At 69.1% G+C, this 112897-nt stretch carries 112 protein-coding genes and 1 pseudogene (1 of these 113 cut by a window edge); 54 read left to right on the plus strand and 59 right to left on the minus strand.

The window, feature by feature from the left end; genetic code table 11:
- Positions 1-573: IS3 family transposase (locus AW272_RS37405; RefSeq protein ID WP_157519224.1), on the plus strand; the 573-nt coding region annotated here is incomplete at its 5' end.
- 58 nt (positions 574-631) lie between these two features.
- Complete coding sequence (locus AW272_RS41455) at positions 632-937, plus strand: helix-turn-helix domain-containing protein (RefSeq protein WP_083959105.1); 306 nt, start codon at positions 632-634, stop codon at positions 935-937.
- A gap of 198 nt (positions 938-1135) precedes the next feature.
- Here AW272_RS41455 and AW272_RS37410 read toward each other — a convergent pair whose 3' ends face one another.
- The 3 genes from AW272_RS37410 to AW272_RS37420 form a co-directional block, all read right to left on the minus strand.
- On the minus strand, positions 1136-1411 hold the full coding sequence (locus tag AW272_RS37410) for a hypothetical protein (protein WP_083959106.1): 276 nt from the start codon (positions 1409-1411) through the stop codon (positions 1136-1138).
- 186 nt (positions 1412-1597) lie between these two features.
- Entirely contained in the window at positions 1598-2629 is a 1032-nt protein-coding gene (locus AW272_RS37415) for a pyridoxal-phosphate dependent enzyme (protein ID WP_066375228.1), read from the minus strand.
- Positions 2630-2862: 233 nt separating this feature from the next.
- The gene (locus tag AW272_RS37420) at positions 2863-3276 is read right to left on the minus strand and encodes a type II toxin-antitoxin system VapC family toxin (protein WP_066375231.1); all 414 of its coding nucleotides are present in this window, start codon (positions 3274-3276) and stop codon (positions 2863-2865) included.
- Between the two features lie 29 nt (positions 3277-3305).
- Between AW272_RS37420 and AW272_RS43895 the strand changes: the two genes are divergently transcribed.
- Entirely contained in the window at positions 3306-3473 is a 168-nt protein-coding gene (locus AW272_RS43895; RefSeq protein WP_174551890.1) for a hypothetical protein, read from the plus strand.
- Positions 3474-4106: 633 nt separating this feature from the next.
- Here the strand turns inward: AW272_RS43895 and AW272_RS37425 are convergent.
- From AW272_RS37425 to AW272_RS37435, 3 genes and pseudogenes are all read right to left on the minus strand, one after another.
- Positions 4107-5165 (minus strand): annotated as a pseudogene (locus tag AW272_RS37425) (ABC transporter ATP-binding protein); the annotation flags it as partial.
- 38 nt (positions 5166-5203) lie between these two features.
- On the minus strand, positions 5204-5905 hold the full coding sequence (locus tag AW272_RS37430) for an ABC transporter permease (RefSeq protein ID WP_066375237.1): 702 nt from the start codon (positions 5903-5905) through the stop codon (positions 5204-5206).
- Between the two features lie 21 nt (positions 5906-5926).
- Positions 5927-6796 (minus strand): ABC transporter substrate-binding protein, encoded by an 870-nt coding sequence (locus AW272_RS37435; protein WP_066375242.1) that lies wholly within the window; start codon positions 6794-6796, stop codon positions 5927-5929.
- A 63-nt stretch (positions 6797-6859) separates the two neighbouring features.
- Here AW272_RS37435 and AW272_RS37440 point away from each other — a divergent pair, with 63 nt between their 5' ends.
- On the plus strand, positions 6860-7807 hold the full coding sequence (locus tag AW272_RS37440; protein ID WP_066375243.1) for a GntR family transcriptional regulator: 948 nt from the start codon (positions 6860-6862) through the stop codon (positions 7805-7807).
- 491 nt (positions 7808-8298) lie between these two features.
- Here the strand turns inward: AW272_RS37440 and AW272_RS37445 are convergent, their stop codons facing one another.
- The 7 genes from AW272_RS37445 to AW272_RS37475 all read right to left on the minus strand — a co-directional run bounded on the left by AW272_RS37445 (position 8299) and on the right by AW272_RS37475 (position 14003).
- Positions 8299-8946, minus strand: a complete 648-nt coding sequence (locus AW272_RS37445) for a response regulator (protein WP_066375244.1) — start codon at positions 8944-8946, stop codon at positions 8299-8301.
- Positions 8943-10064 (minus strand): sensor histidine kinase, encoded by a 1122-nt coding sequence (locus tag AW272_RS37450; RefSeq protein ID WP_218011196.1) that lies wholly within the window; start codon positions 10062-10064, stop codon positions 8943-8945. The genes AW272_RS37445 and AW272_RS37450 overlap by 4 nt, the downstream gene beginning before the upstream one ends.
- A 9-nt stretch (positions 10065-10073) precedes the next feature.
- On the minus strand, positions 10074-10847 hold the full coding sequence (locus AW272_RS37455) for a CPBP family intramembrane glutamic endopeptidase (protein ID WP_218011197.1): 774 nt from the start codon (positions 10845-10847) through the stop codon (positions 10074-10076).
- A gap of 131 nt (positions 10848-10978) precedes the next feature.
- Positions 10979-11254, minus strand: coding sequence for a hypothetical protein (locus AW272_RS37460; protein WP_066375246.1), 276 nt, complete (start codon positions 11252-11254; stop codon positions 10979-10981).
- Positions 11255-11319: 65 nt separating this feature from the next.
- Complete coding sequence (locus AW272_RS37465; RefSeq protein WP_066375251.1) at positions 11320-12000, minus strand: GntR family transcriptional regulator; 681 nt, start codon at positions 11998-12000, stop codon at positions 11320-11322.
- 17 nt (positions 12001-12017) lie between these two features.
- Entirely contained in the window at positions 12018-12989 is a 972-nt protein-coding gene (locus tag AW272_RS37470) for an SPFH domain-containing protein (protein WP_066375254.1), read from the minus strand.
- A 57-nt stretch (positions 12990-13046) separates the two neighbouring features.
- Positions 13047-14003 carry a DUF1152 domain-containing protein gene (locus AW272_RS37475; protein WP_066375256.1) on the minus strand — a complete coding sequence of 319 codons (957 nt, stop codon included), beginning with the start codon at positions 14001-14003 and terminating at the stop codon, positions 13047-13049.
- Between the two features lie 104 nt (positions 14004-14107).
- Here AW272_RS37475 and AW272_RS37480 point away from each other — a divergent pair, with 104 nt between their 5' ends.
- Positions 14108-14788, plus strand: a complete 681-nt coding sequence (locus AW272_RS37480; RefSeq protein WP_066375257.1) for an NADPH-dependent F420 reductase — start codon at positions 14108-14110, stop codon at positions 14786-14788.
- A 43-nt stretch (positions 14789-14831) separates the two neighbouring features.
- On the opposite strand, the gene AW272_RS37485 is transcribed toward AW272_RS37480, so the two are convergent.
- The gene (locus AW272_RS37485) at positions 14832-15422 is read right to left on the minus strand and encodes a DUF6891 domain-containing protein (RefSeq protein WP_218011198.1); all 591 of its coding nucleotides are present in this window, start codon (positions 15420-15422) and stop codon (positions 14832-14834) included.
- A 62-nt stretch (positions 15423-15484) separates the two neighbouring features.
- On the opposite strand from AW272_RS37485, the gene AW272_RS37490 reads away from it, so the two are divergent.
- Entirely contained in the window at positions 15485-16243 is a 759-nt protein-coding gene (locus AW272_RS37490) for an alpha/beta hydrolase (RefSeq protein WP_066375258.1), read from the plus strand.
- Here the strand turns inward: AW272_RS37490 and AW272_RS37495 are convergent.
- Together AW272_RS37495 and AW272_RS37500 are read right to left on the minus strand one after the other, a co-directional pair.
- Positions 16240-17061 (minus strand): sugar nucleotide-binding protein, encoded by an 822-nt coding sequence (locus AW272_RS37495; RefSeq protein ID WP_066375260.1) that lies wholly within the window; start codon positions 17059-17061, stop codon positions 16240-16242. The two genes, AW272_RS37490 and AW272_RS37495, sit on opposite strands and share 4 nt — an antisense overlap.
- Positions 17058-17612 (minus strand): TetR/AcrR family transcriptional regulator, encoded by a 555-nt coding sequence (locus AW272_RS37500; protein WP_066375261.1) that lies wholly within the window; start codon positions 17610-17612, stop codon positions 17058-17060. Before AW272_RS37500 ends, AW272_RS37495 begins: the two co-directional genes overlap by 4 nt.
- Before the next feature lie 84 nt (positions 17613-17696).
- Here AW272_RS37500 and AW272_RS37505 point away from each other — a divergent pair, with 84 nt between their 5' ends.
- Together AW272_RS37505 and AW272_RS37510 are read left to right on the plus strand one after the other, a co-directional pair.
- Positions 17697-18188, plus strand: coding sequence for a cysteine hydrolase family protein (locus AW272_RS37505; RefSeq protein ID WP_066375263.1), 492 nt, complete (start codon positions 17697-17699; stop codon positions 18186-18188).
- A gap of 11 nt (positions 18189-18199) precedes the next feature.
- On the plus strand, positions 18200-19027 hold the full coding sequence (locus tag AW272_RS37510) for an isocitrate lyase/PEP mutase family protein (protein ID WP_066375265.1): 828 nt from the start codon (positions 18200-18202) through the stop codon (positions 19025-19027).
- Between the two features lie 285 nt (positions 19028-19312).
- On the opposite strand, the gene AW272_RS37515 is transcribed toward AW272_RS37510, so the two are convergent.
- On the minus strand, positions 19313-19969 hold the full coding sequence (locus AW272_RS37515; protein ID WP_218011199.1) for a hypothetical protein: 657 nt from the start codon (positions 19967-19969) through the stop codon (positions 19313-19315).
- Between the two features lie 122 nt (positions 19970-20091).
- Between AW272_RS37515 and AW272_RS37520 the strand changes: the two genes are divergently transcribed.
- Positions 20092-20970: an aminoglycoside phosphotransferase family protein gene (locus AW272_RS37520; RefSeq protein WP_218011200.1), complete on the plus strand. Its 879-nt coding sequence runs from the start codon at positions 20092-20094 to the stop codon at positions 20968-20970.
- Here the strand turns inward: AW272_RS37520 and AW272_RS37525 are convergent.
- The gene (locus AW272_RS37525; protein WP_066375274.1) at positions 20885-21745 is read right to left on the minus strand and encodes a DUF3626 domain-containing protein; all 861 of its coding nucleotides are present in this window, start codon (positions 21743-21745) and stop codon (positions 20885-20887) included. The genes AW272_RS37520 and AW272_RS37525 overlap by 86 nt on opposite strands.
- On the opposite strand from AW272_RS37525, the gene AW272_RS44615 reads away from it, so the two are divergent.
- Positions 21744-22544, plus strand: a complete 801-nt coding sequence (locus tag AW272_RS44615; protein WP_218011201.1) for a CPCC family cysteine-rich protein — start codon at positions 21744-21746, stop codon at positions 22542-22544. The genes AW272_RS37525 and AW272_RS44615 overlap by 2 nt on opposite strands.
- Before the next feature lie 22 nt (positions 22545-22566).
- The gene (locus AW272_RS37535) at positions 22567-23250 is read left to right on the plus strand and encodes a phosphatase PAP2 family protein (protein WP_066375276.1); all 684 of its coding nucleotides are present in this window, start codon (positions 22567-22569) and stop codon (positions 23248-23250) included.
- Here the strand turns inward: AW272_RS37535 and AW272_RS37540 are convergent.
- On the minus strand, positions 23183-24436 hold the full coding sequence (locus tag AW272_RS37540) for an SGNH/GDSL hydrolase family protein (RefSeq protein ID WP_066375278.1): 1254 nt from the start codon (positions 24434-24436) through the stop codon (positions 23183-23185). The two genes, AW272_RS37535 and AW272_RS37540, sit on opposite strands and share 68 nt — an antisense overlap.
- Before the next feature lie 43 nt (positions 24437-24479).
- Here AW272_RS37540 and AW272_RS41470 point away from each other — a divergent pair, with 43 nt between their 5' ends.
- Together AW272_RS41470 and AW272_RS37550 are read left to right on the plus strand one after the other, a co-directional pair.
- Positions 24480-24815 carry a hypothetical protein gene (locus AW272_RS41470; protein ID WP_245657920.1) on the plus strand — a complete coding sequence of 112 codons (336 nt, stop codon included), beginning with the start codon at positions 24480-24482 and terminating at the stop codon, positions 24813-24815.
- Between the two features lie 215 nt (positions 24816-25030).
- On the plus strand, positions 25031-25372 hold the full coding sequence (locus AW272_RS37550) for a hypothetical protein (protein ID WP_157519227.1): 342 nt from the start codon (positions 25031-25033) through the stop codon (positions 25370-25372).
- A 58-nt stretch (positions 25373-25430) separates the two neighbouring features.
- Here the strand turns inward: AW272_RS37550 and AW272_RS37555 are convergent, their stop codons facing one another.
- Positions 25431-26288: an oxidoreductase gene (locus tag AW272_RS37555; protein ID WP_066375282.1), complete on the minus strand. Its 858-nt coding sequence runs from the start codon at positions 26286-26288 to the stop codon at positions 25431-25433.
- An 89-nt stretch (positions 26289-26377) separates the two neighbouring features.
- Here AW272_RS37555 and AW272_RS37560 point away from each other — a divergent pair, with 89 nt between their 5' ends.
- The 3 genes from AW272_RS37560 (at position 26378) to AW272_RS37570 (ending at position 28647) form a co-directional block, all read left to right on the plus strand.
- On the plus strand, positions 26378-27034 hold the full coding sequence (locus AW272_RS37560; protein WP_066375284.1) for a helix-turn-helix domain-containing protein: 657 nt from the start codon (positions 26378-26380) through the stop codon (positions 27032-27034).
- An 80-nt stretch (positions 27035-27114) separates the two neighbouring features.
- Complete coding sequence (locus AW272_RS37565) at positions 27115-27756, plus strand: hypothetical protein (protein ID WP_066375286.1); 642 nt, start codon at positions 27115-27117, stop codon at positions 27754-27756.
- A gap of 30 nt (positions 27757-27786) precedes the next feature.
- Positions 27787-28647, plus strand: a complete 861-nt coding sequence (locus AW272_RS37570) for a TIGR03619 family F420-dependent LLM class oxidoreductase (protein WP_066375289.1) — start codon at positions 27787-27789, stop codon at positions 28645-28647.
- Positions 28648-28764: 117 nt separating this feature from the next.
- Here the strand turns inward: AW272_RS37570 and AW272_RS41475 are convergent, their stop codons facing one another.
- From AW272_RS41475 to AW272_RS37600, 6 genes are all read right to left on the minus strand, one after another.
- Positions 28765-35349 (minus strand): discoidin domain-containing protein, encoded by a 6585-nt coding sequence (locus AW272_RS41475; RefSeq protein WP_083959109.1) that lies wholly within the window; start codon positions 35347-35349, stop codon positions 28765-28767.
- Complete coding sequence (locus tag AW272_RS37580) at positions 35346-37862, minus strand: glycoside hydrolase family 2 protein (RefSeq protein WP_083959110.1); 2517 nt, start codon at positions 37860-37862, stop codon at positions 35346-35348. Before AW272_RS37580 ends, AW272_RS41475 begins: the two co-directional genes overlap by 4 nt.
- The gene (locus tag AW272_RS37585) at positions 37859-38683 is read right to left on the minus strand and encodes a carbohydrate ABC transporter permease (RefSeq protein WP_066375291.1); all 825 of its coding nucleotides are present in this window, start codon (positions 38681-38683) and stop codon (positions 37859-37861) included. Before AW272_RS37585 ends, AW272_RS37580 begins: the two co-directional genes overlap by 4 nt.
- Complete coding sequence (locus AW272_RS37590; RefSeq protein WP_083959111.1) at positions 38680-39591, minus strand: carbohydrate ABC transporter permease; 912 nt, start codon at positions 39589-39591, stop codon at positions 38680-38682. The genes AW272_RS37585 and AW272_RS37590 overlap by 4 nt, the downstream gene beginning before the upstream one ends.
- A gap of 76 nt (positions 39592-39667) precedes the next feature.
- Positions 39668-40993 carry an ABC transporter substrate-binding protein gene (locus AW272_RS37595; protein ID WP_066375294.1) on the minus strand — a complete coding sequence of 442 codons (1326 nt, stop codon included), beginning with the start codon at positions 40991-40993 and terminating at the stop codon, positions 39668-39670.
- A gap of 140 nt (positions 40994-41133) precedes the next feature.
- Complete coding sequence (locus AW272_RS37600) at positions 41134-41976, minus strand: LacI family DNA-binding transcriptional regulator (protein WP_218011202.1); 843 nt, start codon at positions 41974-41976, stop codon at positions 41134-41136.
- Between the two features lie 75 nt (positions 41977-42051).
- Between AW272_RS37600 and AW272_RS37605 the strand changes: the two genes are divergently transcribed.
- Positions 42052-43257: an ROK family transcriptional regulator gene (locus tag AW272_RS37605; protein WP_066375299.1), complete on the plus strand. Its 1206-nt coding sequence runs from the start codon at positions 42052-42054 to the stop codon at positions 43255-43257.
- Between the two features lie 3 nt (positions 43258-43260).
- On the opposite strand, the gene AW272_RS37610 is transcribed toward AW272_RS37605, so the two are convergent.
- Complete coding sequence (locus AW272_RS37610; protein ID WP_157519229.1) at positions 43261-43812, minus strand: hypothetical protein; 552 nt, start codon at positions 43810-43812, stop codon at positions 43261-43263.
- Positions 43813-43906: 94 nt separating this feature from the next.
- On the opposite strand from AW272_RS37610, the gene AW272_RS37615 reads away from it, so the two are divergent.
- Positions 43907-44617 carry a serine/threonine protein kinase gene (locus AW272_RS37615; RefSeq protein ID WP_169807712.1) on the plus strand — a complete coding sequence of 237 codons (711 nt, stop codon included), beginning with the start codon at positions 43907-43909 and terminating at the stop codon, positions 44615-44617.
- Here the strand turns inward: AW272_RS37615 and AW272_RS37620 are convergent.
- The 8 genes from AW272_RS37620 to AW272_RS46350 form a co-directional block, all read right to left on the minus strand.
- On the minus strand, positions 44603-46066 hold the full coding sequence (locus AW272_RS37620; protein WP_066375483.1) for a serine/threonine-protein kinase: 1464 nt from the start codon (positions 46064-46066) through the stop codon (positions 44603-44605). The genes AW272_RS37615 and AW272_RS37620 overlap by 15 nt on opposite strands.
- 164 nt (positions 46067-46230) lie before the next feature.
- On the minus strand, positions 46231-47586 hold the full coding sequence (locus tag AW272_RS37625; RefSeq protein WP_066375304.1) for a sensor histidine kinase: 1356 nt from the start codon (positions 47584-47586) through the stop codon (positions 46231-46233).
- Entirely contained in the window at positions 47583-48263 is a 681-nt protein-coding gene (locus AW272_RS37630) for a response regulator transcription factor (RefSeq protein ID WP_066375306.1), read from the minus strand. Before AW272_RS37630 ends, AW272_RS37625 begins: the two co-directional genes overlap by 4 nt.
- 42 nt (positions 48264-48305) lie before the next feature.
- A complete protein-coding gene (locus tag AW272_RS37635) occupies positions 48306-48836 on the minus strand; it encodes a hypothetical protein (protein WP_066375309.1) in 531 nt (176 codons plus the stop codon).
- Between the two features lie 180 nt (positions 48837-49016).
- Positions 49017-49787, minus strand: coding sequence for a neutral zinc metallopeptidase (locus tag AW272_RS37640; protein ID WP_066375311.1), 771 nt, complete (start codon positions 49785-49787; stop codon positions 49017-49019).
- A gap of 56 nt (positions 49788-49843) precedes the next feature.
- Positions 49844-50605, minus strand: coding sequence for a neutral zinc metallopeptidase (locus tag AW272_RS37645; protein WP_066375314.1), 762 nt, complete (start codon positions 50603-50605; stop codon positions 49844-49846).
- A 68-nt stretch (positions 50606-50673) separates the two neighbouring features.
- Positions 50674-51447 carry a neutral zinc metallopeptidase gene (locus AW272_RS37650; protein WP_066375316.1) on the minus strand — a complete coding sequence of 258 codons (774 nt, stop codon included), beginning with the start codon at positions 51445-51447 and terminating at the stop codon, positions 50674-50676.
- Positions 51448-51542: 95 nt separating this feature from the next.
- Positions 51543-51653, minus strand: coding sequence for a hypothetical protein (locus tag AW272_RS46350; protein WP_245657921.1), 111 nt, complete (start codon positions 51651-51653; stop codon positions 51543-51545).
- Positions 51654-51832: 179 nt separating this feature from the next.
- Here AW272_RS46350 and AW272_RS37655 point away from each other — a divergent pair, with 179 nt between their 5' ends.
- Together AW272_RS37655 and AW272_RS37660 are read left to right on the plus strand one after the other, a co-directional pair.
- Positions 51833-52393 carry a hypothetical protein gene (locus AW272_RS37655; protein WP_083959114.1) on the plus strand — a complete coding sequence of 187 codons (561 nt, stop codon included), beginning with the start codon at positions 51833-51835 and terminating at the stop codon, positions 52391-52393.
- 75 nt (positions 52394-52468) lie between these two features.
- The gene (locus tag AW272_RS37660; protein WP_157519231.1) at positions 52469-52816 is read left to right on the plus strand and encodes a hypothetical protein; all 348 of its coding nucleotides are present in this window, start codon (positions 52469-52471) and stop codon (positions 52814-52816) included.
- A 5-nt stretch (positions 52817-52821) separates the two neighbouring features.
- On the opposite strand, the gene AW272_RS37665 is transcribed toward AW272_RS37660, so the two are convergent.
- Positions 52822-53574, minus strand: coding sequence for an inositol monophosphatase family protein (locus AW272_RS37665; RefSeq protein WP_066375320.1), 753 nt, complete (start codon positions 53572-53574; stop codon positions 52822-52824).
- A gap of 33 nt (positions 53575-53607) precedes the next feature.
- Between AW272_RS37665 and AW272_RS37670 the strand changes: the two genes are divergently transcribed.
- Entirely contained in the window at positions 53608-55449 is a 1842-nt protein-coding gene (locus AW272_RS37670; protein ID WP_066375322.1) for an acetate--CoA ligase, read from the plus strand.
- Here AW272_RS37670 and AW272_RS37675 read toward each other — a convergent pair.
- On the minus strand, positions 55435-55992 hold the full coding sequence (locus tag AW272_RS37675; protein ID WP_066375325.1) for an NUDIX domain-containing protein: 558 nt from the start codon (positions 55990-55992) through the stop codon (positions 55435-55437). The two genes, AW272_RS37670 and AW272_RS37675, sit on opposite strands and share 15 nt — an antisense overlap.
- Positions 55993-56148: 156 nt before the next feature.
- Between AW272_RS37675 and AW272_RS37680 the strand changes: the two genes are divergently transcribed.
- The 4 genes from AW272_RS37680 to AW272_RS37695 all read left to right on the plus strand — a co-directional run bounded on the left by AW272_RS37680 (position 56149) and on the right by AW272_RS37695 (position 61027).
- Positions 56149-59334, plus strand: a complete 3186-nt coding sequence (locus AW272_RS37680) for an amidase family protein (RefSeq protein ID WP_169807713.1) — start codon at positions 56149-56151, stop codon at positions 59332-59334.
- A 213-nt stretch (positions 59335-59547) separates the two neighbouring features.
- The gene (locus AW272_RS37685; protein ID WP_066375331.1) at positions 59548-59871 is read left to right on the plus strand and encodes an ArsR/SmtB family transcription factor; all 324 of its coding nucleotides are present in this window, start codon (positions 59548-59550) and stop codon (positions 59869-59871) included.
- Positions 59868-60434: an SRPBCC domain-containing protein gene (locus AW272_RS37690; protein WP_066375333.1), complete on the plus strand. Its 567-nt coding sequence runs from the start codon at positions 59868-59870 to the stop codon at positions 60432-60434. Before AW272_RS37685 ends, AW272_RS37690 begins: the two co-directional genes overlap by 4 nt.
- Positions 60435-60451: 17 nt before the next feature.
- A complete protein-coding gene (locus AW272_RS37695; RefSeq protein ID WP_066375335.1) occupies positions 60452-61027 on the plus strand; it encodes a putative glycolipid-binding domain-containing protein in 576 nt (191 codons plus the stop codon).
- On the opposite strand, the gene AW272_RS37700 is transcribed toward AW272_RS37695, so the two are convergent.
- Positions 61028-61741: an SDR family NAD(P)-dependent oxidoreductase gene (locus AW272_RS37700; protein ID WP_066375343.1), complete on the minus strand. Its 714-nt coding sequence runs from the start codon at positions 61739-61741 to the stop codon at positions 61028-61030. It lies immediately after the preceding gene.
- Positions 61742-61751: 10 nt separating this feature from the next.
- Here AW272_RS37700 and AW272_RS37705 point away from each other — a divergent pair, with 10 nt between their 5' ends.
- On the plus strand, positions 61752-62600 hold the full coding sequence (locus tag AW272_RS37705; protein WP_245657923.1) for a 3-methyladenine DNA glycosylase: 849 nt from the start codon (positions 61752-61754) through the stop codon (positions 62598-62600).
- A 137-nt stretch (positions 62601-62737) separates the two neighbouring features.
- Here AW272_RS37705 and AW272_RS37710 read toward each other — a convergent pair whose 3' ends face one another.
- The 3 genes from AW272_RS37710 to AW272_RS42865 all read right to left on the minus strand — a co-directional run bounded on the left by AW272_RS37710 (position 62738) and on the right by AW272_RS42865 (position 64108).
- Positions 62738-63070: a DUF1877 family protein gene (locus AW272_RS37710; protein ID WP_066375354.1), complete on the minus strand. Its 333-nt coding sequence runs from the start codon at positions 63068-63070 to the stop codon at positions 62738-62740.
- Between the two features lie 61 nt (positions 63071-63131).
- The gene (locus tag AW272_RS37715) at positions 63132-63878 is read right to left on the minus strand and encodes an NAD(P)H-binding protein (protein ID WP_066375356.1); all 747 of its coding nucleotides are present in this window, start codon (positions 63876-63878) and stop codon (positions 63132-63134) included.
- Positions 63879-63946: 68 nt separating this feature from the next.
- On the minus strand, positions 63947-64108 hold the full coding sequence (locus AW272_RS42865) for a hypothetical protein (RefSeq protein WP_157519233.1): 162 nt from the start codon (positions 64106-64108) through the stop codon (positions 63947-63949).
- Positions 64109-64262: 154 nt separating this feature from the next.
- On the opposite strand from AW272_RS42865, the gene AW272_RS37720 reads away from it, so the two are divergent.
- Positions 64263-65036: a hypothetical protein gene (locus AW272_RS37720; RefSeq protein ID WP_157519235.1), complete on the plus strand. Its 774-nt coding sequence runs from the start codon at positions 64263-64265 to the stop codon at positions 65034-65036.
- A 157-nt stretch (positions 65037-65193) separates the two neighbouring features.
- Here the strand turns inward: AW272_RS37720 and AW272_RS37725 are convergent, their stop codons facing one another.
- Complete coding sequence (locus tag AW272_RS37725) at positions 65194-67773, minus strand: glycoside hydrolase family 3 protein (RefSeq protein ID WP_066375360.1); 2580 nt, start codon at positions 67771-67773, stop codon at positions 65194-65196.
- A 377-nt stretch (positions 67774-68150) separates the two neighbouring features.
- On the opposite strand from AW272_RS37725, the gene AW272_RS37730 reads away from it, so the two are divergent.
- A complete protein-coding gene (locus AW272_RS37730; protein ID WP_066375362.1) occupies positions 68151-70868 on the plus strand; it encodes a discoidin domain-containing protein in 2718 nt (905 codons plus the stop codon).
- 49 nt (positions 70869-70917) lie between these two features.
- On the opposite strand, the gene AW272_RS37735 is transcribed toward AW272_RS37730, so the two are convergent.
- Positions 70918-71346: a hypothetical protein gene (locus AW272_RS37735; protein WP_066375369.1), complete on the minus strand. Its 429-nt coding sequence runs from the start codon at positions 71344-71346 to the stop codon at positions 70918-70920.
- Positions 71343-71627: a ribbon-helix-helix domain-containing protein gene (locus AW272_RS37740; protein WP_066375372.1), complete on the minus strand. Its 285-nt coding sequence runs from the start codon at positions 71625-71627 to the stop codon at positions 71343-71345. The genes AW272_RS37735 and AW272_RS37740 overlap by 4 nt, the downstream gene beginning before the upstream one ends.
- A 126-nt stretch (positions 71628-71753) precedes the next feature.
- Between AW272_RS37740 and AW272_RS37745 the strand changes: the two genes are divergently transcribed.
- Positions 71754-72320, plus strand: coding sequence for a hypothetical protein (locus AW272_RS37745; RefSeq protein WP_066375374.1), 567 nt, complete (start codon positions 71754-71756; stop codon positions 72318-72320).
- A gap of 4 nt (positions 72321-72324) precedes the next feature.
- On the opposite strand, the gene AW272_RS37750 is transcribed toward AW272_RS37745, so the two are convergent.
- On the minus strand, positions 72325-73485 hold the full coding sequence (locus AW272_RS37750; RefSeq protein ID WP_066375376.1) for an FAD-dependent monooxygenase: 1161 nt from the start codon (positions 73483-73485) through the stop codon (positions 72325-72327).
- A 66-nt stretch (positions 73486-73551) separates the two neighbouring features.
- Between AW272_RS37750 and AW272_RS37755 the strand changes: the two genes are divergently transcribed.
- On the plus strand, positions 73552-74070 hold the full coding sequence (locus tag AW272_RS37755; RefSeq protein WP_066375382.1) for a TetR/AcrR family transcriptional regulator: 519 nt from the start codon (positions 73552-73554) through the stop codon (positions 74068-74070).
- On the opposite strand, the gene AW272_RS37760 is transcribed toward AW272_RS37755, so the two are convergent.
- Together AW272_RS37760 and AW272_RS37765 are read right to left on the minus strand one after the other, a co-directional pair.
- Positions 74067-74792, minus strand: coding sequence for a class I SAM-dependent DNA methyltransferase (locus tag AW272_RS37760; protein ID WP_066375384.1), 726 nt, complete (start codon positions 74790-74792; stop codon positions 74067-74069). The genes AW272_RS37755 and AW272_RS37760 overlap by 4 nt on opposite strands.
- A 2-nt stretch (positions 74793-74794) precedes the next feature.
- The gene (locus AW272_RS37765) at positions 74795-75214 is read right to left on the minus strand and encodes a DUF1877 family protein (RefSeq protein ID WP_066375387.1); all 420 of its coding nucleotides are present in this window, start codon (positions 75212-75214) and stop codon (positions 74795-74797) included.
- 32 nt (positions 75215-75246) lie between these two features.
- Between AW272_RS37765 and AW272_RS37770 the strand changes: the two genes are divergently transcribed.
- The gene (locus AW272_RS37770; RefSeq protein WP_066375388.1) at positions 75247-75861 is read left to right on the plus strand and encodes a tetratricopeptide repeat protein; all 615 of its coding nucleotides are present in this window, start codon (positions 75247-75249) and stop codon (positions 75859-75861) included.
- Here AW272_RS37770 and AW272_RS37775 read toward each other — a convergent pair whose 3' ends face one another.
- Positions 75862-76923 (minus strand): winged helix DNA-binding domain-containing protein, encoded by a 1062-nt coding sequence (locus AW272_RS37775; RefSeq protein WP_066375392.1) that lies wholly within the window; start codon positions 76921-76923, stop codon positions 75862-75864.
- A gap of 71 nt (positions 76924-76994) precedes the next feature.
- Here AW272_RS37775 and AW272_RS37780 point away from each other — a divergent pair, with 71 nt between their 5' ends.
- Both AW272_RS37780 and AW272_RS37785 read left to right on the plus strand, forming a co-directional pair.
- Positions 76995-77567: a TetR/AcrR family transcriptional regulator gene (locus tag AW272_RS37780; RefSeq protein WP_169807714.1), complete on the plus strand. Its 573-nt coding sequence runs from the start codon at positions 76995-76997 to the stop codon at positions 77565-77567.
- On the plus strand, positions 77564-77995 hold the full coding sequence (locus AW272_RS37785; RefSeq protein WP_066375398.1) for an SRPBCC family protein: 432 nt from the start codon (positions 77564-77566) through the stop codon (positions 77993-77995). Before AW272_RS37780 ends, AW272_RS37785 begins: the two co-directional genes overlap by 4 nt.
- A gap of 49 nt (positions 77996-78044) precedes the next feature.
- Here AW272_RS37785 and AW272_RS37790 read toward each other — a convergent pair whose 3' ends face one another.
- Complete coding sequence (locus AW272_RS37790) at positions 78045-84506, minus strand: PxKF domain-containing protein (RefSeq protein ID WP_157519237.1); 6462 nt, start codon at positions 84504-84506, stop codon at positions 78045-78047.
- A 149-nt stretch (positions 84507-84655) separates the two neighbouring features.
- On the opposite strand from AW272_RS37790, the gene AW272_RS37795 reads away from it, so the two are divergent.
- Positions 84656-85351 carry a Clp protease N-terminal domain-containing protein gene (locus AW272_RS37795; protein ID WP_066375403.1) on the plus strand — a complete coding sequence of 232 codons (696 nt, stop codon included), beginning with the start codon at positions 84656-84658 and terminating at the stop codon, positions 85349-85351.
- Between the two features lie 81 nt (positions 85352-85432).
- Here the strand turns inward: AW272_RS37795 and AW272_RS42870 are convergent, their stop codons facing one another.
- Positions 85433-85576: a hypothetical protein gene (locus AW272_RS42870; protein ID WP_157519239.1), complete on the minus strand. Its 144-nt coding sequence runs from the start codon at positions 85574-85576 to the stop codon at positions 85433-85435.
- Between the two features lie 50 nt (positions 85577-85626).
- Here AW272_RS42870 and AW272_RS37800 point away from each other — a divergent pair, with 50 nt between their 5' ends.
- Positions 85627-87132, plus strand: a complete 1506-nt coding sequence (locus AW272_RS37800) for a serine/threonine-protein kinase (RefSeq protein WP_169807715.1) — start codon at positions 85627-85629, stop codon at positions 87130-87132.
- Here AW272_RS37800 and AW272_RS37805 read toward each other — a convergent pair.
- Together AW272_RS37805 and AW272_RS37810 are read right to left on the minus strand one after the other, a co-directional pair.
- Complete coding sequence (locus AW272_RS37805) at positions 87119-87793, minus strand: FadR/GntR family transcriptional regulator (protein ID WP_169807716.1); 675 nt, start codon at positions 87791-87793, stop codon at positions 87119-87121. The genes AW272_RS37800 and AW272_RS37805 overlap by 14 nt on opposite strands.
- Positions 87794-87810: 17 nt before the next feature.
- Positions 87811-88905, minus strand: coding sequence for a C45 family autoproteolytic acyltransferase/hydrolase (locus AW272_RS37810; protein WP_066375407.1), 1095 nt, complete (start codon positions 88903-88905; stop codon positions 87811-87813).
- A gap of 181 nt (positions 88906-89086) precedes the next feature.
- Between AW272_RS37810 and AW272_RS37815 the strand changes: the two genes are divergently transcribed.
- The 15 genes from AW272_RS37815 to AW272_RS37885 all read left to right on the plus strand — a co-directional run bounded on the left by AW272_RS37815 (position 89087) and on the right by AW272_RS37885 (position 103044).
- Positions 89087-89839: an SDR family NAD(P)-dependent oxidoreductase gene (locus tag AW272_RS37815; RefSeq protein ID WP_066375489.1), complete on the plus strand. Its 753-nt coding sequence runs from the start codon at positions 89087-89089 to the stop codon at positions 89837-89839.
- A 10-nt stretch (positions 89840-89849) separates the two neighbouring features.
- Positions 89850-90392 (plus strand): GlcG/HbpS family heme-binding protein, encoded by a 543-nt coding sequence (locus AW272_RS37820; protein WP_083959118.1) that lies wholly within the window; start codon positions 89850-89852, stop codon positions 90390-90392.
- A 34-nt stretch (positions 90393-90426) separates the two neighbouring features.
- Positions 90427-90852, plus strand: coding sequence for a DJ-1/PfpI family protein (locus tag AW272_RS37825; protein ID WP_066375408.1), 426 nt, complete (start codon positions 90427-90429; stop codon positions 90850-90852).
- A 12-nt stretch (positions 90853-90864) separates the two neighbouring features.
- Entirely contained in the window at positions 90865-91905 is a 1041-nt protein-coding gene (locus AW272_RS37830; protein ID WP_066375411.1) for a phosphotriesterase family protein, read from the plus strand.
- Between the two features lie 8 nt (positions 91906-91913).
- Positions 91914-92579, plus strand: a complete 666-nt coding sequence (locus AW272_RS37835; protein WP_083959119.1) for a type 1 glutamine amidotransferase domain-containing protein — start codon at positions 91914-91916, stop codon at positions 92577-92579.
- Positions 92580-92581: 2 nt separating this feature from the next.
- A complete protein-coding gene (locus AW272_RS37840) occupies positions 92582-93517 on the plus strand; it encodes an amidohydrolase family protein (RefSeq protein ID WP_066375414.1) in 936 nt (311 codons plus the stop codon).
- 4 nt (positions 93518-93521) lie between these two features.
- Positions 93522-94475 (plus strand): acetylxylan esterase, encoded by a 954-nt coding sequence (locus AW272_RS37845; RefSeq protein WP_066375417.1) that lies wholly within the window; start codon positions 93522-93524, stop codon positions 94473-94475.
- Between the two features lie 107 nt (positions 94476-94582).
- Complete coding sequence (locus AW272_RS37850) at positions 94583-95611, plus strand: zinc-binding dehydrogenase (RefSeq protein WP_066375420.1); 1029 nt, start codon at positions 94583-94585, stop codon at positions 95609-95611.
- On the plus strand, positions 95608-96381 hold the full coding sequence (locus tag AW272_RS37855; protein ID WP_066375422.1) for a class I fructose-bisphosphate aldolase: 774 nt from the start codon (positions 95608-95610) through the stop codon (positions 96379-96381). Before AW272_RS37850 ends, AW272_RS37855 begins: the two co-directional genes overlap by 4 nt.
- Positions 96382-96397: 16 nt before the next feature.
- Positions 96398-97441 (plus strand): zinc-dependent alcohol dehydrogenase, encoded by a 1044-nt coding sequence (locus AW272_RS37860; RefSeq protein ID WP_066375424.1) that lies wholly within the window; start codon positions 96398-96400, stop codon positions 97439-97441.
- 16 nt (positions 97442-97457) lie between these two features.
- The gene (locus tag AW272_RS37865; protein ID WP_157519241.1) at positions 97458-98777 is read left to right on the plus strand and encodes a xylulokinase; all 1320 of its coding nucleotides are present in this window, start codon (positions 97458-97460) and stop codon (positions 98775-98777) included.
- A gap of 89 nt (positions 98778-98866) precedes the next feature.
- Positions 98867-100174: an extracellular solute-binding protein gene (locus AW272_RS37870; RefSeq protein ID WP_066375428.1), complete on the plus strand. Its 1308-nt coding sequence runs from the start codon at positions 98867-98869 to the stop codon at positions 100172-100174.
- A complete protein-coding gene (locus tag AW272_RS37875) occupies positions 100171-101103 on the plus strand; it encodes a carbohydrate ABC transporter permease (protein WP_066375430.1) in 933 nt (310 codons plus the stop codon). Before AW272_RS37870 ends, AW272_RS37875 begins: the two co-directional genes overlap by 4 nt.
- Positions 101100-101915 (plus strand): carbohydrate ABC transporter permease, encoded by an 816-nt coding sequence (locus AW272_RS37880; protein WP_066375432.1) that lies wholly within the window; start codon positions 101100-101102, stop codon positions 101913-101915. Before AW272_RS37875 ends, AW272_RS37880 begins: the two co-directional genes overlap by 4 nt.
- A 16-nt stretch (positions 101916-101931) precedes the next feature.
- Entirely contained in the window at positions 101932-103044 is a 1113-nt protein-coding gene (locus AW272_RS37885) for a Gfo/Idh/MocA family protein (protein ID WP_066375436.1), read from the plus strand.
- Here the strand turns inward: AW272_RS37885 and AW272_RS37890 are convergent.
- The 4 genes from AW272_RS37890 to AW272_RS37905 are packed head-to-tail and all read right to left on the minus strand — an operon-like array spanning position 103034 to position 106486.
- Entirely contained in the window at positions 103034-104299 is a 1266-nt protein-coding gene (locus tag AW272_RS37890; RefSeq protein WP_066375439.1) for a PP2C family protein-serine/threonine phosphatase, read from the minus strand. The two genes, AW272_RS37885 and AW272_RS37890, sit on opposite strands and share 11 nt — an antisense overlap.
- Positions 104296-105069 carry an anti-sigma factor antagonist gene (locus tag AW272_RS37895; protein ID WP_169807717.1) on the minus strand — a complete coding sequence of 258 codons (774 nt, stop codon included), beginning with the start codon at positions 105067-105069 and terminating at the stop codon, positions 104296-104298. The genes AW272_RS37890 and AW272_RS37895 overlap by 4 nt, the downstream gene beginning before the upstream one ends.
- A gap of 50 nt (positions 105070-105119) precedes the next feature.
- Positions 105120-105713 (minus strand): TetR/AcrR family transcriptional regulator, encoded by a 594-nt coding sequence (locus AW272_RS37900; protein ID WP_066375445.1) that lies wholly within the window; start codon positions 105711-105713, stop codon positions 105120-105122.
- Positions 105713-106486: a class I SAM-dependent methyltransferase gene (locus AW272_RS37905; RefSeq protein WP_066375447.1), complete on the minus strand. Its 774-nt coding sequence runs from the start codon at positions 106484-106486 to the stop codon at positions 105713-105715. Before AW272_RS37905 ends, AW272_RS37900 begins: the two co-directional genes overlap by 1 nt.
- A 76-nt stretch (positions 106487-106562) precedes the next feature.
- On the opposite strand from AW272_RS37905, the gene AW272_RS37910 reads away from it, so the two are divergent.
- Positions 106563-107882: a glycosyltransferase family 39 protein gene (locus tag AW272_RS37910; RefSeq protein ID WP_066375449.1), complete on the plus strand. Its 1320-nt coding sequence runs from the start codon at positions 106563-106565 to the stop codon at positions 107880-107882.
- Positions 107883-107921: 39 nt separating this feature from the next.
- On the opposite strand, the gene AW272_RS37915 is transcribed toward AW272_RS37910, so the two are convergent.
- Entirely contained in the window at positions 107922-108608 is a 687-nt protein-coding gene (locus AW272_RS37915; RefSeq protein ID WP_066375451.1) for a choice-of-anchor protein CoaP, read from the minus strand.
- A gap of 199 nt (positions 108609-108807) precedes the next feature.
- Between AW272_RS37915 and AW272_RS41485 the strand changes: the two genes are divergently transcribed.
- Positions 108808-109467: a LuxR C-terminal-related transcriptional regulator gene (locus AW272_RS41485; RefSeq protein WP_083959120.1), complete on the plus strand. Its 660-nt coding sequence runs from the start codon at positions 108808-108810 to the stop codon at positions 109465-109467.
- Positions 109464-110540 (plus strand): non-hydrolyzing UDP-N-acetylglucosamine 2-epimerase, encoded by a 1077-nt coding sequence (gene wecB / locus AW272_RS37920; RefSeq protein WP_083959121.1) that lies wholly within the window; start codon positions 109464-109466, stop codon positions 110538-110540. Before AW272_RS41485 ends, wecB begins: the two co-directional genes overlap by 4 nt.
- A gap of 187 nt (positions 110541-110727) precedes the next feature.
- Here the strand turns inward: wecB and AW272_RS37925 are convergent, their stop codons facing one another.
- Together AW272_RS37925 and AW272_RS37930 are read right to left on the minus strand one after the other, a co-directional pair.
- Positions 110728-112095, minus strand: a complete 1368-nt coding sequence (locus tag AW272_RS37925) for an XrtP-associated glycosyltransferase (protein ID WP_066375453.1) — start codon at positions 112093-112095, stop codon at positions 110728-110730.
- The gene (locus AW272_RS37930) at positions 112095-112610 is read right to left on the minus strand and encodes a hypothetical protein (protein ID WP_066375455.1); all 516 of its coding nucleotides are present in this window, start codon (positions 112608-112610) and stop codon (positions 112095-112097) included. Before AW272_RS37930 ends, AW272_RS37925 begins: the two co-directional genes overlap by 1 nt.
- A 170-nt stretch (positions 112611-112780) precedes the next feature.
- Here AW272_RS37930 and AW272_RS37935 point away from each other — a divergent pair, with 170 nt between their 5' ends.
- Positions 112781-112897, plus strand: partial view of a septum formation family protein gene (locus AW272_RS37935; RefSeq protein WP_066375461.1) — the start only. 609 nt of this gene lie beyond the right edge of the window; only the first 117 of its 726 coding nucleotides appear in the window; the start codon lies at positions 112781-112783; the stop codon falls past the right edge of the window.

Genomic DNA, 112897 nt, shown 5'->3' on the forward strand with positions numbered 1-112897 from the left:
ACGGTGCCCGAACCGTCCGCGACCCCGGTCCCTGACTTGGTGCGGCGTGACTTCACCGCCGGGCAGCCGAACCAGAGGTACGTCGGCGATATCACGTATCTGCCGATCGGGGACGGCAGGTTCCTGTACTTGGCGACTGTCCTGGATCTGGGGTCGCGGCGGCTGGCGGGCTGGTCGATCGCCGACCACATGCGCACCGAACTCGTCGTGGACGCCCTGGAGGCCGCGGCCCGCACACGTGGCGGCAGCCTGGACGGCGCGGTCTTCCACAGCGACAACGGCGCGCAGTACTGCAGCCGCGAGTTCGAGGAGGCCTGCCGCCGCCTGCACGTCACCCGTTCCCGGGGCGTGGTCGGCACGAGCGCGGACAACGCCGCGGCCGAGTCCTTCAACGCCACGCTCAAGCGCGAGACGCTGCGGGGCGCTCCCCGGTGGGCCTGCGCCCGTGACGCCCGCCTGACCGTGTTCCGATGGATCACCCGCTACAACACCCGCCGCCGACACTCCGCGCTCGGCCAGATGTCACCGGTCAACTACGAGAAAACCGCAGGTAGCATCGCTACCGCAGCCTGAGAACGGTGTCCACATTCAGGGGCGAACCCCCACCTACAAGGCAAAGCGTCTGCGCCAGATGGAAGCAGATGCGCAGCCTCACCCCGAATACGAGCAGGCGGGCCGTGACCTGGAACTCGGCGATCAGTTGCGTGAGATCCGCAGACGCCGAGGCCTGTCTCAGAAAAGCGTGGCGGAGCGGGCAGGGATGTCCCAGCCTGCGCTATCCCGCATCGAGAGCGGTGGCGGCATTCCAGATATAGCGACGCTTGTGCGTCTCGGTGCGGCAATGGGAGTGCGGTTCCGGGTCGAACTCATTGTCGACGACGACACTACTGAAATCGAGCCCCTAACAGTGCATCATCGACAGGTCGCGAACGTATGACTTGCAGGTAGTTGCCATGACCAATCCCAGCCGCAGGTCAGCGCCTCCACAAGGCATGTTCCCTACCCGACCGGCGAGGTCATATCGCGGGGACTCCTGCCGGATCTGCTCGTACCTCGTGGCGACTCGGGTCTTGTAGCGCTATTTGATCTTCGTGTGATTTCCTGTAAATCAGCGGGCGGAAATCGGTACCCGAACTCAGCTATCTTCGCCGAGCAGTCCGCTGTTCTCCGCGAAGGTCTCCAGGAACGTACGAAAATGGGGCTCGGGCTCGGACTCCGCCCTCTCGCGGATGAGTGCGATAAGTCTGGACTGATCCTCAGCCGGTAACGTGCCGAGCTTATGACTTATCCACTCCATCTGCTTCACGGCATCATCTGGATTTACGACCGTGTCATCACACGATTCCAAGAACCACGTCATGTCCACAACCAGCTCGGCCAGTGTCCGGACCAGCTCATCATCCCTCTGCACTCGGTGATCATGCCTTATGGCGCCCTGATTGAACAATGCGTCTCTGGATGACCCGCGCGCTGGAACGACGGCGGCGACGGAGAATCAGCGGGGTGGAGCATGGTGAAAGTCCGCCCATCCCCCGACTGTGGCGGTGATGTAGTCGGGGGCAACGCCAAAGCACCCGTGATAGTTGCGGTTTCGTCCTCACCGTCCATCTGCGTCGTTCACTTCGAGGAGGCGGGCAAGCTTTTCCTCGTGCGGCCGCCAGTCGAAGCCCTTGCTCTCAGCCCAATCGTCGTCGTGACAGGCCCGCAGGTGGCGTGGGTGTGCGTCGCCGATGAGGGTGACGACTTCGCCCCGGACGCCCTGGGCCCGCATTCTCGTGATGAGCTCCAGTGCTCCCCACAGGTTGGTGCCCGTGGCCGGTCCCACCGAGGACCCGGTCACCTGGCGGACCCGACGTGCGGCGGCGACGCTGGCCGCGTCGCGGACGGGGATGACCAGGTCGACGAGATCGGCGGCGAATCCCGGCTCCATTCGGGGGCGGCCGATGCCCTCGATTCGAGAGGGCATGCCGGTGCCGTAGTCGGGGGCGCCGTATACCCAGCCGGGGAAGTAGGCGGAGTTCTCCGGATCGACCACCGCCAGCTGTCCGGATAAACCGTCGGTTCTGAGGCGACGGCCGAGGGCGGCTGCGGTCGCCCCGGTGCCCGCACCAACCACAATCCAGTGGGGGCACTCAACGACCTGCTCGAACAACTCGTCGGCCAGGCTGCCGCCGCGCCAGCCGACGGTCGCTGCGGATCTGTAGTGGTCCAGATAATGTCCGCCCACATCACGGGCCAGCCTCGCGGCGTGCTCGTAGATCGCCAGTGGAGGGTCCACGTGCAGGCACGTCCCACCAAGCTGTTCGACCCCTTCGCCTGGGGACTTCGTCGGCATGACGGCGATGTACGGCAGGCCGAGCAGACGGGCGAAGTAAGCCTGAGCGATGGCCATGGAGCCGCCGGTGGCATCGACGACGGTGGTGCCGGCCACGATGCGACCTGCGGCGATCGCGTCGGCGAACAGGGCACGGGCCAGCCGATGCTTGAGGCTACCGGTCGGCTGGGTCGATTCGTCCTTGAACCAGAGGCGAACTCCCCAGGACGCCGGCAGAGGGAACTCACAGAGCGGGGTGACACCCGCCCGAGCCTTCTCCTCATCCAACCGGGTGATCGCCTCGGCGGCCCACATACTGATCACGTGGCCAATGTACGTCGCAGGTAGCGGCAATCATGTCTGCGATCTCGTGCCAGATGCGTGCCGGAACGAACGAGGAACCACGGTCACTCGCGGGGATTCACTGTCACCGGCCTCCCTCTGCGCTACACCTTCGTTCCCAGGTCGGGACCTCACGATCAACCTTCGTCATGCGCGACGCGGTCCGATGTGGGGCCGATCCAGAACGCCGCTCGTCGCGGCCCCCTTCAGACCTTCATGACGATGACGAGTCCGCCACACATGGCGGCCAGGTCGTCAGGGTCGGAAGTGAGAACCGTCACGGGAGCAGGGGCTGCGAGAGCAGTGGCGCAGAGCATGGCATCGATGGCGTGCTTGTGTCCGTGCAGGCCTGCGTCAGACAGAAGTTTGGCGGAGTGGCGGGCGATCGGTTCGGTGACCGGTTCCACGACGAGGCGCGACAGTATCCACTCCAGGGCCGGCCGGTTGACGCGGGGGTGAACCACCTCGACGAGGGTGGCGGCGGAGGTGATCACGCGAAGGTCGTCGGCACGGGCGAGGGCGAGCCATGCCGTAACGGCACGATCACGCAGGACCGCCTTGGCCAGCCCCTCGCTGTCGAGCACCAGGGTGCCGCCGGGGGTGGCGGGAGAACGGGTCATGCGGCGCCCGCCGCGCCAGGAGGCTGTTCATGCCGAGCCTGGTGGAGTTGGTCACGCAGGGCTTGAACCTCGTCGTCGGTGATGGGGCCATGCTCGGCTTCAGCGACCTGGATGAGTTCACTGAGGTTGTCACGCTCGATCTGGCGGGCGACGGCAGCCGCGACGTAGGCAGACAGTCCAGAGGGGCCACTTCGTGACCTGGCGGCCTCCGCGATGTCGCGTGGCATAGTGATCGAATACTTGCCAGTAGGCTCACTCATGCCCTTTATCCTACCTCTTATCCTCCGGGCTTCGTGAGTATTCGCTCACCGACGAGCGAGATCCGAGAGCTTTGTGTGCGGGCCGCATCGAAGATGGAAATAAAGCGATCTACATTGGGCGGCGATTCTCGACCAGCCACTCTGCGCGGTTCCACCTGATGCCGACCGCCCCACCGGTTTAAGCACGGTGTCGGATCATCAGTCTGGACCAGACAGAACATTCGGTGCCCGAACATCATCGCCGACAGCGCATTCCTGGCGACTATGTCGAGCGTCGCCCGAGCGACCTCGCGATGACGCGTCGCGAACCTGTCGTAGCCGACAAGCACCAGCACCAGCCCGGTCGGCCGCGTAACTGCGCTCGGGCTCCATGACGATCGCCAAAGGCTCTGCTCATCAGTTCGGTCGACAGAAGCTGAGGGCCCGTCCTTCGACCCTCTCCACTTGAGCGGTCGCCGCTACCGCCAGCACAGTGGCGGGAACACTACCGCGGCCCGTGCCAGCCGTATGGCCCTCGAACCGGGACAAGCCGAGGCAAAGCCCTGACCCGCTGTTGCGCATGGATGAAGCTCACCATCGAGTGCCGGCCCGCCGGTTCCCTGTCGATCTCCGAGGCCGGGCGGCGGAGTCGGTTGTGCTTTCCGTCGGCTCGTCTCGGTCGGCCGTGGTCAACGGCCGTGCCTGCCGAATCCTCACATGGACGTCGCTGCCGATCGGGGGAAACTCCGTCGCGAGGACGTCGCCGGGGTGCAGGCAGGTCAGCGGGCCCGTAGAGGTGTCGACGTCGACGCGCGTGACGACGCCGAGTGCGACCGTCCGGCGCAGTGTTCCGATCACCGGCCGTACATCGTCGGTTGGGTCCCCGGGGGTGTCCGCTGAGGTGAGGACGAGTTGGGTGTGCTCGGGTCGCGCCACGAGGGTGTGGGGTCCGCCGGTGAGAGCCGGTGGAAGGAGGTTGGTGTAGCCGAGCAGTCGGGCGGTGTCGGTGTCGCCGGGGCGGTCCAGTATCTCGGCGGTCGGGCCGTGCTGGCGGATTCGGCCGTCGATCAGCAGCGCGGTGTCCTCGGCCAGTGCGAGGGCCTCGTGCCGGTCGTGGGTGACCAGGATCGTGGCGGTGGGCCGGCCGGTCAGCGCGGCGCGCAGGTCGGCCAGCAGGTCGGCGCGCGTGGTGCTGTCCAAGCCGCTGAACGGCTCGTCGAGCAGCAGCACCTGGGGGGCGACCGCCAGCGCGCGGGTGATGCTGACCCGCTGGGCCTCGCCTATGGACAGGCTGCGGGCGTCCCGGTCGACTAGGGACTCCAGGCCTAGCGCTTCGATCCACGGCCATGCGCGGGCGCGAGCCTCGCGGCGGGTCATGCCGCGAAAACGCAGCCCGCTGATCACGTTGGCGGCCACGGTGCCGCGGCGCATGATCGGGCGTTGCAGTACCGCCACGACCGCGTCGCGCATCTGGGGCCGCGTCGCGGGGTGGCCATTGAGCCGGATCTCCCCGCTGACGCGGTGGGTGCTGAGCATGCCCAGTGCGCGCAGCAGGGTGGACTTGCCGGCGCCGTTGGGGCCCAGGACAGCCAGTGTGCGTCCTGACGCGACGTGCAGTTCAGGCACGCTGAGCAGTTCCCGGCGGCCGGCGTGTACGCGCAGGCCTCGGCATCCGATCCCGGCGTCGTTCACCGCAGCACCGGCTGCCGCTGTTGGATCAGGGTCAGCGACAGGTTCACGGCGAACGCGATCAGCAGCAGGATCAGGCCGAACGCGATCGCGAGCGAGAACTGGCCACGGCTGGTGGCCAATACCGCAGCGGTGGTCAGCACGCGGGTCTGTCCGGCCAGGTTCCCTCCGACCATCTGGGCGGCCCCGACTTCACTCACCACCGCACCGAACGCGGCCATCGCCGCGGCCAGCAGCGGCAACCTGGCTTCGCCCAGCAGCGCCGCGAGCGCGCGGATCGGGGTCGCTCCGAGAGCTCGCATCTGGACGCGGAAGTCGGGGTCGACCTGTTGCAGGGCGGCGGCGACCAGCGCTACGACGATCGGGGTGGCGATCGCGGCCTGGGCGATGACCATCGCGGTCGGGGTGTAGAGCAGCCCTAGTCCGCCTACCGGGCCGCTGCGCCACAGCAGCACGGTGACGAAGAGGCCGACCACCACCGGGGGCAGGCCCATCCCTGTGTTCACTGCCGCCAGGGCGATTCGCCGGCCCGGGAAGCGGGCCAGCGCTACGGTCGCGCCCAGCGGCAGGCCGATCAGCAGGGCGATCGCGGTCGCGGTCAACGAGACGCGCAGGGTCAGCGCGGTGATCGACCAGCTGTCCTGGTCGCCGGTGAGCAGCAGCCTGATCGCGTCCACCAGCCCGTTGAACAGCACGTCCATCGATTCACCTCCGCGCCGGGCTCACTGGCCCAGGGTCGCCTCGTCCTTGCCGGCGTCCGGGATGAACAACGGCTGGCCGAACTTCGCCCGCCCGAACTCACCGATGAGCTGCTGCGCCGACGGGCCGACGATCCAGTCGGCGAAGGCCTTCGCGCCGTCGGGCCGCACCAGGTCGCCTGCCTTCTTCGTCATCTCGATGACGTGGTAGACGTTCAGCAGGCCCGGATCGCCCTCGCTGAGCACGTCAAGCGCCAGGGTGCCGCGCTGCGCGAGATAGGTGGCCCGGTCGGACAGGGTGTAACCGGCCTTCTCGCTGGCGACCCGCAGTGTCTCGCCCATGCCCTGCCCGGTGGACTGGTACCAGGATCCGTCCGGGGTCACCCCGGCCTTGGACCAGAGGCCCTTCTCCTTGGCATGCGTGCCCGACTCGTCGCCCCGGGAGATGAACACGGCCTCCGCGGCTGCGATCTTCTTCATCGCTTCCGCGCTGCTCGTGCCCTGTACTTCGGCCGGGTCGGCCTTGGGACCGATGAGGACGAAGTCGTTGTGCATCACCAGCCGCCGCGAGCCGACGCTGCCCTCGGCCACGAACTCCGTCTCAGCCGCGGGGGAATGCACCAGCAGCGCGTCGGCCTCCCCGCGACGTCCCAGCTCAATGGCCTGCCCACTACCGACCGCCAAGGTCTTGACCTGCCAGCCGCTGTCGCGGGTGAAGACCGGCAACAGCTCGTCGAGCAGGCCGCTGTCCTGGGTGCTGGTCGTGGTGGCCAGGATCAGTGACTTCTCCACCGTGGGCTTCGACGCCGTTCCGCCGGAGGTCGCGGCGGTCCCACACCCCGCCAGCAAGACCGCTGCGGCCCACGCGAAAACAACGGTCAGCGTTCTACGCATTACTGTGGCCCCTTCTGCGGTACTTCAGAGTAGTGCAAGAATAAAAGTATGCAGTATGCAAGCGTGACCCGATATAGGGAGATCTGCGCCGACCTCGCCCATCGGATCAGTGCGGGAACCCTGCACCCCGGTGACGAGCTGCCGGGGGTCCGCGATCTCGCCCAGCAGTGGCACACCACCGCCTCTACGGTCAGCCGGGCGCAACGCGTGCTGGCCGACGCTGGAGTGCTCGAGTTGACCGACCGCCGCCGTGCACGCGTGGCCCCCGGCGCCGCGCTCGCGGCCCGGCGGTTCCTGCACGCCGACTCGGTTTTCACTCTCACGGGCAGCGACGATCCCGCCCTCGGCCTCGTCACCGGCGCGCTCGACGGCAAGCTGAGAGTCGTCGTCGGCGAGGGCAGCGTCGCCGGCCTCGGCGCGGTGCGCCAGGGTCGCGCCGACGGCGCCGCGATCCATCTGCTGCACCACACCGGGATCTACAACGCGCCTTTCGCGCTCGGCATGCTGCGTGGCCTCGATCCGCACCTGATCCACCTCTGGCGGCGCGAGCAGGGGCTGATCGTGCTGCCGGGCAACCCCCTGGGCATCACCGGCGTCGCCGATCTCGCAGGGCGACGGGTCTCCACGCGGCGCCCGGGTAGCGGGACCCGAATCCTTCTGGACCGGCTGCTCCTCGCCGCCGGTCACGACCCGGACGCCCTTCGAGGACCAGAGGTCGGCACCCATCTCGAGGTCGCCGTGGCCGTCGCCACCGGCACCGTCGACGCCGGCCTCGGGGTCCGCTCGGCCGCGAGCGACATGGACCTCGAGTTCATCCCCCTGACCTGGGAAGATTTCGACATCGGGCTGGCCGGCAATGCTCTCGGCCAGGCTGCTCAACTCATCGCCGCACTGCACACGCCGACCTTGCGCGACAGGATCTCCGCACTGGGCGGGTACGACACCTCCAAGTCCGGCGACGTCACGAAGCTCTCCGACGCGACGGGTCAAGAACGACGTACCACCCGATAGGCCAGGCTGACTGGATATAGCTGGTTATTCCACCGACGATCGCCCGTTGCGGAGTTGCTCGGGAAGTACCTTCCGCAGTCCCCACAGCAGCGGTTGTCCGGAGGTCGAATCCGTTGCGGTGATCACCAATTGGTCACCAGCGCGCCGCGTCCACCATGTGGCTTTCCGATGCCTTGGACGCCTATCCCCGGACTCTCGGGAGTCACCTTCTGGAATGTGGTCACTGGATCCAGCAGGAACGGCCCGACGAGGTCAACCGCCTGCTCGTGGAATTCCTCGACGGCCTCTGACGGGGTGCGAAACTTGCGATATGTCTACGCTGAGCCCCGGTTCCTCGGGAGAACTGACCGATCCCGACGGTGGCGTCTGGCAGGTGCGGAGGCGGAAGCTTGACCCCAGGACCGTCCGGAGCATGATGCGCCACCGCGATCTCCAGGTGCTGCTGGGTGAGTCCGGCGGCATCGTGCTGACGGTCCCACTGCGGCCGTGCATCAGACCAAGCCGATCCGGTAGGCCAGGACGACCGCCTGGACTCGGTCACGCAGGTCGAGCTTGGTCAGGATTCGGGACACGTAGGTCTTCACCGTCTCCGGGGTGATGAAGAGCTGGGCCGCGATCTCGGCGTTGGACAGCCCGGCTGCGAGCTGCCGGAGGACCTCCAGCTCGCGAGGTGTCAAAACGTCCACCACGTGGTTCCCGGGAGCGGGGCGGAGGCGTTCGGCGTAGTGGCCGATGAGGGTGCGGGTGACGGCGGGGGCCAGCAGGGAGTCGCCTGCCGCGATCGTCCGGACGCCGTTGATCAGTTCGGATGGGTGCGCGTCCTTCAGCAGGAAACCGCTGGCGCCCGCGCGGAGGGCCTCGTAGACGTACTCGTCGACGTTGAACGTGGTGACCACCAGGATCTTCGCGGGGTTCGCGGTGCCGGGGCCGGCCAGACGCCGGGTGGCCTCGATGCCGTCCACCACCGGCATGCGGATGTCCATCACGATCACGTCGGGGTTCAGGTGCGATGCGGCCTCCACCGCCGCGCGTCCGTCGGCCGCCTCGCCGACGACCTCCATGTCCGGCTGGGCGTCGAAGATGGTGACGTATCCGGCGCGTACCAGCGCCTGATCTTCGCAGACGAGCACCCGGATCATGTGTCGCTCCTGGACGGGATCAGCGCGCGGACGCTGAACCCGCCTTCGGGCCGCGGTCCGGCGATCAGCTCACCATTGAGCATGCGCACCCGCTCACGCAAACCGGCCAGGCCTCGGCCGCCCGGCGCGGTGGCGGGAGTGGTGGACGAGCCCTCGGTGGTCACCTCGATCTCGATGTGGGTGTCGCCGTGCCTCACCAGCACCGCGGTCGGGTGTCCCGTCGCGTGCTTGAGCGCGTTGGTGAGTGCCTCCTGGACGACTCGGTAGACGGCCAGCTCCACGTCGACGCTCTGCGCGAGGGGAGCGCCGAGTTCGGTCCACTCGACGGGCTGGCCGGATAACCGGGCCTGTTCCACCAGGTCGCTCACCTTGCCCAGGGCCGGTGTGCGGTCGGCCGCCGCCGGGTCGCCGGTGGCTTCCAGCACGCCGAGCAGGGAGCGCAGCTCCGTCAGCGCACGGCGGCCCGTTCCGCTGATCGCCGTGAGTGAGTCTCCGGCTCGGTCTGGCGCGCTATCCATGAGGTACTGCGCGGCGTCGGCCTGGACCACCATCGCGGTCACGTGGTGGGTGACCACGTCGTGGAGTTCGCGGGCGATCCTGGCCCGTTCGGCGGCCACGGCCACCTGTGCCGAAAGCCGTCGCCGCTCGGCCTCGTCGGCCCGCCATCGGCGCACCAGGGCTCCGGCCGCCCAGCTCGCCATCAGGACCAGGGAGAACGCCAGGAAGTCGGGGATCTGGCGGGGGGAGCCCAGCACGTACAGGACGATCGCCAGGATGATGTAGCCCGTGGCCGCCGCGATCTGGGTGGTCCGGCGCAGGCGCACCTGATGGGCGCCGGCGGCGTACAGCGCCAGGTAGATGCCTACGGTGCCGAACGTCGGCGGGTAGGACAGTGTCTGGTGCAGCGCGAAGGCCATACCGACGATCGCCAGGCACGCGGCGGGCCGGCGGGTGCGCAGTGCCAGCGGGAGGGTCAGGGCCAAGGTCAGTGTCACGGCCAGGGCGTCGGACGGGTGCTTGGGCAGGTCGCCGATTTCGGCTCCGATGCCCGACACGGTCGGCACGAAGGCCAGCAGCGTGAGGACCGCAGCGAGCAGAGTGTCCCTTCTGAGTGACACGCGACGAGCCTAACGACGGACCAGGCGGGCGCGGACCAGCATCGCCGCCGCGATCAGCACGCTCACGACGACCGGGACGACGGAGGCCTCCAGCCCGAACGCTCCGCCGGTCAGCCACTCCGGGCCGGAGACGTGCGTGGTCAGCACTCCTTCGGACGGGTGGCCGGAGACGGGGATGCCCAGCAGCGCCACGGTGACGTTCCAGGTGAAATGGAGCCCGATCACGAACCAGATGCTGCGCCGCCACAGGAAGGCCGCTCCCAGCAGGACGCCCGCCTCGACGGCGATGGCCAGCGAACTCCACAAGGTGGCGCCCGGGTTGGCCAGGTGGAGAGCGCCGAACAGCAGCGCGGTGATCGCCAGCGCGGCCCGGCTGCCGAGCAGGCCCTCCAGCGCCTGCAGCGCGAGGCCGCGGAAGAGGAGTTCCTCGGTGACCGCCGCGCCGATCGAGACCGCGGCCAACGGCAGCACCGCCGACAGGCCCTGGGACCAGGTGAACGAGTAGCCGCCGAAAACGGTGATCACCAGGACCGAGAGGAGGACGAACCCCAGGCCGATCGCGCCGCCGGATAACGCCTCCCGACCGGCTCCCCGTGTGGCCAGTTCGGGCATGGGGCGCCGGGCGACGAAACGCATGACCGTCCAGTAGACGGCCAGTGCGGCCGCCGCCGCCACGACGGCGAGGAACGCTCCGCCCGAGGCCAGTGCCGACACCCCGCCGACGCCGATCAGCCCGGCCGGGAGCCAGATGAGGGGAGAACGGGAGCGCTGTGTCGTGTTCATCGAAGCCTCCGGTGACCTGCGCCGCATCGGTGCGGCGACTCGTCGGCAACGCTACGAACGCGGCCCCGGGTGACGGATCCCCGGCAGGCGAACACTTCGGGTAGCTCTCACGGGGGATGCGCCCGGCCTGTTCAGGAGCCGTCGCGGGCCGCGATGGCCAGGGCGATGAACTCGCGGAACCGGGTGAACTCCTCCTGGTTCATCTTCAGGCCCACCCCGCCGATGACCTGGTTGTCGCCCCGCCTGGCGCCGAGCCGGACCTTGAACGCGTCACCGCGCGGCTGGACGTCCACTCCAAGAAACGCCACGTGATAGCGGCTGCTCTCGGACAGATCCCGGTGGAAGATCTCAAGGGTCCTGCCGTCCTGCACCAGGATGTAATCGCCGAGGTGGAACTCCGCTGCCATGGCTCCCGCTTCGAGACCTGTAGAGAACAATGTCCGCAACTGTCCCATACCAGCGCGCGGGCTCACTACGGGGTGCACGCGGCGAGCAGCAGGCGTTCGGCCTCGTCCAGATAGGTCGCGAGCAGGGCTTCGGCCTCGGCGTTCCGGCCGGACTCCAGCAGGGTCAGCAGTTCGCGGTTGCGCGGCAGGAAGGGCGCGTGCAGCTCGCGGGGGTTCATGGCGTGGAACACCAGACGGAGTTCGGCCAGGGCCTGGGCCATCATCGCGTCCACCCGCCGGCTCCCGTTGAGCGAGGCGATGAGCTGGTGAAAGCGCAGGTCGGCGGTGCCGACGTCGAGCCAGCGGCCTTCGGCGGCGGCCTTCTCGGCATCGGAGACCGCGCCCCTGAGGGCGGTCAGGGAGATGGGGTCCTTGTACGACCTTCGCACCGCCGCGCCCTCGATCATGCGGCGGACCTGGTAGATGTCGGAGACGTCGGCCGGGGACAGCACGCGCACGTAGACGCCCCGGTTGAGCCGGTGTTCCAGCAGCCGCTCCTGGCTGAGCAGGCTGAACGCCTCCCGCAGGGTGTTGCGGGAGACTTCCAGCTCGGCGGTCAGTTCGTCTTCGGCCAGACGGCTGCCGGGCAGCAGGCCACCTTGGGTGACCCGCTGCCGGAGGATCGCCGCCGCCCATTCGGCCGTGCTGCTGCGGACCCGGAACGGGCGGGTCTCCCCATATGCGTCCGAGGAGCCTGGTTCACTCACGGTTGGCAGACAATCATCTACTTGCCGGTGGCGTCCACGGCGTCGGGGTTGCCGGGGGCGTAGACCGTGATGCCGTCCGGCAGCGCCCCGATCTTGTCGATCTCCACGCAGGCCGGGCAGGCCTCGTAGCCCTCCTGGCGGGCGCGGTTGGCGTCCGCCTGGGCCTCGGCGCCGGTCACCAGGGCCCGGCCGTCGATCTTGGCCTGCTCGGCCCTGGCCTCGGCCTGGCGGATGTCCGCCTGCGCGCCCTGGGCGTTGGTGATGCTCTGCTGGACCTCGGTGGGCAGGGTGATCCGGACCAGGTTGAACCGGAATCCGGTGAGGTAGGGGCCGCCCAGCATGGCTTGGATCTCCCGCTCCAGGCTGGCGTTGACCCCCGACTGCACGCGGGCCAGGTTCGCCAGGCCGGCGCTCGGCTCGGGGATCTCGGCGCCGTTGAGGAAGGCGCAGGTGGGCACCAGCTCCGCGCAGCGCATGGCCCCGATCTGCACGCGCATCGTGTTGTAGATGACAGGGCGGACCGCCTGGCTGAAGAAGGCGCTCCAGCCTTCGTCGCCGTCCCAGGCGTAGAGCATCTCGCCGTCGTCGCCGATGTAGGTACGGGTTCCGTACCGGTCGTCGAAGGCTTCGAGGGTCGGGTGATCGAGGTTGAGCGTGAAGTAGAACGTGCCCTCCACACCCACGTTGACCCCGTCACCGCTGGGCACGACGACCTCGTCCACCCCGAGAGTGGTGGCCCGTTTGGGGTCCGAGGTGATCGTGTAGATCCGCTGCTGCGCCGGGTAGGTGTGCGCGGTGGACCAGAACCCCGTCCAGCTGGGTCCGGTGGCCGGGTTGAGGACCTGACGGATACCGCTCTCGTCGAGCGGACCGCCGTCCCGGACGACGGCGATGACTCCCGCGTCCGTCTGCGTGAACCCGGTCGTGTACGTGATCAGCGCGAGCCCGGTCAGGGCGGCTAGTAAGACACCGATCAAGGTTTTGGACATATGTTCAATGTAAGGATTGTTGAACGATTTGATAAGAGGAAACTTGAAAGATATGCGTCAGTGCGGGAACGCCCGGGGCGGGCGTGAGGTGATCTCCGCCTGGAAGCTCCAGATGATCGTGCTGATCTGACGCATGAGGACGGTGTCCTCAAGCCGGTCCAGATAGAGCGAGCGACGGGCGAGCCCCCCGGCGTCGACGGCGAAGTAGACGGCCATGAGGGGGTTGATGAACAGCTCGCTGCCCCTGGTGCGAGTGGTGAACTGGGCGTCGCCGAACTGCCCGTTCAGCGCGGCCGCGATCGAGCCGTTGACGATGCTCGGATGCACTGAGGTCTCGGCCTGGGCGTAGGCGACCGCGTCCAGATAGAGCTCGGCCGCCCTGCTGGAACGGGGAATGGAGAAAGCGCCCAGATAAGCCCCGTCGCGGTCCAGCGCCGCCAGATTCTCCAGCACCTGAACGTGGTTCACCCCGTGGTAGGCGTCGATGCCGAACCCCAGGCAGACGACCAGCTTCTCCGCCACGTCGAGCCCGTGCACGGCCGCCAGGCTGGCCATGTCCTCCTCCGGGGTGCCCAGCCCCGTCTCGTCACCGCGCAGCAGGATGTCGGTCCCGCCGTCGACCAGGACGACGGCATCGATGTCCAGGCGTTCCACCAGCGCCTGATAGGCCGCTCGTAGTGGGCTTACCCCGACCTTGGGGAACGCGTAGACGGTGGAAGGCAGGTCGTGGGCTTCGAGCCAGCGGGCGAGTGACCGTTCGGGGAAATACGCGTCTCGGCTGACCGTCTCCGGACCGATCGCGGCCACGTCCTGATCCAGCCACACCTCGAGATCCAGCCCTTCTAACCGGCTGAAGGACAAATTGGCCAAGTAGACCTGCTTGCCCGCGTCCCACAATTCCACGGCGAGCGGGAGCCCGGCGAACACATCGAATCCCCCGCCCGCTCCGGCCACCAGAATCCGGTGCGCCTGTTTGAGCCGGGTGAACAGCGGAGGCTCGTGCAACGAGAACATCCCGGGAAACTACCAGGAGGAATTCGGGAGAATGCCCGGTCTGAATCCCGGATCCAGCAAAACGGTAGGGAATGCCGGGTGGGGTACGACGGTTGGTCGTTGACATGACAACTGTTGGATTCATCGGAAGCGGGCACATCGGCGGCACCGTCGCCCGGCTCGCCGTCGCGGCCGGTTACGACGTGGTGCTGAGCAACTCGCGCGGCCCGGAGACGCTGAAGGAACTGGTCGACGAGCTCGGGCCGAAGGCGAGCGCGGGGACCTCCGCCGAAGCCGCCGCAGCCGGTGACCTGGTGATCGTCAGCGTTCCGCTCGGGGTCTACCGCGACGTTCCGGTGGAGCCCCTCGCCGGTAAGACCGTCCTGGACACCAACAACTACTACACGCAGCGCGACGGGGCCATCCCCGAGCTCGACGCCGACTCGACCACGTCCAGCGAGCTGCTGCAGCGGCACCTGCCGACGTCCAAGGTCGTCAAGGCCTTCAACAACATCTACTTCGTCCATCTCCAGGCGCTGGCCCGGCCCGCCGGGGCGGCCGACCGCAGCGTTCTGGCGATCTCGGGCGATGACGCCGGCGCGAAGGGAGAGGCGGCCGCGTTCCTCGAGCGGATCGGCTACGACGCCCTCGACGCGGGCACGCTCGCGGACGGGTGGCGCTTCCAGCCGGGGACTCCCGCGTACGGCGGTCTCTACGCCGGGGAGAACGAGAACTTCTGGGAGTCGCCGGGCGTGCCCGTCGGCGCCTCAGCGCTCCAGGCGAAGCTGGACGCCGCCCAGCGTTGAACGCCCGGCATCAAGGCCCGGGTCACCGGCTTGGGCCTTGGTGTCAGCCGACGAGTCGTCTGCGCCAGTCCAGCGGGGTGATCGTGATGGCCTGGCCGGGGTCACCGTTCCAGGCCGCCGGCAGGCCCGCCTCCGCGAGCGCCGCCACGACCTCCCGGCCGATGGACGCCGTCGGCGAACCGTCGAAGCCGCCGTACAGGAGGGTCAGGCCGTGCCCGTCGGCGGCCGCGTCGGTGCACTGGGAGTGGAAGTAGACGAAGCCGCGGGCGTCCGGGGAGCCTGCCGCGCCGATTTCCGCCTGGCCGCATGAACGGCAGCAGGTGAAGTTCTCCTGGGCCGTGATGCCGGCCGCTTCCAGTGCCTGGAAGGCGCGGGTGAGCCGGTCCGGGTCCGTTTCGCCGCTCCAAGCGGCCTGTTCCGCTGCCCGTTCCGTCCACATCTGATCGGCCAGTCGCCGGGCCTGTGCAGGTGAGACCGGCCGGTGGTCACCGGAGACGAGGTAGTCCTCCGCGATCTCCGCCAGTTCCCGCCGCGTGACGTAGCCGCCGATCAGGGACTTGCGGACGCGCGCTTCGAGCAGGTCGCGATCCTCGTCGCCGAGGTCGAGCGGGGGGATCACGGAGATCACATCCATGGAGAGCACAGTGCCACACAGCTTCGTTTGACGGTCGGGGAGATGCAGCGGATATTGACCGCATGCGCGCTTGGGGCCTGATTCTGGTGCTGTTACTCGCCGTGTCCGCATGCGGGCAGGAGGCGACGCCTGCCGCGCAGGAGCCGGCCCCTGTCGTGTCGTCGGCTGCGCCGGAGGCGTCGCCCCCGCCGAAACTGGTCGGCTGCAAGATCGGGCCATCGGTGGCGTTCACGCCGGTGCAGGTGCAGCACCTGGCCGTCGGCATCGCGGGAGACGGGCCGGTGGGCGTCGTCATCGCCAACACGCTGGACGGCTACCACTGCGACTGGCTGGTGTGGGCGGACCATCTGATCAAGAGCGGGGTCCGGGTGGCCGTGTTCGAATACGGGTTCCCGCCCCGGATGGCGGGCATCTCGGCCATGCTCGACCGAGGGCCGGAGGAGATGATGGCCGTCGCCGCGGAGCTCAGGAAACAGGGCGCCCAGAAGATCGTTTACGCCGGAGGGTCGCTCGGCGGATCGGTCGCCCTCGCCACGGCCGCCAAGCCCGAGGCGGAGGCGGCCGGCGTCGTCTCCCTGTCCGGCGGACTGGACGGACAGGCGGAGACGGTCAAGACCCTCACGATCCCGGCGATCTACGCCGTGGCGGAAGAGGACACGAGCGGAGGCGCGCCGGCCCTCGCCAAGGAACTCCACAAAGCCACGGAAGACAGCGAACTGCTCGTCTACCCGGGAGCCCAGCACGCAGGCGGGATGTTCATCGACGACCGTTACGCCGACGAGTTGCTGGCCAAGCTCGACGCCTTCCTGGCCAAGGTCTAGCCGGCGTCCGCCGCGACGAACTCCCGGGCGCCGCGCAACCTGGTCTTGAGGTGCCGCTGAGTCAGCGTGCAGTCCAGCCGCACGTCGCGTGGCCCGGTGAAGCCGACGTCGGCGCACAGGCCCGGCGTCAGCCGGGCCGGATCGAGGCCGTCTCGCTGGGCGATGAGACATCCCAGCTCATGTCGGCTGACCGCATCCGCCCCGGCCACATGATGGATGCCCGCCCGATCGGAGTCGGCGAGTTCCAGCAGGGCGGCCGCGAGGTCGCGTACAGAGACAACACAGCGCACGGCATCGGTGAACAGGATGCCGGGCGCTCCCCCGGCCAGGGAGTGGACCAGGCGTTCGTGCGGTGAGCCGCCGTCGCCGATGATCAGGGAGGTCCGGGCGATCACCGCGCCGGGGTCGATGGCCTGCACGGCCGTCTCCGCCGCCGCCTTCGCCGCGCCGTAGGCGTAGACGGGATCGGGGACCTGGTCTTCCGCGTAGGTGACCGCCGCGCCGGAGAAGATCGCGTCGCTGGACACGTGCACCAGCCGTCTGCCCGTCGACGCGGCCGCCACGTGGGCGGCGCCCGTGGCCGTCGTCTGCCAGTCGGATTGCCGGTAGGCCGCGTTGACGACCACGTCAGGGCCCACGTCGCCGATCAGGTCGGACACGGCCGTGCGGTCGCGGAGGTCGAGCGGTCGCCACTCGGCCAGGGCCGCCGGGCCCGGATTGCTCAGGTACGTCGCGGCCACGACATGCCCCCCGGCCGCGGCCTGCCGCACGAGTTCGCCGCCGAGGAAGCCGCTGCCGCCGACGACCAGGATTCTCATGGCTGCGACCGTAATGGATCTCTCAGTCCGTCGCGCAGGATCGTCAGGGCGCGCTGCGGGTCGCCCGTTCGGCTGCGGATGGCGAGGATCACGCCGCCCAGCAGGGCCATCACCTCGCCGACGCCCACGTCGCGGCGGATGCCGCCCTGTTCCTGGGCCCGGGTGAGCAGCAGGGCGATCCCGTCGCGGAGGTCCGCGCTCCGCGCGGCCACTTTGCTCTGTACGTCGACATTCGCGCCCGTCAGCGCATCGATGATCTCCCCTTTGGCCTCCGCGTCGGCGACGACCAGCCCGAGTGCGGTGAACAGCGCGTCGGCCGGGTCGGGGGCGGTCAGGGCCTCACGGGTCCTGTCCACCAGGTCGTGGAGGTGATCGAGGATGATCGCCTCGTACAGCGACTCCTTGGTGGGGAAATGCCGGTAGAGGGTGCCGGGGCCGAGGTGGGCACGGCGGGCGATCTCGTCGAGGGGGATCGACAGACCGTCGGTGGCGAAGGCCTCTCTCGCGACCTGCAGGATCCGGTCCCGGTTACGGCGGGCGTCGGACCGCATGGGGATCAGCTCCTCGAAAGCGGGGCGGTGTCTCCGCTTACGATAGCCTCATTTTTGTCGGGCACCCCCGGAGAAGGAGCTGAGATGACCCGGACCGCTTTTCTCGCGCTGGACTTCGTCACCTACATCGTCGAGAACTTCAGTCATGATCCCGCTGTCGTACAGCATGCGTCCGCCGCGCTCGAATCGGCCAGGACAGCCGGGCTGCCCGTGTTCCACGTGGTGCCCGAGCCCATGCGGGAGCAGATCCATCCGGCCCTGGCGCCACGCGACGGCGAGGTAGTCCTGGGGAAGACCTCGATGTCGGCGTTCGCCACCACCGACCTGCACGAACGGCTGCAGGAGGCCGGGATCGGCCGCATCGTCATCGCCGGTGTCGCGACCTCGGGGACCGTGCTGTCGACCACGCGATGGGCCCGCGACATCGGCTACGAGGTCGCCGTCTGCGTCGACGCGTGTGCCGACCCCGACGCGGGGGCGCACGCCGCGCTCGTCGACACGTCGGTCTTCCCGGAGAGCTGGATCGGCCTCTGGCGGCTCGCCCGTATGGTCCGATCAGGGGAGACACTGATCTGAGAGGGGCCGGCATGATCGACCAGCACGACAAGGGCCTGGCGTTCGCGAAACTGCACGAGGCGGGCACATTCGTCCTGCCGAACCCCTGGGACGCCGGCACCGCCCGCCTGCTCGCCGGCCTCGGCTTCGCCGCCCTGGGCACGACCAGCGGCGGCCTCGCCTTCACCCTCGGCCGCCGCGACGGCGCCGGCCTGGTGCACCGCGACGAGACCCTCCGCAACATCGCCGCCATCGCCACCGCTACCGACCTGCCGGTCTCGGCCGACCTGGAGAACGGCTTCGGCGACACCCCAGGCGACGTGGCCCGGACGATCCGCCTCGCCGCCGAGGCCGGCGCGGTCGGCGGGTCGATCGAAGACGCCACCGGCCACCCCGACCGGCCCGTCTACGACTTCGACGCGGCGGTGGAACGGGTGGCCGCCGCCGCGCAGGCGGCACGGGCGCTGCCGGTTCCGTTCACGTTCACGGCCCGCGCCGAGAACTTCCTGTACGGACGGCCAGACCTCGACGACACGATCCGCCGCCTGCGCGCCTTCGAAGAGGCCGGGGCCGACGTCCTCTACGCGCCCGGTCTGCCTGATGCCGAGGCGGTCCGGGAAGTGTGCGCGGCCGTGTCCAGACCGGTCAACGTGCTGGCCGCCGGGCCGGTTCTCGGGTTGTCGGTGGCCGAGCTCGGGGAACTGGGGGCGCGGCGGGTGAGCCTGGGGTCGGCCCTGTCGCGGGCGGCGCTGACGGCCACGCTGACGGCCGCCCGGGAGATCGCGGGCGAGGGGACGTTCGGCGCACTGCGAGGTTCGATCAGCTACGCCGAGGCCAACGACCTGCAGGAAGGGGCGTGATGACCAGTCGCCCGGCCATTCGGCCACGACCCGGAGATGGAGTTGTTCGTCGCGGCGAGCGCGTCGTCGATGAAGAGGTGCTGACCGACCCGGCGTGCCGGGCACGTCCAGCCGGTGCCCACGGCATGGCGGGCACACCTGCCGGCGATGTCCTCGGCGTGGCTGCCTGAGGTCTGCTCAGGGGACGTCGTCCAGCCCGTAAGGGGAACGCCGCCAGCGACTGGGCCGCGCTCTCCGCTCGATTTCTGTCCGGTACGGCGGTCCAGCCACCCATGTGATCGGCTCCTAGCCGAACGGATGCGGTGTCAGGGCGAGCAGGCCGGTTCCCCTCACCTTCATCCCGGGCGACAGCGTCAGCGGGGTGACGCCGTAGGCGGCGGCGATCTCGGGAGCCAGGTCGAAGGTGACTGATTCCAGCTCGTCCCGCTGATCTTCGCTCAGCGTCTGAGGGTCTCCGTCCGGCAGGCCAGCCGCTGCACGCACCTCCTGCTCCAACGGCAGTGGACGGCCCAAGGTGAGCAACGCGTCATCGGGCTCTCCGGTCGCGGCATACCGCCGGACGACGGTCCCGTTCTCGGCGATCAGCCAGGCCGAACCGTCCACGTGGCCACCGAAGTAGTAGGCCTGGGCAGATCCGTAGCGAACGCTGAGCGTGGTGCACAGCCCGAGCACGTCGTCGCGGCGCCCGGAATCGGAAGGATCGCACCAGGCCCCGATGACCAGCGTCCAGCCATCGACTTCGGGGGTGACGAAGACCCGCGACAGGCGGTGGGGATTGTCCAGGCCGTGCACGTCGTCGTCGGCCATCTCCGCCGCCTCGGCGAACGTCATCGGCCTCGACGGCAACAGGCCCAGCACCTCCATGACGCCCGCCTGATCACCTGTCGGGACGGCCATCCAGTGGCACCAGCACATGTCGAACGGGCGGGGTACATCTTGCACAGGCCCACCATGCCCGACATGTCCTGACGTGGAAAACACGTTGCACGACGACGCTGAGGCGGAGAAGGCTCGGGGAGATGCATGCCAACAAGCTGACGGTGTCGCCCGAGACGGTACGCGCGTTGGTCGACGAGCAGTTTCCCGAATGGCGAGACCTGACCATCACGAGCGTCGTCTCGCACGGGACGGTCAACGCCATCTACCGGATCGGCGACCGCTTCACCGCGCGGTTTCCCCTGCAGCCACCTGAGGGCCTGGATGCCACACGGCGCTGGCTCGAAGCCGAGGCGGAGGCGGCGCGGGAGCTGAACGGGCTGACACGGTTCCCCTCGCCTGAGCCGGTCGCGATCGGAGAACCCGGGGCGGGATATCCCGTTCCGTGGTCGGTGCAGACGTGGCTACCTGGTGTCGTGGCCACCGACGAGCATCCCGGTGAGTCGGTCGCGTTCGCGCATGACCTGGCCGATCTCGTCACCGATCTGCGCGCGATCGACACGCGTGGCCGGACGTTTTCCGGAAGCGGGCGAGGCGGGGACATTCACGTCCACGACGAGTGGGTCGAAATCTGCCTCCGGCAGAGCGAAACGCTGCTGGACGTGCCGAGGCTGCGCAAACTGTGGGCGGAATTCCGGGCCTTGCCGCGCACCTCGGCCGACGTGATGACCCACGGCGACCTGCTCGCCGGGAACGTGCTCGTGTCCGGCGGGCGGCTGACCGGGATTCTCGATGTGGGCGGGTTCGGGGCGGCCGATCCCGCGCTGGATCTGCTGAGCGCCTGGAATCTTCTCGAAGCCGGGCCGCGCGAGGTGTTCCGTTCGCTGCTCGGGCCGGACGACCTCGAATGGGAGCGCGGGAAGGCGTGGGCTTTCGTGCAGGCGATGGGGTGCGTCTGGTATTACGTCGACACCAATCCGGTCATGAGCAACATGGGCCGGCGCTGCCTGGAACGGATTCTTCCCGCGGCGAGCCGAACCGCGCCAGGTAGTGCCAGACCTTTTTGAGCGCCTGCGGGTCGTGACCGTCCGCCATTCCGAGGATTCGCGGATCCAGTCGTCCGTCGACGGCGATCTCGGCGGCCAGGTCGACGTATTCCCGGCCACGGTAATCGGGATATCGCCGCAGGCGATCAATGGTCAGCCGGAAACCGGCGTGCCATTCGATCGGGCACGGGAGCCGGTGCGCTTCGGCCTCCACGACTGTTCCCCGGTGGCTCGGGTCCAGGACCAGCGCCGCCACGTCGCGGTCAAGCCTGACCGGGCCGTGGACCTGGGCCTCGATGTAGTCGTCGAGGGCGTCCCGATCGTCGGCCTCGGCCATGGCGATGAGCGCCATACGGGAGGCGACGCCGAAGGCCGACGGTTCGAAGTGACTGTCGGGATAGCAGAACGTGGTGCGTGCGAGGACGTCCTCAGTCAGCCGGAAATGGGCGGAGCCGAAACGTGGCGCCGCGCCGACGGATTTCCGGCGGAAGTTCAGCGCGCCGTAGACGGGGCGTTCGTCAGCGGGTGCGTGATCGTAGGCCCCGCCGAAGATACGGCTCTCCCACCGCCACCGATCGCCGCCGGGATGGGCGGTCAGGCCGCCGTTGCTCGTACCGGTGACGAACTGCGAGTGGAAACAGCCGTCTTCTACGAGCTTGCGCAGCACCGGCAGGCTCGGATGGAAGTTCAGCGTCACTCGTGTTCGCGGGTCGATGGGGCCGCCCGCCGACAGGGATGTCACATGGCTCAGAGCCTGTTCTTGTGGCGACCCGAAGATCTTGGAGAATATCGTCATGGCCTCCGACACCCTTGAACTCGAATGGCGGCTCATCGGCACGGGAGTCGCGCAAATCCTGATCGGAGACGGCACGACCTCTCTGTCGGAGACGTTCGGGAACCAGACCGACGCGTTGGCCGACTTCCTCCACGGGATGACGGCACTGTACGGGCCACTCACGACGAACCGTTTCTTCTTCGATGCCGAGCCCGCCGAGATCCGCTGGGTCACCCGCCGCGACGGCGAGCTCATCGAGATCTCGGTCTATCGATTCGGGGATGTGGCGGTCAGTCTCGATCTCCCCGACTCCGCCGGTGACCTCGTCTGGAGATCGGTGCGGTCGCGGGCCCGATTGGCGCACGCGGCGGTCACGGCTGCGCAGGGGCTCCTCGCGGAGAACGACGATGAGGGTTACCTGGCGAAATGGATCAGGCATCCTTTCCCGGTCAACGCTCTTCGGGAACTTCTCCGTCTTCACGCCGCCGACGACGGGTGCGACATGAAGACGGAAGCGGGACTCGGCTGGTTCCACTGGTACACCGGCCTTCGATCAGTCGACCGCCCCGCCGGCGAAGGACCGCACGCGTGCCCCTGCTGCGGCTATCTGACGCTCGGCCAACGGGCGATGTACGAGATCTGCTCCGTCTGCTTCTGGGAGGACGACGGGCAGGACGACCACGACGCCGATGTCATCCGTCATGGCCCCAATGGCGCCCTCAGCCTCACCCAGGCCCGCTCGAACTTCGCCGACTTCGGCGCGAACCGCGAACTCGATCTGCCGAAGGTACGCAATCCGCGCCCTCACGAATATCCCTAGCTCAGGCACTTAGGGTCGCTGCATGAGCGGACATCCCCGCCCGTCACACCTGGTCAGAGAACTCGTCGTGCTGGCGGTCGCGTTCCTGCTCTTCTCTCGGCTGCACGCCGTCGTCGGTGAGGGCGTCGTCTCCGCTGCCACCGCCAACGCGCTCACCCTCCAGTCGTGGGAGCGCAGCCTGCACCTGGACGTCGAACTCGCCGCCAACCAGTGGCTCACCGGACACCCGGCGCTGATCCAGCCCGCGCTCTACTACTACCGGGGCTACTACGCCGTCCTCGCCGGTGTCCTGATCTGGCTGTTCCTCCGCCATCCCGACGAATACGCCAAAGCCCGCCGCACCCTGCTGCTGATGGCCGCTCTCGCCCTGGTCGTCTTCTGGTTCATCCCGATGTCGCCGCCGCGATTCGCCCTTCCCGGCGTCGTCGACATCGTCGGGTCGCGGGGCGCGAACCTCTATTCGGCCTTCCCCAGTCTTCACTTCGGCTGGTCGCTGTGGGCCGCGTACGCCGTCTGGTCCGCACGCCCACGCCTGGCGTCCCTGGCGTGGGCGTTCCCTGCGGGGATGGCGGTCGTGGTGATCGTCACCGGCAACCACTATGTGCTGGACCTGGTCGGGAGTGCCGTGCTGCTCGCGGTTACGAGATGGTCAGGCTCCCGTTGGAGTTCCGGGCGCAGGTCACCACCGTCCGGGTGGCGGCGGTGAGCGCGCTGGACAGGCACTGGCCGAGGACCGTGTGGCCGGCCGCGTTCGGGTGCCACGACTCCTGGCAGGTCTGGAAGTAGGTCACGCAGGTGTTCGCGAAGCGCTGGATGGCGATCTTGTCGCGGCCCGACAGCGACGTGATGGGATTGCCCGAGGGGCCGTCCTGAACTCGTACAGGAGTGGCGAGCGCGCCCGTCGGGCTGCCGGGGTTCTCGCACAGGCGGGCGCCGTCGAACGCCTTCTGCACGTCGAGGACGCGCAGGTCGGCGGTGGGACGCTCGGCGGCCAGGGTGGTGTACGCGTTCTTCACCAGGTTCCCCAGGTTCGCGGAGAACACGTGGCCGGGGGCGAGGCTGGCGCGGTGGATCGGGCAGCCGGCCGCGTAGCGCTCGGCGCCCAGTTCACGGAACTTGTCGCGGGTGTCGGTGCGGTTGTCCTCGTCGCGGTACTGCGTGGCCACGTCCAGGGGAAGGGGGTTCGTGTACGTCTGGAGCACGACCTGGTGCTGCCCGTCGGCGTCCACCTGGGCGAGGGTGTCGAGGATCTGGCGGACGGCGGCGACCGTCTCGGCCGTGCCGGTGGCCACTTCGGCGTCGGAGGCCAGGTCGGAGACCGTGCACGGCTCCTGCGGGACGTCTCCGCCGAGGTAGGCCCAGAACTCCCACCAGCCGGTCCAGGCGTCGGCGATGAAGCGGTTCGCGCACAGGGTGGCGACGTCGCCGAAGGTGAACTGGCTGTTGTTGGAGCCCAGCCCGATGAGCACGACGTCGACGTCGTGGGTCTGCGCGACGGTGCGGAGCTGGTCGAGCTGGGATTTGACGGTGCGGCCGTTGGGGCGGGCGCTGCCGGCGTTGGCGACGTCGGTGGGCTGGCCGCCGGAACAGGCCAGGTTGAAGCGGTCCTGGATGCCGGGGAGCGTCGCCTTGAACAGCGAGGCGTTGGCCGAGCGGTGGCAGAAGTAGGCGTTGTTGTTGGGCGCCGACCAGCCGGGGAAGCCCTGCGCGGTGCCGTTGGCGTCGACGACGGACTGGTAGTCGCCGGCGCCTTCACCGCTGATGAAGCTGTCGCCGAGCGCGACGGCTGCCGTCGGCAGCGCCGCTTGTGCGGCTCCGCCCTGGACGAGTTGGATTCCTGCCGCGACTAAGAGAAGTGCGGTCGTGATTGCTGCCCGGCGGAGTGTACGCATGCGGGATTTCCTATCAAACTGGGCGGTAATGGAGGGTATCCCGATGACAACACGACTCACCGACCGAGTCAAGATCCTGTTAGACCGCTTCACCTACAAGACCGCGTATCCGGCGGATCGTCAAGCGTTGATGTACCGTGCCGGGATGGATGCGATCACCCTGCTCGACTGGCTGCTGGAGTGTGACGTCAAGGCGCTTCTCCGGGTGGACGCGGGGCGGGGCGGAGTGCGTCCGTGGACCTTCCACGCGAGCGGCGGCGCGGCACCTGACCAGTGGTTCGTGCGGGTGGACGCGATCTCGTCGGAGGAATGTCTGGACAAGGCACTCAGGGCGCTCGCGGACCATGGGATCACGCCGTCCGATTCGCTGGCATATTGACCCTCATGCTCCTGGGCTTACGTGACCTGGCCGCACAGACCATCCAGCGCCAAGGTCGTCTCTGATGCCGGATGTCTCCGTGACCCCGATGGTCGGGAATCGAGCCTTGATCACCCGACCCGTCACGGTCGTCGCGGCGCTGGTCGCGGCTTATCCCCACCTGGGACGCCCTGCGGTTCTCCTGGTCGCCCGGCGAGTGGGGGGCATTCTCCTGCTTGGGGCCATTCGACTACGGCGGGCCCTCGCCGATCGATCCCTTGCTCGGCGATCTCGCCACGATCCTGGAGAACGCCACGCTGTGGGCCGTTCCCCCGCTGCTGATTCTTCTGTACGCCATCCCGAGGCTCCACACCCCCCGAGTCGCCCGACGCGTGGCCGGCGCCCTCACTCTGATGGCCGTGGTCGAACCGGCCACCCACTTGCACATGTCCCCAGACGGCTGTGGCGTCCTGCGGGCTCTCGACCCGGGATGGGCGTCCGCGGTGATCGGAGGCTGGGGACCCACACAGCTCTGCTGGCTCGCCTTCCTGTACTTCTGGGCGCAGCACACCCTCTGAGGGCGGAGCCTCGGAGAACGTCTGACCATCGCGGGCGCGGCGAAGGGCCGCTGGTCGGTCAGCCCCCGAGCGTGATCAGGTCCTGCGGGGTCAGGTCGATGCGGCCGGACGCCATGTTCTCCTCCAGGTGGTCGAGGGAACCGGTGCCGGGGATGGCGAGCACGGAGGGTGATCGTGCCAGCAGCCAGGCGAGTGCCACCTGGGCGGCGGTCGCCCCGTGGCGGGACGTCACCTCCGCCATCAGGGTCGCGTCGATCGGGCGATGGCCACCGCCGAGCGGGAAGTAGGGCACGAAGGCGATGCCGGCCTCCTCGCACTCGGTCAGCAGGTCGAGGTCCCCTTGGTCCTGCACGTGAAAACTGTTCTGTACGGCCGCCACCGGCGCGATCGCCCGCGCCTCGGCCAGATGGGCGGCGTCGACGTTGCTGATGCCCAGATGACGGATCAGCCCTTCCTCGCGCAGCGCGGCGAGAACCTCGAACCGGGCGGCGAGCGACTCTCCGGTGGGGACGGTCAGGGCGGCGCCCACCCGCAGGTAGACCAGGTCGAGCCGGTCCACGCCGAGGCTGCGCAGGTTGTCCTCCACCAGGCCGCGGAGCCGGTCAGGCCCGGCCTCCTCGCGGGGGAATCCGTCCGGGCCGAGCAGCGGCCCGACCTTCGTCGCGATCACCAGGTCGGTTCCGTACGGAGCCAGCGCCTCCCTGATGAGCTCGTTGGCCGCCACCCCGTCCCTTCGGTAGAACCAGGCCGTGTCGATGTGGTCGACCCCCAGTTCGACCGCACGCCGGAGCACCGCGATGCCGGTCTTCGGGTCGCGCGCGGGCCCTTGGAAACTGCCGGTCGGAAGCCGCATGGCGCCGAAGCCGAGCCGGTTGACGGGTAGTGTGCCGCCGAGGAGAAACTGTCCGTGGTCCATGTCGGCCAGCCTCTCCCGGGTTTGTACAGTGGCCCAATGCGATGGCAGCAAACTGCCATCACCCGCACCTTGACGGGGATGATCGACACATGGCCGCCGACCAGGTCTTCACCGTCCGAGGTGACGCGGAACTCGTCACCCGGGCCGGTCATCTGTTCACGAGTGTCCGGCAGGAGTTCGTCTGCGCGGCGCGTGACCCCGACACGTGGTCCCTGCCCGCCGCGCGACAAGTGATCAACAACAACATGCAAGCGACCGGCCTCGACGTGAGCAAGCTCCTCAGCCCGGCCGCCCTGGCCGACGAGGCCGCCAGACTGCACCTCCACGAGGTCGCCTCGAAGGGCGTCCACGTCCGGATCAGCTCGACCCCTCTTCCCCACGAGACGATCATCATCGACCGCCGGGTGATGATCCTCGCCGGTCGTGACCGGCCCGGTCCCCGTGAATACACGGTCACCACCTCGCCGACCCTGGTGGGCGGCGTGTACGCCCTCTTCCAAGCCGCCTGGGAAACCGCCACCGACCTGGCCGACTTCCTCCACGGCGACGCGCCCCACCTCGACGCCGACAGCCTGGCCGTCCTGCGCGCGCTCGGCGCGGGACACACCGACGAGACCGCCGCCCGGCAGCTCGGCCTCTCCCTGCGCACCTACCGGAGACGGGTCGCGGAGCTGATGACGAAGCTGGAGGCGGCGTCCCGTTTCCAGGCCGGGCTGCGGGTGGGCGAACTCCGGCTCAACAGCTGATCAAAGACTCCCAGGCAAAACCGTTCGTCAGGCTGGAGTCTCACCTTCTAACCTGCCCCCAGGAGACGAAAGGGGGCAGGGTGCGGCTTTCCGAACAGACATGGCCGGTGCTGGTGAGCAAGGTTCGCCTCGGCAGCGATGAATACCGAGTCGTCCGGCCTGCCCGCGCCGTCGAGAACGCGCTGCTCTACGAAGGCCGGTACGGCGCGCACTTCGAGATCGGCAAACGGGCCGCCGTGGTGCTCGCGATGGCCTGGGGGCTGGCCGCCCGCTCCCCGCACAGCCTGATCCATCTCCCCCTGCGCGGCCCCACGTCGGCCGATGATGTGCGGCCGCTGGATCTGGTCCTGTTGCACCACCGTCTGGCGTTCCCGGTCTCCCGCTGGAAGGAGGTCCGCGCCCGGCTGGGTCGCGGAGCCCCGCACCGCGTGACGCTGCCGCCGCGAGCATTCCGCCGGGCTTCTCACCACCCGCAGCGGCATCGCGAATTCCGCGATCACCTGCGGTGGAGCGTCGCCGCGGACACCCTCCTCCTCATCGGCAGCCGCACGGCGTTCGAGCTGGAGGTCCACCGGGTTCGCGCCTTGGCCGAAGACGGCCCCGCCCACCTCGCCAAGTACCCCGGCATCCACTACTGCACCGAAATCGGGATGGGACGGACCTGGACCGACCGCCGGAATCCATCGGCGGAACTCCACGTCGATCATCTGCCCTTGCCCTGACGCAGGTGGCAGGGTTCTACGCTGCTGCGGGTGAAGTTCGGTATCAGCTACAGCACGCCCTACTACGGTATCGACCCCGACGACCTCGCCGCTCACGCCCGTCATGCCGAGGACTGCGGCTTCGAGTCGTTCTACGTGCCGGAGCACATCGCGCTCTATCCCGGTGCCACGCTCGGACGCTGGGAGATCCCGCCGACGCTGCCCTACCTCGACCCGGTCGACTGCCTGAGTTTCGTCGCCGCGTCCACTCACCGCATCCTGCTCGGTACGGGCGTGCTGCTCCTCCCCTACCACCATCCGGTCGTGCTGGCCAAGCGGCTGGCGACCGTCGACGTGCTCTCCAAGGGGAGGATGCGGCTGCTCACCGTGGGGCTCGGCGCGCTGCCTGGTGAGGCGGCGGCCGTGGGGGTCGACTTCCCCAGCCGGGGGCGGCGCGCGGACGAGGCGATCGACGTCATGCGGCTGCTCTGGGGCGGGAGCGACGACGGGGTCGGCTTCGCGGGTGAGTTCTTCGCCTTCGACGGGCTGGTCCAGTTCCCCAAGCCCCACGGCGGCTCCCTGCCGATCCACGTCGGCGGGTCGAGCAGGGCCGCCGCGCGTCGCGCGGGACTGCGCGGCGACGGCTACTTCCCCGGAGGCGCGCTCGACGCCGCCGAGCGCGCCGCGCAGTGGGAACTCGCCCGGACGTCCGCCGCCGAGGCCGGGCGTGACCCGGAGGCGCTGGAGCACACCCGGTCGGGCTCGATCGACATGACCGTCGACCAGGTCGAGGAGTGGGCCGCGCAGGGCGTCACCCGCGTCGTCGTCGGCGCGGCCGACGCCGATCCGGCCGGGCGGCTCGACGAGCTCACCGCCTTCGCCGAACGCTTCGGTCTACGCCGGTCTCACTGACAAAAGGACATCCCCGCCGCTGGACGAACCAGCGGCGGGGACGCGCCGACCGCCGGGCCTCGGTGACGGGACCCGGCGCATCCGGTGCGGCGGTCGGCCGCCGCACCGGACATCTACTTAGGCTTCGTTGGACGCGATCAGGTTCTCCGCGTCGCGGATGAAGACGTCCTTGACCACCGTGTTGTTGACGGTCTTGGGGTCGTTCACCGCCTCGACGAAGCGCTCCAGCTTCTTGACGATCTTCAGCTTGTCGCGTTCGCGGCCCTTGTCCTCCGAGACCATGACCTTGGAGATCTTGTCCTCCAGCTTCGCGGCGCCGGTCGTCGACAGCGTGCCGGCCGTCTTGAAGGCGACGATCAGGGCGGAGATCTCGTCGGTGGTGGTGGTCGTGGTGAACTTCAGGGACTGCTCGAACGACGCGCCCGAGTGGGTCTCGGCGGTCACCGTCAAGGTGTGTTCGCCCAGGTCCAGCTTGTAGAGCTCGGTGACCGCGCCGGACGTCAGTGGCTGGTCATCCAGAACTCCGGTCACGGTCTTCACGCCGCTGCCGGTCACGTCCCAGCCGATCGTCAGGTCCTGGCTGTCGCCGTACGACCCGCCGTCCTCGACGCCCGAGATGAGGATGGTGTTGCCGGTCTGCGGGATGGCGCCGTACACCTTCATCTCGTAGATCGAGTAGCCCCACTGGCCGGCCTTGGTGACACCCTGCATCCGGATGAACCGGGTGTCGGCCTGAAGGTCGATGATGTCCGAGCCGCCGTTGCTGTTCACCTCGGTGAACGCGTCGGTCCAAGCCTGACCGTCAGGCGAGGTCTGGATCTTGTAGCCCTTGGCGTAGGAGTCCTCCCAGTCGATCGCGACGCGGTAGACGCGGTAGGTCTCCCCCAGGTCGACCTGGAGCCAGTTGTTCGCGGCCTCGCTGGCGCTCCAGCGCGACGAGCCGTCTCCGTCGAAGGCGGCCGCGGCGGTCTGCGAGGCGTTGGACGCCGACGAGGCGAGAGCCGTCTTGCCGAGGGCGATGTTGGGCGCCTCCTGGCCGTAGACCTCGAACTCGTGGATCGAGTAGCCCCACTGCAACGCCTTCTCGACGCCCTGCATCCGGACGAACCGGGCCTGGGTGTTCAGCGGGATCTTCTCGCTGCCACCGGCGCCGGCGTTCTGGGTGAACACGTCGGTCCAGCTCTGGCCGTCCATCGAGACCTGGAGCTTGTACTTCTTGGCGTACGACGCCTCCCAGGCCAGATCGACCTCGGTGAGGGCGTAGATGCCGCCCAGGTCGACCTGCACCCAGTTGGCCGGGTCCTCGCCTGCGGCCCAGCGGGAGACCGGGTCGCCGTCGAAGGCCTTCGCGGGGGCCTGGTCGGCGTTCGACTGCGACGAGGCGGTCGCCGTCTTGTTCAGGGCCAGGTTCACCCGCGAGACGTCGCGCAGGGTCAGGTCCAGCGTGACCGGCTGACCGGCCTTCAGCGGGACGATCCTGGCGATGCTGCCCAGCGGCGAGTTCTGCACCGTGGCGCCGGTGATCTGCTCGATGCCGGCGCGCTGGATCAGGGTGAGGTTCTGGTCCACGTCCGACGTCAGGGTGACGCGGGCCTTGTGGGTGTCCATGTCCCAGCTGAGCTGGTTGATGGTGAAGCGGCTCTTGCCCTTCAGGCCCGAGATGCTGCCCTTCTTCAGGCCCTTGGGGAGGGCCGGAAGCAGTTCCAGGGTTCCGGGGTCGGTAGTGGCCAGCATCTCCATCATGATCGTGGGCACCGAGTTGACCACGTCCGTGGCGAAGACGCCCTTGTTGTTGTAGTGGCTGGTCGCGAGGCTGCTGTAGTAGTAGTCGTCCTTCGCGAAGCGCATCAGTTTCGCGTTGACCGAGTCGGCGTTGTTGAGGTTGGCCGCGATGAGCGCGCCGTGCAGCAGGCCGTGACCGGCGTTCTCGTAGCTGCCGCCGTCCTTCCTCTGCAGGAAGACCTTCGCGGCGTCGTACAACCCCTTGTTCTTCTCGGGGGTCACCTCGCCGTAGGGCCAGACGGGCATCAGGCCGCTGGAGTGGCGGTGCTGGTAGGCGTTCTTGTCAGCCAGGTCGGGCCAGGCCCACTCGGCCAGGGCGCCGTCGTTGTTGATCAGGTAGGGCGGGAGGTTGTCGAGCTTCTCCTGCCAGAGCGCGATCTTGTCGGCGTCCTTGCCCAGGGTCTTGCTGGTCGCGATCAGGGTCTCCAGCGCGAACCGGGCGCCGGCGATGTCGTACACGGAGTTCACCGAGAGAGGCACACCGCCCGCCGGACGGTTCTCCGGAGAGATCGACCCGGCGAAGATGTACTTGCCGTTGGCGTCCTTCTCCTTGAGGAAGTCCTCGTAGAAGTCGCCCATGTCGCGGATCAGCGGGTAGTACTGCTGCTCCAGGAACGTCCGGTCACCGCTGATCTGGTAGTACTCCCAGAACGGGTAGAGCAGCCACGACTCGCCGCCCGTGACGTACTGGTACGGGTAGTCGAAGTTGATGTTGGAGATCAGGCCCTCGCCGTTCGGCGTGTTACCGCCGGTCAGCATGCCTCGGGTGCCCAGCAGCTTCTGGGCGTTGGTCCGGAAGTCCTTCTGCCAGGCCTTGTTGATGGCCCAGTAGCCCTGCATGACCTCGGGCAGGTTGCCGATGTTGCCACCGGAGATCTGCAGGTTGAGGTTGGCGTCGAGGTGGTAGTAGCCGTCCCAGCCGACGTTGCTGTCGCCGGTCCAGTTGCCGAGCAGGTCGGGCGGCGCGGTCGCGCTGCTCGATCCGATCAGGTGGTAGCGGCCCGAGTTGAACATCCGCTCGAACAGGGCCAGGTTGGGCGACGTCGCGGTCTTCTGCTCGGCGAGCAGGTCCTCGTTCGACTTCGAGCGGTCGGCGGCCGAGGCGCCGAAGTCGACGGCGACGCGGTTGAACATCTCGCTGTGCTTGGCGACATGGCGGTCTTTGAGAACCTGGTAGTCGCCCGGCAGCGCGGCCAGCTTGGTCTGGAGGAGGTTCTTGTTCCAGTCCTGCTCGGCCGGGACGCCGCCTTCGTAGGTGCCGTCGTAGCGCTGGGTCAGGGTCAGCAGCGTCACGTAGGTGGCGCCGGTGACCTGGACCTCGCCACCGACCAGCGTCTTCACGCCGTCGGTGATGACGCGGGTGACGCCCTCGTAGCCGGCGTTGTAGCTGCCGTTCGGGTACTTCACCCGCAGGTTCAGGTAGTCGACGGAGGAATTGTTCGTCGCCACCAGGCCCTTGTTGAGCAGGTTCATGCCCGGGTCGATCGACAGGCCGAGCCGCACGTCGAGCTTCTGGCCCGACGGCGCGGGCAGGTACTGCACGGCGACATGATCCGTCTGGGACACGAACGCGTCGCGCCGCCAGTCGCCCTTGTCGTCGGTCCAGTTCACCGAGACGACACCGGCCGAGTAGTCGGTCGAGCGGACGTAGTTGACGACCTCGCTGCTGCCGCCCACCTGCATGGTCATCTTGAAACCGGGGTGCTTCGAACCCTCGCCGCCGCCCTGGTAACCCTGGACGTCGGCCGCGAGCTGGTTGGCCTGCTGGTACTGGCCGCCGATCAGCAGGTCGCGGATCCGCTGCAGGTTGCCCGTGCTGACGGTGTTGAAGGTGCGGTGCGGACGGTTCTCCGACCGGGCCATGAAGAAGTCGCGGTCGGTGAAGACGGTCGTCTCGTCCCGCGGGTTGCCGAAGACGATCAGGCCCTGCTTGCCGTCACCGGCGAGCAGACCCTCCTCCCAATCCGCGTAAGTGCGAGGGTAGGTCGTGGAGATCGCCCGGGTAGCGGAGTTGCCCGGGGTCGTGAAGGTCCGGGTGAGACCGGGGCCCTCGACGGTGCCGACCGGCGTGACCTTGACGGTGTAGGTCTGACCTGCGGACAGACCGGTGAGAGCGAACGAACGCGCGTCGGCGCCCAGCGTCGCCTTCAGCGCGGTGCCGAGGTAGACCTTGTAGCCGGTCACGTTGCCGGACGCGGCGGGCCAGGTGGCATTGCCCGCGGTGCCCGTCAGGTTGGAGATGGAGAGCTGAGCCGAGACCGGCCAGGTCGGGCCCGTGTCGGCGGGCTTCGCCTTGCCGTACACCTCGAACTCGAACAGCGACAGGCCCCACTGGGTGGCCGCCTTGACGCCCTGGACGCGGAAGTGACGTCCCTCGACCGGCTGGGCGAAGGTGATCTCGTCGGTACCGCCGTCAGACGAGGCTGCGGTGTGCACGTCGGTCCACTGTGACCCGTCGGCCGAGGTCTGGATCTTGTACTGGGACGCGTAAGCCGCCTCCCACTTCAAAAGGACGCGATCGACGAGCTGCGACTTGCCCGTGTCGACCTGGATCCACTGGGTGTCACCGCCGTTGGAGCCCCACCGGGTCGCGTCGTTGCCGTCGAAGGCGCGGAACGCCGACCGGTCGTTCTGCGGCTGGCTGTTGTCCGGCCCGCTGCCGTCGTTCGACTGCGAGGAGGCCGTGTACGAGGAGGGCGCCAGGTTCAGCGCGATGTTGACCGGGACCTCCGGCTGCACAGGGGTGCCGTAGATCTCGAACTCGTAGATCGAATATCCGTAGGCGGTCTGCGGCAGCACACCCTGCATCCGGACATATCGCGCCTGCTTGCGGACCGTGATCGACTCGGTGCTGCCGGTCCCGGCGGTGGTCGAGAAGGCGTCGGTCCACTGCTCGCCGTCGTCGGAGAGCTGGAGCTTGTACGACTTCCCGTACGCCGCCTCCCACTGGAGGACCACGCGCGAGATGTCGTAGGTGTCACCGAGGTCGACCTGCATCCAGGCGTTCGGGTCGTTGCTGTGGTCGCTCGACCAGCGCGAGGCGCCGGAGGCGACGCCGTCGATGGCGTTCTTGGCGAGGTAGGTGCCGTCCTCGTAGGAGGCGGTCGCCTTGGCGGCGGCGTTCCGGGAGAGGTTGACCGGGGTGTCGGTCGGCGGAGCGGGGGGCTCCGGCACGGTCTGGCCCGCCGGGGGCCACAGCGTGAAGGAGTTGGCGCCCTGCGCGGCCTCGGCGAACGGCCCGGCCACACCGCTGAACGGCTTGCCGAAGAAGTCGGTGGTGACGTCGGCGGCGATCGACTCGTTCGCGAGCGGGATGACGCCGACGCGGGCGCGCGTGGCAGGCGTGTTTCCGGTGCCGCCGGTCAGGGTGAAGTCGAGCTTGACGTCCTTGTTGGTCGCGGCGACCTGGACGTTGCTCAAAGGACTGGAGTTGCCCTCTTTCACATGGGTCTTGCCGGTCGCGTCGACCGGCAGGGTCATGCCCTGGACCAGGTTGTTGTACCAGAAGAACTTCTGGACCGAGTTGACCGCGCTGGTCTCGTTCATCGTGCCGGGCTGGAAGTAGTAGTTGTCCCGGCCACCGCCGTCGACGGCGAAACGGCCGCTGTCGAGGAAGAGGTTGTTGGCGTAGACGATGCCGGTCGCGTCGAGCATCCGGATGTCCTGGGCGCCGATGAACACGTTGTTGTCGACCAGGATCGGCCCGTGGACGGCCTCGGCGTAGTAGCCCCACGGCGCGTTCATCACGATGTTGCCGGTCACGCGGACGTTCTGGTTGCCCCAGTCGGTCCAGATGCCGGCCGAGTTGCCGCCCTTGGAGTTCCTGACGTAGTTCCCCTTGATCAGGCCCTCGTTCATGTAGTGGACCTTGATCGGGGCTGTCTCGGCGCCGCTGAACTCACCGCGGTAGTTGGTGTCCTCGATCATGTTGTAGAGGAGCTCGGAGTTCCACGAGAACACACCCGCGATGCCCGACTGCCCGGCCTTGCCGATGTAGTTGTTCCGCACGATGTGCGAGCCGTACTTCGCGGTGTCGCGGAAGTTGGTCTTCGTGGTGCCCGGCCGGTTGCCGGCCCATTCGTCACAGCCGAGGCCGATGTCGATGGCGATCGTGCGGGCGTTGATGACCTTGTTCTGCTCGATGATCCAGCGCAGGCCGCCGTTGACGCTGATCGCGCCCGCCTGGCGGCGGTCGGGGCTGCTCGGGAAGTCGGAGTAGGTGCCGGCCGCGTGCTTGATCGTGAAGCCGTTGACGGTGATGTAGCCCAGACCCCACGCCTCCGGCGCGAAGATCTGGCGGCGCACGTTGATCTCGGCGAGCTTGGCGTTGGGGTCGGCGCCGTCGAAGTTGGCGTAGATCGTGGTGTTGCCGCCCCCGACCTCGGCGAACCAGGTGCCGGCCGCCGACGTGACCGCGCTCAGCGACGGCTTCTGGTAGTACGCCTGCTCGTTCAGGTAGACGTCACCGGCGCTGTAGCCGGCGAACGAGCCGCCCTCGCCGCCCTGCCACTGCTTGGCGGTGTAGGGGTTGAAGGAGCCGAAGTAGGTGTCGGGCAGGGTGACCTTCCAGACGTCACCGCTCTGCCGGCTCCAGGTGTCGATCTCCTCGGAGCCCTTGATCGTCACCTCGCCGTCACCGGCGTTGGTGTACGTGATGCGGGCGTCCTCGCCGGTGCCCCCGCGAGCCGGGCGGACCCACTCGCGGTAGAGGCCGGCGTGCACGACGACGGTGTCTCCGGGCTGCGCTTCCTGCGCGGCCTTGTTGATCGTGAGGTACGGCGCGGCGGAGGAGCCCGCGTTGGTGTCGTTACCGGTTTTCGCCACGTGGAGCTGGCGCCCGGCGGCCGCGTGCGATGGCGTCACCATCGTCGCGACCATGACGGCGCTGATCAGGCCGCCGAGTATGGCCTTGAGTCTCATGAATGTCCTTTGCGAGTCGGACCGGTGACCTCTCCGAAGGACCGGACCGATGCGTCGAGCAGGGGGGTGGGGAGAACGGCATGGCCGATCACATGACCGTCTCGGCGGGTGATTGCGAAGGTGTGGCTCTCGCCGGGGAGGAGCGTGACGAGAGCGTCGTCGACAATGAGCGCGTGCGGTTCGAGGCCGAGCGTCCCGGCGAGCCGGTCGGCGGCCACGCACACATCGCGCAGCGTGGTCACGGCGGTGACCGTGACGTTGAGTGCGCCGTCGGCGAAGGTGACGCCGACGGTCCGTTCGGGCCGTGGAGCGGTCAGCTCACGGTCGGGTCGATAAGTCCAGGTGGTACGTGTCCCGTCGGCCTCCACCACCAGCATTTCGGCGGCGGGGTCGTCGGGTGTCAGGTCGATGGCGTGCTTGACGATCCCGTCCGGCGGACAGGCGAGGTTCCTGGAAAGCCGGTCGAGTTCCCGGCCGTCCAGGCTCAGGAGACGGATGACCACTTCGGTCTCCCAGCTCTCCGACGTGTCGTTGACCAGCACGACCTCCAGGCCGGCGTCGCCGCTGGGGTCGTGCGTCGGGCCGGGATTCACCGGCTGCACGGTCACCAGCCGGGGGGCGAAGGCGTGGCGGAGGGCGTACCAGAGCGGCTTCTCGATGCCCGTGCTGTCGACGGCCGACCAGCTGATCACCGGCCAGCAGTCGTTGAGCTGCCAGACCACCGCGCCCGCGCAGCGTTCGCGCGACCGCAGCCACTCGACGCCCGCCGCGACCGCGCGGGCCTGCACCACCTGGGTGGCGAAGTGCCAGTCGGCGTCGGTGCGCGGCGCCGGCACGTGCGGCTGCAGGCCCCGGGTCAGCTTGTGCATGCCGTCGATGGCGCGCAGGTGGTGCTTGGTCAGCGGTGATTCGGGGCCGGGGTTCTCGCCGGGGACGACACGCTGCAGCGTGGTCCAGGCGGGCGGGCCGCACCAGCCCATCTCCGACACGAGCGACGGGTCGTGGTAGCGGTAGTGGACGTAGTCGCGCTCGTTCCAGGCGTCCCAGAGGTGGCTGATGCCGTGGGTGTCGACGGCGGGGTCGCGGTCGATCGTGCCCGACCAGGGCGAGTTGGGCACGTAGGGCCGGGTCGGGTCGAGCCGTTCGAGCACCTTGGGCAGCAGGTCCATATAGAAGCGGGCGCCCCAGCCGCGGACGCCCATCTGGTCGGCCCACCCCCAGTGGTGCCAGCCGAGCACGGTCTCGTTGCCGCCGCACCAGATCACGAGGCTCGGGTGGGCCGCCATCCGCGCGACGGCCTGCTCGGCCTCGGCGGTGACCAGCTCGACCATCTCGTCGTCCTCGCAGTACGCGGCACACGCGAAGAGGAAATCGTGCCATACCAGGACGCCGCGCTCATCACATGCGTCAAGGAACTCTTCGGTAACAAAGTGCCCACCGCCCCAGACCCGGAGCAGGTTCGCGTTCCCGGCGACGGCCTGGTCGATCCTGGCCGTCACGCGCTCGGGCGTGGCCCGGCTCGCGAAGGTGTCGTCGGGGATCCAGTTGTAGCCCCGGATCCTGACGCGCTGACCGTTCACCTTGAGGGCCCAGCGGGCGCCGAGGGAGTCAGGGGTCTCCTCGACCTCGACACTGCGCAGGCCGAATCGGGTCGTTCGGGCGTCGAGGGCGCCGAGGGTGACGTCGAGGCGGTAGAGCGGCTGGCCGCCAAGTCCGACGGGCCACCAGAGCTCGGGGTCGTCGACCTTCAGGACCAGGACCACCTCGTCGCCCTCGACGAAGCCGGTCGCCGCGCCCAGGGGTCGGCCCGAGGGGTCGGTCAGTTCGGCGCGGACCTCGGTGGCCTCGGGGGCGTCCACCCTCACATGGACCGCGACCTCGGCTTTTCCGTCGGCGAGCGTGACCAGCGGCCTGACATGGTCGATCCGGCCCGTGTACGTCTCCAGCCGGATGGCCCGCCAGATCCCGGCGGTGACGAAGTGAGGTCCCCAGTCCCAGCCGAAGTTCGCCGCGGCCTTGCGGACGTGCGCGTAGGGCTCGTCGTAGGGGCTGGGCAGCGGGCCGTGCTCGTGTTCGTGCGCGAGCGCGGCCTCCCAGGCGGAGGCGAACCTGACCTCCACGGTGTTCTCGCCGTCGACGAGCACGCCGTCGACCTGCCAGCGGTAGGCGAGGTGCTGGCTGCGGCCCCGGCCGATCAGGCGGCCGTTCACGTAGACGTCGGCGATGGTGTCGAGCCCGTCGGCGACCAGGTCGGTGCGGCCGCCGGGCGTCCAGTCGAAGGTGCGCCGGTAGACCCACTGCGAGTGGCCCACCCAGACCTGCGCGAACTCGTTCACCCCGACGTCGGGGTCGTCGAGCAGCCCGGCCGCCATCAGCGCGGTGTGCACCTCGCCCGGCACCGTGGCCGGGATCGTGATCGAGCGTTCCGGCCCCGGACCGCCGGCCCAGGTCAGTTCCCAGACGCCGCCGAGGTCGCGGCGAGTGGTGGTGGTCGTTTCTGTGGTCTGAGTCATCCCTTGACCGCCCCCGCGGTGAGTGCTTCCTGCATACGACGGTTCAAAAGCGAGTAGGCGACATACACCGGCAGCACCGTGAGCACGGTGCCGGCGGCGAGCACACCGAGGTTGGTGGCGTCGGAGACGAGCGTCGGAAGAGCGACCTGGACGGTCCGGACGTCCGGCGCGGTGCCGGTGATCGTCAGCGCGAACAGGTACTCGTTCCAGAAGGTGAGAAGTTGGAGGATGGCCACGCTGACCACACCGGGCATCGCGATGGGCACGTAGACGCGGGTCAGCAGCAGCCAGTGCCCCGCGCCCTCCATCGAGGCCGACTCCACCAGCGACGACGGCACGGTCAGCATGAACTGCACCAGCAGCAGCACCGACAGCGGCAGCGCGCTGGCCGGCAGGAACAGCATCTGGAACTCGCGGGTGCCGAACAGGCCGGTCTGGATCGCCAGCACGACCGTGGGGATCAGCGCCGCGAACGGCGGGATCAGGAACCCGGCCGAGAACGTGCCGGTGATCAGCTTGGACAGCCGGTTGTCGGTCCGGGCCAGCGCGTAGGCCGCCGGGATCGCCAGCAGCAGCGTCAGCACGATCGCCACGCCCGACACCAGCACCGAGTTGAGCAGCGCCCGGCCGAGCCGCGCGGTCTCCCACGCGGTGCCGAAGTTCTCCCACAGCCACTTGGCCGGCAGCGAGAACGGCCGGGTGAAGATCTCGATGTTGGTCTTCAGCGCGCTGACCACGAGGTAGTAGAGGGGCGCCGCCAGGATCAGCACGTACACCCAGGAAAGGACCGTCGCGAGCGGGCCACCCTTGCGCCATTTCATCGGGTGTCCTCCTTCGGCGTGCGGGACTTCCGCGTGCGGAACAGGGCCCGGATGAGGAACATCCCGGCGATCCCGACCAGGAGCAGCACCACGCCGACCACCTGGCTGTATCCGAGGTCGCGCTGGGAGAAGGCCTTCGCGTAGACCAGGTAGGACAGCGTCGTGGACGAGGTGCCGGGACCGCCCTTGGTGAGCAGCAGGACCAGCGCGGCCGAGGTGAACAGCGTCCAGAGGAACTGGAGCATCGTCAGCGTGCGGACATAGTCCTTGACCATCGGGAAGGCGATCCGCCACATCGTGCGGAACCGGCCGGCGCCGTCCATCTGGGCCGCCTCGATGACCTCGCCGTCGAGGCTGGCCAGCCGGGCCGCGAACAGCACCGCGGTCCAGCCCACGCCCCGCCACAGGTCGATCGCGATCAGGGCGGGCAGCGCGGTGGCGGGGTCGGCGAGCCACGCGGTGGCCGCGGAGTCGAGGCCGACGGCGCTCAGCAGGCCGTTGACGCCGCCGTTCGGGGACAGCACGCCGTAGAAGATCATCCCGGTCATGGAGATCGAGATGAGGCCCGGCGAGAAGTAGAAGACCGACAGGATCCGGTAGCCGCGCGGCTTGGTGTTCAGGTGGTAGCCGAGCATGAACGCCAGCGGGATCATCACCGGGATCGCGATGGCGACCTGGATCAGGCTGTTGCGCACCGCCGCGTGGAACGTCGGGTCGCCGAACACCTTGGTCACGTTGCCCAGGCCGATGTACGTGGGTTCGTACAGCAGCCCCTTCCACTTCAGCGTGGCGATCACGAACATCGCGACGAGGGGGCCGACCGAGAAGACGGCGAACCAGACCAGAGACGGAACGGTCAGCCAGAGAATCCGGGACGACGTGCCGGCACGGATGCTGGACGAGGACATACGAGCACGTTTCCTTCGAGCAGGAGGGGTGGGGCCGCCGCGGCGCACGGCGGCCCCAACTCTGGGAGGTGGTCCCTCAGGCCTGGGTGGCCTTGTCGAGGCCCTCGCAGATCTCCTGCGGAGTCGCCTTGCCGTAGGCCCCGGCCAGCACCGCGGTGATCGGGTCGGAGGCGGCGCCGATCCAGACGTCGGGCAGGACGGTGTACTCAACATTGGCGTCGAGACCGAGGCTCGACTTCAGCAGCGGGTCGGTGGCGAAGGAGGCGAAGTCACCGGTGACCGGGGGCAGGATGCTGGCGTCCTTGACGAAGTCGCCGACGGTCGGCTGGTCGTAGAACTTGGTGACCAGCTGCTTGACCAGGTCGATCTTCTCGGGCGAGGCGCCCTGCTTGGTGATCATGAAGCCGACGCCGGTGAAGCCCTGGTAGGCGGTCGGCTTGGTGTAGGCGGCCCCGCTCGGCACCGGGAAGCCGCCGAGCTCGGTCCGGGTCTCGATGCCGGTGCCCGACGCCTTCGACTCGGTGTACGCCCACGCGCCCGCCGACATGATCGCGGCCTTGCCGGAGTAGTAGGAGGCGTACATGTCGTCGGCGCTCAGACCCGCGACGTTGTCGACGAAGACCTCGGCGTCGCGCAGGTCGGTGAACAGCTTGATGCCCTGCTGCACCGAGGGCGTGGCGCAGTAGCCGCCCTCCTGCATGACCTTCTGCATCGTTCCCGCGTCGGTGTAGGACTGGGCGATCTGGTAGAAGAGCTTCTGGCCGGTCCAGTCGTTGCCGCCGACGGTGACCGGGCCGATGCCGACCGCGCGCAGCTTCTTGGCGGCGTCGATGAGCTCGTCGGTGGTCTTCGGCGTCGCGGCGACCCCGGCCTTCTTGAGCAGTTCGGTGTTGTACCAGAGCGGCCAGCTGAACCCGGAGAACGGCAGGCCCTGCAGCTCGCCGCCGGCCACCCCGCCCACGCGCCACTCGTCGAGCGCCTCGGGCTTCATCGAGGCTTCCAGGCCCCAGTCCTTGACGTACTGGTCGACCGGGACGGTCACACCCGCGTCGAGCCAGCCGATGGTCTTGTCGAAGAGGTTCACGATCACCAGGTCGGGCGACTTGCCGGCGGCGACCGAGGTCTCCACCTGGTCGTCGATGGTCTCCAGGCCCTCGGTGAGGTTGATCTTGATGCCGGTCTCGGCGGTGAAGGCGTCGAAGACGCGCTTCTGGGCCGCGGCGGCCGAGTTGCCGGCCGTCCACCGGGTGACGACATCGATGGAACCGCCACCGGCCGCCGGTGCGGAGGCCGGACCCGCCGCGGGCTCCTCGGAGGAGCCACAGGAGGCGAGGGCGAAAACGAGGGCTCCGGCGGCGAACGCGGCCACCCCGCGTGTCGCCCGAGGCGTGGTGCGGTGCATGGGGCTTCCTTTGCTTATGTTCCGGGGGGTGTCTTGTGTCCCTGGAGTTACTGCTGGGTTGCAGAGACATTGCTGAGCCTGCTGAACCACAGCAAACAGGACCGGACGCCCGCCCGTCAATAAGAAAGATTAGTAATCTATTAAATGCTCGAACCTCGGACCACGAAGGCCGCGGGCACCGCCCGGATCACCTTCGCCACGGTGCCGGAGAGGATCTCCTGCAGCTCCGCCCCGACGAGTTCGCCGAGGGCCTGCACGTCGTGGCTGACCGCGCTGAGCGGCGGCTCGGCCAGCTGGCACAGGGCGGAGTCGTCCCAGGCGACGAGCGACAGGTCATCGGGGACGGTTATGCCGATCTTCCCGGCTTCCTGCAGCGCGCCCAGCGCCATGACGTCGTTGTCGAAGACCAGGGCCGTCGGCCGGTCGTCCATCTCCGCGAGGGCCGCGACGGCCCTGACGCCGGCCGCCTCGGAGTAGTCGCCGTCGAACGTGGTCGTCCGGATGCCCTGTTCGGCCGCGACCTCGTCGAACGTCTGCCGCCGGATGATCGTGTGGGCCATCTCGGCGGGCCCCGCGACGTGGCCCAGATGCCGATGGCCGTTGGCGATGAGCTTGGCGACGACGTCGCGCATGGCGACCTCGTCCTGCGTCCAGACCGCCGACAGTCCTCCGGCGGTGACCGGGTCGCCGATCACTATCGCCGGCATGGCCAGCTCGCCGACCAGCTCGACCCGCTCGTCACCCGGCAGCAGGTCGATCAGGATGACGCCCTGCACCTGCCCTTGCTCCGCCCACGCCCGCATGCGCTCGGAGGCCTGCGCGACCGTGGCCACGACCTGCAACAACACCGGCACCCCGAGCGGCACGAGGATGCGTTCCATGCCCGCGATGAACTCGTGGAAGAACGGCTCGGCCCCGAGGACCTCGGCGTCCCGCACCAGCGCGAGCCCCACCGGCGTGCCCGCACGCGGACCAGTGAGCATCGATGTCCTCCTCGTGAACTAACCTCGTGCCCAGATGCCGCCGAGTGGCGGCAAGAATAGAGAGGCGGTCGAGCGTTGGCCAGGCGAGAGTCCGCGGCTGCGGGACCCGGGAGCCGTGCGCTCGTCGTCGACCTCATCCGGTCCGCGGGCCCGATCAGCAGGGTCGAACTCGTCGAGGCGACCGGGCTGACCCAGCCGACCATCTCCAACATCGTGCGCCGCCTGCTCGACGACGGCGTGGTGCGCGAGACCGGGGACACAGTAGCGACCGGCGGCAAACCCCGCACCATGCTGGTGATCAACTCGCGCTCAGCATACGGCGTGGGCATCCGCGTCGGCACCGACGCGTTGACGTGCGTGGTCACCGACACCCGGGGCGGCACCATCGGCCGCGAACTCGTCGCGGTCTCCGACGACCTGGTCACCCAGCTCGGGGCGCTCTATCTGCACGTGACCGGCGGCCTCGGCCTGGCGCCCCAGAGCGTGGCCGGTCTGGCCGTCGTCGCGCCCGGCCCCGTCGACGTGGCCCGTGGGCGCTTCCTCTCGCTGCCCGGCCTGGCCGAACTCGACCTGCGGCGCGAGCTGTCGGCCCGGCTCGGCGTGCCGGTGCTCCTCGACAGCGACGCGGCCGCCGCCGCCGTCGGCGAGTTCTGGGGCCGGCAGGTCTCGCGCGAGCGGACCTTCGGGTGCCTCTACATGAACTCGGGCATCGGTTCGGGCGTCGTCCTGGACGGAGCGCTCCAACGCGGGGCCAGCTCCAACGCGGGCGAGATCGGCCACGTGTCGGTGGTGCGCGACGGCGACCTGTGCCGGTGCGGGAACCGAGGGTGCCTGGAGCTCTACGCCGCCCCGGCCGCCTTGGTCGCCCGGGCCCGCGCGATCCCCGGGCTGGCCGAACGGCTCCTCATCAGCGCGGGCGACCCCGACGCGCGGGCGTTCGACGTCCTCGCCCGCGCCGCCATCTACGGCGACGACCAGGCGCGGGCGCTGATCGACGAGTCGGCCCTGCTGCTGGCCGACGGCGCGCTGACCCTGGCGAACCTGTGGGACCTCGACACCCTCGTGCTCGCGGGGCCGGGCTTCGCCGTCGCGGGGTCGCTGTATGTGAGCGAGATCCGGCGGCGGCTGGCCTCCCGTGCCTTCTCCCACCGGATCCACGCCGTCCAGGTCGACCTGTCGAGCAACCCCCGCGACGCGGCGGCCATCGGCGGCGCGGCCCTGGTGCTGCAGGGCTCGGTGGCCCCCGGCCACGGCCCGCAGGTGGCGGTGCCGCAGACCTGAGGATCAGGCGCCGGCTTCCTCGACCATCGTCCTTCGCTGGTTCTCCTCGTAGGCCTTGGGGTCTTTGAAGTATTCGTAGGCCCGGCTGGTGGCCTTGAGCACCGCCGGTCCGGCCGGTTCGGCGGGCCAGATCTGCAGGTAGTGGTCGTCGACGTCGCAGCGCTCCTCGTCGATGCCGCGCACGTGGTAGCGCAGCCGGTAGTTGCCGGGGCCGGCGGGCAGCGGCGGGAGGTGGCGCGCGTCCTCGTCGCTCCAGTCGAGAGCCCAGCCCGCCATCACCAACCGGCCCGACGCGGAGGTGTAGTCGATCTCCACGACGTCGTCATAGCCGTTCAGATCGGCACCCGGATCACGGTCGGAGACGGTCACCGTGAACGGGATGAGCCCCCACTGAGCGGAGATCCAGAAGTCGGCGATCCCGCTGTTCACCTCGACGTAGGCGACCTGCTGAGGTGTGTTGGGGGTGTCGCCCAAATCGTGTTCGAGCAGGTGGACCTGGCCGCAGTCTTCGACGTCAAGCTCCAAGCGGAGGGTCTGCATTCCGTCTTCAGTCATGGGCACGGAGCGTAGAAGACGCCACCGACAAACGCGTCGGTTACAGCTTCCCGGCGCGCGGGCCGTCCGGCGAAGCAACCTTTAAAATCATAAGGTGGCCATCGACCGGACAGTTCTCCTGCAGGGCGAGAAATCCACCACGGGAACGCTCGGGCTTAACCCCGGCCAAGAAGTCACATTCGGCCGTGGCACCGAAAGTCATCCTGTCGACTTTCCGCTGGTCCACCCCGAGGTGTCGCGCCTGGCCGGGTCCATCACGGCCGTTCAGGACTTCTGGCTGCTGACCAATTTCAGCCACGACTCCACGCTGGTCGTGGAGAATCCGGAAGGCGGCGGCGAATTCCTCAAAGTCGCCCCGGGAAGGGCCGCCGCACCCATTCCCTTCGAATTCGCGCGGGTCGTTCTCCCCGTCGCCGTGGGCGAGTGTTCGTTTCTCGTGTTCGCCTCGCAGCACAGTTTCGTCGACCGTGACCGCCCCCATCAGGGCGAGCCGACCTTGTCGATGTTCTCGCTCGACGAGACGGCGAAGTATTTTCTCGTCCTCGTCGCCCTCTGCGAACCGAGGCTGCGCGACTGCTCCTCGACGGTGATCCCGACCGTCCCGCAGATCCTCGACCGGATCGGCGGCACCGACCTGACCCGGGGCGGGGTCAACTTCCACATCGACTATCTGGCCCGCACGAAGCTCCGCGTCAAACCGGCCGAGGAGACCCGCAAGGCCGACTGGCAGCGGGCCTCACTGGTGTCGATCGCCCTGCGGTTCGACCTCGTCCGCGATGAGCACCTGAAGCTACTCGACGGCTGAACCGGGCAGATAGCGGTCCCGCGCCACGCGGACCTTCTCGACGTGCGCGCGGAACCGTTCGGGCACTCCGTTCTCCCTCCGGATGACATCGTCGGAACTGCGGAACGCCGCCGCCCCGAGCAGCCCCGGGTCGCCGGGCACCGACGACATCAGCGGCAACCGCATGCACAGATACCGCCCGATCGCCGGAATCGAGTCCTCCACCGTGAGGGGTAGCGAGGGGACGGTCCCGCGCCGGTCCATCGGCAGGTAGTACTGCAGGACGGCGGGGGTCCAGCGGGCGATGCCGTATTCGTTGCCTTCGGGGTCGGACAGGCCAGGATTGAAATCGCTCTCGGCCTTCAGCATCCCGGCGATCAGCGCCGGGCTGACTCCGGGTTCCTCGCACATCGTGCCGGCCTCGACGATCAGCTCCTTGTACTGGTCGGGGATCCCCGCCGCCGGATTCAGCCACTGAGCGTAGGGGTCGTCCGAGACGGCATTGGCGGTCGAGGCCGCCGTACACCCGAGCACGAGCAGGGCCGCCACCATCGACCTGGCCACCCTGAGCCGCGTGGGCGTCGTCGGGTCGGGCGCGCCGTTGAGCACCCGCGCCCGGTGCAGCAGTTCGAAGGCGGTCGGGCGCGACCTCACGTCGCGGTCGAGGCACGAGGCGATCCACTCCCGCCAGCCGTCGGGGATCGACGCGGGCAGATCGAGCCCCCGATGCCCCGCGGCGTACTCGGCCGCCGCGACGTAGCGCCCCCGCGCGGTCGGCGCGGCGAACGGGTATCGCCCGGTGAAGAGCTGGCAGGCCGTGACCCCGAGCGCCCAGATGTCGGCCGACGTGCGGACCGCGTTCCCCCGCACGGTGAGGGGCTCGCTCCATCGTTCCGGCGGCAGGTGGTCCATCGACCCGATCGGCGGCAGATAGCCGTGGGTGCCCTGGAGTTCGGCGCTCAGCCCGAAGTCGGCCAGCCGCACCGACCCGTCGGCCATCAGCAGGATGTTGCTGGGCTTCAGGTCGCCGTGCACCCACTTCTCGCTGTGCATGTGCGCGAGACCTTCGCAGATCTCGGCCAGGATGCGCGGCGTGTGGCGTACCGGCACGGGTTCCCGGACCAGCTCCGCCAGCGACCGCTCCGCCCGCTCGGTGACGAGCACACAGGCCCCGTCGAGCTCGGGCCGCGCTGCGTCGTCGACGGTGAGGATCTCGTGCAACCCGATGAGGCGGTCGTGCCGCAGCTGGTCGTGCAGCCGGATCTCGCGCTCGGTCATGTCCTGGAGATGACGCACCTGCCGTCGCGTGACCGTCCCGGTCGGCAGGAACTTCAGCGCCGACACCCGCCCGTCGCGCCGGCCTTCATAGACGCTGGCCCAGCTCCCCGACGCGATGGGCCGCGTGACCTCCCACTCCCCCACCCGATAGCCGTTCGGCACCGCCACAGCCCAAGCCTCATCGACCGTCACCTTGACACCGTCCCCGCTGGGCGCCGACAGATCACGGTCAGTCTGCCGCGCGAGCCCGGGCCGGTCCACGAGACACATCGCACACAAGTTCCCATCACAGCGCCCTGACCTGCCCTGTTGGGGTGTACGCCGACCGCAGACCTGGCGCGTACAGGCAACGTTCCCTAGAGCTTCTGGTGCAGCGAGAGCCATGACAGGCCGTCGCTCGGGCCGTCGGGGCGCCAGGCGATCGGCATCTGGACCAGGACCGACAGTCCCCGCCCCGGCGACGGCTCGATCTCGACCGTGCCGCCGTGCAGGACCACCTGCTGGTGGATCAACGTCAGGCCGAGGCCCGTGCCGGGGCTGCCGGCTCGGCGGCTGAAGCGGTTGAAGGCCTCCTGGTGCAGCTCGCGGGGCATGCCAGGGCCGTCGTCCGCTACGCGCAGCAGGGCCACGGTGCCTTCCACACGGACCGTCAGGTCGACGCGGACGGTGCCCTGTGGGCTGACGCCGTGGACGGCCGCGTTCTCCAGGAGGTTGTCGACGATCATGCGCAGGCCATCGGGCCAGCCTCTGACCATGGCCGAGTCGGGCAGGTGGGCGGCGAACCTGGCGTGGCGGTGCCTTCGGGTCGCCTCCTGTACGGCCACCTCGCTCACCCCCGCCAGGTCGACGTCCTTCAGCGAGTCGGGTTCCATCAGTTCGCCCCGGGCCAGCTGGCGGAGCATCGTGATGAGACGTTCTACCCGGGCCTGTTCCACGGCCAGGTCGCGGATGACGCCGACGCGTTCCTCGGGCGGCAGGTTCGGGTAGCCGAGCAAGGTGATGTTGCCGCCCATGCTCGTCAGCGGGGTGCGCAGTTCGTGGGCCGCGGTGGCGGCGAAGGCGCGGGCGGTCTCCAGTGCCTCGGCGGTGCGGTGGACGGCCTCGTCGCGGCGGTCGAGCAGGCCGTTGACCAGACCGGCGAGTTCGTCGATCTCGCGGGCGCGGGTCTTGCGGGTCAGCCGCCCGTTGCCGGCTCTTATGGCCCTGGTCAGGCGGGCGAGCGGGCGGAGCGCGAACCGGCCGAGGGCCAGACCCGCGACCGCCCCCACGGCCAGTGCGATCAGGGTGGCGATCAGGAGCTGGTCGTACAGATCACTGATTTGGGCGTCGAGTGGCCGCTGCTGTTCGAAGACCCACAGACGGCCCCGGCGGCCGAGGTCGGTGCTGACGTAACGCCAGGTCCCGGAGGTCGCGGGGACGGTCGAGGGGGTCGGCAGTTCCGGTGGGACGGCGCCGATGGTCAGCGGCTGGCCGCGGACGGGATCGACGTAGACGCCCTCGGCCGTCTCGCCCTCCGCCGGGCGGATGCGGACCGGGCGCTGCGCGTAGTTCACGGCGAGCGGGGTGAGCGACTGGAGCCGCTGGGTCAGGCGCTGGTCGCGGGCGGTGTACAGGTCTTCCACAGACAGGTGGACGATCAGCAGGCCCGCCCCGCCGACCAGCAGCGGGACCAGCAGAGCCACGCACAGCGCGAACCTGGTCGACAGTTTCATGACCTGACCCGGAGGACGTATCCCACGCCCCGGACCGTCTCCAGGATTCTCGGCTCGCCCTCGGCCTCGAGTTTGCGGCGCAGGTAGCCGATGAAGGTCTCGACGGCGTTGGCGGTGACCGCGAAGTCGTAACCCCAGACTCTTTCGAGCAGGACCTCACGGGACAGCACGATGCCGTTGTTCCTGGCCAGCACCTCCAGCAGGTCGAACTCCCGCCGGGTGAGGGACAACTGCCGGCCCCGGTAGACGGCGTCGCGTCCGTCGGTGTCGAGGACCAGGTCGCCGACCCTGACGCCCGAACCCACGGTCGTCGCGCCCGACCGGCGCAGCAGCGCGCGCAGCCGCAGCGCCAGTTCGGTGAGGTCGAACGGCTTGACCATGTAGTCGTCGGCGCCGGCGGTGAGACCGGCGACCCGGTCGGCGACCTCGTCGAGCGCCGACAGCATCAGGATCGGGACTTCCGAACCCCGCCGGCGCAGTTCGGCGCACACCTCGATGCCCGTCACGCCCGGCATCGAGACGTCCAGGACGATCGCGTCGACTCGATCGGCGATCTCCAGCGCGGCGTGGCCGCCGTCGGCCGCCTCCACGGAGAAACCTTCCAGCGTGAGCCCCCGCCGGAGCACCCGAAGGATGGCCGGGTCGTCGTCGACGGCCAGGATCCGGTGTGCGCCCATCTGCTTACCTCCTCCGACCGATATGTGGCCGGACCTGGCAGTTTAGGCCTTGCGGTTGACCGTGAAGGGGATCGAGGCCGGGTGCGCCTTCGTCTTGCCCAGGTAGACCTTGCCCAGCGGGAGGGTCTTGGTGTTGATGGTCAGGGCGGAGACGGTCAGGCTGTCGGCGCAGGAGGTGCGGAACGAGAAGCCGTCGATCAGGCCGTGGTTGACGACCTTGAACGAGATGCTGAGCTTGTCGGCGGACAGCACGACAGAGTCCTGCTTCTCCTCGAGCTTGACCCACTTGAAGTCGCGGATCGGGGTGTTCGAGGTGATCGTGCCGGTGTACGTCGTGGCCTTGCGCGGCTTCTTCTGGGTGATGCGCAGGTGGAAGCCGTTCTTGTCGTGCCAGAAGTAGTTGCCGGCCCGCGCCCCGGGGGTGAGACCCTTGGGCTTGCCCTGCACCTGGCCGATCCACGGCGCCTTCTCGCACGGGTTGGCGTCGGTCGCGGACGCCGGAGCGACGCCGACCAGGGTGGCGCCGGCCAGAGCCGCGCCGAGCAGAGCGGGAACGAGGGTGCTACGCCGCATGGGAGGGATTCCCTTTCGTGTGACCGGATGTTGCGCTCGGGACGATAGGGATCCTTCTTGGCAAGAACCTGAGATTTCAGTGGAAGAGGGAGTTCTTCGCGGTCGGCTCCGCGTCGCACCAGCCCAGCCCGCCGTAGATCGCACGAGACCTGCGGCGGGCCTTTCACTTGGGTACGAAGGTCAGGCGACCTGCGAGTTCGCGACCGTCCAGGTGTTGCAGTTCTTGGGGTCGCGCGAGTTGAAACCGCGGTTCATCCAGTACGCGATGCTCTTCGCCGTCCCCAGGGAACTGCTCGCCTCCCGTCCCTTCGCCCAGATGACGAACTTCCAGTCGGTCATGCTGCGGGGCATCGTCTTGTAGACGCTGCCGGTGAAGGCGCCGCTGAGACAGAGCCGCTGCAGCGCGCCGCGGCGGGTCAGGTCCTTGGCGCTTGCCTCGTCCAGGCCGGGAGCGGCCGCGCCGACCGCCTTGGTGATCCCGGTGAGGACCTGGACGTGGTAGCCGTAGAGGCCGGCCATGCTGGTGAAGATGTACAGGTCGTCCGGCTTCTGGCTGAGGATCCGCCGGTCGAGGGCGAACACGATCGTCCCGTTCTTCTCGCAGTAATTGTAGATCCAGTTCCATTGCCACTTCCGGCCGCAGTACTGAGCGGGGTTCCGGGTGAGCAGCGAGAGCTTGGGCTTCTTGTAGGTGACGCCCGCCTTGGCGAGCTGCTTGGACCAGACGCGGTCGAGGCACCCCGCCACGAAGGTGAGGTAGGCCTTGGCGGTCGGCACGTGGTCGGGCCGGGATATGGGTTTCTCCGCACAGGAGGAGCGGGGGATCGTTCCACTCGTGTAGAGGACGTTGCCGGTGAGCTGGGGGTCGTCGACAGGGTCGGCGTACGCGGGCGTGCTGAGCCCACCGAGGGCGACTGTCACGACCAGCGCGGAGATCAGAATTCGTCGCACAAGTCCAAGATCGTGACGGCCCGCCGAAGATCACACAAGACCTTTTCTTACGAAGATCAGGCGACCACTGAATTCGAAGCCGACCAGGTGTCGCAGTATTTGGGATTGCGCGTGTTGAAGCCGCGGTTCATCCAGTGCGCGATGTTCTCGGCGGTGCCCGCCGTCTCGCCTTCGAGCGCCGTCCACTCGCCCACGAGGTATTTCCACTCGGACGACCTGCGCGGCATCGACCGGAAGACACTCCCCGTGAAGGCCCCGGTGAGACAGAACGTCTGGAGGAAAAGGCGGCGGAGGACCTCGTCCTGCGCGGGGTCACCGTCTTCCGGCCACGCCCTGTAAAGAGCCTTCTGGATGCCGGTGAGGTACTGCACGTGCTCGCCATATCTGCTGGAGACCGCGGTCCAGAGCCACAGGTCGTCGGGATCGACGTTGAGCAGGGTCCGGCCGAGGACGAAAAGGATCTCCCTGTCGTCCTCGCAGTAGTCGTCGTAGGCGCCCTTCTCCCACGTCAGCCCGCAGTAGCGCGCCGGGTTCTTCGTGAGCAGCCTGAGCTTGGGCTTGGTGAACCTGACGCCCGCCTTGGCGAGCTGCTTGGACCAGACGCGGTCGAGACACCCCACCAGGAAGGTGACGTAGGCCTTGGCGGCCTTCACGTCGTTGCGCCGTTCGATCGGCTTCTCGGCGCAGGTCGAACGGGGAATCACGCCACTCTTGTAGAGGGCGTTCCTGGTGAGCTTGGGGTCAGCGGAGGGATCGGCATGGGCGGGAGTGGCCGCCACCAGGGATAAGACCAGGGCGGGGATCAGAATGCGTCGCACAAGATCTACATCGTGCCGGAAAGGGCCCATGGCGGAAACGCGCCACGGGCCCTTTCGCGGGTACGAGGTCACGCCACCAGCGAGTTCGAGGCAGTCCAGGTGTTGCAGTATTTGGGATTGCGCGTGTTGAAGCCGCGGTTCATCCAATACGCGATGCTCTTGGCGCTGCCGAGGATGTCACCGCCGCCGTATTTGGCGTGCTCCTTGACGATGAACGTCCACTCGGACGCCTTGCGCGGCATCGACTTGTAGACGCTGCCGGTGAACGCACCGGTGAGACAGTTCGCCTGCAGGAAGATGCGGCGGAGGGTCTCCTCGAAGCCGGGGTCGCTCTCCTCCGGCATGACGCTGTAGGAGGCCGCCTCGATTCCGGCGAGATACTGCACGTGCTCGGAGTATCGGTCGGCGACCGAGGTCCAGATCCACAGGTCACTGGGGCCGAGGTTGAGAACGGTCCGGTCGAGGACGACGAGGATCTCCCTGGTGTCCTCGCAGTAGTCGGCGAACTCGTCCTTCGACCACTTGAACCCGCAGTACCTGGCCGGGTCCTTGGTGACCAGCTTGAGCTTCGGCTTCTTGAACCTGATGCCCGCCTTGGCGAGCTGCTTGGACCAGACCTTGTCGAGACACCCCGCCAGGAAGGTGACGTAGGTCTTCGCGGTCGGGGCGTGGTTGCGCCGTTTGATCGGCTTCTCGGCGCAGGTCGAGCGGGGGATCGTTCCACTCGAATAAAGGACGTTCTTGGCGAGCTTGGGTTCTTTGACGGGGTCGGCGTGGGCGGGGGTCGCGAGACCCGCGAGGGCGACCGTTAAGACCAGGCCGGGGATGAGGGTTCGTCTCACAAGTTCACATAGTGCCAGATATGGGCGTAAACCCCATCAGTCACGAAGGACCCGTGGCACAAATGGGCCACGGATCCTTTTCTCCTCGGTACGGATCAGGGACTGGTGCAGGTCAGAGCAGGTGCGGCGGCCGCACCGTTGACGGTGAAACCGAACGTGGTGCTCGCGTCGGCGGCGAGGTTGCCGTTGTAGTTCTCGTTCTTCACGATGACGTTCTGACCGCTGCCGGAACGCACACCGTCCCACAGCAGGAGATGTTGTCGCCCGCGCCGAGCGCCTTGTAGACCTCCGCCCCGGCCAGGGCCGCGACACTGGCAGAACGTAGGTGAAATCATCAGCCCCGACGAGCTTCAGGCAGAAAATTCTCGACGTTTAAGATCGTTGGATGTACTGGGACCCCCTGCCTGAAGCGCTCGAACGGATCGCGGTCGACGATTACATGCCCCATCTCCTCGGCGGTAGGGACCACTTCCTCGGCAAGTGGGAGGAACGTAACCGGCTCAATGTGCCCGGCCCGTTCTACGGAGCCGAGACCGACACCTGTTTGTGCGGACCAGTCGTGGCACCACGCCACGTGTTGTGTGACGACGAGGGGCAGGAGTTCGTCTACCGGCAACCGGGCAGCGCCGACCAGGTCCAAGCGGTTCTCGACGCGGCCTGGTCGGACCCGATCGCCGGCTACGCCCGCGACGGGGATGAGCACTGGACACCCGAGTCGGTGCGGGAGTGGTGGGCCCGGCGTTCTCAGGTTCAGGAGCTCGCCGGACGGCTCGCGGAGACGTACGGGAACAGCGACTGGGATTGGGAACGGGAGCAGGTGCCCGCCTGGCGGGACTTCGCGGCGTCGATCTCCGGTGGAGAGCTGGAAGGCTACCTCCGGGACTATCTGTTCTGGCTGGCCGAACGGCGACAGCCCCGGGAAGGCGAGCCTCTGCCTGAGCTGTGACGGTCAGGCGACGTTCTGGAGCTGGAGCCGCCGGGCCATTCCCCCGTCGGACGGTCATGTCGTGCTGAGGTGATCATGGAAGAAGCTCACGGAAACTACTCCATGCTGCGAGCCAGCGTTCAGCAGCTGGCCTGGATAGCGGACGAGCAGATCACCTGGCTGAACCGGCAGCTGCCGGTCGACGAACTCGCTCTCGACTACGAGAACTTCTACGGCGCGGCCTGGTGGTCACGTGACGAGGGCTGGATCTCCGCCGAACTCGACGCCGTCCTCGCCGCCATCGACCGCCTGCTGGACAACCTCACCGACGAGGGCGAAGACGCCTGGACCGAAGAGGCCCTGAAAACGAATCCCGGCTGGGCCAGAACCCGGGAGCTCGCCCGGCAGGCGCTCGCCCTCATGCCCATACGCGATCGGCCGTGACGCCGTCACGCTGCGCGGATCATCTTGAGCAGCGTCTCGTGTGTGTCCCGGTCGGCTGAGACCAGCAGTCCCTCCCCCGTCTCGAACGGCTCGCCGTTGAGGCTTGTCACCACGCACCCGGCGGCGCGGCACACCGCCAGACCGGCCGCGAAATGCACGCTGTCCCGCTTGTCCCCGTCGCTCAGATACGCCGCTCGCCGCCCGGCCGCCACCCACGCCAACGCCAACGTGGTCGACAGGACCCGGGGGCCGAAGCGCTCGCCGAAGCCTGGCGCCGTGAACACGCCCAGCAGGCCGGCGAAGGGCGGATCCATGTTCAGGTCGACCAGCTTGGAGTCCGGTGACGGCGTGAGCGGGTCGCCCCCCAGGTAAGCCCGCGCACCATCAGTCCAGAAGACCTCGCCGCTGATCGGGTCGGCCGCTGCGGCGGCCACGTCCTGGCCGTGAGAGCGCAGGGCCACGTTGACGGCGATCAGCGGGGTCTGGGCGGCGAAGTTCAGGGTTCCGCACAGGGGGTCGACCAGCCAGACCCGGTCCGACGAGCCGATCAGGCCGCCTTCCTCACCCAGGAAGGCGTCGTCGGGGCGGTGGTCGCGGATGACGTCCAGGATGGCCTGTTCCGCTTCCAGGTCGGCCACTGTCGCGAAGTCGACGGAGGATTTGTCGTATCTGGGCACTGGCTTGCCGTAGTAGGAGCGGACCACGGCGGCGCCGGCCTCTGCGGCGGTGACGGCGACTTCTGCATCGGAGAGGGTCATGAGTCCATGATGATCGGCGCGTAATGTGACGTCATGGGCGACTATCGAGACGTGTACCGGCGGAGCCTGGCCGACCCGGAGGCGTTCTGGCTGGAGGCCGCCAGGGCCGTCGACTGGGTGACGCCGCCCTCGCGGGCGCTCGACGACTCCGCCGCTCCGCTCTATCGGTGGTATCCCGATGCGGAGCTGAACACCGCGTACAACTGCCTCGACCGGCACGTCGCCACGGGACGGGGTGAGCAGACCGCGCTCATCTGGGACAGCGCGATGACGGGTGGGGTGCGGCGGTACACGTACGGCAAGCTGCTCGACGAGGTCGCGCGGTTCGCGGGTGGGCTCAGGTCGCTCGGCGTCGGAAAGGGCGATCGGGTCGTCGTCTACATGCCGATGATCCCCGAGGCCGTGATCGCGATGCTGGCGTGCGCGCGGATCGGCGCGGTGCACTCGGTCGTGTTCGGCGGGTTCGCGCCGCGTGAGCTGGCCGCCCGCATCGACGACGCCGCGCCCAAGGCCATCGTGGCCGCTTCGTGTGGGCTTGAGCCGAACCGTACCGTCGAATATCGGCCCATCATCGACGAGGCCCTGCGACTGGCGCGGCACCGGCCCGAGGTCATCGTGATGCTCCAGCGCGACCAGGGGGTCGCCCGCATGGACGAACGCGACGTCGACTGGACGCAGCTGATGTCCACCGCGAGCCCGGCCGAGCCGGTGACGATGAAGGCGACCGATCCGCTCTACATCCTGTACACCTCGGGCACCACCGGGCGGCCGAAGGGCGTCGTGCGCGACACCGGCGGGCACGCGGTCGCGCTGGCCTGGTCGATGCTGAACGTCTACGGCGTCGCGCCGGGCGAGGTCTGGTGGACGGCTTCAGATGTCGGGTGGGTGGTCGGGCACAGTTACATCGTGTACGCGCCGCTTCTCATCGGCGCCACCACCATCCTGTACGAGGGCAAGCCCGTCGCGACCCCCGACGCCGGTGCCTTCTGGCGGGTCATCGCCGAGCACGGCGTGGTCACGTTGTTCACCGCGCCCACCGCGCTACGGGCGATCAAACGCGTCGACCCCGACGGCACGATGATCGGCGACCTGAAGACCTTCCGCGCCCTCTATCTGGCCGGGGAACGGCTCGACCCCGACACCTACCACTGGGCCCACGACCACCTGGGCGTCCCGGTCGTCGACCACTGGTGGCAGACCGAGACCGGCTGGCCCATCGCCGCCAACCCGCGCGGCCTCGACCCCATGCCGACCAAGCCGGGCTCGGCGACGGTCCCGCTGCCGGGCTGGGACGTCCAGATCCAGGACGACGGCGCGATCACCCTCAAACTCCCCCTGCCACCGGGATCGCTGCCGACGCTGTGGCACGACGACGAGCGCTACATTCGCGAATACCTGACCCGCTACCCCGGCCACTACCTGACCGGCGACGGCGGCTTCTTCGACGACGACGGCTACCTCTACGTCATGGGCCGCACCGACGACGTGATCAACGTGGCGGGCCACCGTCTCTCGACCGGCACCATGGAGACGGTCCTGGCCGCCCACCCCGCCGTGGCCGAATGCGCGGTGATCGGGGTGGCCGATCCGGTGAAGGGCCAGGTCCCGCTTGGGCTGGTCGTGCTGAAGGCGGGCGCCGACATCTCGCCGGGACGGCTCCACGACGACCTGGTCCACGCGGTCCGGCGGGAGATCGGCCCGGTGGCGGCGTTCCGCGACGTGGCGATCGTGCCGGCCCTGCCGAAGACCCGGTCGGGGAAGATCCTGCGCCGCTCGATGCGGGCCATCGCCGACGGCCGCGACGAACCGGTGCCCTCGACGATCGAAGACCCGGCGACCCTGGAGAACCTGCGCGCGGTGCTACGACCCGAGTAGCCGATATAGACCGTAAGCCGCCACCGATGAGGAGTCCGTAATCTCGCCGCGCCGGATCATCTGCTCGAAATCCGCACGTGACACCCACTGCTGACGCATGTCCTGTTCGGTGACCTCGCGGGCGGTGTCGCCCCGGGTCAGACCGGTCGCCACGAAGGCGTGCATCGACTGGTCGCTCAGGCCGTGGGAGTTGTCGAGCCGGGCCAGGAAACGCATGCTCTCGGCCCGCAGCCCGGTCTCCTCCGCGAGTTCGGTGCGGGCCTCGTCCTCGCGATCGGGCACCTTCGCCGAGCCCTGCGGGAAGCTCCACGACCGGCGCCCGATCGGATAGCGATACTCCTCGACCAGGTGGAAGCCGTCGTTCTCCTCGGGGATGACGAGCACGAAATCGGCCCGCTGGACGTAGCCGTAGAGACCAGGTGTGCCGTCGGGGTGGACGATCTCGTCCTCCCGGACGGTCATCCAGGGGTTGGTGTAGACCTCCCGGCTGGAGACCGTGGTGATCACACCGCTCGACAGCCGTTCCTGCTGGTGGGCATCCATGATCCTCACGGTAACCCGATGGAAGGTTCCATCTCTTCCGATGCCTAATAAACCAGTCAGTACGGGAGGTTTCTCCCAGGGAACATATATGACATATCACCGTAACGGATGATCTATAGCGTCACGCGCATTACCTGGTTCCTCAAGGAGCACTTGGTGCGCAAAGTCCTGATCTCCCTCGTTTCACTCTCCCTCACTCTCGTCACCCTCCAACCGCAGCAGGCCAGCGCGAAGGTCGAACTCGACCTTGAGACGCTGACCGGTGCCGAGGCCATCTCCCTCATGGCCGCCGGCAAGCTGACGTCGGTCGAGCTGACCAAGGCGTACATCGCCCGGATCGAAGCTCTGAACAAGCGCGGTCCCGGTCTGAACGCGGTCACCGACCTCAACCCGAACGCGTTAAAGGAAGCCGAGGCGTACGACCGCCTGCGCAAGAAGGGCAAGTCGCTCGGCCCGGCCATGGGTCTGCCGATCCTGCTCAAGGACCTGATCGACGTCGAAGGCATGCACACGACGGCGAACAACTGGTCGCTGCGCGAGTCCTATCCGGCCACCGACGCCGGCATCACCAAGAAGCTGAAGGCGAGCGGCGTCGTCATCCTCGGCAAGCTGGGGCTGTCGGAGTTCGCCAACAGTTTCGGCAGCCAGCCCTCTGGCTTCGGGAACTACGGCGGTCAGGTCCTCAACGGCATCGACGCCGACCAGAACCCCTCGGGTTCTTCGTCGGGCACCGGCTCGGCCATGGCCGCTGCGCTGTCGACGCTGGGCATCGGCACCGAGACCTCCGGCTCGATCATCTCGCCCTCGGGCGCGAACAGCCTCGTGGGTCTGCGGCCGACCGTCGGGCTCGTCCCCGGCTACGGCATCGCGCCCATCTCGGCCTCGCAGGACATCGCGGGCCCGATGGTGCGCACCGTCTCCGACGCCGCGCTGACGCTGGCCTCGATCGCCGGGCCCGACCCGGTGGCCGACGCCGGTTACAAGGCCATGTTCGGCGACGACTACATCGCGAAGGGCATCATCCCCGCGATCCCGACGACGCTGCCCGACTACACCAAGGCCATCGACCTCGGTTTCGTCGCGGGCAAGAAGATCGGGTACAACGGCAACCTCACCGAGGGCAGCCCGCTCAAGATCGCGTACGACGCCCTCGTGGCCGCCGGCGCCATCCTGGTGCCCCGCCCGCAGTCGACGCTCCCCTCGCTGCCCGCGCTGCCCAGCGGCTATGAGCAGCACAAGAGCATCGACTCCTACTACGAGCGGCTCGGCCCGCAGGCGCCGATCAACTCGCTGCTCGAAGAGGTGCAGGTCAACCAGGCCGAGGCGCACCAGGCGCTCAAGTTCGGCAACAGCAACCACCTGAACTCGTCGCTGTCGGACGTGACCCCGGGTGGGGCGAACGAGCAGGCGTACCGGACGAACCTTGCGATCCGTAAGGCCGCCTGGCACAAGGGCATCGACGACATGATGACCTACACCGACTCGAACCCGGCGTCGCCGGCCGACCCGGTGATCGCCATCCTGGGCAGCGCGCCGAGCGCCCCGCAGGCCGGTTACCCGTCGATCACGATCCCGATGGGCTACACCGCGACCCAGCGGCGCGCCCAGAGCGTCCAGATCCACGGTGGCGCCTACGACGAGTTCGACCTGCTCGGCGTCGCGTACGTCATCGAGCAGTCGACCAAGCTCCGTCAGCCGGCGTCGCTGGTCAACCCGAGCATGTACCGCTGCGCGAAGACGACCCCGGCTCCGCCGTTCGCCGGGCGTGGCGGCTGCAACCCCGACTACGACGCCGTCCTCAAGGTGACCGGCTACGACTCCCGCGCCCTCGGCTTCTCCCTGGAGACCGAGACCGCGCAGAGCCTGATCCAGAAGCTGAACAAGGACGAGGTCTCCGCCGAGGAGCTCACCCGCGCCTACCTCGACCGCATCGCGCTGACCAACGCCGAGGGCCCGGCCACCCAGGCCGTCCGCGAGATCAACGCCGACGCGATCAAGGAAGCCCGCAAGCTCGACCAGGAGCGGTGGAAGTACCGCACCGGCGAGCCCACCAGCCCGAACGACACGCGCCCGCTGCGTCCCGCCCTCTGGGGCCTGCCGGTGCTGGTCAACGACACCATCGACGCCAAGTCGCTGTCGACCACCGGTGGCTCGATCGCCCTCCAGGGCACCAAGCCCGCCGCCGACTCGGCCATCGTGGCCAAGCTGAAGGCCGCCGGCGCGATCGTGCTCGGCAAGACCAACGTCACCGAGCTGAACGGCGTCTTCGACGCCAACCTGCCGAAGGGCTACTCCTCGCTCGGCGGCCAGGTCCTGCTCCCGAACGACACCGACAAGACCCCCGCGGGTTCGTCGGCCGGCGCCGCGGCGGCCACCGCCTCCGGCCTGGCCGCGATCACGATCGGCTCGGAGACCTCGCTCGACTCGGCGCAGCTCCTCGCCCCGGCCGACGCGGCCGGCGTGGTGGGCCTCAAGCCGACCGTCGGACTGGTCAGCACCACCGGTGTGCTCCCTGTGGCCAAGTCGCAGGACGCCCCCGGCCCGATCACCCGCAGCGTCGGCGACGCCGCGACGATCCTCAACGTGATCGCCGACCCGGCCACCCCGGTCGACTACACCAAGGATCTGAAGGCCGACGCCCTCGCCGGCAAGAAGATCGCCGTGGTCTCCAGCACGAGCGCGCCCTACCAGGACGCGATCGCCAAGCTGCAGGGCCTCGGCGCGACCGTCACCCAGGTCTCGGTCGCCACCCCGGCCGCGACCGACAGCATCGTCGCCACCGAGTTCAAGCGTGACCTGAACGCCTACCTGGCCACGACCAAGCCCGGCACGACGCTGCAGAGCATCATCGACTACAACATCGCCAACCCGGTCGAGGGCCTGAAGTACCAGCAGGGTCAACTGCTGGCCGCCCAGGCGATCGACCTGGCCGACCCCGCCGTCTCGGCGAAGTACCAGGCCGACCTGGCGAACGGCAAGGCCGCCAACAAGGCCGTCCTGGACACCGTCCTGAGCGGCTACGACCTGATCCTGGTCCCGAGCGGCAGCAACGTGATCGGCTACGCCGACCGCGCCGGCTACCCCGCGCTCACCATCCCCGCCGGGTATGGCGCGCAGGCCAGCTCCTCGGGCCGCAACCCCATCGGTGTGACCCTCATCGGCGGCGCCTTCTCCGAGGCGAAGCTGCTGGCGGGCGGCTACGCGCTGGAGCAGGCGATCGACGACCGCCTGGCCCCCAGCTACACCAACCCCAGCATGTGGCGCTGCGTGCCGGAGAGCACCTTCTTCACCGGCGAGTACTGCGTGACGGGCGACCGCTTCGCTCCTCGCTTCAAGGGATAACCACCAGTAACCGAAAAGGGCCCGCGGCTCCCACGCGGGCCCTTTTTCGTGCGCGTGTACGACCTGCTCGACTTGGGCCGGGGTCGCCCCGGTCTCAGGGTGGGCGGAGCCGTAAAGAACTCGTATGTGAGAGCGGGACCGCCCGCACCATCACGCGGTCGCTCCCTATGTCGGCCTTGACTTATATAAGTTCATCCTGACATAGTCGGGCACGTGAACGCCTTCGACGTGTTGGGCGATCCCGTGCGCCGCCGTATCCTCGAGCTGCTCAGCGAGGGTGAGCAGGGCTCGGGCGCGATCACCTCGGCCGTGCGCGCCGAGTTCGGGATCTCGCATTCGGCCGTGGCCCAGCACCTGCGGGTGCTGCGCGAGACCGGCTTCGCGACCGTGCGCGCCGAGGGCACCCGACGCCTCTACGTCGTGGACTCCACCCCGCTCAATGAGGTCGACGTGTGGCTCGACCGATTCCGCCGGTTCTGGTCGCAGCGCCTCGACGCGCTGGAGACCGAGCTGGCCCGTACGAGGAGGAAGAAATGATCGACATAGCCTGGACCTCCCGCGAGGTCACCCGCGACGACGAGACCGTGGCCGTCGTCCTGCGCCGCGACTTCGGCTCCCCCGTCGACGACGTCTGGGACGCCCTGACCGACCCCGAACGCCTCAAGCGCTGGTTCCTCCCGGTCAGCGGCGACCTCCGGGCGGGCGGCACGTTCACCACCGAGGGCGGCGCGGGCGGCGCGATCCTGGCCTGCGAGAAGCCGTTCCTGCAGTTCACCTACGGCGGCGAGACCAGCGTCGTGACGGTCAGACTGTCCGCCCGCGAGGAGTCGACGACGCTGGAGCTGACCCACACGGTCCCGGTCGCGATGGCCCAGAGCGGCGCGGGCGCGCTGTGGGTCGGGCCGGGCTGGGACGAGGCCTACCTCGCACTGGAGCTCTTCCTCGACGGCAAGGAGGCGCAGGGCCAGGTCACCCCCGAATACGGCCGGGCCACGGTGGCGGCGTGGGTCGCGGCCGTCGAGACGTCGGGAACGGCGACGGCGGAGGAGATCGAGACGGCCCGGCAGATGGCCGTTCAGCAGTACGTCGCGCAGGAGTAAGCGGCCAGAGTGGAACCATGAGCATTTTCGAGAACCCCCCAGCGGCGGCGGCCTGGCGGCACGTCGACGCGCGGAACGGATTCGAGGTCGTCTTCTTCACCGTCTCGCGCGAGGGCGTCCGCGCTCACGGCTCCACCTCGGCCGTCGAGGACGGCGAGCCCTGGCACGTCGAGTACGACATCACCCTCGACCCGTCGTGGCGCACCCGCGTCGCCCGCATCCGCAACCGGACACCGGCCGGAGAGAACGTTCTTCTGATCGAGAGCGACGGCGCCGGCCACTGGACGGTGAACGGGGAACCGCAGCCCTTCCTCGACGGCGTCCACGACGTCGATCTCGAGTCGTCGGCGATGACCAACGCCTTCCCCGTGCACCGGGAGGACCTGCCGGCCTTCGACGCACCGGCCGTGTACGTCCGGGCCGTCGACCTGCGGGTCGAACGGCTGGAGCAGCACTACACCCGGACCGGGGATCTGTCCTTCGACTACGCCTCACCCGCGTTCGGCACGTTCTGCCGCCTCGACTACGACCCGTCCGGCCTGGTTGTGAACTATCCGGGCATCGCGATCAGAGACGCGTCGATCCTCGGGTGATCATCGTGCCTCGGGGTCGTGGCCGAGGGCCGCGCGGCCGCCGTCCACGGGGATGACGGCGCCACTGACGAACGAGGCGGCGTCGGAGAGCAGGTAGGCGACCGTGTCGGCCACCTCCTCCGGGCGCCCGACGCGGCCGATCGGGTGGAGGCGGCGCATCTCCTCCTCCACCAGGTCGTTCGTGTACGCGGCGTAGCGCTCGGTCCAGACCGAACCCAGCGCGACGGCGTTGACCCTGACGCCGTGTGGCCCGTAGTCGACGGCGAGCGCCTTGGTGAGTCCTTCGGTGGCGGCCTTGGCGGTCGCGTAGGCCATGGCTCCCCTGACCGGCCGCTGCGCCTGGTGCGAGGAGACGTTGACGATCGATCCCTCGCTCCTGGCCAGGAATCTTCTGACCGCCGTGGCACAACCGGTGATCACGGGGTTGAGGTTGAGCCCGATGGCGTCGATGACCTCGTGCGGCGGGGCGTCGTGAAGGGACACGTCGCGAAATATCGCCGCATTGTTGACCCAGCCGACGAGATCGCCGTTCTCCTCGGCCAGATCAGCGGCGTGTTCGGCGACCGCCGGGTCGGAGACGTCGCCCTTGACCGGAATGCCCACCGGCCCCGGATCGAGATCGACCACCACCACCTGACCGTCGCGAGACAGCCGCTCGGCGATGGCCCGACCGATCCCACGGCCTCCTCCGGTGACCACATAGGTACGTCGCATGTCTAGCATGATGCCCGTGAGAAGTCTGGACGAACGAGAGTGGCGGGCCCGCCGGGAAGCTCACCACGCGCGGGTGGACGTATGGATCGAGCCCCATCTCGAACGCCGCCGGCGATCCCAGACGCATCCGGTCGAAGACTTCCTGTTCAGCTACTACGGCTACCGGCCGAGCCGGTTGCGGCGCTGGCATCCGGGCGCGTTCACCGTGCTGGAAGGGGCCTCGGATTTCGGCACCGGCTACGTCCCCGCCTCCGGCGGCCAGATCCTCGATCTTCAGGAGCTGATCGGCCGGAGGTCGGAGTCGATCGCCTGGATCGCCGACCTGCTCCGGCGCACGGCCTCCCGGGCCGGGCAGTTCGGCTGCTTCGGCATGCACGAGTGGGCCATGGTCTACCGGACCGACGACATCCGGCACGCCTCCCAGCCGCTGCGCCTCTCCTCCGAGCAGGTCGCGGCGGCGGTCGAGGAACGGCCGCTGAAGTGCACCCATTTCGACGCGTTCCGCTTCTTCACCGAACCGGCCCGCCCCCTGAACACGGCGGTGCTGACCCGAGAACTCCAGCCCGTGACGGAGCAGCCCGGCTGCCTGCACGCGAACATGGACCTCTACAAGTGGGCGGTCAAACTCTCACCGCTGGTCCCCAGCGAACTGGTGGCCGACTGCTTCGCGCTGGCCCGCGACGTCCGGGCGGTCGACATGCGCGCCAGCCCCTATGACCTCCGGCACCTCGGCTACGACCCGATCCCGATCGAGACCGCCGAGGGCCGGACCGTCTACGCCGCCGCGCAGCGCGAGTTCGCCGCTCGGGCGGCCCCGTTGCGGGCCGAACTCCTCGCCTGGTGCGACCGCCTCATCTGATCCGCTGGGCCGAGACGGTCCAGGTGTTGCCGGCAGGTCGCGGCGGGGACCCTGCCCGCCGTGTAGACGGGGTTCCTGACGAGCGTGGCGGCCAGGCCGATGATGAGGGGGGTGCTCATGGGGCACGACGATATGACTCAGCTCTGGACGATCACCACGGCATGCCCCGACTCGGCCGCGTGCGCGAAGAACGCCCTGAGACGTTCGTAGTGGTCGCGGACGTAGTCGGCCTCGTCGTCCGGCAGGTCGTGGGCAAGGGACTCCCACGGGGTGGCGGCCAGGTAGTCGGCCGAGGCCCTGACCTCGGCGGCGGTGAGCCGGTCACCGTCGATGATGTCGAAGGGCGCGTCGGCCAGCAGGTCGGCGAGCTCGTCACCGGCCTTGTCGATGTCGAACCCGGGCTCCGGTTCCGGCGTCTCGGCGTCGAGCCAGTCGGCCGGGACGCTGACATAGGCGTTGATGACTCCCACGACACCGCACCCTAGAAGAACGCGCGCCTGTCGGCGGAGTGGCCCGAACCACTTCCGGAGCTCAGCCCTTCAGTCGCGCGATCACCCTTTCGGCCGGGCGGCCGAGCAGGATTTCCAGGTCTGGGGTCTGGCGTTCCAGAGCGCCCGCGCGGACCAGGCCGTTGAGCCAGGCCATCGGTCCGGGGGCCGCGTCGGGCACCTCTTCGTAGGCCACGCCCAGGGCGTCGGCGACCTCGGGGCAGCTCCACAGCGGGCCCGTCAGGTCGTAGGCACGGCCCAGGTGGTCGTCGCCGGTCAGGGCGTTGGCTGCCGCTTGGGCCAGGTCGTCGCGGAAGGCGGTGTTCAGGCCACGGCCGCCGGTACTGCTGCGGATGACGCCGTCGGTGACCTGGGGCAGGAAGGCCTCGCCGTAGAAGGGGTTGCGCAGGATCGTGTGGGCCAGGCCGCTTTCGAAGATCGCCTGTTCGGTGGCGTGGTGGCCCTCGGTCATCCCGGTCGCGACGGTGTCGGCGTTCAGGAAGCTCGTGTAGACGATCGCGGTCACGCCCGCCGCCACGGCGGCGTCGACGGCGTTGCGGTGCTGGGTGATCCGGCGGGCGGTGTCGAGTTCCGAGGAGGAGATCAGCAACAGGCGCTCGACCCCGGCGAAGGCGGCCCGGAGGCTGATCGGGTCGTCGTAGTCGCCGTGCCGCGCCTCGACGCCCGATGGGACGCGGGACGGATCACGCACGACGGCGACCACGTCACCCTTGAGCCGGTCGAGGACCAGGCGGCCGAGATTGCCGGTGGCGGCGGTGACTGCGTACATGAAACTCCTCGTGGTGCGGAAACCCGTCGCACAGTGAATCGGCCTCCCGCACTGGACGCCACCGGTTTTCAGCTGGTGGGAGGCAGGCGCAGCCAGAAGTCGGGCGGCCCTTCGACGGGCCGGGTGTCGGTCGGGCGGAGGCCGGCGTAGCCGCAGCAGAAGGCTTCGGCGTGGCCGCTCTGGTAGTCGTCCCACGCATCCCACGCCATGTCGGACCAGTCCAGGCTCACCGCGTCTCCTCAACCTCGCCGCAATTCGAACTCCCGAACGCTAGCGACCACCACCGACAGAACTCTTGTGCCACATGACAATTCAGGAGTCACCGTCAACCACGGGGCGAACCGAGCCGTCTCTTATACGCCTTGGCGGAAATGAGGAGTGACGGTGCGCAAGCGACGAGCGTTACAAGCATTGATCGGCCTGATGGGCCTGATGTCGCTCAGCCCGACCGCTCACGCGGCCACCGACATCGTCGAATACACGTGCACTCCGAAGGACGGCACCCCGCAGACGGTCCAGATCAAGGTCGAGCTCACCATGCCGGCCACCGCGCACCCCGACGAACAGTTCTCCATCACCCACCGCGCCACCTACGCCGACTCCACGGCGATCCAGGCCACCGCGGCCCTCCCCGCCACCGCGAAGATGTACGCCTACGTCTCGATCAGCGGTTTCCCGTCGAACCTGACCTCGGGCACCGGAGTGGGCGACGTCGTCGGTCCCGTGACGGCGGGGAACACCGTCACCCTCCCGGCCAACACCACCGCGGTCCGCTCGACCCCCCGCACGGCCGGCACCGGAACCGTGCGCCCCGGCGACATCACCTTCGGCACCACCCCAAATGACCGGCTGATCGACTGCGAGCCGCAGAACAGCGACGCTCTCACGACATATGAGCTCATCGTCACCGAATCCGGCACCGACGAGACCCCCACGCCGACTCCGGAGCCGACCACCACCACAACGGAGACGGTCACCGCGGAGCCTGAAGAGGACGAGACGATCGTCGACGACGAGACGGACATGGAGACCCCGGACGGCGGCGTCGCCACGGGTGGCGGTGGTTCGGCGGGGCCCGACGGGCGGGCCGTGGTGCTCATCGGCGTCACGGTGCTCGCCGCCGCCCTCACGGGACTGTCGCTTCGTCGTCGCGTCTGATGTTGCGGTGATCTCCGCTGGTCGTGGCGTTGCGGGGGGTGCGGGAGCCGTAAAGAAAAGAACATGAGCGGGACATCAATGGACACGCGGCCCCTGGATCAAAAGAGAAACCGGGCCGGTCGAAAATGACCGGCCCGGCGACTACTCCGATTAACGCCTATGTCAGGTCAGAACACGCCAGTGCGTCCGGGTCGTCGGCCGCCTGGGGTACCCAACGCACGTTCGCGAACGACGCCGAGAACGCCCCTTCCGTGTAGACGAGGAACGGGGTGTTCACGTTCTCGAAGTCGAGACCGTTGTTGAAGCACGACACCGGGATCTTCACCGTCGACTTCCCGTCACCGGCCAGCCCGGTGAACAGGTTCGTCGCGACGACCTCGGCGAAGCACGGGTACACGCAGTGCGCGCTGATCACGGTCCGCGCGGCGGGCGCCGAATGGACGATGGTGTCGAACACCAGCGCGGCGTTCGCGTTCAGGTATCCCCGCTGGTCAGAACCGCCCGCAGGGTTCTGGTAATACACCTGGCCGGGGCCGGTGCCCGTCCAGGTCACCTTCAGCGCGTCGCCCTGCAGGTTCACGTCGGCCGGGACGGTGTTGATCTCGGCGTGGGACGCCGCCCCGTCGGGGCCGATCTGGGTGCCGCCCCAGTTCTCGGGCGAGCCGATGAAGCTGCGGTACGGGTCGACGTCGGTCCGGACGAAGATCTCCAGGTCCTCGGTGGCGGTGCCGCCGCCGCCCGTGGAGGTGCACGACGGGAACTCGTGCGAGGTCTCGTCGAGCTGGCCGACGTTCGAGGGCTGGCCGTTCTTGAGGCCGTATCCGACCGCGAACAGCGGGTCGTAGCCGGGGTCGCCCGGGTTCAGCGGCGACTGGCAGGCGCTCTTGGGCCACGAGTAGGACAGTTTGCCGGTGAAGTCGTAGCGCCCGAACAGCACGTCGGCCACGCCGCCGCCCTCGGTGCCGGGCAGCCACGACGCCACGAAGGCGTCGGAGCGGTTGAGCTCCTTGTTGACGTACAGGGGACGGCCGGTGACGTAGAGGGTCACCACGGGAGCGCCCTTGCCGGCCACCTTGTCGAGAACGGCCAGGTCACCGGGGTAGAGCTTGGCCGCTTCCAGGGTCCGGCGGGTCAGGTCGCCGACGCCCTCGGCGTAGGGGGTCTCGCCGATGACGGCGATGACGGCGTCGAACTGCGACGGGTCGACCCCGTCGGCGGTCTCGCTGAAGGTCACATTGGCGGTGCCGAGGGCCTCGCGGAGGCCGGTCAGGATCGAGGTGCCATCGGGGAAGTCGGCGTTGGTGTTGCCGGTTCCCTGCCAGGTCAGCGACCATCCGCCGGTCTGGTTCTGCAGGCTGTCGGCGGTCTTGCCGACGACCAGCACCTTGGAGTCGCGGGCCAGCGGCAGCACGTTGCCGTTGTTCTTGAGCAGGACCTGCGACTTCCGGACCGCCTCGCGGGCCAGCTTCTCCGCGTCGAGGCGCGACTCGTCGCCCGCCAGCACGCGGTCGGAGGGGCGGCGGCCGTCGAAGATGCCCGCGCGGTACTTCACGCGCAGGATGCGGGTCACCGCGTCGTCGATGCGGGACATCGCGATCTCGCCCGACTCGACCTGGGCGATGGTGTTGGTGATGAACGCCTTCCACTCGTTCGGCACCATCACGATGTCCATGCCGGCGTTGATGGCCTGCGCGCAGCTCGCGTTGTTGCAGCCGGCCACCTGGCCGATGCCGTTCCAGTCGGACACGACCAGGCCGTCGAAGCCCATCTTGCCCTTGAGGATGTCGGTGATGGCCTTCTTGCTGCCGTGCAGTTTGCCCTCGTTGATACCGAGTTCTTCATTCGTCCAGCTGTTGAACGACACCATCACCGACTGGGCCCCGGCCGCCAGCGCGCCGTAGTAGCCCTGGCCGTGGAGGTTGATCATCTCGGCTTCCGACGACGGGTTCACGCCCTGGTCGGCGCCGTTGCGGGTGCCGCCGTCGCCGATGAAGTGCTTCGCCGTGGCGATGACGCCCCGGTTGCCGAGGCGGCGCCAGTTGGAGTCCTGGAGTCCCTGGACGGCTTCGTATCCGTACGCCCGGGTGATGTTGGGGTCTTCGGCGTAGCCCTCGTACGTCCGGCCCCAGCGGTCGTCGCGGACGACGGCGAGTGTGGGCGCGAAGGCCCAGTCCTGGCCGGTCACGCGGAGCTGTTCGGCGGTCGCCTCGCTGATCTTGCGGATCAGGCACGGGTCGGCGGCGGCGCCCAGGCCGATGTTGTGCGGGAAGATCGTCGCGTCGGACACGTTGTTGTTGCCGTGGACGGCGTCGATGCCCCAGATCACCGGGACCTTCGTCCGGGTCGTCACGGAGGCGTCGTAGTAGGCGTCGGCGAGGCCGAGCCAGCTGGCCACCGTGGCGTGCTTGTTCCCGCCGGGCCAGGAGCCGCCGCCGTTCAGGACCGAGCCGATGAAGTACTCCTTCACCTCGGACGGCGTGATCGCGTTGATCTCGGGCTGGGTCATCTGGCCGACCTTCTCGGCGAGGGTCATGTCGGCGACGAGCCGGGCGACCTTCCGCTCGATGGCCGGGTCCTTCTCGATCTTGCTCTCGACCTTGGGCCAGTCGCTGTAGGCCGGGAGGGTGTCCTCGATCTTCGCGCACCCGTTCTCAAGGGCGGGCTGCCCGGCGACGGGAGGCTCGGCGGCCGTCGCGGGCGCCGGAGAGGCGACGACGGCACTTAACAGCAGGGACAAACCACTGAGGACGGCGATGCGTCGCTTTCGTATTGAGGGCTGCACACGCCGAATCCTGACCGTGTTACTGGATCGAGTCAATACACTCACAAGAGCGCTCTCTCAAGCGATATTCGCAGCACATCGCCTTGATCAAGGCAACCACATGACATGAATTAAGTCGTTGGGAGAGCGTTCTCCAGCAGGTCGGGCTGACATCGGCGAAAGTATCGGGAGTCGATGGGCCGCCGGGACACGTGATGAACCTGTTATGGACGTCCATCTTCAGAAACCCGCCGGAAACGTTCTATCGTTCCGAGATAACGTTATCTCGACGGTCCGACCCAGGCCGTCCGAGGTATTTTGCCTGCTCAGGCAGGGGCAGAAAGGCACCCCCCATGAGAACAACCCGAGGCATCCTGGCGGCAGCGGTCGCCGCTTCCCTTCTGACGGCACTCCCCGCGAACGCGGCGGTCCCGACCGCCGACCAGCAGTGGGCTGAGATCCAGCAGCTCGTCGGCGCGGTCAAGGGCCGCTGGACGACCCAGACCTACTCCGGCGCGGTCAGCCGCACCATGCCCGACACCGCCCTCCTCGGGAACGGCGACATCGGCGTGACCAGCGGCGGCGGCCAGGGAAGCAAGACCTTCTACATCTCCAAGGGCGACTTCTGGACGTCCGCAGGCAGCCCCTCCCTGGTGGCCCTCGGCAACGTCTCCATCTCGGCCGACACCACGATCACGGCCACCAACCTGGCGCTGGGGTCGACCGCGACGGCGTCCGGCAGCCACCCGTCGTTCCCGCCTTCGCGGGCCGTGTCGGGTGCCTGGGGTTCCGGATATGAGGGCTGGGTCTCCGAGGTGGGCAAGCCCCAGTGGCTGCGCCTCGACCTGGGCTCGGCGAAGACCTTCCGCCGCTACATCCTCAAGCACGACCAGGCCGCCCGCCCCGGCGAGGCCGCCAACAACGCCAAGAACTGGACCGTCGAAGCCGGCACCGACGGCCAGACCTGGACGACGATCGACACCGTCACCGGCAACACCGCCGCCACGAGCGACCGCACCATCGCCCCGGTGACCGCCCGCTACCTGCGCCTCAACCTGACCGAGCCGACCCAGGGCACCACCGCCGACTCGCTCAACAACCCGCGCGCCCGCGTCGGCGCCTTCGAGCTGTACGACACCGAGGGCCCCACCCAGCCCACCGGCGCCTTCCTGGAGGTACAGAACGTCCTCAAGGGCGACGTGGACACGTCCATGCAGATCAACGGCGTGCCCGTCACGATGAAGACCTTCACCGGCGCCGACAGCAACGTGGTCGTCACCTCCATCACCTCGCAGGGCGACACGCCGGTCAGGCTGCGCGCCCAGACCGTCGCCGGCACCCCCGACGCGCGCGGCGGCATGGTGCAGACCTCGGGAGTCCAGGGCGACACCCTGTGGGCCACCCGCCAGACCCCTTCGAGCCCCCGTGGCGTCTCACGGGCGGCACTGGCCACCCGCGTCATCGGCGGCGGCTCCACCGTCTCGAACGGCCGCATCAACTTCGAGATCGCCCCCGGCGAGACCGTCGACGTCGTCACCGCGGTGACCGGCGGCGGCGTCAACCCGGCCGACCCGGGTCCGGCCGCTGTGGGTCTGGCCGCAGCGCAGACGGCGGCGTCGGTCGACCAGCTCTACTCCGAGCACCTCGACTGGTGGAAGAACTACTGGCTGCGCTCCTACGTCGACCTCGACGACGACGTGCTGGAGCGCTTCTACTACAGCTCCCTGTACTTCCTCGGCAGCTCGCTCCGCGAGGGCAAGACCGCTTCCGGCCTGTATGGGATCTGGGCCACCACCGACTTCCCGCAGTGGGGCGGCGACTTCCACCTCAACTACAACTGGCAGGCCAACTACTACGGCGTCTACAGCTCCAACAGGCCGGAGCTGGCGCTCCCCTACTTCGACGCGGTCGACGCCTTCGTGCCCGAGGCCCGCCGCCGCGCCGCCGAGGACCTGCGCCGGGTGAAGCCCGACTACGTCGACGCGCGCTTCCCGAGCGGCGGCGTCAAGAGCGGCCTGCTGTTCCCGGTCGGCATCAGCCCGTTCGGCACGGTCAGCGACGACAACTACCACAACCAGGTCGCCAACGCCCTGTTCACGGTGACCCAGCACATCGAATACTGGAACCACACCCGCGACGAGCAGTGGCTCCGCGAGACCGGCTACCCCTTCATGAAGGAAGTCGCCGCGTTCTTCGAGAACTGGGTCGAAGAAGACGGTTCCTTCTGGGGCGGCCCCCACGAGATCACCTGGGCCAAGAACCCCAGCGCCGACCTCGGCATGCTGAAGCTCCTGCTCACCACGCTGGAGGACACCAGCACCCAGCTGGGCGTCGACGCCGACCACCGCTGGGTCTGGGGCAAGATCCTCCGCAACCTGCCCGCGGCCCCGACGACCGTTTATCAGGGCAAGACGGTGTACGCCCTCGGCGAGCCCGGCACGGTCAGCGACAACCGCCCGATCCGCCCCGGTGACAACACCGTCAACCTGGAGTTCATCGCGCCTGGCAGGCAGATCGGCATCGGCTCCCCTCTGAGTGAGCGGCAGACCGCGATCGACACCATCAACGCGATGAACGCCTGGGGCCAGGAGAACAGCTTCCCGAAGGTCTTCACCCAGGCCGCCCGGGTCGGCTACCCGGCCCAGACGATCATCGACCGCCTCAAGCAGCAGATCAACCAGCGATCGGTGGCCAACCTCCGCATCGCCGACGGCAATCACGGCCTGGAGAAGGCCGGCGCCGTCGAGGCGCTGAACAACATGCTCCTGCAGAGCTGGGACGGCCTGGTCCAGGTCTTCCCGGTGTGGCCCACCGGCAAGAGCGGGGCCTTCCACAACCTGCGCGACGAGGGCGGCCTCCTCGTCAGCGCCTCCCGGACCGGCGACGCGGTGGAGTACATCACCGTGAAGAGCGAGCAGGGCGGCGTCTTCGAGATCAAGAACCCGTGGACGGGCACGAAGGTCAACGTCGCCGCCGACAACGGCACGACGAGCAACGTCGGCGCAGGCAAGGCGACCCTGCGCATCAACGCCGCGAAGGGCGCGACCTACACGTTCACGCCCGCCCAGTGACCAGCTGAACCGGAGAAGCCCGGCGCGGCCGGCGCCGGGCTTTTCCGTGTCATTCGTCCGGGTCGGCGATCTCGATGACGTGCAGAGGGTTGTCCAGCGCGGCCGAGGGGCCTTCCCATTTGGCGGCGGAGATCGTGAGGATCGGGCAGACGCTCGCATCCGCGATGGCCGCCACATGCGCGTCCCACGGTGCGAGCCCGGTCTGGTTCATCACGTTGGCGAGCATGACCGCCTGGTCGACGCCGTTGAGGGGCGCGACCGTGACATGGCTCAGCCGGGCGAGACCGCCGAGCAGCGCCTGCGCACTGACGTCACCTGGTAAGGCGTTCGCGACACCTGCCATCGCGAGAACCGGCACGACGAGAGGCTGGCCGATCGCGTCGTATCCCTGGAGCAGTTTGATCAGCCCGACATCCCCTCGGACCAGCTCCTCGATCGTGCTGGTGTCGAGAATCAGCGGTGTCGGGACGTGGCTCACGCGGCACCGCCGGGGGCGGCGAGGCCCTTGTCTCTGAGCTGGCGGGCGATGTGGGCCTTCATCCGCTCGACCCTCGCCGCGATGGCGGGGTTCTCGTCCGCCTCATCAAGCTTGGCCTGCCAGGCAGCGCGAGCGGCGACGTCGCGGGCGTGCAGCGACTCCATCGCAGCGGTGACGACCGCCGACACCGAGGCGGCGTAACCGCTCTCGACGAGCCGGTCGGCGAAGGTGGCCAGATCGTGGTCCAGAGTCACGCTGATCTTCTTCTTACCTTCGATCATACTTTTATCCTACCTGCCGCCGTCGGATGAGAAGCCGCTCATCGACGGCTCATCCGGCCCTCACGCCCGGCCTTGAAGCTCTTCTCAGGCGGGCGAGTCACCCGCTTTCGCTGGGGAGGGGTTCCTATGAACAAGAAGGTCCTGCTGGGTGGGGTCGTCCTGGGTGCGCTGCTCGGGGGTGTCGGGCTCGTCTCGCCGGCGGTCGCCGATGAGCGGTCGTGCCGGAAGTCCTTGCGGGCCGTCACCGTCGACAACCTGCGGGTGCCGGCGGGGGCCACGTGCAGGCTGACCGGTACCAAGGTCAAGGGCACGCTCAAGGTGGAGAGGGGCGCGACGCTCATCGCGCGGGGCGTCAGGGTCGAGGGCAACGTCCAGGCCGAGAACGCCAAGGCCGTCAGTGTTCTCGCCGGGTCTCACGTCAAGGGCAGTGTCCAGGTCAAGCAGGGTGGCGCCGCCACCGTCACGTCGTCGCGGGTCGACTCCGACATCCAGCTCGACGCCAACCGCCGCTACCTGAAGGTCGACTCCAACCGCGTCGGCGGTTCGATCCAGGTCGTCGGGAACAAGGGCGGCGCGCAGATCAACCGCAACACGATGAAGGGCAACCTTCAGTGCAAGGAGAACTCGCCTCGCCCGACCGGCAAGGGGAACAAGGCAGGCGGCAACAAGGAAGACCAGTGCCGCCGCTTCTAGTCGATCAGTAGTCCTTGAGCCGATACGACGTGTGCACGCGTGAGCCCACGCTCGACGCCGTCAGCAGCCGGACCAATGGCCCGGGGAGGCGGTTGAGCAGCCGCGTTCCGTACACCGTCGTCCGGAGGGCCCGTTCGCTTCCGGGGACCAGTCTTCTGGCCGCGCCGATCGCGAAGGTTCGACTTCTCCGGACGTATTCCGCCAGCTCCCCCTCATAGGAGGCGAAGGCGTGGGCAGGGTCGGCGAAGCGCGAGAGTTCGCCGGCCAGCACATACGCCCCGACCATGGCCAGGCTGGTGCTGCCTCCCACAGCCGGGCCGGGGCAGTAACCCGCGTCGCCGACCAGGGTCACCCGGCCTTTCGACCAGGTGTCCATGCGTAACTGGGTCACCGCGTCGAAGTAGAAGGCGGGGGTGGTGCCGAGGCGGTCGAGAAGCCACGGCACCTCGTGGCCGAGGTCGGCGAAATGGTCGCGTACCAGCGACTTCTGCCGTTCCACATCCCGGTGGTGGTAGTCGACCGGAGCGGGGGTCCGGAACAGGAACAGGCCCCGCGCGTTCGCGGGGTCGTGGTAGATCGCGGCCATCCGGTTCACGTCGACGACGCCGTCGACGCGGCCGGGCGGGCCCGGGTGGTCGGTGAGGGTCATCACCGCGATGTAGGCGCCGATCCAATGGTCGGGCACCGGGCCGAAGACCAGTCTCCGCACGTTGGAATGCAGCCCGTCGGCCCCGATGACCAGGTCGAACTCCTCGGGTGGACGCTTCTCGAAGGTCACAGAACGGCCGTCGACGGCGGCGATCGAATCGCCGAAGACGTAGTCGACGTGGTCGCGGCCCGCTTCGTAGAGGATCTCGCTGAGGTCGTCGCGCATGATCTCGACGTGGTCGCCGATCAGTCTGTCGGTGCGAAGCTCGGCCGGGCGGGGGTCGCCGGGGCGGCGGAACGACAGCAGGTCGACGTGGGTGCGGCGGTCCTTGATCTGGTCGAGGACACCTGTCCGGCGGGCGATCTCGACCGCGGGGCTGAAGAGGTCGACCGCGTGGCCGCCTGCTTTGCGCAGCTCGGGGGCCTTCTCCACGACGGTGACCGCATGGCCGTACCGAGAGAGCCAGTAAGCGGTGAGCGGGCCCGCCACGCTGGCGCCGGAGATCAGGATGCGCATGGAAAGCTCCTTACTGAACGGAAGGTAAGTTGCTTACCTAACGGATGGTAAGTCAGGCTGAGTTCCATGGCGAGGCCGACCGACACCCGAGACCGCATCCTCGCCGCGGCCAGGGAGCTCTTCCTCGAACGAGGGGTGCGCGACACCAGCCTGCAGCACATCGCCGACCGGCTCGGGATCACGAAACCGGCGCTCTACTACCACTTCGCCTCGCGCGGCGACCTGCTGCGCACGATCGTGCTGCCGCTGTTCGACGAACTGGAGGCGTTCCTCGCCGAGCAGGTGGGGGCCGCGCCGGAGGAGTTGCTGGCGGCCTACTTCGACATGGCCTGGCGGCGGCGCGACGTGCTGGTGACGATCCTGTCCGACCTGGCCGTACTGCACGAACTCGACCTGATCGCCCGGATGCTGGCCGTCCGCGACGGGCTCACCACGCTCCTGATGGGACCGGAACCGCCGCTCGACGCGCAGGTGCGCGCCACGGTCGCGGTCGGCGGGCTGTCCGACACGGTGGTGCGGTTCGCCCAGGAGCCCTATGAGCAGGTCAAAGAGGCCGCCGTGGGCGCGGCGGTGCGGGCACTCTAGACGGGCCTGCGCCAGACCGAGACGTGCCGCTCGCTCTCGCCCGTGAACGGCTCCTTCGACCAGTCGGCCCAGCGGTCCGTCAGGGTCATTCCGGCCAGGCGGGCCATCAGGTCGAGTTCCGACGGCCAGGCGTAGCGGAACGGGATGCTCCGGAACACGTGGGCGTCGCCGGCCGGTTCGACGTAGTTGCTGCTCATCGCCTGGGTGGCCAGGTCGTAGACGTCGTAGGCGATGCGGTCGGGGGCGACGCTGAAGGGGACGGCCGTCTGGCCGGGCGGGAGCAGGCGCAGCTGCGGCACCATCACCTCGACGACGAACGCCCCGCCGGGCGCGAGGTGGGCGGCGGCGTTGCCGAAGCAGTCGACCTGCGCGTCCTGCGTGGTCAGGTTCATGATCGTGTTGAAGACGAGGTAGACGAGCGCGAACTCCCCCTCGACCCGGGTGGTGGCGAAGTCGCCGAAGGCCACGGGCAGGTCGCCGCCGGGTTTCTCCCGCATCTTGGCCACCATGGCCCGCGAAAGATCGATTCCCTGTACGTCGACACCTCGCGCCGCCAGCGGGAGCGCGATGCGGCCGGTGCCGATCGCGAACTCCAGCGCCCGGCCGCCGGCGGCCAGTTCGGCCAGCACGCCGGCCGTCCGGTCGACCGTCTCGGCCTGGAACATCTGGCTGGCGGGATCGTCGTACCGCGCGGCGACGTCCTCGCCGAAGTAGCCGTCCATGGTCACAACAGTGCCACGACGACGGCGTCGCCGTTCTTCGCGCAGCGGGAGAAGAAGTCCCACAGGTCGGCGTAGTGGAGGCGGTAGAAGGTCTCGTCGTCGTTGCCCGGATAGACGCCGGTCATGGCGGGGCCGTCGTAGGTCAGCACTCCGGGGAGTGATTCCGCGACGATCGCGACCTGTTCCGGGGACAGGTAGCGCGGCTGGCCGTAGGCGAAACCGTGGCCGGATTCCAGGGGCGTACCGCCGAAGATGACGTTGATCGGCAGGTCGCCGAGCAGGTGCGCGAGCCCGTCCCAGGCCTCGCCGATGTTGAGGCCGCGTTCGACGTCCTCCATGATCTCGTCGATCCGCTGAGGCCACCGCAGGAGCGTGTCGATCTCCTCCGGCCGCACGTTGAGGTACTGGCAGGTGATTCCCATGCGGTGGATGCTCCCGGGCGTAGGGTCGGCGAATGGGACGAATCGAGAACGCCAAGACACTGTACGAGCAGGCCGTCTTCCACGGGACCGAAGACGCCCTCGACCAGGCCGACCTGGCGTTGGACAGCCTCGAAGCCGACCTCATGCTCGCCCGCGGCCGCGTCACCCACGCCCGCTTCCTGGCCGGTGAGGGGCCCGGCGACGTCACCGCGTTCGAGCGCGCCGTGGACCTCTACAACGCGTTAGGGGATGTCCGGGGTGAGGCCGAGTCGCTGTTCTGGATCGGCATCTTCCACCAGGTCGTCGGCCAGGAGGACGACGTGGCGCGGCCCTTCTTCGAACGCGCCCGCGACCTGGCGACCGAGGTCGGCGACCGGGAGACGCTGGCCTACACCCTGCGGCACCTGGCCTTCGCCTCGAAGGGCACTCCGGCGGCCAGGGAGCTGCTGGAGGAGTCGACCCGGTTGCGGCGTGAGCTGGGGTTCCTTCCCGGGGTGGCGGCGAACCTGCTCGGGCTGGCCTACGTGGCGCGGGACGAGGGCCGCCCCGGCGACGCGGCCGAGCTGGTCGCGGAGGCCCGCGAGGCGGCCGAACAGTCGGGCGCCGACCGGGTGCTGAAGTGGGTGGACGACTTCGAATCGTCGTGACTACCCGATGAGGAAGGCCGTGAGGGCCTGGCCCTCCTCGGCCACGGCGTCGCGCTCGGCCAGGGAGAAGTCGCGCAGCGGGGTGACGTCCAGAGCGCCGTCCTTGACGGTCCAGGTCGCGGACACCCGGCCGTCGACCAGGACGACGCGGATGCCCGCGACCGACAGGTTCCGGTGGGCGTCGTCGACGATCCGGGTGCGGTCGTCGTAACCGAGGAGCGCGTTGTCGAACGCCGGCAGGAACCGCACCGGGGCGGGTGTGCCGGGATCGGGGCGCGGCGCGTCGGGAAGGTCGAGGAGTTCCCGGCCCCGCTCGTCGCGGAAGGAGACCAGCTCGTCGCGTACCGAGGCGACTGCGGCCGGTAGGCCCGCCAGTCCGCACCAGGCGCGCAGGTCGGCCGTGGCGGCCGGGCCGTACGCGGCCAGATAGCGCAGCACCAACGTCCGGCCGACCGGGTCCGCGCCGTTCGGGGCGGGCGGGTCGAGCTCGCGGCCCAGCCAGAGGGAGAGCGGGACGTTGCGCACCCCCGCCTTGGCCCGCCACACGCCGCGCGGCGGCAACTGCCCCATCGGGATGAGCGCCGAGATCAGCATCTCGCCCAGCGCCCTCGGTTCGGTCGTCGGCCATCGCCCGGCCATCGCCCGCGTCAGCTCGGCCATCGCCCGTGGCTCGCCGTCGGCCATCAGCGCCCGGCCCGCCGCCGCGAGCTCGTCGAGATCGACCCCGGCCAGCTCCTTGCGGTAGACCCCGAGCACCTTCTGGCGCAGCATGCCGTCGTGCCGGGCCCGCCAGGCCACCACATCGTCGGCCGTGAGCAGGTGAACGGTGCGGCGCATGAGGTGGGTCCGCACGACGCTCCGCCCCACCAGCAGGTCAGAGAGCACGGCCGGGTCGAACGCGCGCAGCCGTGACCAGAGCCCGACGAACGGCTCCTGCGGCTCCTGCGCCTGCAGACCGCACAGATGCGCGACGGCGTCGAGGACCGGCAGGTCGGCGCGGTCGAGCAGCAGCTGCCGGGCGAGCGTCGCGCGGTTGAGCGCCCGGGTGTCGAGAACGGTCACCTTCTGACGGTGCCAGGCATTGCGGTCAGAATCTGTCCTCTCATTACATTACACTTGTAATGGAGGTGGAGATGCGAGAACGGTGGATGCCCGATGCGCGCCGCACCGCGGTCGCCGACGCGGTGGGACGGCTCCTGATGCGCGGCCACGGCACGTTTCCCGGCATGCGGGAGATCGCCGCCGAGGCCGGGGTGACGACCGGAGCGCTGCAACACCACTTCAGCACCAAGGACGACATGCTCCTGTTCGCGCTGGAGCACCACTGCCGACGCTGCGCCGACCGGCTCAGGGCCAGGTCGGGAACAGGCGCGCGCTCCCCGCGTCAGGTGCTGTCGGCGATCGTGATAGAGCTGCTTCCCCTCGACGAGGAACGCGCCGCCGAGACGAGTGTGGCCAAGGCGTTCGTCTCACGCGCCACGACCGATCCGGGCTTCGCCGCGCACTACCGCGCGCAGCGCGAGATCCTGCTCGATCTGCTCGGCCGGCAGTTCGAGCGTGCGGGCGTCCCCGACCCCTCGGCCGCCGCCACGATCCTGTCGCAGGTCATCGACGGTATGCGCACCGACTGCCTCCTCCTCGGCCCGGACGCCGTCCAGGTCGACGCCGTCCTCGATCGGTTACTCAACCACCGGGATACCGCATGAAAAGTGTCGAGTTCAGCACCACGACCACCCTGCCCGCCGCGCCCGGGGACGTCTACGAGCACCTGGCCGACCCTGACAACCACGTCGGCCTGTCCCCGCTGGTCGTGGAGGTCCGCGACATCCGCCGCGAGGCGGCCGCGGTGCGCTTCACTGCGGTCGAGCGATTCGCCTTCGGGCCGCTGCGCCGCGACAACGTCATCGAGGTGACCCTGCGGCTGGGCGAGGGCGCCATCACCGGCGACGTGGTCAGCCCCGGCGGCGTCCGGGTCGATTGGGGTTACCACATCGACGCCGTGCCCGGCGGGACCCGGGTGGTCGACCACTATCGGCTGTCGGCGCCCTTCGGGCTGCTGCGGTTCGCGATGGGCCAGGCGAAGAAGGTGCAGGTCGCGCGGGGCCGGGAACTGACCCGCCGGTTCGAGGCCTGAAACGGCGGTGCCGCGCCCGCAGGAGAGGCGGGCGCGGCACCGGTTCCGATTACAGGGATTCGTTGCGGGTGAAGCGGAACAGGGCGGTGTGCGACGCGGCGGCTCCCTCCCCCGCGTCGACGTGGAGCGTCAGGCACTTGTCGAGGTAGGACGCCGGGGTGCGCCAGATCACCTGGTAGCTGCCGTTCCCGAGGACCTGGAGCTGTGACGCGCCCTCGGCGGGCACCCGCTCCTGGCTCATGGGCCGGCCCGTCTGGCAGTCGAGGGGGCTGACGGTCAGCGCGGCCGTGGTGAGGCCGTTGACCGGGGCGCCGGCCGCGTCGGTCAGCCGCCACTTGATCTGGATGCCCTGGCCGGCCTTCGCCGTGTTGACGACCCCGTCGTTCTTGACCGGCGCGGCGAAGCCGGTGAAGACGTACACCACCTTGTAGTTCGCCGACACCGGCGCAGTGACGTTGCCCTCGTTGTCCTTCGCCCCGGCGCAGGTGGCCGTGTAGACCCCCACCCCGGCGGGCGTTCCGCCGGTGAGCGTCAGCGTGGCCTGGGTGGCCACGCCGGAGCCCCGGTCGACGGTGACGCACGTGGCCGCGGGCACCGAGTGCAGGCGGTAGGTCGCGCCGTCGGCGACGCCGGTGACGCCGACCTGCGGTCCGGCCGCGTCGGGGCCGGACCATCGGACGTCGAGCGTCTTGGTCACGCCGTCGGCGACGGCCCGGCCGCCGTGGTCCTGGAGCAACGGATCCACCACGACCTTCACCTCGCCGGAGCGCTTCTCACCCGTGAACCGGAACTTCATGGCCAGCTTCTCGGCCGGGTAGGGGTGACCGGCCGGAGGAAGTTGCGGGGACACGGCGGTCCACTGGCCGCCCACGGACGCGCCGTCGGCGGTGGTGACCGTGAGCGCGCCGGAGAGCGCCTGGGTGACCCGGGTCGGCTGGGTCATGGTGACCGTGAGACCCTCGCCGTCGGCCTCGATCTCGTCGACCTCGGCCAGATCGGCGCGGAGCAGGCTGACGTCGACGTCGGTGTGCGGGGGCAGCACCTTGAGCGCCCTGGACTCGGCCGGCAGGTAGCCGTTCTTGGTGTAGACGACCTTCCACCAGCCCTCGGGCACGTCCCAGCCGTAGCGGCCCTCGTCGTCGGTGATCTGCGGGTTGAGGTCGCCGTAGACCGACGCGTCGTACACCTGCCAGGGGCCTTCCGGCGCGGACGCGCGGAGCAGGGTCGCGGTGACCCCGGCGACGCGGCGCTCGTCGAGACCCTCGTAGAGGTAGCCGGAGGGGTCGAAGCGGTAGTCGATGTCGGCGTCCGGCCGGGGGCCGTGCGGGTCGCGGTAGGAGGTGTCCCGTTCGGGCCACCGGCAGTCCTGGTCGCTGTTCATCTGGCGGCGGAGTGCCTCGATGTCGTTGTTGAGCGGGACCTCCATGGCCTTGCCGATGCCCCAGGTCACCGCCCAGACCGCGACGGTGCCAAGGCCGAAGGTGGCGGGGGCGAGCGCCAGGCCCACGACGGCCGACACGCCGTTGTAGACGTCGAGCTGGATGGCCCGCTGCATCAGCCGCTTCAGGGCGTTGCGGTAGATGTCGCCCTGCGCCCCGTCGTTGCACTTGTTGGCCATGTTCATCATCGTGTTGAGGTCGGCGTACTTGCCGTCGCCGGTCCACGCCGAGTTGAGGGAGTCGGCGTTGGTGACGTTCCAGAAGGACTTCCTGAAGACGACCCGGGCCGCTCCGTTGACGAACCCGGCGGCGTTCAGCGACTTGACCAGCGGCGCGTTCGGCGACTGGCTCCGCAGCACGCCGATGTCGACGATCGCCGCCACCTCGCCGGTGTAACGCCCGGTCGTGGAGATCGCCAGGGGATCGGTCCCCGACAGGACGGGCCCGTAGACGGGCACCCCGGAGGCGGAGGCCGCCTTGATCGCGTCGGCGTCCGGCTCGTAGTCCGGCAGCGGCTCCACGATCAAGGTGAAGCGTCCCTGCGCGGCCGGGCCCAGCTTCGGCACGGGGACGGTGAACTCCTGGCTGACGGCGTCGCCGTCGGTCACCGGGGCTTCGATCACCGCGGTCTGCGGGTCGAAGAGCCCGTCGGCCGGGCCGGGCGCCGCGGGGAGCGGCAGCAGCGGCCGGTCCTGCTCCGCCGCGTAGGCGATCGTCAGGTCGCCGACCTCGGCGGCCTGCGTCTTGGTCGTCACGCTGAAGACGTTCTCCTGGCCGGCCACCGGCGTGAGGGGAAGATCCAGCGTCCCGAGCCGCGCCCGGGGGCCGCCGACCGGGCCGCTGAACTCCGCCCGGACGGTGACGGCCTGGGACGGGTTCCACACCCAGGGGAACCGCGCCACGCCGTCGGCCGGGTGGAAGGTCCTGGTCACTCCCGTCTGGGACATCGTCACCGTCTCCAGCGTGCTGGCGTACGGATCGACGACCACGGTCACCGGGTCGGACGCCAGCTCCACCGTGCCGACGGTGGCGGCGGCCCGAAGGACGTGCCGCACCGCCTCGTCTCCGGCGCCGAGGTCCACGATGGCGTTCCACCGCCCGCCGTCGCCGGCGTCGGCCTCCGCGATCACGGTGTCACCGTCGCGTACGACGACACGCGCACCGGCGGACGCCAGCCCCGAGGCGATGAACCGCCCGGTCTGGCTGGACGCCGGCGCCAGCAGCGTGACCATCCCCACCCGGACCCCGGCCGATCCCAGGTGTTCGGTGAGATCGTCGGAGGTCGCCGCCAGGGAGAAGGGCAGCTCTCCCCCGGCCGTCCCCGGGGCGCGGACGTACACGTCGACCGTGCGCGTCCGCGCCGCCGGGAGCGGGATCACGACGGTGTTCCCCTCGCGGGTGACCGCCACCGGCTTCCCGTCCCGCAGCACCGCGTCGTCGGGGACCGTGACGCCCGGAGGGATCGTCAGCCGGGCGCTGCCGCTCCGCGTGGGGTTCTGGAATTCGATGTCGGCGCGCAGGTGGGCCAGCCCGCCCGGGAGCACGGCGTCGGTGACGGCGCCGAACCCGCTGTGTTCCCCGCGGATGAGTGTGGACTGCGCGCCGAGCCGCAGGTCGCCGAGGTCGAGTTGCTCGCCCGCCGCGACCGTCACGAGCCGCTGGACGGAACCGCTGAGCCTGTCCTTGCAGGCGACCACGGTGAGCACGTACGTGCCCGCGGCGGGCGCGGAGATCCGCAGCCCGGGACCGGCGAAGTTCGAGACAGCCGAGGTGTCCTCGCCGTCGATCTGCGAGCAGGTGCGGCCGGCCCGGGGAGTGCCGTCCGGTTCGAGGATGCGCGCGGTGATCCTGGACGTCTCGCGGATCTCCACGGTCACCGGAACGTCGGGCGAGTCGCCCGTGACGACCTCAGCGCACGCCTTGCTCAGGCCCCGCCAGGCGCCGTCGGCGCAGAAGGTCACCGTCGAGCCGGGAGGCACGTCGACCGGGACCTCGCCGGTCCAGGCGACGATACGTCTGCCACCGGCCAGGATCACGGGCTGGAAGGGGCCGGCCGTCTCGGTGTCGAAGAACTGCTCGGTCTGGTCGCCGTCCATCGAGACCGTCACCAGCTTCGGCCGTACGACATAGCCGGACACGTCGGGGAAGACCAGCTCCACCGGAGTGGCGGGGTCGACCTCGGCCTCGGCCGTCGTCTGCCGGGCGCGGGTGGCCGACGCCACGGTCCGCGTTCCGCCGCCGAACACCTGGGCCGACCACGTGCCGTCGGCGGCCGTCTCGACGCGCGTGGGCACCCCGACCCCGCCAATCGTCTGCCGCACCGTGACCGCCGCCCGGAGCGGGCGGCCGTCGTCGTCCTTGACCGTGCCGCGCACGGTCACCTCGGGCAGCGCGCCGACGGTCACCGCGAGCGCGTTGTCGCCGGGCACCAGGGTCACGGTCCTGTCCGCGGCGGCGGCCAGGCCGTAGGTCGCGAGCGTCTGCACGGGCACGGTGATCTTGGCGGTCACGCCGGTGCCCGCGTCGAGGGTGCCGAACGTCACCCGCCCGTTCCCGTCGGTACGACCCGACCTCGGCCCGATCCGGGTGGTGAGCACGACCGGAACCTCGGCCAGCGCCTCGTTACCCGGACGGCGCAGCGTCAGGGTGAGGGACGCCGGCGCGTGCGGCGCGACGGTCACGTCCACCGCCTGCCCGGAGGCGACCGTCACCGTGCGAGGCGCGGTGCCGTCGAGGCCGTCGGAGCGTCGCGTGGTGATCACGTAATCGGGGGCCGGGACGACCGGCACGATGAGAGTGCCGTTGGCCTTCAACTGGGTCACGTACCCCGTGCCGGTGGTGCCGCTCCACACCTGGAGGCGCACACCGTCGGGCTCCCCGCCGGGGACGGTGACGCCGACCCGGGCGAGGCCGCCGACCGTGGCGGGCAGGCCGGTGACCGGGTTGGAGAGCGAGTGGCCCGCGCCGTCGGCGAGCCGCATCGTGCCGGAGACGATCTCGGTCACGCCTTCCGGCAGCGGCCACGAGCCGCGATACCGCCCGGCCCGCTCCTCCGCGAGCGGCACCGTCACCGGCTTGGCCGGGTCGTCGGCGGTGCGCACGACGAGGTCGGCGGTGGCGGTGAAGCCCGCCGCGCCGACCAGCGCGAAGGTGGCCTCGCGGCCGAGGGCGAGCACGGTCGATCCGGCGACCTTGGGCAGGTTGGCGGCCGTCTCGGTGACGGCCAGCCTGTCGACGCGCACCTGGGCGTCCTTGGTCAGCCGGAGCTGCTCGGCGCCGCGCAGCACCGCGACCGCGTAGGTGTATGTGGTGTCGGCGGCGACCGTCGTGTCGTCATAGGAGGTCGCGTCAGCGGCCAGGTCGGCCAGCGTGACGCCGTCGCGCAGCACCCGGTAGCCGGTCAGCCCGGTCGTGTCCGACGCCTCCCACTGGAGACGCACCCGCGCGCCGGGCCCGGCCACCGCCGAGAGCGGGGCCTCCCCGGGCGGGACGTCTCCCAGCAGGGTGACGCTCGTGGTCAGCGGGGCCGAGGCCCGGCCGTCCGCGTCCCTGGCGACGACCGCGATCTCCACGGTTGAGCCGGGGGTGAGCCCGGACGGCGTCGCCTGCGTGGCGGGCGCGGTCACGGTGGCGACCTTGGCTCCGTTCACGCTCACGTCGTAGGTCTTCACCGTGGCGCTCGCGGCCGGCCAGGAGAGGGCGACGCTGGTCGTGCCGGGTTCGGCGGTCAGCGCGGCGTCCTGCGGCCAGGAGGGCGCGGGGGCGTCGGCGGGGACGGCGCGGTAGAGGTGCGAGGGCTGCGGTTCGTCCGTGCGAGGTGCGGTGAACGCGGTGCTCATGGACATGAAGGCCAGGGTGGCGGCGTCGCCGCTGATGGCCCACGAGTTCACGAAGTCCGGGAACGTGGTCGACTCGCCGAGGACGGGGTCGGCGATCCGGCCGTCCAGACCGGGGCTGGCCAGCGCGGGAGCCCGGCCGGCCTGGGCCGGCTGTGCCCACAGCGCGCCCGAGCGCCGGAACGCGACGGTGGCGCCGTCCGCGCTGAGCCGCGCGGTGGCGGGCAGGTCGTCGAAGGCGAAGCCGGCGTCGCCGGAGACGTACGGCGCCTTGGCCGAGGCCTCCAGCGTCACATCGGCCGACGGGCCGGTGACGAGGTCGGCCACGACCACCCCCGCGCCGACGCCGCCGAAGGCGGTCCGGCGTCCCGACTGGTCTAGGTTGGGGAACCAGGCCAGGTGCTGGGTCTGGGTCAGCTCGCGCTCGCCGGGCAACCGGTCGCCGGAGGCGGCGTCGAAGCGGAGCAGCACCCGCTGGGCCCCACTTTCCACGTTGACCGCGAGGACCTTCCCGTCACCGGACAGGGCGAAGTTCCGCACGTCGGGCCGCTGCCCCACGAGGTCTTCCGGCCGGACGACATGCGGCACCGGCGCGGCGTCGGCCGCCAGTGTCACCAGCAGCACGCCCTCCGGCGAGCCGATGTGGTCGTATTCGGGCAGCGGCAGCGAGAGGCCCACGGCCAGACGCCTGCCGTCCGCGCTCAGGGCCAGGTTTTCCAGCCTGTGGTGCGAGGCCGGAACGCCGAGGTCGGGAACCCGCACCCAAGCGGTGGCGCCGGTGAGCCGGTCCCGGACGAAGAGTGCCTGCTTGAGGAAGGGATCGGCGTCGGCCGGCAGCCGCAGATCGGCGGCGTCGGACCCACTGGCCACGAAGGCGACCGTCCGGCCGTCGCCACTGATCGCGGCGTCGAGCACCTGCGGCACGGTCAGACCTTCGAGGTCGAGCCCGACGACCTCCTCACCGCCGTCGCGCAGGTCGGTGGCCACCAGAACGGGTGGGTCGTCCCCTCGTGGAGACAGGTGTAACGCCGTGTCGCCGTCGGCCGACAGCGCGAGCTGTCCGAGCTGGACCTGGAGGTCGGGAACCTCGGCCACGCTGTCGATCCGGTAGGCCCTGGGCAGCGGGTCGGCGGGCCTGGCCGCCAGGGCCGCCTGCGGCACGGTTCCGAGCTGGACGACGCTGCTGAGCACCAGCGTCATGGCGAGAAGTGGCAGGGCACGAAGGGGCTTTCGCACGGGGAGTCTCCTTGTGATCGGCGATCACCGGGACGATGTCAAGCGACCCTTGGCGTGCGTTTGGACCCGACTTGGCGTCCGCTCCAGGAGCACTTTGAGCGTCAACAAGGGGTTGACGATTTCCCGAGCGTCAACCTACTGTTGACGGCATGAGTGATTCCTCTCCAGTGGTCCGGCTGGACGATCTCATCGCCGGGATCAAGTCAGCCAACCCCAACGTCCTCGAACAGCTCTCGGGCGCCGTGCTCATGGCCGAGCACATGAGCGACGTCGCCGACAGCCTCATCGGCCACTTCGTCGACCAGGCCCGCAAGTCGGGCGCGTCCTGGACGGACATCGGCCGCAGCATGGGCGTCACCAAGCAGGCGGCGCAGAAGCGGTTCGTGCCCAAACTCGACGACCCGCAGCAGCAGTTCTCCCGGTTCACCATGCGCGCGAAGCAGGCGATCTTCGAAGCGCAGCGCATCGCCAAGGAGTCGGGCCACCCCGAGGCCGGCCAGGACCACCTGCTGGCCGCCATCCTCGCCGACGCCGACGGCCTCGCGGTCCGAGCCATCGTGGCCGTCGGAATCGACCTCGACACGGCCCGCGAGGCGGCGAACACCGCACTGGCTCCGGCCGCCGAGCCCCTGACGGGCAACAGCGAACTCGCGGAGGACAACAAACGCCTCTTGGAACTCACCTTCAACGAGGCACTGCGGCTCGGTCACAACTACATCGGCACCGAACACATGGTCCTCGCCCTGCTGGGAGCCGACAACGCGGTGCTCACCGGCCTCGGGGTGACCAAGGACAAGTTCGAGGAGGCGGTGAACGCCTTCCTCAAGAGCATCACGGGAAAGTGACGCCACCGAGGCCGGGTTCTCACGCGAAGACTTGGAACCTGGTCCGCATGTCCTGATCCTCGATCAGGGCGAGAAAGCCGGTCATGTCCCGTTCGAGCTGTGCCACGAGTTGTGTTCGACCACCACGTCGATGACCTCGGCGACCTCGGCGGGGGTCAGGGTTCCGGACAGTTCACGGAACTCCAGCCCGGAGTCGTCGATCTCCACGACCAAGGCCAATCTCACCGTCGGACCCAACCATGGGGGGTGCGATGGAGTCCAATGGGTTTGTGACTATGCCATTGCGGACCGGGGATCCCCGGTCGATCGGGCCCTATTTGGTGATTTCCCGGCTCGGAGAAGGTGGCCAGGGGGTCGTCTACCTGGCCGAGTGGGGTGGGGAGCCGGTTGCGATCAAGGTGTTGCGGCGGAGTGGGGACGACGCCGTGATCCGGGAGGTGAACTCCACCCGGCAGGTCGCGGGGTTCTGCACCGCGCGCATCATCGATGTCAGGCTCGATCTCGATCCCCCGTACATCGTCAGTGAATACGTCGCGGGGACTCCGCTCGACCGGGTGCCGCCCCGCAAAGGGGCCGAGTTACAGAGGATCGCGATCGGCACCGCCACGGCGCTGGTCGCGATCCATCGGGCGGGGGTGATCCACCGGGACTTCAAGCCGGGCAACGTCCTGCTGGCTCCCGACGGGCCGCGTGTGATCGATTTCGGGATCTCACGGCTCGTCCACAGCGAGACGACCGGGCGGGCCATCGGCAGTCCGCCCTACATGGCGCCGGAGCAGTACTCCGGGGAGCGGGTCACCGCCGCCGCCGACGTGTTCGCGTGGGGGGCGACCATCGTGTTCGCCGCCACCGGGCGGGTGCCCTTCGGCGGGGACAGCATCGCGGCGGTCGCCTACCGGGTGCTGCACTCCGAGCCCGATCTCACCGGGGTGCCGGCATCGTTGCTTCCTCTTGTACGCCGCTGCCTCGCCAAGTCGCCCGCCGAGCGTCCCACCTCCAAGGAATTGTTGCTCGCGCTGCTCGGGCACGACGACGAAGACGATCTCAAGGTCCTGGAGTCCGGCCGGACCGAGGCCACCCAGCCGGTCGCGCGCCGTCGCGTTCCCTGGGCAGCGGTGGTGGGAGGAGCGCTGGTCGTCGTGGCGCTGGTCGCGGGCTTCGTCTTCTGGCCGCGTGGCGACCGGCCCCCGGAGACACAGGCCGAGCTGGCAGCGGTGCTGTCGGAGGTCTACCGGAAGACGCCCACCGCCACCTTCACCAGCGAGGGCGGGATGGGGGAGGGCGACAACTACACGAAGTCCACCGGCACCGTGACCGTCGCCGGGCCCTCCGGCCTGCCTCATGACGACTTCGTCGCCGACATCACGTACGGGAGCGAGAAGAAGAAGCGGTACACGATCACTGACTACGTGGTGGTGGAGTCAGGTGACTCGCTCGGGGAGTTCGGCGACGGAACCAATGAGCCGCCGATCCTGGTCATGGCGACGGCGGGGCTGACCGTGATCCGGTCGCTCGTCGTGCAGGGCAATGTGACGTTCGAGCGTGAGGGGCGGGTCTATCGGGGAATTGTCCCGGCCAACCTGACGGGTGACGCGCTGAAGCTCCTGCTCGTCGAATACACCGGGGACGCCGTCGACCGGTCGCTGGTCACCTACACGCTGACGATCGACGAGCTGAACCGGCCGGTCTCCTTCGTGCTCGACCTCGGCCGGCCGCTCGGCGGCGCGGGGCTGTTCACGACGACGTTCCGGGCGACTTACACGAACTTCAGGAGTCGGTGAGCGCGGCCGAGGTCGCGACGACGGCCTGGAGGTGGCGGCGCATGGCCAGCGCGGCCATCTCGGCGTCGCTCTCCTTGATGGCCTCGAAGATCGCCCGGTGTTCCGCGCGCGCCTGGGCGGCCCGGCCAGGGGAGGCCGACACGGCCAGCGCCTGGTCCTGGAGGACAGCGCGCAGGTCTTCGACCAGGCGGGAGAACAGGGGGTTGCCGGTGGCCTGGGCGATGGCGATGTGGAACAGGGCGTCGATCTTGTTGCGTTCGGCCGGGTCGTCGTTCACCTCGAAGGCGGCGACCAGTTCGGCCAGGCCGTCGAGGTCCTCCTGGGTGCGGCGCTCGGCCGCCAGGCGGGCGGCCGGGACCTCCAGGTAACGCCTGACCTCGTTGAGCTGCGACGGCAGATACTGGCCGCTGAGCAGGTGCGACTGCACGCGGGTGGCGGCGACGAAGGTGCCCTTCCCCGCGTAGGACTTGGTGAGGCCCAGGGCGTTGAGACTGTGCAGGGCCTCCCTGATGACCGAGCGGCTGACCCCGAACGACGACGCGAGCTCGGCCTCGGAGGGGAGGCGGTCGTCAATCGCGAAGTGGCGCGACTCGATCAGTTCGATGAGCTGCGTGCGGACATGCTCCGCCGCGCTCTTCTGCTCGACGGGGACAACCTTCATTACAGGCAGGTCCTTCTTCATCTGGGCGCCAGTGTTCTCGTCTCCCACCGTGCCACGCAGGGCCGCCCCGCGGCGAGATGCATCGTACGGCCGGACACGTCCATGATCACACCGGCGATTGTCGCGGTTCTCTCACGTTCGTGCATGTCTTCGTTCGGGTGCTGGCAGACGCTCGACGGGCTGTCCTGATGGTCGGCGAGCACCTTCTTGACGTCGTCGACCGACAGGCTGGGCCGTTCGCTCAGGCTCTCGGTGACGTTGCGCAGCCGCGTGAGCGTGTGGGGCTTGCGGCGCGCGTACAGATCCTCGCCTGTCAGGTCCGTCGACCGGAAGTGGTTGGCGTGGGTGATCTGGCCTTCCACGGGTGTGAGTACTCTCACCCCGTCGGCGCGGGGGGCCGTTTCGAGGTCGGCGGCGAAGCCCGTGTCGTCGGCGATCAGGTAGTTGGCCGACAGGGCGCGCTCGGCTCCGGTGATCGTCTCGGCGGCCTCGCGGCCGGAGGTGCTGTCCAGGGCCGCGCGCAGCAGCACGTGGTAGGGCACCCCGATCCGGCCCTCGTCGCCATCGCTGACCAGCGTGTTCGTGCACAGGCCTACGCCCGCGTCGTTCATGCCGACCTTGGCGAGCAGCCCGGCCTCGACCAGCGTGACGAACGACGGGCCGTCGTCGCGGGTGACCTCGAGGAGCATCGCGGTGTCCATCGAGTGGAGCAGCCAGTCCCAGTTCTGCGCGAGGAGCGTGGTGCCGGTGGCCGAGCGCTCGGGCAGCAGCGTCAGTGACGTGCACTCGTGCGGGATGTCCTTGTTGCCCGCGTGGAACATGATCTCGCTGCGCGTGTTGAGCGCGAGGATCTCCTCCACGTCGACCCCCGCGCCCTCGGCGATGCCCCGCATCTCGATCAGCGACGCCGGCGCGAAATCGCCGATGACGTCGCGGTAACCGGCCGCGTGCGCGCGCACGGTGGTCCAGTCCCATCCGGCGTAGTGCTCGAAGACCCGCTGGTAGGCGGAGATCGAACGGTGGATCCGGGTGCGGGCCAGCAGGCCGTACTGCTTGCCGCGGTCGGCGGGCGGTCCGGCTACGCGGACAACGGGGAAGCTCGTGCGGTGCATGAGCAGGCCGCTCCCCTCACGTGAGGCTGGACAACCGTCCAGGGTGCCTGGCTGTCAGACATGTTGATTGTGGGAGCGCAGGCCCAAAAGTGTCAACTAGCGGCTTTTTCGGGCATAACGCCTTGCCAGAACTCAAAAAACAGGTTCATGATGTCAGGCAGCCCTACAGGTTGGAGTTGTGGTGACATCTGTGCTGATAGCCGGTGGCGCGAGCGGCATCGGAGCCGCCACCGCGGCCCGGCTGCGCGCGGCGGGCGCCGACGTGCACGTGGCCGACATCGACGCGGCGGGCGCCGCCGAGGTCGTGAAGGCCCTGGACACCCACCCCGGTTCGGGGACGGCGAGCCATGTCGACCTGGCCACGGCCGACGGACCCGCCCTGGCGGTCGCGGACGCGATGGACGCGCACGGCCGCCTCGATGCCATCGTCTTCTGCGCGGGGCTTCTCGTCGAGACCGAATTGGCAAATTTCTCCGTGTCCGAATGGGACCGGACGATGGCGCTCAACCTCCGCGCGCCGTTCCTGATGACCCAGGCGGCGGCTCCGTATCTCGCCGCGGCAGAGCACGGCCGCGTGGTGCTCACCGGTTCCACCGCCGCCTTCCGCGGCGGCGGCGGGAGTTTCGCGTACGCCGCCTCGAAGGGCGGACTCGTCGCGCTGACCAGGTCGCTCGCGGTCGCGATGGGCGCCGACGGCATCTGCGTCACCTGCGTCTGCCCCGGCTGGATCGACACCCCGTTCAACGACCCCTACTGGACCAGGGTGGGCGGCAAGGACGACAGGAATCTGACGAATCTCGAGTCGCGCATCCCCCTCGGCGGCCAGGGGGTTCCGGACGACGTCGCCGCCGTCATCGAGTTCCTCCTCTCCCCCGGCTCCCGCTATCTGACCGGCCAGGCCGTCGTCGTCGACGGCGGCCTGCTCGCCTCGTGAGGACGCGGAAATGACCCGCGCCGGTTCCGCCGAACAACGGCTCGCGCACACAGTCCACGCCCAATCCGTCGCCACCGACCGCCCGCTCGCCCGTGAGGCCGTACACATGATCCGCACCGAATCCGTCGTGACCCTCGAACTGGCCCAGAAGCTCACCCAGGCGGCCCGATCCGCGGCCACCAAGCCGATGGCCATCGCCATCACCGACCGCCACGGCGAGCTCGTTCTGGCCACCCGCATGGACGGCGCCGCCCGCGTCGCGCTCACCCTCGCCGTCGACAAGGCGTTCACCGCCGCCGCGTTCAACGCGCCGACCGACGCGTGGGGCGAGGTCACCAAACCGGGCGCGGCCGACTGGGGGCTGACCTCGGCGCTCGCGGGACGCATCGTCGTCATCGCCGGCGGGTTCCCGCTGCGGGCCGACGGCGAACTGGTCGGGGCCATCGGGGTCAGCGGCGCGGCCCCGCACGTCGACAACGCCTGCGCCCTGGCCGCCCTCCGGGCCTGCGCCGACGTCCTCGACTCCTTTGCCGCATCTCATCCCGCCGAATAACGTCCATACGGACAAAACAGACATTGGAGTATAAATGTCGCTGGCCCAGCAGAAGGTCGTGGTCCTCGCGTACCCCGGCTATCAGGAGCTCGACTTCTGGTATCCGGTGCTGCGCAGCCGCGAGGAGGGCGCGACCGTCCACATCGTGGCCGCCGCCGCGGGGGCGGAGAGCATCCTCGGCTACCCCGTCATCCCCGACACCGACGCCGCCGACCTCGACCCCGCCTCCGTCAGCGTGATCATCGCCCCGGGTGTCGCTCCTTGGGACCTGCCCCAGCCGACCGGCGCGCAGATCGCGCTGGTCACGGCCGTCCACGCGGCGGGTGGGCACGTCGCCTTCGTCGGCAACGGCGCCTCCGTGGTCGCCCAAGCCATCGGAGACACGACCGAACGGGTCATCGCCGCCGAGAGCACCGACGACCTCACCACCTTCTTCGCCGCCGTCCGGCAGACCGTTTAGGAGCGCAGTCACATGGAAGTCTTCAGGACCGTTCTGGGCGACGTCTCACCCGAGACGTCCGGCAGGTTCCTCACCCACGAGCACCTCCTCTACGGCTACCCGGGCGCGGAGCTCGACCACCGGACCGTGCTCGACTACGAGAACAACGTCGCGTTCATCGCCAAGCAGGTCGCCGACGGGATCAAGGACTGGGGCTTCGGCACGCTGGTCGACATGACCCCGCCGGAGGTCGGCCGCCACCCCGAGCTGATGGCCGAGGTGGCCCGCCGGACCGGCATGAACGTCATCGCGATCACCGGGTTCTTCCCCGAGCGCATGGGCGTGCCCTACTACTGGCGGCGGCAGACGGTCGAGGAACTGACCGACTTCTTCGTGAAGGACCTGACCGAGGGCATGGTCTTCGCCTGGCAGCAGACGCCGTACAAGGCGGGCGCCATCAAGATCGCCACCGGGCAGGAGAGCGTCACGCCGCTGCCGAGCCCGATCGGGCCGAACGGCCGCCGCATCCACGAGGTCGAGGACAAGGTCATCCGGGCCGCCGGACGGGCCTCCCGCATCGTCGGCTGCGCGATCAACACGCACACCGACCCGATGGACTACCGCGTCACCAACCCCGGCATCGAGCAGCTCGACATCCTGGAGGAAGAGGGCGCCGACCCGGCGAAGGTCATCATCGGGCACGCCTTCGTGGAGCCGAACGAGGGTCAGCTGCACGAGATCCTGAACCGCGGCGCGAACCTCCAGCTCGACCACATCGGCATCCCGTGGCGGGTCGACTCCGTCGAGGAGCTCGACGAGCGCATGGCCAACGCCTTCGTCGGCCTGATCAAGGAGGGCTTCACCAGCCAGCTCGTGCTCTCCTACGACCGCTGGTTCTACAACCCGCGCTCCGACGTCACGGAGTCCGACCCCCAGCTCGCCAACGAGCGCGTCGACCTCGGCTACATGTGGACCGAGTTCATCCCCCGCCTGAAGAGCAAGGGCGTGACCGACGAGCAGATCGACGCGATCACCCGGGACAACGCCAGCCGCATCTTCTCCATCAAGGTCTGAGGAACATCGTGGAACTCTCCGACGCACGGATCGTCGTGCTGGTCGAAAACCTCTACCAGGAGCTGGAGCTCTGGTATCCGGTGCTGCGCTTCCGCGAGGACGGCGCACAGGTGCGGGTCGTGGGCCCGTCGACCGACGAGGTGTACGCCAGCAAGATCGGCTACCCCGCCCGCGCCGACCTGACGCCGGCCGACATCGACCTCGACTCGGTCGACGCCGTGATCATCCCGGGCGGCTTCTCGCCCGAGTACCTGCGGCGCAACCCCGACATGGTGAAGCTCGTCAAGGACGCCGACGCCAAGGGCCTGATCGTGGCGGCCATCTGTCACGCGGGCTGGATGCTGGCCACCGCCGGCATCGTGGCCGGGCGTAACGCCACCTGCGTGGCGACCATCAAGGACGACGTCATCAACGCCGGCGCGCAGTACAAGGACGAACCGGTCGTGGTGGACGGCAACCTGATCACCTCCCGGCTGCCCAACGACCTGCCGGAGTTCTGCGCGGCGATCAAGGACGCCCTGGAAGCGAGGGAACCGGCCAAGGGCGGCCCGCTGCCCGACCTGGCCTCCCCGCCCCACTCCTCGCCCGCCTACACGGCGACCGCGATCATGAAGAACCGCGCCGCGGGCCCCGGCTCGTCCAACTACCGGGCCTACGCGGTCCTCGACTCCTAGACATGCGCGTCGACGTCCACCACCACGCGATCTTCCCGTCCTACGCGGAGGTCCTCAACGGCCTGGGGATCGGCGCCCAGCCGGGCATCGGCCTGCCCGACTGGTCGGTCGGCGCGTCGCTGGCGATGATGAACGACCTGGACATCGACCTGGCCGTCCTGTCGGCCGGGTCACCCGGGTTCTTCTTCGACGGCGACCAGGTGCTCGCCCGTGAGCTGTGCGAGAGCACCAACGCCGACCTGGCGAAGACGGTCGCCGGGCATCCGGACCGGTTCCGGGCGTTCGTGGCCGTCCCGCTGCCCTCGGTCGGCGACGCGCTGCACGCGATCGAGCGGTGGGCGGGCCATGACGCGTTCGTCGGGGTCGGCCTGCTGACCAACTACGGGGGACGGTATCTCGGCGACCCTGCCTTCGAGCCGGTGCTGGCCGAGCTGGACCGGCGGGAGGCGGTGGTGCACGTCCACCCCCAGCTGCCGGTCCACTACCCGGCCGCCGAGATCAACCTGCGGCCCTCGCTGATCGAGTACGTCTTCGACAGCACCCGCGCCATCGTCAACCTGGCGCTCAACGGCGCCCACGACCGCTATCCCGGCATCACGTGGATCTTCTCCCACTGCGGCGGGACCGCCCCCTACCTGGCCGGACGCCTCGCCATCGCCGAACCGCTGCCGGAAATGGAGCAGGTCGGCGAGGGCGGCATCTACCGGGCCCTGAAGGCCTTCCACTACGACTTCGCCCTCGCGACCACGCCCTACGCGCTCGGTTCCGCGCTGCAACTGGCCGGTCCTGAACGCTTCCTGATCGGCTCGGACTTCCCGTTCGTCGACGCGAGAACCGTCGCGGCGTGCCTGCGAGAAGCCGCCGAGGTGCTCGGCCCCGCCATGGAGACCGTCACCACCGCCAACCCCGCCCGGCTCTTCCCGACTCTGAAGGGGTGAGAACGTGCCGCAATTCGACCTCCCACTCCCCCAGCTGCGCGAATACCGCTACCTGGAACCGGAACCGGCCGACTTCGACGCCTTCTGGGCCAGGACCCTCGAAGAACAACCATCGCTGGACGTCACCTTCGAGCCCTACGACGCCGGTCTGACCACCGTCGACACCTGGGACGTCACGTTCACCGGCTACGGCGGCGACCCGATCAAGGCGTGGCTGCTGCTCCCGGCGAACAGATCCGGCCCCGTTCCGACGGCGGTCGAATATCTCGGGTACGGCAGCGGGCGCGGCATCCCGATCGAGTCCCTGGCCTATGTGTCGTCAGGTTTCGGTCACTTCATCATGGACACCCGGGGCCAGGGCAGCTCATGGCGGGCCGGCGACACGGGCGACCCGTCGGCGACCGGCCCCGCCGTCCCCGGCTACATGACGCGGGGCATCCTCGACCCCCACGACTACTACTACCGCCGCCTCTACACCGACGCCGTGAGAGCCGTGGACGCGGTCGGAAGACATCCCGAAGTGGCCGGCATCGCGGTCACCGGAAGATCCCAGGGCGGCGCGTTGTCGCTGGTCGTGGCCGGTCTCCGAGATGACGTCCACGGCGCGATCCCGCACGTGCCGTTCCTGTCGGCGTTCCGCAGGGGCACCGCGATGACCGAGCGGGAGCCCTACGCCGAGATCGTCCGATGGTGCTCGATCCACCGCACGAAGTGGGAGCAGGCGTTCGCCACGCTCGCCTACTTCGACGCCACCGCGTTCGCCGCCCGCGCCACCTGCCGGGGTTCGTTCTCGGTCGCGTTGATGGACGGCGTCTGCCCGCCCTCGACCGTGTACGCCGCCTTCAACGCCTACCACGGCCCGAAGGACATCTCCGTCTGGCCGTACAACAACCACGAGGGCGGCGGCCCTGAGGACCAGCTCAGGACCCTCCGCGTACTTCGCGAACTATTCCAATAACACCAAATCGTGACAAACGGAGCCTTGTTCGGCTCTGTAACACCAGGCAACATTTCAACCTGCCAGACAAGCAGACAGCCTGACGGGCTGCTGGGAAAGGGGTCGGCGTGAAATCAGCTCTGCTGTACGGCCACAACGACCTGCGAGTCGAAGAGGTCGCCGACCCGGTCGCGGGAGAGGGCCAGGCCGTCATCAGGATTCACGCCTCGGGGGTCTGCCCCAGTGACATCCGCAGCTACACCGCCGCCACCGCCGCCAAGCGCGACCCGTGGACGCCCGGCCACGAGATCGCCGGCGTCGTGACCGAACTCGGGAGCGGCGACACCGGCGACCTCCAGGTCGGCGACCGCGTCGCGGTCGACTGGCGCGGGGTGTGCGGGCGCTGCCACCAGTGCGCACGGGGCGCGGCCAACTTCTGCGAGAACCTCATCAAATATCCGATCGCCGGCTTCGCCGACGCGACCGTGATGCCGGTGCGGCAGCTCACCAAGCTGGCCGGCAACGTCAGCTTCGAGGCCGCGAGCTTCGCCGAACCGCTGGCCTGCGTGCTCAACGCGCACCGCGCGCTGCCGCTGCCGCTCACCGAGAACGTGCTGGTCGTCGGCGCGGGCCCGATCGGCCTGCTGCACACCCAGGTCGCGAAGGCACGCGGCGGCCGGGTCATCGTCACCGACATGAAGGCCGACCGGCTCAAAACAGCCGCCGCATTGGGCGCCCACGACCTGGTCGACGCATCCCAAGACCAAAAGCAGGCGGTCCTCGACCTCACGAACGGACGCGGCGCCGACGTCGTCATCGTCACCGTCGGCATCCCCGCCGTCATCGAGGCCGCGTTCGGCCTGGTGGCCAAGAACGGCGCGGTCAACCTCTTCGCCGGCACCCACCCGAAGGGCAATCTCGCCCTCAACCCGGACGTGCCGCACTACGACCAGGTCGCCATCAACGGCAGCCACGACTTCATCCCCAACGACTTCGCGACCGCCCTGCGCCTGCTCCAGTTCGGCCAGGTCGACGTCGCCCCGCTGATCAGCCACCGGTTCCCGCTCGACGCGGTGGCCGAGGCGTTCGAGACCACCAAGCAGCAACTCGGCCTGAAGTCCCTGGTCGTGGCAGAAGTCCAAGAAGGAGAGAAATGAGCACCCACTGGCCCCGTCGTCGCATGCACCACGTCTTCGCCCCCGACGGGCGAGCCGTGATCGCCGCCATGGACGCCGGGATCACCAAGGGCGTCGCCCCCGGTCTCGAGCGGGGCCGCGATGCGGTCAAGCGGATCGTCGACGGCGGTGTCGACGCGATCCTGGCCACCATCGGCCTGGCCCGCGCCGCCGACGACGAACTGGGCGGCACCGGCCTCATCCTGGCCCTCGACAGCGAGATCCCCTCGGCGCAGTACGGCGTCGAGCAGGCCGTCCGCTGGGGGGCCGACGCCCTGGAGCTGAAGGTGTTCCCGGGCAACCCCGAGGTCACCAAGATGGGCGAGCTGCGCGAACTCTGCGCCGAGGCCGACAAGTGGGGCATGCCGGTGATGGCCGAGCCGATCCCGATCGGATTCAAGGCGCTGGAGGCCCACACGCTGGCCAACATCGCCCACGGCGCGCGGGTGTCGGCCGAGGCCGGCGCCGACTTCGTGAAGGCCCAGTACACCGGCACGCCGGAGGACTACCGCCAGGTCGTCGAGGGCTGCCTCACCCCGGTGCTCGCGCTCGGCGGCCCGATGAAGCCGACCCCGCTGCACGCGCTGCAGATGGCCTACGACGCGATCCAGGCCGGGGCCAGCGGAATCGTCTACGGCCGCAACATCGTCGAGGCCGAGCGGCCCGACCGGATGGTCGCGGCCCTGGTCGAGATCGTCCACGGCGGCGCGAGCGTCGACGTGGCCGCCAAGCACCTCAACATCCCTCTGTAGCGAGAAGGAGCCGAAGATGATGCGTGCCGCCGTCTTCCACGGCGGCCGGGACATCCGGATCGAGACCCTGGCGATCCCGCTGCCCGGCCCCGGTGAGGTGCTGGTCCGGGTCGGCGCGGCCGGAGTGTGCGGCAGCGACGTGCTGGCCTTCCGAGGTCAGGGCCCGTGGCAGCACAGCGCCGACAAGCCCGGCCGGGACGGCCACGAGCTGGCCGGCGAGATCGCCGCGCTCGGCTCCGAGGTCACCGGCCTTCAGGTCGGCCAGCGGGTCGCCGTCGAACCGAAGCACCTCATCGCCTGCGGCCAGTGCCCGCCCTGTCGCAACGACAGGTCGCACCTGTGCCGCCGGAGGGGTTATGTCGGCGACGTCCACGTGACGAGCGAGGGCTTCGCCGAATACGACCTGGCCCCCGCCGAGCGGGTCCATGTGCTGCCGGACTCGGTCTCCCTCGCGGCGGGGGCCATCCTCGACTGCTACGCGTGCGGCGTGCACACCTACAACCTGGTCAAGACGCCCGCCGGAAGCAGGGCGGTCGTCCTGGGCAGCGGCACGATGGGCCTGACCATGGGCCAAGTGCTGCGCGCCCACGGCGTCAAGGTGCTGCTCACCGGCACCGCGAAGGAGTTCCTCGACCTGGCCCTGGAAGCAGGTGCCGCCGACGAGGTGGCCTTCGCCGAAGACGCTCGAGAAAAGATCCAGACCTTCACATCAGGCAAGGGCGCGGATCTGGTGGTCGACGCCGTCGCCATCCCGAACGTGACGCTTCAGCAGGCGATCGAGTCGGTGGCCGAAGGGTCCCCGGTCTGTGTGCTGGGTGTCTATCCGACCCCGCCCCGCCTGGAACCGCACGTCGCCTACGTGCGAGAGGTGTCCATCCACTGGGCCAACAGCTACGGCCCCGGCGCCTACGAAAAAGCACTCGAACTCGTCGCAACGAACAAGGTCGCGGCCGATCCGCTGATCACCCACCGGTTCCCGCTCGACCGGATCGTCGAGGCGTTCACCGCCGCCGACGAGAAGGAGCACTCACTGGCCATGAAAGTCCTGATCGAGCCGTAGAAGGGAGGTGACCGGCATGCACGTCCTGGCGATCGACCAGGGTTCGAGCGGCACGAAGGCCGCCGTCGTCGACGGCGAGGGACACATCGTCGCCCTGACCTCGCGGCGCACGCCGGTCGACCACCCCGAGACGACCGCGGTGCAGGCCGACCCGGAGATGTGGTGGCGCGCGCTCGTCGAATGCGTGCGCGGCCTTCCGGTCGAGCATGTCCAAGCGGTCGCGATCTCCGGCTTCATGCACACGGTCGTGCCGGTCACCGACGAGGGCAAGGTCCTCGGGCCCGCGCTGCTGTGGCCCGACCAGCGTCCGGCCGGGCCGAGCGCCGCCGACAGGGTGGCGTGGTGGGCCGGGCACGACCCGCTGGCCGCGCTGACCCGGTGGTATCTGCCGGTCAAGGACTTCCTGCGGATGCGGCTGACCGGCGCGGTCGCCACCGACCGCTACGAGGCCGGTGGCACCGGGTTCCTCCGCGACGGCGCCTGGTCGCCCGCGATCGCCACCCAAGCGGGCATTTCGACCAAAAGGCTGCCGCCGATCGGCGAGCCGCTCGACGTCGCCGGGACGGTCACGGCGGAGGCCGCGGCCGCGACCGGGCTCCGCGAAGGGACCCCGGTCGTGATGGGCACCGGCGACTGGATGGCCACCCTGCTCGGCTCCGCGGCCGTGCTCCCGCAGCGGGCCTGTCTCTATCTCGGTACGGCCGGCGCCGTCGGCGGCTTCGCCTCCCCTGAGGCCGCCAGGACGCTGACCGAACCCCTCTGCTTCGCCGCCGCGACCTCGACGGGGTCGGCGCTCGACTGGATCGGCGGGCTGACCGGCAAAGGAGCCCCCGAAGCGGTCGCGGCGGCGGACTCGATCCCGCCCGGAGCACGTGGCGTGGTCTTCCTGCCCCACCTGATGGGTGAGCGCGGCATGGGCCACGATCCCGCTGCCAGGGGGTCTGTGCACGGTCTGACCCTCGCCCATGGCGCTCCGGATCTGGCGAGAGCCGTAATGGAAGGAACCGCTTTCTGGCTCCGGGCCATCGCCGGAGCCGCACTTGACGCACGCGATCCGGCGGAACTGGTCGCGGTCGGCGGCGGTGCGCGCAGTGAACTGTGGCTGCGGATTCTCGCGGCCGTGCTGAAGCGGGACCTGACGGTCCCCGAGACGACCGAGGCCGGTCTGCTCGGCACGGCCATGATCGCGAACGCGGCGCTTGGTCCTCGAAAAGTCGAGGACCTCCTTGAGCGGTGGACACGGGTCGCCAGGACCGTGCCCGCCGATCCAACCCTGGCGACGAGGTATGACCCGCTCTTCGAGGAGTTCCTCCGTCTGGAGGAACGCCACCGGTAGCCCTCGGGCTGCTCGACCCACGCAAATCTCAGCGCACTTCGGGGGGCGCTCATACTCCGCTTTCGCGACCGCCATTGCCAGGAGAAGAAATGCAACGACCGTGGAAAAGCGCACTGAAGATCATCACCGCCACGTCGGCGGCGGCCGCACTCATGCTCGCCTCGGCATGCGGCGGGGACGACGCCACCGAGGGCAACGCGACCGGTGAGGTCACCGGCGCGATCGACGTCTGGATGGGCGACCCGATCGGCGCCACCCAGCAGCCGACGATCATCCAGCTCGCCAAGGACTACGAGGCCGCCCACGCCGGCACCAAGGTCAACCTCAGGTTCCTCGGCGCCGACGCGCACAAGACCTACCTGACCAGCATCGCCGGCGGCACCGTGCCGTGTGTCGCCCTCATCGGCAACACGTGGAGCCCGGAGTTCGCCGGTCTCCAGGCCCTGGAGCCGATCGCGCAGGACCCGGCGACGATGAAGGGCGTCTACACCCAGAGCATGATCGACTCGACCGTGCTCGGCGGCGTCTCGTACGCGGTGCCCTACGACACCGGCGTCCGGGCGCTCATCTACCGCAAGGACCTGTTCGACAAGGCGGGTCTGGCGGCTCCCAAGACCTGGGACGAGGTGCTCAGCTCCGCGACGACCGTGCAGAAGGACAACCCGGGCGTCAACGGCTTCGGCATCATCGGCGGCAACCAGTGGTACTGGCTGCCGATGATCTGGAACTGGGGCGGCGAGATCGCCGTCCAGGAGGGAAGCGCCTGGAAGGCCAAGGTCGACTCGCCCGAGGCGGTCGCGGCCTTCACCTTCTACGCCGACCTGCTGACCAAACACAAGCTGGCCCCGGCGGGGGCGGCCACCTGGCAGGGCGCCGACGCCTCCAAGGCGTTCGCGCTCGGGCAGATCGGCATGATGGTCGGCGGTTCGTGGGACCTGAAGACGATCCTCGCGCAGAACCCCGGAATGGAGCAGCAGCTCGCCACCGCGCCGCTGCCCGCCGGTCCCGGCGGCAACAACGACACCTTCGCGGGCGGCAGCAACCTGGCCATCTTCAAGGGGTGTGACAACAAGGCGACCGCCAAGAGCTTTGTGGACTTCCTGATGAAGACCGAGAACCTCGTGCCGGTCACCACCAAGATCGGTCTCCTCCCGGCGACCGTCGACGCCCTGGAGAAGGAGCGCACCAGCGGTTCGTTCTCCACCCCGCTGCTGCAGGCCTACGCCGAGCAGGCGCCGAGCACCCGCTCGATTCCGCCGGTGGCCACGTGGGGCAAGGTCGAGGGCACCGGGGCCATCGTCAACGCCATGCAGGCGATCATGAACGGGCAGCAGACGCCCGAAGCGGCCATGAAGGAACTGGCCTCGCAGATTGACGCCGCGATCGGACAGCAATGACCTCTACCACCACCGGGCGGGCGCGGCACGAGGTCGTGCCCGCCCGGGCAGGTCTGAGATGGGACCGCTTCGGACTCCCCAGCCTGCTGCTCGCCCCACTCCTGGCCGTGATCCTGGGAGTGGTCGGCTACCCCATCGTGCGGACCGTCTGGCTCTCCTTCCACGAGGGCGAATACCTGATGACCGGCGCCTTCAACGGCGTCGACAACTACACGGAGATCTTCGGCGACCCCTACTTCCTCGCCGCGCTCCTCCGGACGACGATCTTCGCGGTCGTCTGCGTGCTCTGCACGCTGCTGATCAGCCTGGCCATCGCCCTGGTCCTGGACGCGGGCTCGTGGGTGGCCAGGATCGTGACGGTGGTGGTGCTGCTGCCGTGGGCGATGCCCCGGGTGGCCAGCGGCATCATCTTCAAGTGGATGTTCAACGACCAGTACGGCATCGCCAACTGGTTGCTGGTCTCCCTCGGGTTCGAGCAGTTCAAGGGCTACGCCTGGTTCAACGACGGGTTCGCCTCGCTGGTCGCCATCACGATCGCCGTGGTCTGGCACTCGGTGCCGTTCATCGCGATCTCGATGCTGGCCGGGCTCCGCGCGACGCGCGGTGAGGTGCTGGAAGCGGCCCGCGTCGACGGCGCGAGCTTCTACCAGCAGCTGATCAGGGTCCGGCTGCCGATGATGAAGCCGCTGCTCGTCATCCTCGGCGTGATGTCGACGATCTTCGCCTACCAGTCGTTCGACCACTTCCTGGTGATGACCACGCCGCCCGGCGGGCCGAGCCACAGCACCGAGGTGCTGTCGCTGCTGACCTGGCTGCAGGCGTTCACCGTGCTCGACCAGGGGGTCGCGGCGGCGATGGCGGTCGTCACGTTCGTGCTGCTGGCCGCGATCACCGCGATCTACGTGAAGCTGTCGAAGGAGGGCGCGTGACCCGGAAACTGATCGTCTATCCGGCGATGGTGGTCATCTGCCTGGTGGCGCTCTTCCCGTTCTTCTGGATGATCATCACCTCGCTCAAGCCGGACACCGAGATCTTCACGGTGACGCCGCAGTTCATCCCGCACGAGCCGATCCTGTCGCGGTACACGGCGCTGTTCTCTGGGGCCATCCCGCGCCAGTTCCTCAACTCGCTGCTGGTCGCCGGGGCCACCACGATCATCACCGGGCTGATCGCGCTACTGGCGGGCTACGCGCTGGCCCGGTTCAACGTCCCGATGAAGCGCTATCTGCTGATCGTGATCCTGTCGATCCAGATGCTGCCGCAGACGGTTCTGGTCATCCCGCTGTTCACGGTGCTGCGCACCACCGATCTGCTCGGTACGTATCAGGGCCTCGTCCTGTCGCACCTGGCGCTGACGGTGGGGCTGGCGACGTACATGCTGCGGAGTTTCTTCATGGACATCCCGGTCTCCCTGGAGGAGTCGGCGATGGTCGACGGGGCCTCGCGGATGAAGGCCGTCAGGCTCGTCGTGTTCCCGCTGGTCTGGCCGGGGCTGGCGGCCAGTTCGATCTACGGGTTCATCACGTCGTGGAACGAGTTGATGTTCTCGGCGACGTACATGCAGCAGTCGTCCAGGGAGACGCTCCCGGTCGCGCTGCAGCAGTTCTTCTCCAGTTACTACTCCGACTGGGGCGGCGTCATGGCGGCCAGCGTGATCTTCACGATCCCGGTCGTCGTGTTCTTCCTGCTGGTCCAGAAGCGCCTCATGCAGGGCATGGTCGCCGGCGCGGTCAAGGGTTGAGAAAGGGTTCTGTCTGATGTTGAAGCTCGGGGTTCTCGGGGTCGGGGCGATCGCCACGGTCGGCTACGGAGTGCTGCCCAACCTGCACCACATCGCCGACAAAGTGGAGCTGGTCGCGCTCTGCGACCCGGTGGAGGAACGCACCGCCGCGGCGGCGAAGGAGTTCGGGGCTCGCGAGACCTACGCGACGCTCGACGAGATGCTCGACGAGTCGGACATCGACCTCGTGCTCAACCTGACGCCCATCCCCGCCCACGGGGCCACCTCACTCAAGATCCTGGAAGCGGGCAAGCACCTGGCGACCGAGAAGCCGCTGGCCACCACGATGGAGGACGCCGACGCGCTCATCGAACTGGCCTCCGCGACCGGCCGCAAGATCGTCTGCTCGCCGCCCAACATGCTCTACCCGAGCCGGATCGAGGCCGCCCGGCTGATCCGCGAGGGGATCATCGGCAAGGTCGCCTTCGCCAAGGTCCGGGCCAGCCACGGCGGCCCCGCCTCGATGATGAACTGGCCGACCGACCCGTCGTGGTTCTACCAGGAGGGTTCCGGGCCGCTGTTCGACGTCGGCGTCTACGGCATCCACGAGATGCTCGGCCTGCTCGGCCCGGCCAAGCGGGTGACCGCGTTCTCCGGCATCACCGAGCCGACTCGCACGGTGCGCTCCGGCCCGTACGCCGGCAAGGAGATCACCGTCACCACCGACGACAACACCCTGATCATGCTCGACTTCGGCGGCGGCACCTTCGCGGTCGTCGACGGCACCTTCAACGTCAACGCCGCCAAGGGCCCCCGCCTGGAGGTCTTCGGCCGCAAGGGCACCCTGAACCTGCCCAACAACCTGCCGGTGAACGGCGGCCGGGGCATCGACCTGTTCCTGCTGGAGGCCGCCGCCGGGCTGAGCGGCTGGGTCGACCTCGACCTCGCCCACCTGGAGCCCGCCCAGCAGCGCGTCGACAAGCTGCGCCGGGCGCTGCTCGTCGACCATTTGGCCGACGTGGTGAACGGCACCGCAGAGGAGGTCATGGGCGGCGACGTCGCCCGGCACGCCCTGGAGATCATGCTGAAGGCGCACGAATCGGCCAGGACCGGCCAGGCCCTGGAGCTGACGACCACGTTCAGCTGGTAGCGACGACCAGCAGGGCGATGTCGTCTTCGTGGGCGCGGACGTCGACCAGCGCGTCGACCAGCCGGTCGGCGACCGCGTCGAGGTCGCCTTGGTCGCGGGTGGCCCGCCAGACCGTTTTCAGCCTGGCCATCCCGGCGTCGATCGGCCGGTCGCGGCGCTCCACCAGGCCGTCGGTGTAGAGGAGCAGGCGGGTTCCGGCCGGGAAGGCGACCTTGTGCTCGACGTAGTTGTAGTCGACCACGCCCAGCGGCGGTCCGGCGCCCTCGTCGAGGAAGGTGCAGGGACCGCCGGGCGCGTCGAGCAGCATCGGGAGCTGACCGGCGTTGGCCCAGGTCAGGGTGGCGGCGTCGGTGTCGTACACGGCGAGCAGGCAGGTCACCAGGCGGGCGCGGTCGGCGGCCCGGAGCACCACGGCCGCCTGGCGCAGGATCTCGCCCGGCGACATGTGGCTGACTGCCAGCGCCCGGACGGCGGTCCGCATCTGGCCCATCACGGCGGCGGCCTGGATGCCTTTGCCCATGACGTCGCCGACCACGAGCGCGACCCGGCTCTCGTCGATCGGGATGAGGTCGACCCAGTCGCCGCCGACGTCGATGCCCCGTGCCGGGTAGTAACGCCAGGCCTGTCGCAGACCGCTGAACCGCGGCAACGGGGAGAGCAGGCTGCGCTGGAGCTCCACGGCGGCGTCGCGGTGGCGCTGGTAGAGGCGGGCGTTGTCCATGGCGACGGCGGCCTGCGCGGCCACACCGGAGGCGAGCTGCTCGTGGCGGCCGGTGAACATGCCCACCTCGGGGTGGCCGAAGAAGAACCCGCCGAGCACCTCGCCCGACGGCGAGATCACCGGCACGGCCAGGTAGCTGCGCACGTCGAGATGGCCCTCGGGCATGCCGTGGTAGGGCGGGTTCTGGCCGTAGCGGGCATCCGCCCGCACGTCGTGCATCCGGATGACGCCCTCGCCCTGGAACGTGGGGTCGAAGACCTTCGTGTTCCGCGGCATGGGGAACCGTTCGAAGGCCTCGCGGGGGACGCCGGAGAGCACGTACAGGAAGTAGCTCTGGCCGTTCATGTCGTAGGTGTTGTAGAAGAACGAGCCGAAGGCCGCGCCGGTGAGAGAGGTCGCGGCGTCGCAGGCGGTCTGCACGATCCTCGGCAGGTCGAGGTCGGCGGCCAGCGCGCGGCCGACCTCATGGAGCGTCTCGACCAGCCGGGTCTCCTCCTGGAGCCGGGCGATCAGGTCGTCGAGCTCGTCGGTCATGAGCCGGCCCGATGTTCGGACAGGAGGTTCAACGCCTCCTCAGCGTTGTCGCGGACGGCCAGCACGGTGAGGCTCCCGGTCAGCCGGAGCAGCCGGTCGATCGGCCCCGTCACCCCGGCCAGCACCAGCAGCCCGCCGAGTTCCCTGGCCGCGACCGTGGACATGAGCAGCACCCGCAGCCCGCTGGAGTCACAGAACCCGACCCCGGAGAGATCGGCCGCGATGAACGGACGGCCGGAGCTCAGCAGATCGCTGACCACCGCCTGGAGCTGCGGCGAGGTGATCGCGTCGAGGTCGCCGGAGACGGTCAGCAACGGCCCCGCCGGTCGCTGGGTCACGGCCACGCCGAGACGCTGCTGCGCGCCGCCCCGGGGCTTGATCCCCGTGCCCTCGTGGACGCTCATGCGCATCTCCACCCGGGAGCCGCCGTCGCCCTGCTCGATCGTGAGCCCGTCGCAGACCTCGCTCATCAGCCACAGCCCGAAGCCGCGCCGACCGTCGAGCGAGGGCCGGGAGGGGCTGAGATGGGCGGGGGTGAGCCGCCCGGCCGGGTCGTTCACCTCGACGATGACCTGGCCCTCTTCCACCCAGATTCGGACGGTGCCGTGCCCGTCTCCGTGTTCGAGGACGTTGACGACCGCCTCGTTCGCGGCGAAGACGAGATCGTGAAGCCGGGGCCCGGCAAGCCCGGCGCCAGAGGCGAACGCGTCGATGCGGTCGCGCATCGAACCGACGTCGTCGGTGATCGGCCAGGCCCCGGGCAGACTCATGGGCACCTCAACGAACATCGCACCATTCTTCGAGGGTATCGCGCACTTCGTCACCGCACCCGAATCCCTGTCAGGACAATGGCCGCCAAGTCCTCGGCGAACCCCTCGGGAACGGCCCCCGGCCCCCTCAGGGTGACCTCGTGACAGGCCCCGATGATCATCGTTGCGGCGGCCTCGACGGGTGCGCCCGGAGCTATCTCCCCCGCTGCCAGCCGCCTTTTCAGATAGGCGGCCAGCTGGTCGCGCAGGCCCTGTCCGCCCGCGGCCGGGTTGCCGAGCCCGACGAACCGTTCGAGCACCGCCGGCGCCAGGTTCACGAAGGCCGGCACGATCTCCCGGTGCAGATCAAGAGCCCTTTTCGTGTACGCCACCAGCGCCACGTCCACCGCCTCGTCATCGGCGGGCAGCGGTGGCAGACCCCGTTCGACGGCCTTGACGTGACCGTGCAGCCCGAGGGCGAGAAGCTCCTCCTTGTCGGTGAAGTGGTTGTAGAGCACCCCCGTCGCCACCCGCGCCTCGCGGGCGATCTCGCGGACGGTCAGCCCGGCCGTGCCACGCCGGGCGATCAGCCGGGTGGCGGTCTCGACCAGGTGGTCACGCAGATCCCGGCCGTCGCCCACCGCCTCCGCCCGGCGCGGTGACATCACGGCCGCACCGCGCTGACCAGCAGCGCCTCCCCGTTGAGCAGCACACCGCCTGCGGTCTCGAACGTCCGCAGCGCCGGGAGCATCCGCTCGGCCGCGCCGTCGCCGGCGTTGTGGCGCACGGGTCCCCACGCGGCCAGGAAGGAGGCCGCGTCGGCGGCGTCGGCGCCCCAGTTCTGCGGCGCGTCGACCGGACGGGTGACGACACCGGTGAATCCGGCCGCCGTGAGGACGCGCTCGACGGTCTCGGCCTCACCCAGCGCGAGCGGGCCGGTGCCCGGTGGCGCTTCGGGGAAGCCCAGGGCCGCGACCACCCGGGCGAGGTCGCCGTAGCCGCGCAGCGACAGGAAGGTGAGCCGCCCACCCGGGGTCAGCGCCCGGCCGATGTTGGCGAAGGCGGCGACGGGATCGCCGAAGAACATGATCCCGAACCTGCTGACGGCCAGATCGAACGACGAGCCGGGGAACGGGTGGACCTGGGCGTCGCCGTGGGTGAAGGCGACGTTGACCAGGTCCTTGGCGAGTTCACGCGCCGCGGCGAGCATCGGCTCCGACAGGTCGACGCCTTCGGCCGACAGGGCTCTCGCCGCGGCCAGCCGGGTGGTCCGGCCGGTGCCGCAGCCGATGTCGAGGACGCGGTCACCGGGTCTGACCGCGTCCAGGAGGAAGGGGTTGAAGGCGTCGTTCACGGCGTTGTAGCGGTCGTGGTGGGTGGCCCAGTGGACGCCCTCGTAGCCGTTCCACGCTTCGGCCTGGTGGGTGTTGACGATCACGTCTCCTCCTTATGAACGTGTGTTCATGAACGTACGTTCATGGCGTGGGCCCGGTCAAGTGATATGAACTGTCGCCATGACGATCGCTTTGACCGAGACGCCGGTTGAGTCGCCCACCTGGCGGTGGGCCGAGCCGGTGGTCGCCGTCGTCGCGTTGATCGTCGGGTTGTGGAACGTGTGGGTGCCGTCGTTCTGGCGGGACGAGTCGGTCTCCGCGCTGGCCGCCTCGCGGCCCATCGGCGAGCTGTGGGACCTGCTCGGCCAGATGGACCGGGTGCACGCCCTCTACTACCTGCTGCTCCGGTCGGTGGCATGGATCTCCACGTCGGAGTTCGCGCTCCGGCTGCCCTCGGTGCTGGCCATGGCCGCCGCGGCCTACGGGATCGCCGCGATCGGGAGGCGGTTGGCCACCGCGCGGGCCGGGCTGCTGGCGGGGCTGGTGTTCACGGCTCTGCCGATGGTGACCCGGTACGCGCAGGAGGTCAGGTCGTATGCCCTGGTGACGGCGCTGGCGGTGCTGGCGACCTGGTTGCTGGTGACCCGGCGGTCCCACATCCTGTACGCGGTCGTGATCGTGCTGCTGGGGTGGTGTCACGTCTACGGGCTGCTGCTGGTGGCGGCGCACGTGTTCATCGCGCCGGATCGCCGGCGGTTCCTCCAGGCCATGGGGATCGTGGCCGCCGGGCTGATTCCGCTGGCGGTGCTGGCGGCCGGGCAGCGGGGCGTCCAGCTCGGGTGGTTGCGTCCGCCCACGTGGGCGGCGCCGCCGACGCTCGCCCAGGAGGTCATGGGGAGCAAGTGGGGGATCATCCCGCTGCTGGCGCTGGCGGCCTTCGGGGCGCGGGGTGCGCTGGGCCGGGTGGCCGGGCCGTGGGCGCTGGTGATCCCGCTGTCGATGGTGATCTCGCTGGTCTATCCGATCTACAGCCCTCGTTACGTGCTGTTCGCGCTGCCCGGACTCGCCCTGCTGGCGGGGGCGGGGCTCGACCGGTTGCGGCCGAAGCCACTGGCGTGGATCGCGTTGGCGCTGCTGACCGCGTTGACGGTGCCCAAGCAGCTCTGGCTCCGGGCGCCCGATCATCGGCCCGACGATCTGCGGTCGATGGCCGCCGCGCTGCTCGAACGGCAGCGGCCCGGTGACGCGGTTCTGTACGTCGACCAGAACAACAAGTGGTTCGCAGCGGTCTATGAGGACGCGTACACGAATCTGATCGACATCACCCACACGCCCCTGGGGGACTACGACCGGGTCTGGGTGGTGTCCGGCGGGCGCAAGCACCAGAACAGCGCGTTCGTGGAGACCGATCAGAGCTATCTGGCCCTGCAGAAGCGGTACAAGGCCCGGTACTACAAGGACTTCGGTTACTCCTGGTTCGCCCTCTACGTACAGGAATAGAAAAGGGCGCCTCGTTCGGAGGCGCCCATTCTCAGAGAACTAGACGAGCTGACGGCGGCGGCGCATCAGCAGGGTGCCGCCACCGGCGGCGACCAGGCCGAGGGCCAGGTAGAGGCCGGCGCCCGAGGCGAGCGGCACCGGGTCCACCGGGTCCAGGGTGGCCGGGCCGCAGGTGGACGAGCTCAGGATGATGTCGCCGACGCCCGACAGGGCGATCACGTGCATGCCGTGCACGGTCAGGCTGCCGTTGGGGTTGTTGATCTGCTCGTTGAGGCGGACCTCGATGAGCGGCAGCAGCGGCGGGATCTGGATCACGGTGTTCGGCGCCGGGTTGGCGGCCAGGCTGATGCCGAGAACCTGGGCGTTGGCCAGCGACGTCGAGCCGGTCGTGGGCAGGCCGGTGGTGGCGGTGCACTCCGACTGGATGGCGCCCGCGCTGATGCCGATGCCGAGCAGGGTCGCGCTCAGGCCGTCGACCGACGCGCGCGCGGCCTCTGTGCCGACGGTGGTGTTCTGCTCGACCTCCACGCCGATGACGCCGGTCGACACGGTGCCGACGCTGAGCGACGCGAGCGACGCGGTCGGGTTGCCGAGGTTGGCCACCGGCGCGGGGCCGAAGGTGATGCCCAGCGGCAGGCTGATCTGCGCGCCGAAGGCGTTGACGGTGGTGCTTCGCGCGTGGGCGGTGCTCGTCATCCCCATCAGCAGCGTGGATACCGCCGCCATGGAAACAGCGAAAGTACGTCCGAAAAACATATGCACACCCTCCGCGGGCTTCCTATATCAGTCGATGACGCTCCAAGTTATGCGTGGGCCGAGCGGGAATCGGTAAGAGCCTGGCCAGTTCACTCCAGAGAGTGAGTGTCGCGGCGCCGGACGTGATTGATTCGCTCTTACATTGGGCCTTCGAAGAACAGGAGCCTAAATGGGGACACGCGGAGCTGTCCGTCGGAAAACGTGCCAGATAGTCGTCGTCGACGAAGGGCCACTCGCACATCTCGCCCTGCACGCCTTTTTCCGGCAGGCCCCCGCATTCACGGTCGCCGCTTCCGCGACAACGGGAACGGAAGGGCGCAGAATCATTTCCCGGCTTATGCCGGAAATCGTGATATGCGAGACACGGATCGGCGACGACTGCGGCCTGGAACTGTGCCGGTGGATCGGCCTGGAGCATCCCGGCGTGATGCCGGTGGTGCTCACCTCGGCCGACGACGTCAACCTGGCCCGCGCGGCGCTCGACGCGGGCGCGCACGCGTATCTGCTGAAGTCCTCGCCGCTTGAGGACCTGCTGTTCCACCTGGAGCGGGTGGCCGAGGGCCAGATCATCGTCGACGACCGGCTCGGCCGGTCGGCCGCCGCGCGCGGTGGCCACCGCACCCGGTTCGACCTCAGCCCGCGCGAACACGAAGTGCTGGAGGAGATCATCCTGGGCCTGGACAACCGGGCCATCGCCGGGCGGCTGTGCATCGCCCACGAGACGGTGAAAACCCACGTCAAGGCGATCCTGCGCAAGATCGGGGCCCGCGACCGGGCCCACGCCATCGCGGTCGTGCTCGGCGACGCGCGCACCGGGAGCGGCTGGTGAAGCGGGTCTGCGTGGTGGCCGGCACCCGTCCCGAGGCGATCAAGCTCGGTCCCGTCGTGCCGGCGTTGCGGGAGTTCTTCGACGTCGACGTGGTCTCCACCGGGCAGCACGGCGAGGTGGTGGCCGAGGTGCTGTCGCTGTTCGGCGCTCGCGTCGACCGGGACCTGCGCCGGTCGGGCGACTCGCTGGCCGCACTGACCTCATCGGTGATTCTCGGTCTCGACGAGGTGTTCTCGCAGATCGGTCCCGATCTGGTGGTCGTCCAAGGGGACACCACCTCGGCGTTCGGGGGCGCGCTGGCGGCGTACCTGCGGCAGATCCCGGTCGCCCACGTGGAGGCGGGGCTGCGCAGCCACCAGTCCACGCCGTTCCCCGAGGAGGTGAACCGGCGGCTGATCGCGACACTGGCCGATCTTCACCTGGCGCCGACGCCGACCGCCAGGGACAACCTGCTGAACGAGCGGATCCCGGCCGATCGGGTGCTGGTCACCGGGAACACCGTGGTCGACGCGCTGGCGACCGTACTGGCCGACCGGCCGCCGCCCCGGGAACGGCCGCTGGTGGTGATCACCGCGCATCGGCGCGAGTCGTGGGGCGAGCCCATGCGGCGCATCGCCCGCGTCGCCGACCGGCTCGCCGCCGGCCATCCCGGCGTCGACTTCGTCGTCGCCACCCATCTCAATCCGGCGGTACGTCAGGTGTTCGACCAGGTCGTCCGGCCTCGGGCCAACATCCGGTGCGTGCCACCGATGGCCTACCGGGAGTTCGCCCGGCTGCTGGCCGTCAGCGCGCTGGCGATCACCGACTCGGGCGGCATCCAGGAGGAGGCCGCCGCGCTCGGCCTGCCCGTGCTGGTCATGCGCGAGTCGACCGAACGGGTCGAGGCCCTCGACGGCGGCGGCGCCCACCTCGTCGGCACCGACGAGGAACTGGTCGCCAAGACCGCCGGGCTGTTCCTCCAGTCGGCCGTGGCCGGCCGGGTCAGGCACGTCGCGCCCTGCCACTACGGCGACGGCCACGCCGCCGCGCGGGTCGCTCAGGCCTGCGCGGAACTCATCCATCAAGAAAACTGAGGTGTACTTGTGTACGGATCCTGGGGACACGGCCCGCGCTGGCAGACCGGTGTCCCACTCGCCGTGTTGCCTTTCACCGGAATTCCCCTGCTGGTGATCGTCACATTGGCGGTTGTCCTGATCGTCGGCGGGGCTTTGTTGTTCCGGATGCACCAGGTGCGGTGATATGTTCCGGCGGCCCGGGATTTCACATCTCCCGGGCCACGGGCGTTCCCGCGACATGTGTCTCGGCATTTCTGCGGGTTTTGGCCCAGCCGCTTCTTCCGCGTATCACCCGCCAGAAGGCGCGCCATGACGTGATGTAGAAATTGTAAATGTAGAAGGCGTAAGCGAACCCGTACAGCAGACTCTTACCGAGGCCGATCCCGGGTTCGCAGCGCCACCAGTAAAGCGGCCCCCAGATGACGAACGGCAGAATGCCGAAGGCACCGTAGATGGCGAACAGGATCCAGCCGCCCTCCAGCAGCCACCACGACATCCCGGCCGGATCGGCGATCACCCGGCTGGCGAGATAGATCATCGGGATCGGGTAGATGAGCGTCCCGACGAGCTGCATCCACGGCTGCGACAGGTAGTAGAGCACTTCGAGCGCGCCGAGGCTGCTGAACCTGGCCGACCGCCAGATCTGCGGCAGATACTTGGCGCACTGCATGGTCCCCTGGCCCCAGCGGGTGCGCTGGGTGATCAGCCGCCGGAACGACCACAGGCCCTCCTGCTCGACCCACGTGTCCGGGGTGTACTCGTTGCGCTCCCCCGCCAGCAGCAGCTGCACCCCGAGCTCGAAGTCCTCCAGCAGCGAGCCGCCCCACGGCCGCCGCTCCTCGCCCGCGATCTTCTCCAGCGCGCTCAGCCGGGTGAGCTGCCCGTTCCCGCCCATCGCGACCGTGCCGCTGCGCCGCCGGCCGAGCTGGATGGCCGAGATCGGCCCCCGGAACTCCAGGTCCTGCATCCGGACCAGCAGCCGCCCGAACGCGTTCTTGAAGCGGCCCCGCTCCGGGCACGGGTTCCGGTCGTCGCGGTTGACCATCCACACGTCGACCTGCACGGCCCCGATCGCGAGGTCGCCGAACAGCTTCTCGCCCGCGCACACGCTCAGCATGTTCGGGGCGGGCCGCCCGTCGGCGTCCAGGACGCAGACCACGTGCCGGGTCCGGTCGGCGTCCGGCGAGAGGAAGTCGTCGAGCGCGCGGTAGGCCGCGTTGAGCGCGTCCCCCTTGCCGGTACGCGCCTCCGGGCTCCTGCGCCTGACCAGGTGCACCCGCGCGTCGGTGCCGGCGATCTCCTCGACGATGCGGGCCGTGTCGTCCTCGGAGCCGTCGTCGACCACCCAGATGTTGACGTGGGAGAACCGTTCGCGCAGGTAGTGCAGGGTCGCCCCGATGACCGCCGCCTCGTCGCGGCACGGGATGAACAGGTGCCACTCGAACGCGGCCGGGTTCCCCGCGGGGTCGGGCCGCTGCCGCAGGTAGGGCCGGACGATGGTGAGCACGTAGGTGAGGAAGGTGACGCTCAGGAACAGCGCGAAGGCCTGGGTCAGCCCCAGCAGATAGCCCATCAGCTCTTCTCCCGGTGCCGCACGCCGCGCACCGTCAGGAGCGTGTACGCCACCAGCGCCACCCCGATGCCGAACACACTGATCACCGACCCGACCATGGTGTGCCCCCAGTAGTACCCGGGCTCGAACCCCAGCCCCTTGATCAGCACCACCACGGCCAGGATGCGGATCTGGTTGCTCGCGAACAGCACCACGACCGCGACCGCCAGCGCGGCCAGCGGCCAGACGCTCGTCTTCTTCGACAGCCAGAGGATCAGCATCGTGACCCCCAGCAGCGGCACGACCAGAAACCCGGACGTGCACTCGGGCGAGATCCACAGCCCGTGCGCGTCCCCGGTCTCCTCGTTGAACGACACGATCGCCATCACCGAGTTGACCGCCGTCTCGGTCCGCGCGAACAGCGCGACCACGTGAGAGGCCAGCACCGCCTCCCAGCCCCGCACCCGGTCGTCGACCAGCAGCACGACCCCCAGCAGCAGGCCAAGCACCCCCGAAAGGGCCACCCGAACGGCCATGTTCCCCCCTCTTGAACGACCTGCAACCTAGCCGCGCGCGGCGTTTCCGCCCCCGAAACACGCCCGGCGGCTCACTCGGAAGGGTCAGTGACCGCGCGCCCCACGAGCTTCGGGTCCCGCCCGCTTGTTACGGTGCCGCGAGTTTTCTCTGACGCCCCGAGGAGGTCCCCTTGCTTCTTTGGGGCAGATGCACAGCGCTGCTGCTGCTCTGCGCGACGGCCTGCACCGCCGCCACGACCACGCACCCGAGCGCTTCGATGCCCGTGGGCAGCTGCCACGTGATGTCC

Source organism: Herbidospora mongoliensis, assembly GCF_001570545.1.
GTDB classification, from domain to species: domain Bacteria; phylum Actinomycetota; class Actinomycetes; order Streptosporangiales; family Streptosporangiaceae; genus Herbidospora; species Herbidospora mongoliensis.

Bases quoted from the DNA above. Each gene is read 5' to 3' on its own strand.
- AW272_RS41455 (WP_083959105.1), top strand. From the start codon at position 632: ATGGAAGCAGATGCGCAGCCTCACCCCGAATACGAGCAGGCGGGCCGT.
- AW272_RS37415 (WP_066375228.1), bottom strand. From the start codon at position 2,629: ATGTGGGCCGCCGAGGCGATCACCCGGTTGGATGAGGAGAAGGCTCGG.
- AW272_RS37420 (WP_066375231.1), bottom strand. From the start codon at position 3,276: ATGACCCGTTCTCCCGCCACCCCCGGCGGCACCCTGGTGCTCGACAGC.
- AW272_RS43895 (WP_174551890.1), top strand. From the start codon at position 3,306: ATGCCGAGCCTGGTGGAGTTGGTCACGCAGGGCTTGAACCTCGTCGTC.
- AW272_RS37430 (WP_066375237.1), bottom strand. From the start codon at position 5,905: ATGGACGTGCTGTTCAACGGGCTGGTGGACGCGATCAGGCTGCTGCTC.
- AW272_RS37435 (WP_066375242.1), bottom strand. From the start codon at position 6,796: ATGCGTAGAACGCTGACCGTTGTTTTCGCGTGGGCCGCAGCGGTCTTG.
- AW272_RS37445 (WP_066375244.1), bottom strand. From the start codon at position 8,946: ATGATCCGGGTGCTCGTCTGCGAAGATCAGGCGCTGGTACGCGCCGGA.
- AW272_RS37455 (WP_218011197.1), bottom strand. From the start codon at position 10,847: ATGAACACGACACAGCGCTCCCGTTCTCCCCTCATCTGGCTCCCGGCC.
- AW272_RS37460 (WP_066375246.1), bottom strand. From the start codon at position 11,254: ATGGCAGCGGAGTTCCACCTCGGCGATTACATCCTGGTGCAGGACGGC.
- AW272_RS37470 (WP_066375254.1), bottom strand. From the start codon at position 12,989: ATGTCCAAAACCTTGATCGGTGTCTTACTAGCCGCCCTGACCGGGCTC.
- AW272_RS37475 (WP_066375256.1), bottom strand. From the start codon at position 14,003: ATGTTCTCGTTGCACGAGCCTCCGCTGTTCACCCGGCTCAAACAGGCG.
- AW272_RS37480 (WP_066375257.1), top strand. From the start codon at position 14,108: ATGACAACTGTTGGATTCATCGGAAGCGGGCACATCGGCGGCACCGTC.
- AW272_RS37485 (WP_218011198.1), bottom strand. From the start codon at position 15,422: ATGGATGTGATCTCCGTGATCCCCCCGCTCGACCTCGGCGACGAGGAT.
- AW272_RS37490 (WP_066375258.1), top strand. From the start codon at position 15,485: ATGCGCGCTTGGGGCCTGATTCTGGTGCTGTTACTCGCCGTGTCCGCA.
- AW272_RS37495 (WP_066375260.1), bottom strand. From the start codon at position 17,061: ATGAGAATCCTGGTCGTCGGCGGCAGCGGCTTCCTCGGCGGCGAACTC.
- AW272_RS37500 (WP_066375261.1), bottom strand. From the start codon at position 17,612: ATGCGGTCCGACGCCCGCCGTAACCGGGACCGGATCCTGCAGGTCGCG.
- AW272_RS37505 (WP_066375263.1), top strand. From the start codon at position 17,697: ATGACCCGGACCGCTTTTCTCGCGCTGGACTTCGTCACCTACATCGTC.
- AW272_RS37510 (WP_066375265.1), top strand. From the start codon at position 18,200: ATGATCGACCAGCACGACAAGGGCCTGGCGTTCGCGAAACTGCACGAG.
- AW272_RS44615 (WP_218011201.1), top strand. From the start codon at position 21,744: ATGGCCTCCGACACCCTTGAACTCGAATGGCGGCTCATCGGCACGGGA.
- AW272_RS37525 (WP_066375274.1), bottom strand. From the start codon at position 21,745: ATGACGATATTCTCCAAGATCTTCGGGTCGCCACAAGAACAGGCTCTG.
- AW272_RS37535 (WP_066375276.1), top strand. From the start codon at position 22,567: ATGAGCGGACATCCCCGCCCGTCACACCTGGTCAGAGAACTCGTCGTG.
- AW272_RS37540 (WP_066375278.1), bottom strand. From the start codon at position 24,436: ATGCGTACACTCCGCCGGGCAGCAATCACGACCGCACTTCTCTTAGTC.
- AW272_RS41470 (WP_245657920.1), top strand. From the start codon at position 24,480: ATGACAACACGACTCACCGACCGAGTCAAGATCCTGTTAGACCGCTTC.
- AW272_RS37555 (WP_066375282.1), bottom strand. From the start codon at position 26,288: ATGGACCACGGACAGTTTCTCCTCGGCGGCACACTACCCGTCAACCGG.
- AW272_RS37560 (WP_066375284.1), top strand. From the start codon at position 26,378: ATGGCCGCCGACCAGGTCTTCACCGTCCGAGGTGACGCGGAACTCGTC.
- AW272_RS41475 (WP_083959109.1), bottom strand. From the start codon at position 35,349: ATGAGACTCAAGGCCATACTCGGCGGCCTGATCAGCGCCGTCATGGTC.
- AW272_RS37580 (WP_083959110.1), bottom strand. From the start codon at position 37,862: ATGACTCAGACCACAGAAACGACCACCACCACTCGCCGCGACCTCGGC.
- AW272_RS37585 (WP_066375291.1), bottom strand. From the start codon at position 38,683: ATGAAATGGCGCAAGGGTGGCCCGCTCGCGACGGTCCTTTCCTGGGTG.
- AW272_RS37590 (WP_083959111.1), bottom strand. From the start codon at position 39,591: ATGTCCTCGTCCAGCATCCGTGCCGGCACGTCGTCCCGGATTCTCTGG.
- AW272_RS37595 (WP_066375294.1), bottom strand. From the start codon at position 40,993: ATGCACCGCACCACGCCTCGGGCGACACGCGGGGTGGCCGCGTTCGCC.
- AW272_RS37600 (WP_218011202.1), bottom strand. From the start codon at position 41,976: ATGCTCACTGGTCCGCGTGCGGGCACGCCGGTGGGGCTCGCGCTGGTG.
- AW272_RS37610 (WP_157519229.1), bottom strand. From the start codon at position 43,812: ATGACTGAAGACGGAATGCAGACCCTCCGCTTGGAGCTTGACGTCGAA.
- AW272_RS37625 (WP_066375304.1), bottom strand. From the start codon at position 47,586: ATGAAACTGTCGACCAGGTTCGCGCTGTGCGTGGCTCTGCTGGTCCCG.
- AW272_RS37630 (WP_066375306.1), bottom strand. From the start codon at position 48,263: ATGGGCGCACACCGGATCCTGGCCGTCGACGACGACCCGGCCATCCTT.
- AW272_RS37635 (WP_066375309.1), bottom strand. From the start codon at position 48,836: ATGCGGCGTAGCACCCTCGTTCCCGCTCTGCTCGGCGCGGCTCTGGCC.
- AW272_RS37655 (WP_083959114.1), top strand. From the start codon at position 51,833: ATGTACTGGGACCCCCTGCCTGAAGCGCTCGAACGGATCGCGGTCGAC.
- AW272_RS37660 (WP_157519231.1), top strand. From the start codon at position 52,469: ATGGAAGAAGCTCACGGAAACTACTCCATGCTGCGAGCCAGCGTTCAG.
- AW272_RS37665 (WP_066375320.1), bottom strand. From the start codon at position 53,574: ATGACCCTCTCCGATGCAGAAGTCGCCGTCACCGCCGCAGAGGCCGGC.
- AW272_RS37670 (WP_066375322.1), top strand. From the start codon at position 53,608: ATGGGCGACTATCGAGACGTGTACCGGCGGAGCCTGGCCGACCCGGAG.
- AW272_RS37675 (WP_066375325.1), bottom strand. From the start codon at position 55,992: ATGGATGCCCACCAGCAGGAACGGCTGTCGAGCGGTGTGATCACCACG.
- AW272_RS37690 (WP_066375333.1), top strand. From the start codon at position 59,868: ATGATCGACATAGCCTGGACCTCCCGCGAGGTCACCCGCGACGACGAG.
- AW272_RS37695 (WP_066375335.1), top strand. From the start codon at position 60,452: ATGAGCATTTTCGAGAACCCCCCAGCGGCGGCGGCCTGGCGGCACGTC.
- AW272_RS37700 (WP_066375343.1), bottom strand. From the start codon at position 61,741: ATGCGACGTACCTATGTGGTCACCGGAGGAGGCCGTGGGATCGGTCGG.
- AW272_RS37705 (WP_245657923.1), top strand. From the start codon at position 61,752: ATGCCCGTGAGAAGTCTGGACGAACGAGAGTGGCGGGCCCGCCGGGAA.
- AW272_RS37715 (WP_066375356.1), bottom strand. From the start codon at position 63,878: ATGTACGCAGTCACCGCCGCCACCGGCAATCTCGGCCGCCTGGTCCTC.
- AW272_RS37730 (WP_066375362.1), top strand. From the start codon at position 68,151: ATGAGAACAACCCGAGGCATCCTGGCGGCAGCGGTCGCCGCTTCCCTT.
- AW272_RS37740 (WP_066375372.1), bottom strand. From the start codon at position 71,627: ATGATCGAAGGTAAGAAGAAGATCAGCGTGACTCTGGACCACGATCTG.
- AW272_RS37745 (WP_066375374.1), top strand. From the start codon at position 71,754: ATGAACAAGAAGGTCCTGCTGGGTGGGGTCGTCCTGGGTGCGCTGCTC.
- AW272_RS37750 (WP_066375376.1), bottom strand. From the start codon at position 73,485: ATGCGCATCCTGATCTCCGGCGCCAGCGTGGCGGGCCCGCTCACCGCT.
- AW272_RS37755 (WP_066375382.1), top strand. From the start codon at position 73,552: ATGGCGAGGCCGACCGACACCCGAGACCGCATCCTCGCCGCGGCCAGG.
- AW272_RS37760 (WP_066375384.1), bottom strand. From the start codon at position 74,792: ATGGACGGCTACTTCGGCGAGGACGTCGCCGCGCGGTACGACGATCCC.
- AW272_RS37765 (WP_066375387.1), bottom strand. From the start codon at position 75,214: ATGGGAATCACCTGCCAGTACCTCAACGTGCGGCCGGAGGAGATCGAC.
- AW272_RS37770 (WP_066375388.1), top strand. From the start codon at position 75,247: ATGGGACGAATCGAGAACGCCAAGACACTGTACGAGCAGGCCGTCTTC.
- AW272_RS37780 (WP_169807714.1), top strand. From the start codon at position 76,995: ATGCGAGAACGGTGGATGCCCGATGCGCGCCGCACCGCGGTCGCCGAC.
- AW272_RS37785 (WP_066375398.1), top strand. From the start codon at position 77,564: ATGAAAAGTGTCGAGTTCAGCACCACGACCACCCTGCCCGCCGCGCCC.
- AW272_RS37795 (WP_066375403.1), top strand. From the start codon at position 84,656: ATGAGTGATTCCTCTCCAGTGGTCCGGCTGGACGATCTCATCGCCGGG.
- AW272_RS37800 (WP_169807715.1), top strand. From the start codon at position 85,627: ATGCCATTGCGGACCGGGGATCCCCGGTCGATCGGGCCCTATTTGGTG.
- AW272_RS37805 (WP_169807716.1), bottom strand. From the start codon at position 87,793: ATGAAGGTTGTCCCCGTCGAGCAGAAGAGCGCGGCGGAGCATGTCCGC.
- AW272_RS37810 (WP_066375407.1), bottom strand. From the start codon at position 88,905: ATGCACCGCACGAGCTTCCCCGTTGTCCGCGTAGCCGGACCGCCCGCC.
- AW272_RS37820 (WP_083959118.1), top strand. From the start codon at position 89,850: ATGACCCGCGCCGGTTCCGCCGAACAACGGCTCGCGCACACAGTCCAC.
- AW272_RS37825 (WP_066375408.1), top strand. From the start codon at position 90,427: ATGTCGCTGGCCCAGCAGAAGGTCGTGGTCCTCGCGTACCCCGGCTAT.
- AW272_RS37830 (WP_066375411.1), top strand. From the start codon at position 90,865: ATGGAAGTCTTCAGGACCGTTCTGGGCGACGTCTCACCCGAGACGTCC.
- AW272_RS37840 (WP_066375414.1), top strand. From the start codon at position 92,582: ATGCGCGTCGACGTCCACCACCACGCGATCTTCCCGTCCTACGCGGAG.
- AW272_RS37855 (WP_066375422.1), top strand. From the start codon at position 95,608: ATGAGCACCCACTGGCCCCGTCGTCGCATGCACCACGTCTTCGCCCCC.
- AW272_RS37860 (WP_066375424.1), top strand. From the start codon at position 96,398: ATGATGCGTGCCGCCGTCTTCCACGGCGGCCGGGACATCCGGATCGAG.
- AW272_RS37865 (WP_157519241.1), top strand. From the start codon at position 97,458: ATGCACGTCCTGGCGATCGACCAGGGTTCGAGCGGCACGAAGGCCGCC.
- AW272_RS37870 (WP_066375428.1), top strand. From the start codon at position 98,867: ATGCAACGACCGTGGAAAAGCGCACTGAAGATCATCACCGCCACGTCG.
- AW272_RS37875 (WP_066375430.1), top strand. From the start codon at position 100,171: ATGACCTCTACCACCACCGGGCGGGCGCGGCACGAGGTCGTGCCCGCC.
- AW272_RS37885 (WP_066375436.1), top strand. From the start codon at position 101,932: ATGTTGAAGCTCGGGGTTCTCGGGGTCGGGGCGATCGCCACGGTCGGC.
- AW272_RS37890 (WP_066375439.1), bottom strand. From the start codon at position 104,299: ATGACCGACGAGCTCGACGACCTGATCGCCCGGCTCCAGGAGGAGACC.
- AW272_RS37895 (WP_169807717.1), bottom strand. From the start codon at position 105,069: ATGAGTCTGCCCGGGGCCTGGCCGATCACCGACGACGTCGGTTCGATG.
- AW272_RS37900 (WP_066375445.1), bottom strand. From the start codon at position 105,713: ATGTCACCGCGCCGGGCGGAGGCGGTGGGCGACGGCCGGGATCTGCGT.
- AW272_RS37910 (WP_066375449.1), top strand. From the start codon at position 106,563: ATGACGATCGCTTTGACCGAGACGCCGGTTGAGTCGCCCACCTGGCGG.
- AW272_RS37915 (WP_066375451.1), bottom strand. From the start codon at position 108,608: ATGGCGGCGGTATCCACGCTGCTGATGGGGATGACGAGCACCGCCCAC.
- AW272_RS41485 (WP_083959120.1), top strand. From the start codon at position 108,808: ATGGGGACACGCGGAGCTGTCCGTCGGAAAACGTGCCAGATAGTCGTC.
- AW272_RS37925 (WP_066375453.1), bottom strand. From the start codon at position 112,095: ATGGGCTATCTGCTGGGGCTGACCCAGGCCTTCGCGCTGTTCCTGAGC.
- AW272_RS37930 (WP_066375455.1), bottom strand. From the start codon at position 112,610: ATGGCCGTTCGGGTGGCCCTTTCGGGGGTGCTTGGCCTGCTGCTGGGG.